The organism is Oxalicibacterium flavum, assembly GCF_014635065.1.
Lineage (GTDB): Bacteria > Pseudomonadota > Gammaproteobacteria > Burkholderiales > Burkholderiaceae_D > Oxalicibacterium > Oxalicibacterium flavum.
This window is the reverse complement of sequence record NZ_BMCG01000003.1, coordinates 394,480-508,938: the sequence shown is the minus strand read 5'-3', so window position 1 is coordinate 508,938 and position 114,459 is coordinate 394,480. Positions and strand designations below refer to the sequence as shown.

The following is a 114,459-nucleotide window of genomic DNA, read 5'->3' as shown; positions in this document are numbered from 1 at the left end:
ACCCGGACGAAGGCGTGCCGACGGTCGAGATCGTCTTCACGCGCCTGCATGCCGGCGGCAAGTTCGACAAGGGCTCGGGCGGCGCCTACGCCTTCTCGGGCGGCCTGCACGGCGTCGGCGTCTCGGTCACCAACGCGCTGGCGAAACGGCTGGAAATCACGGTCTGGCGCAAGGACGGCAGCAACGGCGTGCACACGCTGGCGTTCGCCGGCGGCGACGTGGTCGAGCCGCTCAAGTCGCGCGCCTACGGCCGCGACGACAAGCGCAACGGCACGCGCGTGACGGTCTGGCCCGATCCCAAATACTTCGATTCCGCCGCGATCCCGCTCGGCGAACTGCAGCGCCTGCTGCGTTCCAAGGCGGTGCTGCTGCCGGGCGTGAAGGTCACGCTGACGCAGGCCAAGACCGGCGAAACCCAGACCTGGCAATACGACCAGGGCCTGCGCGGCTACCTGACCGAATCGCTGGCGCAGACCTCGGGCGCGGACACGCTGATCCCGCTGTTCGAAGGCGAGCAGTACGCCGGTCCCGATGCCGACGGCTTTGCCGAGGGCGAAGGCGCGGCCTGGGTGGTGGCCTGGACCGAGGATGGCGCGGTGGTACGCGAGTCCTACGTCAACCTGATCCCGACCTCCAACGGCGGCACCCACGAATCGGGCCTGCGCGAAGGCCTGTTCGGCGCCGTCAAGAGCTTCGTCGAACTGCATTCGCTGCTGCCCAAGGGCGTCAAGCTGCTGCCGGAAGACGTGTTCGCGCGCGTCTCCTTCGTGCTGTCGGCCAAGGTGCTCGATCCGCAGTTCCAGGGCCAGATCAAGGAACGCCTGAATTCGCGCGACGCGGTGCGCCTGGTCGCCAGCTTCACGCGCCCGGCGCTCGAACTCTGGCTGAACCAGCACGTTGACTACGGCCGCAAGCTGGCCGAGCTCGTCATCAAGCAGGCGCAGTCGCGGCTGCGCTCGGCGCAGAAGGTCGAGAAGAAGAAATCCTCGGGCGTCGCCGTGCTGCCGGGCAAGCTGACCGACTGCGAATCCAACGACACCGCGCGCAACGAACTGTTCCTGGTCGAGGGCGACTCCGCCGGCGGCTCGGCCAAGATGGGCCGCGACAAGGAATTCCAGGCCATCCTGCCGCTGCGCGGCAAGGTGCTCAACTCGTGGGAAACCGAGAAGGACCGCCTGTTCGCCAACAACGAGATCCACGACATCGCGGTCGCCATCGGCGTCGATCCGCACGGCGTCAATGACGAACCTGACCTGTCGGGTCTGCGTTACGGCAAGATCTGCATCCTGTCCGATGCCGACGTTGACGGTTCGCACATCCAGGTACTGCTGCTGACGCTGTTCTTCCGCCACTTCCCCAAGCTGATCGAGCGCGGCCACATCTGCATCGCGCGCCCGCCGCTGTACCGCGTCGATGCGCCGGCACGCGGCAAGAAGCCGATCCAGAAACTGTACGCACTCGACGACGGCGAACTCGAGGCGATCGAGGACAAGCTGCGCAAGGACGGCGTGCGCGAAAAGGCATGGTCGATCTCGCGCTTCAAGGGCCTGGGCGAGATGAATGCCGAACAGCTGTGGGAAACCACCATGAACCCGGACACGCGCCGCCTGCTGCCGGTCGCGCTCGGCGAGTTCGGTGCCGAACTGTCGGCATCGCGCTTCAACATGCTGATGGGCAAGGGCGAAGCGGCGGCCCGCCGGAACTGGATCGAGGAGCATGGCAACGAAGCCGAAGCCGACATCTGACGGTTCCAATCTCGCAGCGATGACTGCGTTGCGAGGCCTTGCCGTGCCATCGGCACTGTCTACGTGCCTCGCGCCTTGTCCTCACCGCGATATTGAAACCGTAGCGTCACGAATGCCACACATAACCTTGCAAGACCACGATGACCGACCAAGCCAACCTGTTTGACGAAACCGCGCCCGCCGAAGACGGCGAGGCGCTCACGCTCGCCACCTTTGCCGAGCGCGCCTATCTCGACTATGCGATTTCCGTCGTCAAGGGCCGTGCCCTGCCCGACGTCAGCGACGGCCAGAAGCCGGTGCAGCGCCGCATCCTGTATGCGATGAGCGAACTCGGACTCGATTCCGCCGCCAAGCCGCGCAAGTCTGCCGCGGTGGTCGGCGATGTGCTCGGCAAGCTGCATCCGCACGGCGACCAGTCGGTCTATGACGCGCTGGTGCGCATGGCGCAGGATTTCTCGCTGCGCTATCCGCTGATCGACGGTCACGGCAACTTCGGCTCGCGCGACGGCGACGGCGCGGCGGCCATGCGCTACACCGAGGCGCGTCTGACGCCGATCAGCAAACTGCTGCTCGACGAGATCGACATGGGCACGGTGGATTTCCAGCCCAACTACGACGGCTCTACCGACGAACCCAAGCTGCTGCCGAGCCGCCTGCCCTTCGCGCTGCTCAACGGCGCCTCCGGCATCGCGGTCGGCATGGCGACCGAAATCCCGTCGCACAACCTCAACGAGATCGCCAGGGCGGCGGTCGCGCTGATCCGCAATCCCAAACTCTCGCATTCAGAACTGATGCAGATCGTGCCGGGCCCGGACTTCCCGGGTGGCGGCCAGATCATTACCTCGCCGACCGCGCTGAGCGACATCTATGCAAGCGGCCGCGGCAGCATCAAGGTGCGCGCGCGCTGGAAGATCGAAGACCTCGCGCGCGGCCAGTGGCAGGTGGTGGTCACCGAACTGCCGCACGGCGTGTCGTCGCAGCGCGTGCTCGAGGAAATCGAGGAACTGACCAATCCCAAGGTCAAGCTCGGCAAGAAATCGCTGTCGCCCGAACAGCTGGCGATGAAGCAGACCATGCTCGCCATGCTCGATGCGGTACGCGACGAATCGGGACGCGATGCGCCGGTGCGCCTGGTGTTCGAACCGAAATCGAAGAACCAGGACCCGACCGAATTCACCAACCTGCTGCTGGCCCAGACCTCGCTCGAGACCAGCGTCTCGGTCAACCTCGTGATGATCGGTGGCGACGGCCGCCCGCGCCAGAAATCGCTGGGCGAGATTCTGCAGGAGTGGATCGCCTTCCGCTTCAGCACCATCACGCGCCGCACGCAGTTCCGCCTGCAGAAGGTGGACGACCGCATCCACATTCTCGAAGGCCGCGAAGCGATCCTGCTCAACATCGACGAGGTGATCCGCATCATCCGCGAATCGGACGAACCGAAGCCAGCTCTGATCGAAGCCTTCCGCCTGTCCGAACGCCAGGCCGACGACATCCTGGAAATCCGCCTGCGCCAACTGGCGCGGCTGGAAACCATCAAGATCCAGCAGGAGCTGGCCGAACTGCGCAACGAGAAATCCACGCTGCAGGACCTGCTCGACAATCCGTCGTCGATGAAGAAACTCGTCATCAAGGAAATCGAGAGCGACGCCAAACAGTACGGCGATGCGCGCCGCACGCTGATCGAGGAAGCCGAACGCGCCGTGGTCGAGCAAAAGGTGATCGACGAGCCGGTCACGGTCATCATCTCGCAGAAAGGCTGGGTACGCGCGCGCAACGGTCACGGGCACGACGCCACGCAGTTCGGCTTCAAGGCCGGCGACGCGCTGTACGACGCCTTCGAATGCCGCACCATCGACAACCTGCTGGTATTCGGCTCCAACGGCCGCGTCTATTCGGTATCGGTCGCCGCCCTGCCCGGCGCGCGCGGCGACGGCGTGCCGATCACCACGCTGATCGAACTGGCCAGCGGCACGCGCGTGCAGCATTACTTCGCCGGTCCTGCCGACACCGCGCTGCTGCTGGCCACCACCGCCGGCTACGGCTTCGTCGCCAAGGCCGGCGACATGACGGCGCGCAATCGCGGCGGCAAGTCCTTCATCACGCTCGATGACGGCGACGAACCGCTGGCACCGCGCGCGGTCGCTGCCGATGCCAGCGCGATTGCCTGCCTGTCCGAAAAAGGCCGCCTGCTGGTGTTCGGCCTCGACGAGATCAAGACGCTGACCGCCGGCGGCCGCGGCGTGATCCTGATGGACCTCGAGAACAATGAAAAACTGATCGCGGCACAGCCAATCAGCCAGCGCGGCGTGCTCGTCAGCGGCAGCGGTCGCGGCGGCAAGGCGCAGGAAGTGGCGCTGTCGGCATCCGGCCTCGCGGTTCACATCGGCAAGCGCGCACGCAAGGGCAAGCTGCTGGAATCGAAGATCAAGGCCCAGACCCTGGCGCCGCAGAAATAACGATGATGCAGATCGGTGCAGGAAAACGGCGGCTTCGACAGGCCACCCTTTTGCTGCTGCTGGCGGCCGGCCTGACCATGGCCGGCTGCGGCCATCGCAATCCCTATTACGATCCGGCCAAGCCGCACCACACGCCGGACGGATTCCGCAACAACTATCTCGCCACCAAGCCGAGCGGCCTGCTCAAGTGGCAGTGGGACCGCATCACCCAGGGCCTGCCCAAGGTGCCCGCCAACAATTACGCGTTCCCGGTATTGCGGCCCGACGTCGCCGCGCTGCGCGCCAACCGCAGTGACACCACCGCCACCTGGATCGGCCATGCCACCGTGCTGCTGCAGCTGCGCGGCGTGAACGTGCTGACCGATCCGATCTGGTCGGAGCGCGCCTCGCCGTTCTCGTTCGCCGGTCCCAAGCGGCGCGTGCCGCTGCCGATGACGATGGACGAGCTGCCGCACATCGACGTGGTGCTGATCTCGCACAACCACTACGATCACCTCGACCGCGCCACCGTCGAAAAGCTCAACGCGCAGCCCGGCGGGCCGCCGCTGTTCCTGGTGCCGCTCGGTATCAAGCCGTGGCTGGCCGAACTCGGCATCACCAACGTGCGCGAGCTCGACTGGTGGGACAAGACCTCGCAGGGCGGTCTCGACTTCCATCTGGTGCCGGTGCAGCACTGGTCGGCGCGCAGCCTGACCGACCGCCTCGAAACGCTGTGGGGCGGCTGGACCGTGCATACGCCGCCCGACGATGCGGCACCGTTCTCGATGTTCTTCGCCGGCGACACCGGCTTCTCCAAGGACTTTGCCGACATCGCCGAGCGCTTCGGCAGTTTCGACCTCGCGCTGATCCCGATCGGCGCCTATGCGCCGCGCTGGTTCATGCAGGCGCAGCACGCCGATCCGGCCGACGCCATCAGGATCCATCAGACCATCCGCGCTAAACGGTCGATCGGCATCCACTGGGGCAGCTTCGAGATGGCCGACGAATCGCTGGACGAGCCGCCGCGCCTGCTGGCCGAAGAGCGCAAGAAGGCGGGGCTGACGGAGCAGGACTTCGCCGCACTTCAACACGGCGAAACGCTGCATCTGTCGTCCTCTCCATCATCGGCGAGCGGCAAATGAAAACGGCGTCCCGCAGGACGCCGTTTGTTCTACTCGCCGGATAAAATCAGCGCAGCTTGTCCTTGATCAACCCCGCCAGAATCTCCACGCCCTGCCGAATCTTTTCCGGCGGCACCGTGACGAAGCTCAACCGCAAGGTGTTGATCTCCGGCTTGTTGGCATAGAACGGCGCGCCCGGCACGAAGGCCACGTTCTTCGCGATCGCCTCGTCGAGCAGTTGCATGCCGTCGATGTGACCGGGCAGCGTGACCCAGATGAACATGCCGCCGGCCGGCTTGTTCCACTTGACGCCGACCGGGAAGAACTCTTCCAGCGCATCGAGCATGGCCTGGCACTGGTTGGCGTACAGCGTGCGGATCGATGGAATGTGCTGCGACAGGAAACCGTCCTTGATCGCCTGATAGACCACCATCTGCGTCAATTGCGAGGTGTGCAGGTCGGCCGCCTGCTTGGCCTGCTCGAGCTTGCGGATCAGGATCGCCGGCGCCACCACGTAACCGAGGCGGATGCCGGGCGTGAGCACCTTGGAGAACGAACCCAGATAAATCACGCCGTCCGGATTCATGTTCAGCATGCGCGGCAGCGGTTCGCCGCTGTAGCTGAGCGCGCCGTACGGATCGTCCTCGATCAGCGGCAGGCCGAGCCGCGCGCAGGTCTCGACCAGCGCGAAGCGGCGTTCGAGCGACATGGTGCGCCCGGTCGGGTTGTGGAAGTTGGGCAGCGAATACAGCAGCCGCGCGCCATCGGCGATGCCTTCCACCGTTTCCGGCAGCAGACCCGATTCGTCGGTGGGCACCGAGACGAACTGCGGACGATAGACCGAGAACGCCTGCAGCGCGCCCAGGTAGCTCGGCGTCTCCACCAGCACCTTGCTGCCATCCTCGATCAGCACCTTGCCCAGCAGGTCCAGCGCCTGCTGCGAACCCGACACCATCAGCACCTGCTCGGGCGCGATGGTCGCGCCTTCGATCGACAGCGACTGCGCCACCCATTCGCGCAGCGGTCCGTAACCGTCGGTCGGGCCGTACTGCAGCGCGATCTTGCCCTGCTGCGACAGCACCTTGTCGAAGGCCGCCTGCATGTGCTCGACCGGAAAGGTCAGCGGTGACGGCAGGCCGCCCGCGAAGGAGATGATGTCCGGCCGCTGGGTCACCTTGAGGATTTCGCGGATGGCCGAGCTTTGCAGCTGTTCGGCACGCTGTGCGAACTGCCATTTGATCGGGGTGGGATGTTCGATTTTCATGATTCAGGACAGGAAACGTTCCGGCACCGCCGGAACGGGAGCGCATGCCGGGCGGGCAGCGCGGCTGGAAGGATCAGGCAACCTCGGCGATCAGTTCGATCTCGACGCAGGCGCCGAGCGGAATCTGCGCCACGCCGAAGGCCGAGCGCGCATGCTTGCCCTGCTCGCCGAAGACTTCGCCGAACAGGTCGGACGCGCCGTTGGTCACCAGGTGCTGCTCGGTGTAGTCGGGCGTGGAATTGACCAGGCTCATGACCTTAACGATGCGCTTGACGCGGTTCAGATCGCCGCCGCAGGCTTCCTGCAGGGTCGCGATCAGGTCGATCGCCACGCCGCGCGCGGCCTGCTTGCCTTCCTCGGTCGTCAGGTTCTTGCCAAGCTGGCCGACCCATGGCTTGCCGTCCTTTTTGGCAATGTGACCGGACAGAAAGATCGTGTTGCCGGTCTGCGCAAACATCACATAGGCCGCAGCGGGTGTGGAAACGGCGGGCAGTTCGATATTCAGCGCTTTCAGTTTGTCGTAAAAGGACATGCGGACTCCGGAAAAATCGATGCCATGCGCACAGCGCAATGGCAATTGAACAAGGATGCAAGGAGCGAAAAAATCGCGACTGCCGTGATTATCTCAAATCCGCGCCCCCGCCACCGATTTCCCCGCGATCTTTGAACAATTTCTTCCGTGCCCGCCTCAAGCGCGACGCCGCACCGGCATCCGCCTGCCCAGCGCCACGATGGCGACGATGGCGGCGGCGAACAGCACGGTCTTCCACGTCAGCAGCTCGCCCAGAATGAGCGCCACCCCCAGCAAGGTCAGGAAAGGCTGGATCAACTGCACCTGGCCGACGCGCGCAATGCCGCCCAACGCCAGGCCCTTGTACCAGAAGAAGAAACCGATGAACATCGAGAACAGCGATACATAGCCGAAACCGATCCAGGCCCGCGCCGATGCCTGCAAACCATGTTGCAGCGCCAGCCAGACGACGACCGGCAGCACCAGCGGCATCGACAGCAGCAGCGCCCACGAAATCACCTGCTGTCCGCCCATGGTTTCCGACAGGCGGCCGCCTTCCGCATATCCCATGGCGGCTGCCACCACGGCGGCCAGCATCGCAAGGTCGCCCCATTGCAGACTGCCGCCGCCCTCCTCGAACGCGAAGACAGCCACCAGCATGCTGCCGATCACCGCCGCGATCCAGAAACCCGGCGACGGCCGTTCGCCGAAGCGCAGCGCGCCGAACAGCGCCGTGACCAGCGGCAGAATTCCCAGCACGATGGCACCGTGCGCAGCCGGAATCCGGCTCATGGCGATCGAGCTGAACACCGGGAAACCGATCACCACGCCGAGCGCCACGATGCACAGCGACTTGAGTTGCGCACGGTTCGGGCGCGGCGCGCGCACCGACCACAACAGCGCGGCACCGCAGCCGGCAGCCACCACCGCTCGTCCCAGCGCCAGCAGCACCGGATGCAGTTCGGCGACGGCCATGCGCGTGAACGGCAGCGTCAGGCTGAACATGGCAATGCCGATCGCGCCCAGCCACATGCCTTTTGTTTCCTGCGTCATTACAGGCTCTCAGGATTGATGACATCGCCTTCGAAATACATGAGCTGATGCCTCATACAATCCCCACCTTCCTCACAATGCTGAAAATCGACGCTGCCAAAGCAGCGGAGAACACAACAAACAGCCTTACCGTCACCACCTCATACGAAAGCCGATGGTCGCGCCGTATCCATGCGAATCACCGCCAGCCAAACTCGTATTGAAAATGCCTTCTCCGTAAATGGAATACTTGTCGTTATCCCAGTTATGCGAACCGCCGACTCCGATTCCGGCCCAAAGGCGGTCCTTTCGGCTACTGAAAGACTGATTACCGACAGTGACCGATGTGCCATCGAAGAACTCGTTATACACGTTGGCAATGCCGTAGAGATGCGTGCGGTTGATCTGACGTTCGAGGCTGATGCCGAGCCGCCCTTGCAGGCTGTCGTCGCGCCCCGGACGCACGGAAGCGCCAAATACGTCGCTGAAATTGTCGAAGCGTGCCTTGGAATAGATCAGCTGCGCCTGCGGAGTGAAGGACCAGCCTTGGTTCATCGCAATACGCTTGCCGCCTTCGATCGATAACGCGTACCCGAAGGCATCGTTGCTGTTTGCAAGGCTGCCCACCGGATGGGCAGACAGGTCGCTGCTGTACCAGGTCGCCTGTGCGGTACCATCCACATAGAAGCCATTGTTTCCGTACCAGGTCAGCGTGCCGCCAAGACCGTAGCCATCGGTGGAGATATCGCCGGCGCCATAGTTGCCGACACCGTATCGCCAACTGGACTCGGCACTGCCATGTACATAGTGAACCGAAAGGCCGCCAACGAGTTTGCCGCTGTCATCCTGCGAGAGCAATGCGTCGAGACCGACCTGCGTTTTGACCATATCGTATTCATAGTCGCTGCCGGATGTCGAATATTTCGGATCGATCCGGCTATGTCCGCCTTCCACGCGTACCCACATGCCGTTTGTTTCCGTAAACGCACCGCTGGCACCATTGCCGTTGCCCGTTGAAGACGATGCATTTGCACCGCCCCAGAAACGATTGCCGACACGCTGTTGCAGCGTCGGAACGCCATTCAGCCCCAGCAGAATCTGCGAATAGGCTTCGTAGCTGGGAACACCGGGTTGATAAAGTGGCGTGTCCGGTGGCGCGGATACGCTCCGCAACACCGAGCGCAGATACCAATCGCCATCTGCCGGTGTGGAGGCTCCGCCCTGATAAAGCCGATACGCATACGCACCTGCCACCACTGCCTGATCGCCTTCATAGGTCGTCGTACCCAGCAGCGTGAATGTGCCACTGGACGCGCCGGCGACATCGATAACCTTGATACCCTCCGTCGTCTGTGCACCAGTACCGCCAAAGTTGGTCACCGTGACAGGCGTCGTACCGGAGGTCGATCCCGTGATGACGAGACGATCCGTCGGCGAACTGTCGTCGCCCAATTGGGTTCTGATCGCGATGCTGCCACCTGCAGGCGTGTAATTGCCGGCGATGGTAAGCGTACCAAGGCTGCCGACGTGACCCGGTGCGATCACGCCACGGTTGGTCGTCACGCCGACTTGGCCGATACCGGTCAGTCGAGCACCTGCCAGCACGTCGGTCGGGCCGCCCAGAATGCCGTCAACTTGCAACGTCCCGGCCTGCACCTCGGTATTGCCGGTAAAGGTCGAACTGTTCCCGGTCAATGTCAGCGTACCCGCGCCCAGCTTGTTGAAGGCGGAAGTACCGGTAAACGCCGTACTGATGCCGATATCGTGTGTGTTGGTATCGATCCACGCGCCTTCGGTTCCGACGGTCAGTGCCGTGAAACCGTTCAGAAAGTTGGCTTCATTGCGGTTGGCACGCAGAATGCCGCCATTGAGGTCGAGATCGACAGTGCCGATTCCGCTGACCACGGAGCCGGTTTCAAGAACGCCGCGCCCGGTGGCATCACCGTTGAGATGAAGCGTACCGCTGCTTGTACCCGTATCGGCAATATGCACATTGTCTCCAACCCGTACCAAGCCGCCTTTTGCGATGTTCATCACGGCTGCGCCGTCGACGCCGACACGCAGATCATCGGTAACACTCAATGTCGAAGTATCGCCAGTGCTGCTCGATACAGTCACCGTGCCCTGACCACCGTTGTAAAAGCCGATATAGATAGTTGCCGCACCACCACCGGTCTGCTCGGTACTCACCGTGGCGCCATCCAGTACATCGAGTTCGCCCGTGCCTTCGAAACCTACATAGATGTTGTCGAAAGGATCCCAGATCGATCCAGGTCCCGAGACCGTAACGTGTCCATCGCTACCGCTGGAGCCACCGATCAAACCCTGACCGCTGTGCACCACGCCGCCATTGTTGATGTCGAGCGTGCCGGTGCCGCCAGCGCCGATTCGAAATCCGAACCCGGAAGAGTGTTCCCACGTCGATCCCGGCCCGGAGACGGTGACATTCCCGGTACTGCCGCTGTCCCAACCGATGACAACATCTGTGGTGTTCGTCACCCGGCCGCCATTGAGAACATTGAGCGTGCCAGTGCTGCCGGACTCAACACCGATGACAAGCTGACCGTCATTGGTCCAGGTCGAAGCATTTCCATTGCCATCGCTCCCCTGGACGGTAACCGTTCCCACGCCACCGGCCTGATAACCGACGTAGCCCGAGTTGTTATCTACCGTGCCGCCTGCGTCGATAAGCAGGGTGCCCGCCGCCGTATCTCCAACGACCAGGCCGTCACCAACCATCCAGTTCTGCGTCCCTCCGGGAGGGATGTAATTCAAGTTGCCGGTGGCAGTCACTGATTGCGCGCCTGCTGTTTGCATACCGTCTGCCGCACAGACAAGTGCAGCAACCGCAGTCGAGAGCAGCAGAGAACGACGATAGCGGAAGGGCTTTCCTTCGCGCTGCATGACGCCGCAAGACATAGAGCGCGACGTTTCAGAAACGTATGCATTGCCGTTCTCTCCGACATTGGACCGGTATGCAAAATCAGTATCCTGAAGTGCTGGAAGCTTTGTAGACTTAGTCGAATTTTCCAATGCTGCCCTCTTCTATTCAATATGTTGAAGAAAGTTTCTATCGTGCGTAATGACGAATCGCGTTGAAATTTTCTTACAAAATTCGATCATCGCCGATTGAATCCATATTGATGGATATCTTATATATCGGCTGAAAAGGACAAATGTTGAAACAAAATGGAGAAGAATATTCAACTCCTTCAAGAGCCTTCCGCCACTCCCCCCTGTTACAGCCAGATTGCCAACGCCGAATACAGCGTCAGCACGATCATCACGCCGCAGAACAGCAATTGCCATTTGCGTTGCGTCAGATATCGGCGCAGCACGGCGCCTGCTCCCGCCCACAGCATCAAGCAAGGAAAGCCGACCAGAACAAAGATGCCGCAAAACAGCAGGATTGCCAGCGCGACCGGTTGCACCGGCGGCAGGAAGGCGGAAGCACCTGTAATGCCCATCACCCATGCCTTTGGATTGGCGAACTGGAACAAGGCTGCGCCGAAAAACGACATTGGACGCGCTTGCGCCTCGGCCTCGCGATCGAATGCCATGCCGCGCAACTGCCACGCCAGCCAGACCAGATAGCCAGAGCCGACAACCTTCAACGTCGTATGCGCCGCCGGCAGCGCAATGATCACGCTGCCGACGCCGATCGCACAGATCGCAATCAAGGTCGCGAATCCGAACGAGATGCCCAGCATGTGCGGGAAAGTCCGTCGGAAGCCGAAGCGGATGCCGGACGAAGTCAGCATGATGTTGTTCGGCCCCGGCGTGACCGACGAGACAAAGGCAAAAAGGATGAAGGGCAGCAGCGATTGCATGGCGTGATCGGAAAAGGCCACCGCAAATGGATGGCATGGCAGGCATCGTAATGGACAAAACCAGTACAGTACCGATACACTTTAAAAATTGATTACAGACTGTTATGGCGATATGACCAATACAGATTCATCCTCCGCACTCGGCAACCAGGCCGCCAGCACCTCGCTCACCAGCCTGTCGCGCAACAGCGGCGAGTCGCTCATCGAGCAGATCGTGCGCATGGTGACGGCGCGCATCGAAGACAAGGTATGGCGCAGCGGCACGCGCATGCCATCGATCCGCCGCTTTTCGGAACAGTACAAGGTCTCCCGCTTCACGGTGGTGGAAGCCTACGATCGCCTCGTCGCCAGCGGCCTGCTGGAATCGCGGCGCGGCTCGGGGTTTTACGTACGCGAGCGCACGCCCATCGTGCCGCCGAGCGCCAGCACGCATGCGCCCGCGCCGCGGCAGCTCGACGTCGTCTGGCTGGTCCGCAACATGTTCCGCCAGATGCCGGCGCAGAAGATGCCGGGCGCCGGCTCGCTCCCCAACGAATGGCTGGACAGCGACCTGGTCGCCAACGCCCTGCGCGCGGTCGCGCGCCAGAACCACAACCTGCTGCAATATGGCGAGCCGCAGGGCTTTCTGCCGCTGCGCCAGCAACTGCAGTTGAAGCTCGACGAACTGGAAATCGCCGCCACGCCGGACCAGATCGTGACCACATCCGGCGTGACGCAGGCGCTGGACCTGGTGGCGCGCCACCTTGTCCGGCCGGGCGATACCGTCTTCGTTGACGATCCGGCCTGGTTCCTGATGTTCGGCTCGTTCGCCATGCTCGGTGCCAACGTGATCGGCATCCCGCGCCTGCCGGACGGCCCCGACATCGCGCGCCTGGCGGAAATGGCCGCGCTGCATCGCCCCAAGCTGTTCGTCATCAACTCGCTGCTGCACAATCCGACCTCGACCTCGCTGTCGGCCGCCAAGGCATTCCAGGTTCTCAAGCTGGCAGAACAGTACGACTTCACCATCGTCGAGGACGATATCTATTGCGACATGCATCCGGGTCCCGCCGTCCAGCCGGCGACGCGCATCGCCACGCTCGACCAGTTGCAGCGCGTGATCTATCTGGGCGGCTTTTCCAAGACGCTGGCGGCCAGCCTGCGCGTCGGCTTCATCGCCGCCGCACCGGAGACGGCGCGCCATCTGGCCGACCGCAAGATGCTCACTACCCTGACCACGACCGAAATGACCGAGCGCGTGGCCTACCGCATCCTGTCGGAAGGCCATTACCGCAAGCACGTTGACCGCCTGCGCGGCAGACTCGATGCCGTGCGCGACAGGACGGTGCGGCAACTGGAACGCATCGGCCTGCGCGTGAGCAGTCATCCTCCGGCCGGCATGTTCCTGTGGACCGATCTCGGCTGCGACGCCAATACGCTGACGGCACGCGCCATGGAAGAAGGATTCCTGCTGGCGCCGGGCAGCCTGTTTTCTCCCAGCCAGCTGCCGTCAACCCATATGCGCTTCAACATCGCGGCCATGGCCGATCCCGGCATCCTGCGCTTTCTCGAACGGGAAATCGGCCGGTCTTGAAAAACCGTCGCCGCGTCGCCAACTAGCTGCCCATGGCAAGCGCGCCCGATGGCGCCGGCCGCCGCCGCGCGTTTTATACAATGCGTACAATGCGCACTTCCTGACGGCATGGCCGCCGTTGCTACATGTCACGATTCAACATTCAATTTCTGAGGAAAAAATGGCCGCATCCGAAAAGCAAACCCTTGGCTTCCAGGCGGAAGTAAAACAACTGCTGCAACTGATGATCCACTCCTTGTACTCGAACAAGGAAATCTTCCTGCGCGAACTGATCTCCAATGCCTCCGACGCCGCCGACAAGCTGCGCTTCGAGGCGATCAACAACGGCGCGCTGTTCGAGGACGATCCCGACCTGAAGATCAAGGTCGCGTTCGACAAGGAAAAACGCACGATCACGATTTCCGACAACGGCATCGGCATGTCGCGCGACGACGCCATCGAACACCTGGGCACCATCGCCAAGTCGGGCACCAAGGAATTCTTCTCCAGGTTGTCGGGCGACCAGCAGAAGGACGCGGCCCTGATCGGCCAGTTCGGCGTCGGCTTCTACTCGGGCTTCATCGTCGCCGACCGCATCACGGTCGAGACGCGCCGCGCCGGCCTGCCGGCCAACGAAGGCGTGCGCTGGGAATCCACCGGCGCCGGCGACTTCACGGTCGAGGCGATCGACAAGCCGAACCGCGGCACCGACATCATCCTGCACCTGCGCGAAGGCGAGGACGAGTTCCTGTCATCGTGGAAGATCAAGTCCGTCATCCGCAAGTATTCCGACCACATCTCGCTGCCGATCGTGATGCAGAAGGAAGAGTGGGACGAGGAGAAGAAGGAAACGGTCGTCAGGGACGAGCTCGAAACCGTCAACCAGGCCAGCGCACTGTGGGCGCGCAGCAAGAACGAGATCACGCCCGAGCAATATACCGAGTTCTACAAGCACGTCTCGCACGACTTCGGCGACCCACTGACCTGGACCCACAACCGCGTCGAAGGCCGTAGCGAATACACGCAGCTGCTCTACATTCCGGCTAAGGCGCCGTTCGACCTGTGGGACCGCAACAAGCGCGGCGGCATCAAGCTGTACGTCAAGCGCGTCTTCATCATGGACGATGCCGAGCAACTGATGCCAGTCTATCTGCGCTTCGTGAAAGGCGTGATCGATTCGGCCGACCTGCCGCTGAACGTCTCGCGCGAGATCCTGCAGGAGTCGCGCGACGTGAAAGTCATCCGTGAAGGCTCGACCAAGCGTGTGCTTGGCATGCTGGAAGAACTCGCCAACAGCGACGAGCAGGAACAGAAAGACAAGTACGGCACCTTCTGGACCGAGTTCGGCCAGGTGCTGAAGGAAGGCATCGGCGAAGACCATACGAACAAGGAGCGCATCGCCAAGCTGCTGCGCTTTGCCTCTACGCACAACGACGGTGACGAGCAGAACGTCTCGTTCGCCGACTACGTCGCTCGCATGAAGGAAGGCCAGGACAAGATTTACTACGTCACCGGCGAAACCTACGCCGCCGCGAAGAACAGCCCGCACCTCGAAATCTTCCGCAAGAAAGGCATCGAGGTCCTGCTGCTGACCGACCGCGTCGATGAATGGATGCTGTCCTTCCTCGAGGAATTCGACGGCAAGCAGCTGTCGTCGGTCGCCAAGGGCGATCTCGACCTCGGCAAGCTGGAAGACGAGGCCGAGAAGAAGCAGCACGAGGAAACCGAGGAGCAGTACAAGGATCTGGTCGCCAAGATGCAGACGGCGCTCGGCGACAAGGCCAAGGAAGTCCGCATCACCTTCCGCCTGACCGATTCGCCGGCCTGCCTGGTGTCCGAGGAACATGAACTGTCGGCCAACCTGCTGCGCATGCTGAAGGCAGCCGGACAGAACGCGCCCGACAGCAAGCCCATCCTCGAGATCAATCCCGACCATCCGCTGGTGCAACGCCTGAAGTACGAGGAGGCGCGCTTCGACGACTGGTCCAACATCCTGTTCGACCAGGCCCTGCTGGCCGAAGGCGGCACGCTCGCCGACCCGGCCGGCTTCGTCAAGCGCCTGAACGAAATGCTGCTGGGACTGGCAAGCAAGTAGTAAGCCTTTGATTCAACAAAAAAAGCCGTGCTGAACAGCACGGCTTTTTTCATGCGCCAGCCATCAACTGCGTGGCGACAACCGCTCGACCGCAAGGCGTGTTGCCGCCGCCAGCAGCTCGTCGCGTGGTTGCGCCTCTTTACCGGCATAGGTCGTATAGATCGTCAGCACGATCGGCGCACGGCCAGGCGGCCAGATCACAGCGACGTCGTTGGCAGTGCCATAGTCGCCGGTTCCGGTCTTGTCGCCGACCTGCCAATCGGCTGGCACGCCGGCCTGGATGCGCTTGGCACCCGTGGTATTGCCGCGCAACCAGCCCGCAAGCCGGGCGCGCTGCGGCGCCGGTAGCGCGTCGCCCAGCACCAGCTTGCGCAGGCTCTGCGCCATGGCTGCCGGCGTGGTGGTATCGCGCAGGTCACCGGGGATCGCGGTATTCAGTTCGGTTTCCCAACGGTCGAGGCGGAACGCATCGTCGCCGATGTCGCGCGCGAACGCGGTCACGGCAGCCGGCCCGCCGAGGATTTTCATCAACAGGTTGGCTGCCGCATTGTCGCTGTACTGGATGGTGGCGGCGCACAGGTCTGCCACGCGCATGCCGCCGGCGAGATGCCTGCCGGTGATCGGCGAATGGGCGATCAGGTCCTGCTGCTCATACCGGACCAACCGTTCCATCAATCCCGGCACCCGCTCGCTGTGTTGCAGGATCGCAGCCGCGAGCACGGCCTTGAAGGTGCTGCACAGGGGAAAGCGTTCGTCCATGCGATAACCGAATTGCGCACCGTCGCGCGTGTCGATTGCGCACAGGCCGAGACGACCGTCGAAATCCTTCTCCAGCTGCGCAAAACGCACGGTCCACGCATCGTCACCCGGCATCTGCGCTCTTGCCATGCCGGCAGGCAGCAGGGAAAAGACCGTGAGTGCCTTCAGCAGCAAACGGCGCGATGATGTCGCGCCGATGGAATCTGTGCGAACCGTCATTGTTGCGCGCCGTCCTTCTTCTGCGCCGCCTTGACCTCGGCCACGGCGTCACGCAGTTCCGTTTGCATGCGCTGCATCATCGGGCCGATGCGTGCCTGCGTCAGTTCCATCGACTTGTGCATGACCACCGGCATCTTCTCGATCAAGGCCTGTCCGGTCGGTGTCGCATAGAAGACCAGCAGATCATCGACTTCCTTCTGGGTGAAGTTCTCGCGATAGACCTGTACGTAGATGGGCTTGGTCTTCTCCCAGCTCAATTCGTCCTTCATGATGCCGGCCATGCGCTTCATGAAGTTCTCCATGATCTGGCGCCCTTCTTCATCCATCTTGTTCTGCTGGACCGTCTGATTGACCATGTTCTGCATGAAGCCATCCAGGTTCGCCAGCACCTGATCCACGATCTTGTCGGACTGGGTAACGTTCAGCAGCTTTTCGATCGAGGCCGGAGACGGGGCCTGCGCCCATGCCGAATGGGACAGGGAAAGCGCGGCAAGAATGGCGATCAGGTATTTCATGGCATGACTCCATGGCAAGGAAAAGAAAGGCATTTTACCCACGGAAAGGCTGCGCAACCCGATATGCCGCACCGGCAACAAGGTAATGGGCACGCTGCGGCGGCCTCACTTCAGCTTGTGATCCTCGCTCTTGGCTTCTTCCATCGCCTCTGGTTCGAGCTCTTCCACCTTGCGGTTGAAATAGACGAAGACGCCCCACGCTGCGAGCAGAAATGCCGTGGCAAGCAGAATGCTGGCCGCATAGGGAAGCTGAGACGGATCATCATGCAGGGCCTTGAATGTGGCGACCAGGCCTTCGATGGCCAGCGCAACGATGACCACCACGAAGAACCGCGAGAGGAAACGCCTCACCCGCGTCGGCGCGCTGATATCGGCATCGCGCACGACTTCTTCCTCGACGATGGTTTCGGCAATCTGCAAGGCGACCACGGCTGCCGCCAGCAGACCGACCGCTTCGATGATGATCTGCGCCGCACCGGCATCGAAACCGCCGAGTGCCGCCTGCCATCCCATGCGCGCGGAGATGGCGATCAGCAGCAAGGCGGCGCTGGCGAACAGCAATGCCATCAGGCCGTGCACCCATTGAAAGACTTTCAGAACGGTTTTCATGGCTCACCTTTTCGCTGGCCGGCATGGGCATCACACAATATGCGACCAGGAAAAGTCGCCGGGCGCAGTCCGACAGCAGATTACCGGCTCGGCGCCAAGCCTACTGTGCGCCAGCGCGCATAGCCTAGCGCCCGCCCGTGACGTCGATCAGGGTGCCGGTCACGTAGGATGCCTTGCCGGACGCCAGCCACAGCACGGCTTCGGCGATTTCCTGCGGCTGGCCGCCGCGCTGCATCGGCACATTGACCTTGACGCGATCGACACGCCCCGGCTCGCCGCCGCTGGCGTGGATATCGGTATAGATCACGCCGGGCCGCACGCCGTTGACGCGTATGCCCTCGGTCGCGACTTCCTTCGCCAGGCCGACGGTCAGCGTATCGATCGCGCCCTTGGAAGCTGCGTAATCGACGTACTCGCCCGGACCGCCGGCGCGCGCCGCGATCGACGAGATATTGACGATAGCCCCGCCCTTGCCGCCATGCGCGGTGGACATGCGCCGCACCGCCTCGCGCGCGCAAAGAAAACTGCCGACGACGTTGGTGGTGAAGATGCGCTGCATGCGCGCCGCATCCATCTGCTCGACGCGCATCTGTTTTTCGAGAATGCCGGCGTTGTTGACCAGTACCGTCAATGGACCGAAACGACGGTCGCTTGCCTCGAACAGGCGCAGGATGTCGTCTTCCACGGCAACGTCCGCCTGCACCGCCAGCGCCTGCCCGCCATTGCCGACAATGCGCTCGACCACCGCATCCGCAGCCTCCCGGTTGCTCTTGTAGCTGAAGCAGACGGCATAGCCTTCTGCCGCAGCCAGTTCCGCAATCGCCGAACCGATGCCGCGGCTGCCGCCGGTGATCAGCATGATCTTCGCTTCCATGTCCCCTCCTGCCGTGTTGCCAGGGCGAAGCCGGACAATGCCGGGCCGCCCTGGACAAACTGTTGTGATGCGATCGATTCTATCCGATCGCCGCGCACCGGCTCGTCGTTCACGCGGATGCGCCGCCTTTCGCATTCCGCTTCCGCGACGGCCTTGCGCGTGTCGAGGGCCCGGCAAACTGCGGCTGCTGGATCACGCTCAGCGCGCCGAGTTGCGCCACCGCGTGATCCAGGAAGGCGCGCACCTTGGGCGCCATGTGGCGCGTGCCATTGACGACGAGCTGCACCGGCAGCGGCGCCGCCTCGTAATCCGGCAACAGCCGCACCAGCACGCCGGCAGCCAGATCGTCGGCAACCTGGTACGACAATGCGCGCGTGATGCCGCGCCCCGCCTTTGCCGCCAGCAGGGCCGCATCGATTTCATTGACGGTCAGGCGTGGCGTCAGTTGCACGGTGCGTTCGCGTCCTTCCTGCCGGAAGCGCCATTCGATGGCCTTCAGACGTTCCGAGGTGAAGATGACATCGTGCTGGGGCAATTCGTGCGGCGTCTGCGGTGTGCCGCGCCGTGCCAGATATTCGGGACTCGCGACCAGCAGCCTGCCGACCATGCCGACCTGACGCGCCACCAGGCTGGCATCGGCCAGGTGTCCGATACGCACCGCAAAATCCAGTCCTTCCTCGATCAGATCGAGATTGCGGTCGCTCATGACCATCTCCACCTGCATCTCCGGATACATGTCGAGATAGCTGTTGACCACGGGTGCGACGTGCCGCCGGCCGAACACCATCGGCGCCGTCACGCGCAGCTTGCCGCGCATGGGAGAGGTCGCATCGTCGACCACCGCGGCGTCGTACAGGGCGAGGACCTGGCGCGCCTGCGCCGCAAGCCGCAGCCCGGCCTCGGTCGCCGCCAGATTGCGCGTCGTGCGCTCCAGCAGGCGCATGCCGACGCGCTCTTCCAGCGACGCCAGCAAACGCGTGACGGCCGGCGCGGAACGCCCGAGCTTGCGGCTCGCGCCGACCATGCTGCCGGTATCCAGTATGGCGAGAAACACCTCGAATTCATCCAGACGATCCATGGGATTATTCCAATTTTCAAAATATTGAATTGCAATTTTCAATAATTTACATCACCAAGTGGAATACCTATGATGAATTCACTCTTCGTCAACCCAAAGGAATCTTCCATGACCACCTCCGCCCTTGCACTTCATGGCACCCGGCTTTCCGGCCACTGCCACCGCGTCGAACTCATGCTGCGGATGCTGGACCTGCCGTTCGAATACATCGAAGCCGGCGCTGCCGTCCGCGCCAGTGCCGAGTTCCTGGCCTTGAACCCGCTCGGAAAGATCCCGGTGCTGGTGGATGGCGAGCACGTCATCCCGGACAGCAACGCGATCCTGGTTTACCTCGTCAAGCGCTACGCGCCGGACAGCGGCTGGCTGCCCGACGATGCGCTGCAGGCCGCCGAGGCACAGCGCTGGCTGTCCATCTCGGCCGGCGAACTGCGACACGGCCCCGCAAGTGCGCGCATGACCGTGCTGTGGAACATGCAGGGCGAAGTCCCGCTGCCGCTGGCGCACGCCATCTCGTCGAGACTGCTGCAGATGATGGAAATCCATCTCGCCAACCGGACCTATCTCGCCACCAGCCAGCCGACGATTGCCGACTTGGCCTGCTACTCCTACATTGCACACGCAGCGGAAGGACGCATTTCGCTGGCACCCTATCCTGCCATCGAAGCATGGCTCGCACGCGTCGAAGCATTGCCGCGATTCGTCCCGATGCCCGCTTCGCGGATTCCGGAGGCCGCATGATCATCCCGATCAGGGACGCGCCCTTCCATGCGGGAGAGCTGCGCGCGCAGCGGCTGGCCGGCGGCGGGCCGCCCGGCTTCGCGATTCGCGCTGCGATGCCGGAGCAGCATCGCAGCTTCTTCGCAATGCTGCGTTACCTGCTGGTTGCCACCATCGACGGCGATGGCTGGCCGGTGGCCTCCATCGTGACCGGCCGACCCGGCTTCATTGCGTCTGATGCGGCAAACAGCCTGCACATCGATCGCAACGCGGTCTGGCTCGACAGCTTCAAGTCGCTGCTGCACGCAGGTCAGCCCATCGGCATGCTGGGCATCGACCTGAACACGCGGCGGCGCAATCGCGTCAACGGCGTGATCCGCCAGTCCGATGGCGGCAGCATGCGGCTGGACGTCACGCAATCCTTCGGCAATTGTCCGAAATACATACAGGTTCGCGAGCTTGAAGACACCGGAACGCCAGACATGCCTGCCGGGGCCGCGCAATCGTTTCTCGAGCTCGACAATCGTGCGCGCGCGATGATCGCGCATGCCGACACTTTTTTTGTCGCAACCGGCAGCGGCGCGCATGCGATGGAGAACGGTGGCATCGACATCTCGCACAAGGGCGGCCGACCCGGCTTCATTCGCATCGACGGCAACACGCTGACGATTCCGGATTTCGTCGGCAATCGCTATTTCAATACGCTGGGCAACATGCTGCTCGATCCGCGCACGGCGCTCCTGATCGTCGACTTTACCAATGGGGACGTCCTGCACCTGCAGGGCAGATCGGAAGTGCTGTGGGACGCGGACGAAACGGCGCAGCTCGCCGGCGCGCAACGCCTATGGCGTTTTCACGTCGAACGCGGCTGGCATGCACGACATGCGGTCCCGCTGCGTTGGCGATTGACGGAATTTGCTCCGACCACGGAAGCGACGGGAATCTGGCCGGTGAACATGGCGTAAGGCCGCCATCCAGGCCGGCCGAACCGACATCATGTGCTTCGCCGTTTTCTCGCCGTCTGCCGGCCGCGCATTCGCCACGCATTTACCCATTAAAATGGGCGCATGTCTTCCACTGCGTCATCCGCGCTGCTGACCTGCTTTGCGCCGGTCGTCGACCGCCATACCGAAATCCTGATCCTCGGCAGCTTCCCCGGCGAAGCCTCGCTGGCTGCGCAACAATACTACGCACACCCGCAAAACCAGTTCTGGCGCCTGCTGTCGGCCGTGTTCGACAAAGACCTCGTCGCGCTGCCGTATGCCGAGCGGCTGCTTCGTCTGAAGGCGCACCGCATCGGCCTGTGGGACGTGATCGCCGCCTGCGCGCGCGAAGGCAGCCTGGACAGTGCGATCCGCCACGCGCAGCACAACGATTTCGCGCCCCTGCGCAGGCAATGCCCGGCGCTGCGCCGCGTCTGTTTCAACGGCAAGACCTCGGGCAAACAGGCGCCGCTGTTCGCCAAAGCCGGGTTCGACACGCTGGTGCTGCCCTCGTCCTCGCCTGCCTACGCCGTGATGCGCTTCGAGCAGAAGCTCGTCCACTGGCGCGGTATCATCGCGCAACCCTGACATTCCTGAAACGATTCATGCTGATCAAACGCAAATCCATCGAAGCCGACGCCAACTCCAAGGCCGGCCCCGCCCGCAAGAAGACCGCCACGCTGTCCAGCCTCAAGCAACTGGCGACGCCGCAGCCGCGCAAGCCGCGCTATGCGCCGGTCACGCTGTCCGAACAGTTCGGCGTGCGCTACCTGCATTTCGGCACCGAGTGGGTACAGGGCGCGATGCGCATCAGCAAACCGGACTGGATCGAGCTCGAATACGCGCAGCAGATGATGGCGTGGATGCTGTTCAACGACCAGCCGCGCCACATCGTGCAGCTTGGGCTGGGCACCGGCGCACTGACCAAGTTCGCCTATCGCCGCTTTCCCGAGACACGCGTAACGGCGGTCGAACTGAATCCCGCCGTGCTGGCGATCTGCGCCTCCATGTTCAAGCTGCCACCCAACGACGAGCGGCTCAACGTGATCGAGATGGATGCGCTGGACTACGTCAACGACGCGGAACACCACGGCACCATCGATGCGCTGCAGGTTGACCTCTACGACGCCACCGCGCGCGGCCCGGTGCTCGACACGCCAGAGTTCTACAAGGCGTGCGCCGCCTGCCTGACGCCGGACGGCATCATGACCGTCAACCTGTTCGGTGACCATCCGAGCTATGCAAAGAACCTGAGCGCGATGCACTATGCCTTCGACACCGTGATCTCGCTGCCCGAGGTCCACGATGGCAACGTCATCGCGATCGCCTTCAATCGAACGCCGACACTCGACTTCCCCGCGCTCTACGAACGCGCCGCGCAGATCAAGGAGGCCACCCGGCTGCCGGCCAAATCCTGGGTCAACGGCATCAAGTCCTGGCAGACGCAGCAATAGCGCAACACTGCGCCGGAACGCGCGAAAGGCTGTGATAGCATCGACGGCATTGTCGACTTCCGGTTCCTGACATGCCCGCCGCCTCCGCAGCTTCACAACCCACCGCCGCCGACAAACCTGCCCTGCAGCCCAAGGCGCGCTCCGGCCCGCAGCGGCTGGACCTTCAGACCATCTTCAGCTGGCTGCTGGCGGATGGCATCGTCGCCAAGGACGAGGTCAAGTCGCTCTATACGCAGGCACAGGTGCTGCACAAGAATGCGAGCGTCGCCATGCATCCGCTGGTGGCGGTCGCGCAGTGCAAGCTCAAGTCCGCCGCGCCGCCGCATCGTCCGCTGACGCTCGACTGGCTGACCGAATGGCTGGCCGGCAAGGTCAAGCTGCCCTTCTTCCGCATCGACCCGCTCAAGATCGATTTCACGCGCGTGGCCGACGTCATGTCGTCGTCCTATGCGACGCGCTTCCATATCCTGCCGGTCGAGATGACGACCAACGAACTGGTGGTCGCCACCTGCGAACCCTTCGCCACCGAATGGGAAGCCGAGATCGCCAAGATCAGCCGCCGCTCGGTGAAGCTGGTGATCGCCAACCCGCTCGACATCGCGCAATACACGACGCAGTTCTTTGCGCTCGCCAAATCGATCAAGGGCGCCAAACAGCAGAACGGCCAGGATGCCGCGCTGCGCAGCAACTTCGAACAACTGGTCGAGCTCGGCAACCACAAGCAGGTCGACGCCAACGACCAGCACATCATCAACATCGTCGACTGGCTCTGGCAGTATGCGTTCGAGCAACGCGCCTCCGACATCCACCTCGAACCCAAGCGAGAACTCTGCGCGATCCGCTTCCGCATCGACGGCGTGCTGCATCAGGTCTATCAGGTGCCGCCGACCGTGATGATCGCGATGACCGCGCGCATCAAGCTGCTGGGCCGCATGGACGTGATCGAAAAACGCCGTCCGCAGGACGGCCGCATCAAGACCCGCACCAACAGCGGCGAGGAAATCGAACTGCGCCTGTCCACCCTGCCGACCGCCTTCGGCGAAAAGCTCGTGATGCGCATCTTCGATCCGGACGTGGTGGTCAAGTCGCTGCCGGAACTCGGCTTTCCACCCGACGACGCGGCGCGCTGGGACCAGCTCACCACGCGGCCGCACGGCATCATCCTCGTCACCGGCCCGACCGGCTCGGGCAAGACCACCACGCTCTACACCACGCTCAAGGCGCTGGCGACCAGCGAAGTCAACGTCTGCACGGTCGAGGACCCGATCGAAATGGTCGAAGGCTCGTTCAACCAGATGCAGGTACAGCACGGCATCGACCTTTCGTTCGCCGATGGCGTGCGCGCACTGATGCGGCAGGACCCGGACATCATCATGGTCGGCGAGATCCGCGATCTGGAAACCGCCGAGATGGCGATCCAGGCCGCATTGACCGGCCACCTCGTGCTATCGACGCTGCACACCAACGACGCGCCGTCCGCCGTGATGCGACTGCTCGAACTCGGCGTGCCCTACTACCTGCTGGAATCCACGCTGATCGGCATCATGGCGCAACGCCTGACGCGCACCCTGTGCGTGCATTGCAAGTCGCCCGATGGCGAAATCAGCAACGAGGTCTGGCACAGCCTGGTGGAAGACTGGGACATTCCCAAACCGGCCACCATCTATCGTCCGGTCGGCTGCCCCGAATGCCGCCAGACCGGCTATCGCGGCCGCACCGGCCTGTACGAACTGCTGACGGTCAGCCAGCCTTTCTCGAAAATGATCCAGGCCGAAACCGACATCCATGCCCTGCGCAAACAAAGCATTGCCGACGGCATGAAGCCGCTGCGCCTGGCCGGCGCGCTGAAGATCGTGGAAGGCACCACCACCGTGGAAGAAGTGCTGAAGGTGACGTCTGCCTTGACCTGACATGTGTTGACCTGACACCATCCGCCGCACCTGGCCGCGTCGCACCCCAAACAAAAAAGGAACCCGAAGGTTCCTTTTTTGATTTCAGCGCGATGCGGTTTCACCGCCCACTCCGGAGAGACTGTCGAAACAGTCTCCCACTCGATCAGACATTGACCGGCTCTTGGCCAGGCTTGGCGCCTGCCGGCAAGTCCTCTTCGCGGACATCGCAAATCGACAGCTCATGTTTGCGACGCATGCGGATGTTGCACAGTTCGACGATCAGCGAGAAGCCCATTGCACCGTAGATGTAGCCTTTCGGGATATGGAACTCGAGGCTTTCGGCGATCAGCACCGCACCGACGATGACCAGGAAGCACAACGCCAGCATCTTGATGCTCGGGTACTTGTTGACGAACTCGCCGATGGCCTTGGCCGAGAACATCATGATACCGACGGCGATCATGATGGCGACGATCATGATCTCGACTTCCTTGACCATGCCCACTGCCGTGATGACCGAATCGAGCGAGAACACGATGTCGATGATGGCGATCTGCAGGAGAACCATACCGAAGGTGGCTTTCTTGACTGCAGCGCCGCCTTTTTCTTCCTCTTCTTCGTGACTGCCGGACATCAATTCCTTGATCTCGACCAGCGCCTTGTAGAGCAGGAACAAGCCACCGAAGAACAGGATCAGGTCGCGCCCCGAGAAGCCCATGCTGCCAAGCGTGAAGATCGGCTCCACCAGTCCCATCATCCAGGACAAGCTCAGCAGCAGCAGGATACGGGTACCCATCGCCAGGCCCAGACCGATGATGCGGCCGCGTTGCTGCTGGTGCTTGGGCAGACGGTCAACCAGCACGGAAATGAAGATGATGTTATCGACGCCGAGCACAATCTCCAGCATCGTCAGGGTTGCCAGTGCGATCCATGCCTCCGGCGTAGTAAAGACTTGTAAAAATTCCATAATTCTCTCGAAGTGAGTTGAATGCGCACCTGTGCACATCCGGCAACTGGAGGGACTTGCCTGCCAGCACGTTTATCTGACGATTGCCCGGAGGTGAACGGCAACCGGCGTTTTCATGCGATCCGGGTAATGGCTCCTGTTCTACATCGCTGTCCTTTTTGTTGTGCTCCTCTGATGGGTAGGTGGAGCACACTCTAACGGAATCTTAACCACGTGCAAAATCGAATTTAGCGTCATTTTCATACGTAAAAACCGAATTATCACTCGATCGGATGCAGGAAAAACCGATACAGGCTACTTTTTAAGAGCAGATCGCCGCACCTGCTCATTCTTTAAAAAATCATTTAGAAACAATGACTTTACGATCAAAAAATACTGCTGGAAGTACGTCATCGCACAATCTTTTTGAATAAAACACAGATTTTCGCGATGAATTACCAAATTGCAATATATCGAGAATTTTGCACCAAAAGACGGCGTGCATTTAACACCTATTTAACGATAAGAAAAGAAAATCAGGCCAAACCGTCTGCCACGGTAGGATATTGAAGGCGCACCCCAAGCTCGGTCTTGAGGCGGCGATTGGAAAGACGGCGGGACTCCGTCAGGAAGGACCACATGGCCGGCGTGACCTGCGCCTGCAACTGGTCGCGCGGCAGGCGCGGCGGGCGCGGCAGACGGTGGGCATCGGCCACTGCATCGAAGTAGTCGGCCATCTTCATGTCCGAATCGTCAACGGCGTGATAGATGCGCTGTGGCTGCAGGCGCCGCATGGCGGCCACCACAGTGCGCGCCAGATCGTCGGCGTGGATGTGGTTAGTATGCACGTCGTCCGCTTCAGCCAGCGCCGGAATCCCCTTCTGCAGGCGTTCCAGCGGCAGGCGGTCGCCGGCATAGATGCCGGGCACGCGCACGATCGCCAGCCGCGAACCGGAGCGGCGCGCCCAGGCACGCAGGGAGCGTTCAGCGTCAACACGGCGCACCGCGCGCGCATTGCGCGGCTGAACGGGACGCGTCTCGTCCACCAGCGCGCCGCCGCAATCGCCATAGACGCCCGAGGTGCTGACATAAACCAGCGTGGTGCGCTCGGGTAGAATGGCGGTCACGTGGCGGGTGCGGCGATCGATCGCGCCTTCCGGCTGCGGCGGCGCCAGATGCAGGACCGTCGGTGCCAGCTGCGCCAGGCGCGCCAGCGTGGCCGGCCGGTCCAGATCGGCCAGCAGCGGAATCGCCCCGGCATCGCGCAGCGTCTGCATGCGTTCGCGCTGCGTGGTCACGGCAAAGATGCGGTAGCGACCGCGCAGCAGCGCCACGATGCGCAGGCCGACGTCGCCGCAGCCGATTATCAGCAGGCGCGGCTTGCCGAGCGCGTGTCCCGCATGGTTGTAATGAGTTTGCATGTTCAGGATTGTATGACGTTCCAAGTTACCGTTAAGCCCAGCGGCCGGCAGTTTCCCTGCGAAGCCGACGAAACCATTTTGAATGCCGCGATCCGCGCCGGCATCGGCCTGCCCTACGGCTGCAAGAACGGCGCCTGCAGCACCTGCCGCGGCAGCGTCCTCGAAGGCGACGTGCATCACGGCCCACATCAGGAGCGCGCGCTGTCGGCCGCCGACGAAGCCAAGGGCTTCGCCCTGTTCTGCTGCGCCAAACCCTATACCGATCTCGTCATTGAATCGCGCGAGGTGCTCGGCGTAGGTGAATTCCCGACCAAGAAGCTGCCGTCGCGCGTGGTGAAGATGGAACGGATCGGCGAGGACGTGATGGTACTGTCGCTGCAGCTGCCGGCCAACGAACGCCTGCAGTACCGCGCCGGCCAGTACATCGAATTCCTGCTGAAGGATGGCAAGCGCCGCAGCTACAGCCTGGCCAACGCACCACATTCCGACGAACACCTGACGCTGCACATCCGCCACATGCCCGGCGGACTGTTCACCGATCACGTATTCAACGTCATGAAGGAACGCGAGATCCTGCGCTTCGAGGGACCGCAGGGTACCTTCTTCCTGCGCGAGGATTCGCGCAAGCCGATGGTGCTGCTGGCGTCCGGCACCGGCTTCGCGCCGATCAAGGCCATCGTCGAGCAAGCCATCTACGAACGCAGCGAACGACCGATGCTGCTGTACTGGGGTGGCCGCCGCCCGCGCGACCTCTACATGCACGCGCTGTGCGAGGAGTGGGCGCGCACGTTGCCGCACTTCCGCTACGTGCCGGTGATCTCGCACGCGCTGCCGGAAGACGGCTGGCAGGGCCGTACCGGCTTCGTGCACCGTGCCGTGATGGAAGACCTGCCCGACCTGTCCGGCCACCAGGTCTATGCCTGCGGCACGCCAGCCATGGTGGAAGCAGCCCAGGACGATTTCAGCAAGGTCTGCGGCCTGCCGCGCGACGAATTCTATGCCGACGCCTTCACCTCGGAAGCGGATCTGCACAAGGGCATGATCGGCTAACGCCAAGGCCCGCGTCCACGAAAGGTTTTGACGCTCGCGGCAAAACGCCTTACTATTTCCGCATGAAATCGACCGCCCAAGCCTTGCGACGCCGCGCCATCCCGCCACACCGGATGCCCTGCGCCTAGGCTTTTGCCGATCATCGAGCCACAGGAGCATCCTGTGGCTTTTTTTTCGTTTACTGTTTGTCTGTTTTTGTTTCACGCGTCGCGAACAATCACGGCGCTTTGTCATCCAATCGTCATCTTTCGCTCAGGAGCACCCGCAATGGAATTCAGCCAGTATGCCGTCGATAAACTGATGGTCATCACCAACCGTCCGCCGCTCGTTTTCGTGGAGGGCGACGGCATGTGGCTGACCGACAATAACGGCAAGCGCTACCTCGACTACCTGCAGGGCTGGGCCGTCAACTGCCTCGGCCACTCGCCGCAATGCATCCACGATGCGCTGGCAGCGCAATCGAAGAAGCTGATCAATCCGTCGCCGGCTTTCTATAACGAACCGTCGATTGAACTGGCCAGGCTGCTGACCGACAACTCCTGCTTCGACCGCGTGTTCTTCGCCAACAGCGGCGCAGAAGCCAACGAAGGTGCCTTCAAACTTGCGCGCAAATGGGGCAAGGTCAACAAGAACGCCGCCGGCGAGAACCGCTACGAGATCATCACCTTCGACCACAGCTTCCACGGCCGCACCATCGCCGCCATGTCGGCCAGCGGCAAGGCCGGCTGGGACACCATCTTCGCGCCGCAGGTGCCGGGCTTCCACAAGGCCGTGCTCAACGACATCGCCAGCGTCGAGAAGCTCATCACCGACAAGACCGTGGCCGTCATGCTGGAACCGGTGCAGGGCGAAGCCGGCGTGATCCCCGCCACGCGCGAATTCATGCAGGCACTGCGCACGCTGACGAAGGAGCGCAACCTGCTGCTGATCGTCGATGAAGTACAGACCGGAATGGGCCGCTGCGGCGACCTGTTCGCCTACCAGTTGTCCGGCATCGAGCCCGACATCATGACGCTCGGCAAGGGCATCGGCGGCGGCGTGCCGCTGGCAGCGCTGCTGGCGCGCGAGGAAGTCGCCGTCTTCGAAGCCGGCGAACAGGGCGGCACCTACAACGGCAACCCGGTCATGACCGCGGTCGGCGTCGCCATCGCGCGCGAACTGCTGGCGCCGGGTTTCCTGCAATCGGTCAAGGACAAGGGCGCCTACCTGAGCCAGGAACTGCTCAAGCTGTCGGACAAGCACGGCCTGGCCGGCGAACGTGGCGAAGGCCTGCTGCGTGCACTGCAGCTCGGCAAGGACATCGGCCCGCAGATCGTCGATCGCGCACGCGACCTCGAGCCCTTCGGCCTGCTGCTCAACTCGCCCCGCCCGGACCTGCTGCGCTTCATGCCGTCGCTCAACGTCAGCAAGGAAGAACTCGACCAGATGCTGGCGCTGCTGTCCGACGTGCTGACCTCGCTGGGCCACTGACGATGCAGGGGCCGGAGCCGATCATGAACGGCCGGCGCGGACTCGTCCTCGCGCTGGCTTCCGTCGCCCTGCTCGCCGCCTGCGGTACGCCGGCACCGACCCGGCGCGCCAAGGTCAAGCCCATCCTCTACGAACCGCAACCCGTCAGCGAGAAAGGCAACGAGGTCGCGCTCTACGCGATGGGCCTGATCGACATCGGCTACCAGTTCGGCGGCAAGAACCCGGAAGCCGGCCTCGACTGCAGCGGCATGGTGTCGTACATCTACGGCAAGGCGGTCGGCATCCGGATCACCGGCAGCGCCGCCGACATCGCGCGCCGCGGCCGCGAGATCGATCCGCGCACGCTGCGCCCCGGCGACCTGGTCTTCTTCAACACGCTGAACCGGCCGTTCTCGCACGTGGGTGTCTATATCGGCGACGGCCGTTTCATCCATGCGCCGTCGAGTCGCGGCCGCGTGCGCATCGAACGCATGGACAACGTCTATTTCGCGCCGCGCTTCGAAATGGCGCGCACCTATTTCGACTGAATTTACGGAAGGCCGCCGCATGTCGCAAAAGCCTGACGACCACCGCATCTGCTTCATCGGCGACTCCTTCGTGCAGGGCACCGGCGACCCGCTCTGCCTCGGCTGGGCCGGACGGCTGGCGCAACGCGCCGTCGCGAACGGATTCAGGCTCACCCACTACAACCTCGGCATTCGCCGCAACACCAGCCGCGACATCGCCACGCGCTGGCTGGCCGAATGCACGGCGCGCCTGCCTGCCGGGTGCGTGCCTCACGCCGTGTTTTCCTTCGGCGTCAACGACACCATGATGGAGAACGGCACGCGCCGCATCGAGGAAGCGGAAAGCATCGCCAACTTCCGCATCATCTTGCAGGAAGCCGCGTCGCGTTATGCGGTCCTCGCGGTCGGGCCACCGCCAATGCCCGACGACGCGCACCTGCAACGCATCGCGCAACTGGACCGGCAATTCGCCCTCCATGCCGCGGAATGTGGGATTCCCTATCTATCGGTATGGCAGGCGCTGCGCGACGATGCACACTGGCTGGACGAAGCACGCGCCGACGATGGCGCGCATCCGGGCAGGCGCGGCTATGACAGGCTGGCGGCGCTGGTGGAGGAGTGGGACAAGTGGTGGTTCAAGAAATAGATCGGCACGGCCGTTCGCATAACCGTCAGGCAATCCAGACCAGCAAGATGCCAACCGCGGCAGGCAATGCCTGCACGAACAGGATTTTCCGGCTGGCGGTGCATGCACCGTAAATGCCCGCGACCAATATACAGCCGAGGAAGAACAGCTTGATGCAGAAGCCATCAGCTCCGGCAAGCAAGCCCCAGATCAACCCGGCCGCGAGGAAACCGTTGTACAGACCCTGATTGGCCGCCATGACGCGCGTGGCTTCGGCCTGCTCCGGCGTCATGCCGAAGGCCTTGCGGCCGGCCGGTCTGGTCCACAGGAACATCTCCAGCACGAGTATGTAAATGTGTACGAGCGCAATCAGCGCCACGACCAGATCGGCAAGCAGAGTCACGACGCGCGGTCCTGCGCGTAGGAGGCGAACTGGATACCCAGCTTGTATTCGAGACTTTCACCGAGGCGCGGTCCGATTCCCGGCAACAGCGAGCGCAGGTTGCGCGGGAACTGCCGCAGTTCTTCTCGCATTTCCCGCAAGGTGCGCTCCGCGGTTTCCTCATCCATGCCGTCCGACAAACTCTGCCGGCAACGCACCACCATCTGCAGCAGGCCGTCCGTAAAATTCTCCAGCCCTTCGTCGTAGGTTTCTCGCAGCAGCGAAATCAGCTGGTCATAGACGATCAGCAGCTTGCCGAGCTCGGCTGCGGGCGTCGTATCGGGGAAAGTGCGCCGTACAGGACGCTTGAAGGGCAGAACGTTACTGCCGTACGGGATATGTTCAGTCATGATGGGCCAAGCCTTATGCCAAGCTGCACGAGAAGAATCTGTTCCTTTTGCTTGGAACACATTTCTCTTCATTAATTTCAAGGAAACTGCAAACGCCGAAAAAAATCAAGCAATATCCGCGCCGTGACGCGCCATGCGGCATATTCGCATCGATCCGGTTGGGAAGCCTGACTTACGCCAAACTTGCAAGCCGGCTCTCGGCTGCACGCCATGACAAGCTGGACTTCATACGGCAAAATCGCAGTTCGTCATGCGGTAGCCGTCGTCAGCAGGGCATTCAGTGCGCGCGCATCGGCCACCGCCGCACCAACCGCCGTATTATCGAAGACGCACCAGGTCTGCGCGCCCTGCTCCTGCGCCAATCGCAACCGAACCGACAACGCCTGCAGCAGCGCCGACGCATAGGCCGAGTAGTAAACGCGCGGCGAGCCGTGCAGACGCACGTACTGCAACCCGGCCCAGCCGCCCGGCACTTCTCCACCAGCATGCAATACCGGATCGGCCAGCACGCGCGCAATCCAGCGCTCCTTCAGCAACACCTCGGCGGCAGATGTAAACCAGGTCGCATGACGCGGTTCCAAGGCCAGCGGTCCTGCGTGACGATGACGCAGTAGATCGAGAAAGGCGGCAGCCGTTTCCATATCGAACACGAGGCTGGGTGGCAGCTGGACCAGAATGCAACCCAGCTTTTCTCCCAGGCCGGCCACTTCATCCAGGAAACGGAACAATGGCTGGTCCGCCTGCCGTAGCCGCAGTTCATGCGTGATGGTTCTGGGCAGCTTGACCGAGAAGCGAAAACCCGCAGGCACGCTCTGTGCCCAACGCACATAGGTTTGCGGCTGATGCGGCCGATAGAAGGACGAATTGATTTCGACTGCATTGAAGACCGCCGCGTAGCGCGTCAGGTGCGTGCCCTCGGCAGAAAAGTGCGGCCATTCGACACGTGGCAGGCTCCAGCCCGCGCAGCCGATGCGCGGCTCCGGTGCAGGTAAAGAGTCGGTAGCCATGATCCATGGAATGGCAGCCAGACCTTTTTGTTCCCGCCGGCCATGTCATCTGGCAAATCGCCCGGCCGCGATCCCAACGATATTCAGGTCTTGCTGAACCGACGACCCGCGTATTCCGTTTCAGCGCAAACGACTGATCTGCAACGCAAACGCATCCACCGCATTCCAGTCGGTGAACTCGACCACGGCGTCAGGCGCAGTCGGCCCGTTCGTCATCCACATGATGAACCGGATCATCTGCTTGTCGATGAAGCGGTATCTTGAATAGTCGATCTTCCCCGCGAAAATCGCCGCCAGACGGGGAGACCAGTTGGCCTTATGAACGAACTTCCTGAAGTAGGCATTCCCGGCCGGCGTATCCTTGCCCGCCTTGCGTGCGACGGCACTGACGGAGAAGAAGGCACTTGGCATGCGTGTGAGAACCGCGTGGTGCCGTGCAATGAATTCGTACAGGAATGGCCTGTGCTTGCCGTAGCGGATGCTCGCGCCGATCACGATGCTGTCGAACTCGCTGCAATCCAGTTCAAGCCCCTCCTCGACGGAGATCAAGGTGAGCTGATGTCCATGGTCTTTCAGCGATTGCCGGATACGCTGACAAATCTTCAGCGTATGTCCATCGACGGTGGAATACACGATCAGTGTGCGTGTAATGGAATGCAGCATGACAACGCCTGTTTCAACTCCTGCGACATGGCAGCAAAGGCCCGAATCGGTTATCGGAAGCAATCTCGCACAAGGTTTCAATCGCCAAAATAAACGGCAAAACCGACACCGCCTTGCCAGGTATCGGCATAACCGCCAAGACGATGACGAACGCCAAAGTCCAGTTGCACACGCGGCGTGATCTGCCAGGTCAGACCAGCGCCGCCCATGCTGCCATGACCAAGACCGTCTTGGTGCTGCGCCGCCAGTTCGATGTACATGCCCAGCGCCGGATCCAGTTCCCAGCTGCTATTGACGGCCAACATCTGATTGTCGTTGTCGCCATGCACCGCTTCCAGGTAAAGACCGAGGGCATGATCCGCGTTGCGCTGCCAATTGACGCTGGCCCCCAACAGATATTGATCTCTTTCGGCACGAAACGCCCGCGCTCCGTCGGCAAATTCAACACTGCCGAGCACCCCCCAACTGACATCGCCCGCACTGGATGGGGAAAATTTCACCGCGAGCGAGGTATCGGCACGCCCGTCAGCGGCCTGGCCTGATCCCTTGAGTCGATTCCAGCCCGTGCCGAGTTGCAACTCCAGTGAATGGCCGATGCCCAATCGCAAAAGAGTATTAGCGTTGTACAGCGAAATGCCATCTGCACGGCTCCAGTCAGGCAACCCCTGCTCCAGCATGAAATCACCACGTTGAAGCACGGCAGGAGTAAATCCCAGACCAGGGCGATCGTATCCCGGATTGTTCTCGACCTGCGCCAGCGCCGACATACTCGCGACCATTCCCAGGCACAAAACCAGGGCAGAACGCGTCACCGACCTATTCTGCCTCCCCAAGCGCATGAACTCTCCATCCACACATGTCGATTATCCAATCTGACGGTTTAAGCAACCGGTATGTTCTGGCGCATCTTGAGTTTGCCAAGATACAGGTCAGAAGCGTGATACTTCACTCCGTACCAGACCAGGAACTGATTGATTCCCGATGACCCGATGCACGTTTCGAAAACCAGGCATGGATCAGCCCTGCCTGATAGAACGCCACCGGTCCGGCAAAGCCGGCCGCCTGAATGATGGACGCTACCTCTGCAGGCGGCAGTATGGCAACATCCTTTGCGTAGGCCGCACGCATCTGCTCCAGTCCCGCTGCCGGAACACCTGCCGCCAGCATCATGTCCAGCCAGGTCTCGAGAAGCGCATCGTACTCATGCGAATTCACGTCCGCCGCCAGATCGGAACTCACCAGTATTCCTTCCGGCTTGAGCCTTGCCGCAATCGATTGAAAGAAACCGGTGCGCGCTTCCCACTCCAGGATAAATTGCGACACCAGAAAACATGTCGCCGCGTCGAATCCACCCTGCACGGGCAACGATTCCAGATATCCCTCGTGAAACTGGCAGCGCGATACGAAACCGCCCTTCTCGGCCTTCCTGCGGCAAACGTCGAGCATGGCGCCGGAAGGCTCCACGGCCGTGAATGTCCATTGCGGATGGTGCCGGGCAAGGTAGTCGATTTCTTCGCCGGTACCCGCACCGACACAGAGAATGCGCGCATCCTCCGGCAACTTGGCGAATACCGCTTCCAGCAAGAAGTGCAATGCATCGCGGATGGGTGCGGTCTTTGCCCATCGTTCGTCATAGCTGGAAGCCTGTTGGTCGAAGATGGCTTTGATTTCTTCATCTCGCATAAAGATGTCCTATTACCTTCCTTTAGCATCCTAATATTTATTAGGCTACATCTAACAATCATTTGACTGTTGCTTTGTGTTTACGTGGTTCTACTCTAACCATCTTCCCTTCTCGCATCAGTATTCCTAGAACACTCCATGCCAGATAATCTTTTGAGCCCCCCAAATAGTCGCTTTGGAGTCCAAGTACCTTTGACGCATCCGAATTTAGTATTCCATCTGAATTAGCCTGCGCAAGCTCAAGAATGGACGACTTAAGTAATTCCAGACCAATTTGTGCTTTCTCCACCACACCAGAAGGAACAACTAGACCCTTCCGTATCTTCTTAGAAGATCCAGCCGGGACAACCGAGTTCGTAAGTGAACCACCAGTAGCCTCTGTGCCAAAAGCAGAAATTAGTTCAGACTCGAGCTTTAATGCCTGATGCTCTGTTAAATCGTCAGCCAATACTGTGGTCAACACCTCATAACCTGATGAAACTATCTCCGCTATGCGGTGCCCTTTTCGCGTTGAATCAATATTTAAAGTATGTTCCCATGCCCGTACTCCCGTCCCCTTACCAATATAGAACGGCGTTGCCGGCGTCGCACGAGGGTCTTTCAGTGCATAGATGTAATAAGGATTCACAATGAATGTCCGCTAAAAATGCGCGTCAGTTTTTTAGATTCACTAAACCCTTAATCTAACGATGCACATTAAGGGCCGCATCATCATAAGATTTTGATCTCCCGCAGGTCAATCCAGATAAGGCAACCCAAAAAGAAAGCGGCGCATTGCGCCGCTTGTTTTCTAGCTTATTTCTTCCGTACCGGAGGTAAATCAGTGCATACGCCTTCATACACTTCCGCCGCCATCCCGATCGACTCACCCAGCGTCGGGTGCGGATGGATCGTCTTGCCGATATCGACCGCGTCGGCGCCCATCTCGATCGCCAACGCGATCTCGCCGATCATGTCGCCGGCATGCGTCCCGACGATGCCGCCGCCGACGATGCGGTGCGTTTCGGCGTCGAACAGCAGCTTGGTGAAACCCTCGTCGCGGCCGTTGGCGACGGCACGACCGGAAGCGGCCCACGGAAACAGGCCTTTTTCGAGCCTGATGCCCTTGACCTTGGCTTCTTCCTCGGTGATGCCGACCCATGCCACTTCGGGATCGGTGTAGGCGACCGACGGGATCACGCGCGCGTCGAAGTAGGATTTCTCGCCGGCGGCTGCTTCGGCGGCGACGTGGCCTTCGTGCACCGCCTTGTGCGCGAGCATGGGCTGGCCGACGATGTCGCCAATCGCGTAGATGTGGTGGATGTTGGTGCGCATCTGCGCATCGACTTCGATGAAGCCGCGCTCGGTGACCGCCACGCCCGCGTTCTCGGCGCCGATCTTCTTGCCGTTGGGACTGCGGCCGACGGCCACCAGCACCAGGTCATAGACCTGCGGTTCCGGTGCGGCGACGGAAGAATCGGCAGCCTCGAAAGAAACCTTGATGCCTTCCTTGAGCGCTTCGACGGCGACTGTCTTGGTCTTCAGCATGATCTTGTCGAAGCGCTTCTCGTTGAACTTCTGCCAGACCTTGACGAGGTCGCGGTCGGCGCCCTGCATCAGGCCGTCCATCATCTCGACCACGTCGATGCGTGCACCGAGCGTGGAATAGACGGTCGCCATCTCGAGGCCGATGATGCCGCCGCCGATGACGAGCATGCGCTTGGGCACGCTGCGCAGTTCGAGCGCACCGGTGGAGTCAACGATGCGCGGATCTTCGGGCACGAACGGCAGGTTCACGACCGAGGAGCCGGCGGCGATGATGGCCTGCTTGAACTGCACGACCTTCTTGCCTTCCGCCGTCGTCACTTCGATGTGGTTGGCGCCGACGAACTGGCCGACACCCTGCACCACGTTGACCTTGCGCGCACGCGCCATGCCGGCCAGACCGGTGGTCATCTTGCCGATGACTTTTTCCTTGTGGCCGCGCAGCTTGTCGATATCGATCTCGGGCTTGCCGAAGGTGACGCCGTGCGAGGCCATGGCCGCCGCTTCGTCGATCACGGCCGCCACATGCAGCAGTGCCTTGGATGGAATACAGCCGACGTTGAGGCAGACGCCGCCGAGCGTGGCATAGCGTTCGACCAGCACGGTCGAGAGGCCGAGGTCGGCGGCGCGGAACGCAGCCGAGTAGCCGCCGGGACCGCCGCCGAGCACCATGATGTCGCATTCGATATCGGCCTTGCCACCGAAGCTGGCAGCTGCCGGTGCCTGCGCAGGCTTGCTCTCTTGCGCGGGCGCAGGCGTGGCCGGGGCGACCGGCTTGCTGGCCGACGGCGCGGGCTTTTCTTCGGGCGCAGCAGCAGGTGCTTCCTCGCCTGCGGTTTCCAGTACCAGCAGCGGCGAGCCTTCGCTGACCTTGTCGCCGAGCTTGATTTTGAGTTCCTTGACGACGCCGGCATGGCTCGACGGAATCTCCATGCTGGCCTTGTCGGACTCGACCGTGATCAGCGACTGGTCGGCCTTGACCGTGTCGCCGACGCTGACCAGCACTTCGATGATCTCGACTTCCTTGAAGTCGCCGATGTCCGGCACGTTGACGTCGATCGTGCCGCCACCGGCAGCAGGCTTGGCTGCGGCAGGCGCCGGCGCAACAGCGGGAGCAGCCGCAGGAGCGGCGGCCTTCTCTTCCTTCTTCGGCTCGGCCGGCTTTTCAGCCAGTTTATCGGCAGACTTGGCGGCCGGCGCTTCTGCTGCACCTTCGGCTTCGAGCACCAGCAGCAGCGAACCTTCGCTGACCTTGTCGCCGAGCTTGACCTTCATTTCCTTGATCACGCCGGCATGGCTGGACGGGATTTCCAGGCTGGCCTTGTCGGATTCGACGGTGATCAGCGATTGTTCTGCCTTGACGGTATCGCCCACGCTTACCAGCACTTCGATGATTTCCACATCCTTGAAATCGCCGATGTCCGGGACTTTCACTTCAATCGTGCTCATCGCTTTCGCTCCGTATTTATTGTGTCGTCACGCGTGACGGTTCGTATCTGTAATGGTTACGCTTCGGGCAGCGGCTGCATCGGGAAGCTCACGATGCGGAAAGGCCCTGCCGAGCTCTTGTCGAACTCGGCGCCGGCGTTGACGCCGATCTCGGCGATCTCGCGCGCCGTCTCGCACTTGTCGTAGGCAGCATACATCGCGCCCAGCGCAAAGTTGCGGCCGCTGCCGATGCCCCAGAAGCGGTCAAAGCTGAACACTTCGCGGTAGGAATAGACACCGAAGATGCCGTAGGGATTGGCGACCAGCGCTGCGATCTGCGATGACTCGTACGGGTCGTCGTCCTCTTCCTTTGTGTTCAGGAAGAACTGTTCCTTCAGGATCTGGTGCACCTTGGAAAAGGTGTCGAACACCTCGTCGCGCGTGTTGAGCTTGCAGTCTTCGGCCATGCCCGTCAGCAACTTGCGCATGACGGGGAAATGCGCGGCGGTGCCGGCCAGCGTGACCCACGAATCGCCAACCTCGAACATCTTGTTGTTGGCTTCGTAGGCATGCGACAGGCGGGTGTCGCCGAAGGTGACGAGCGAATCGCTGGCGATCGCGATCTCATTGTTCTTCTTGACGACGACGCAGGTAGTCATGCGCCGTTCCTCAGATCAGCGACTTGCGCAAATCTGCCAGCACTTCGCTCAGGTAGGTGACGAAGCGTGCACCCTGCGCACCGTCGATCACGCGGTGATCGTAGGACAGCGACAGCGGCATGATCAGGCGCGGCACGAATTCCTTGCCGTTCCAGATCGGCTTCATCTGCGTCTTGGACAGGCCGACGATCGCCACTTCCGGCGCGTTGATCAGCGGCGTGAAGTAGGTGCCGCCAATGCCGCCCAGCGACGAGATGGTGAAGGTCGCGCCCTGCATGTCGGCGCCCTTGAGCTTGCCTTCGCGCGCCTGCGCCGACAGCTCGCCCATTTCCTTCGCGATCTCGGTGACGCTCTTCTTGTCGGCATCCTTGACCACCGGTACCACGAGGCCGTGCGGCGTGTCGGCCGCAAAGCCGATGTTGTAGTACTGCTTGAGGATCAGGTTTTCGCCGTTCTCGTCGAGCGAGGAATTGAATTCCGGATGCTTCTTCAGCGCAGCCACGCAGGCCTTGATGACGAAGGCCAGCAGCGTCAGCTTGACGCCGGTTTTGCCGAGCTTCTCGTTGCTTTCCTTGCGCAGCGCTTCGAGTTCGGTCACGTCGGTTTCGTCGTACTGCGTGACGTGCGGGATCATGACCCAGTTGCGGTGCAGGTTGGGGCCGCTGATCTTCTTGATGCGCGACAGCGGCTCGATGGTGGTCGGACCGAACTTGGAGAAATCCAGCGACGGCCATGGCAGCAGGCCGAGACCGCCGCCGTCCGCCTTGGCGGCAGGCGCCGCCGCAGGTGCGGCAACCGGCGCGGCCGACAGTGCCGACTTGACGAAGGATTGCACGTCTTCCTGCGTGATGCGGCCCTTGGGACCGGTGCCGTTCACCTTGCCGAGATCGACGCCGAGTTCGCGCGCGAACTTGCGGATCGACGGCGAGGCGTGTGCCTTGCTGTCGGCGCGCGTGGCCGGCGCGTGGCTGGCGGATGCAGCTGCCGCAGGTGCAGCAGCGGCGGCCTTCGGCGCTTCAGGCTGCGGTGCCGGCTTGGGTGCTTCTTCCTGTTTGGGTGCTTCGGCCTTGGGTGCGGCCGGCTCAGGTGCGGCCGGTGCCGGCTCTTCCTTCACGGCCTGCTTGGCTTCTTCTGCCTTCGGTGCCGCTTCCTCGGCTTCCAGCGTCAGCACCAGCGAACCTTCGCTGATCTTGTCGCCGAGCTTGACCTTGAGTTCCTTGACCACGCCGGCATGGCTGGATGGAATCTCCATGCTGGCCTTGTCGGATTCGACCGTGATCAGCGACTGATCGACCGTTACCTTGTCGCCGGGTTGCACCAGCACCTCGATGATTTCCACATCCTTGAAATCGCCGATGTCCGGAACCTTGATTTCCACCATGCTCATCTTTTATCTCCGCTCGTTTGCCGCTCGTTTACATGTTGTGCGCCTGGGCTCGACGGGCGGGTGCTGCATGCACCCTGCCCGTCGTCATGCATCCGGCGACGGAAAATGTTTTTCTGGAGTTACTGCGTGACCGGGTTGGCCTTGTTCGGATCGATGCCGTACTTCTTGATGGCATCGGCGACCACGCTCTTCTCGATCGCACCTTCGTCGGCCAGCGTCTTCAACGCTGCGATGGTCACGAAGTAGCGGTTGACCTCGAAGAACTCGCGCAGCTTGGCACGGCTGTCGGAACGGCCGAAACCGTCGGTACCCAGCACCTTGTACGAGCGGCCTTTCGGGATGAAGGCGCGCACCTGTTCGGCGTACGTGCGCATGTAGTCGGTCGCCACCACGATCGGGCCGGTGGTGCCCTGCAGCGATTCGGTAACGTGCGCCACGCGCGGCGTCTTGGCGGTCGGGTTCAGCATGTTCCAACGTTCGACGTCCTGGCCGTCGCGCGCCAGCAGCGTGAACGACGGTGCCGACCAGATATCGGCCGTGATGCCCCAGTCGTCGCGCAGCAGGTCGGCAGCGGCGATGACTTCGCGCAGGATGGTGCCGGAGCCCATGAGTTGCACGCGCTGCTTGGCTTTCTTCGGACCTTCCTGCAACAGGTAAAGACCCTTGAGGATGTTCGCTTCCTGGCCTTCCTTCAGGCCCGGCTGCGCGTAGTTCTCGTTCATCACGGTGATGTAATAGAACACGTCTTCCTGGTTCTGCACCATGCGCCTCAGACCATCCTGCAGGATCACGGCGATTTCGTGCGCGAAGGTCGGGTCGTAGGGGACGCAGTTCGGAATCGTCGAAGCCATGATGTGGCTGTGACCGTCCTCGTGCTGCAGGCCTTCGCCGTTCAGCGTGGTGCGACCGGCGGTGCCGCCGAGCAGGAAGCCGCGCGCGCGCATGTCGCCCGCCGCCCAGGCCAGGTCGCCAATGCGCTGCAGGCCGAACATCGAGTAGAAGGTGTAGAACGGCACCATCACGCGGTTGTTGGTCGAGTACGAGGTCGCGGCAGCGATCCACGATGCCATGGCGCCGGCTTCGTTGATGCCCTCTTGCAGGATCTGGCCGGCCTTGTCTTCGCGGTAGTAGCTGACCTGATCCTTATCGACCGGCTCGTAGAGCTGGCCGTCCGGGTTGTAGATGCCGATCTGGCGGAACAGGCCTTCCATGCCGAAGGTGCGCGACTCATCGACCAAGATCGGCACCACGCGCTTGCCGAGGTTGGCGTCGCGCAGCAGGATGGTCAGGAAGCGTACATAGGCTTGCGTGGTCGAAATCTCGCGGCCTTCGGCGGTCGGATCGAGGATCGCCTTGAAGGTCGCCAGTTCCGGCACGGGCAGCTTTTCGTCGGCTTGCGTGCGGCGCTGCGGCAGGTAGCCGCCGAGCGCCTTGCGGCGTTCGTGCAGGTATTTGATTTCGGGCGCATCGTCGGCCGGCTTGTAGAACGGCACGTCGGGCAAATGTTCATCCGCGATCGGCAGTGCGAAGCGGTCGCGCATTTCGCGCACGGCTTCGTCGTCGAGCTTCTTGGTCTGGTGCGCGGTGTTGCGTGCCTCGCCCGACTTGCCCATGCCGTAACCCTTGACGGTCTTGACCAGCAGCACGGTCGGCTGACCCTTGTGTTCCTGCGCGGCCTTGAAGCCGGCGTAGATCTTGTGCGGATCGTGACCGCCGCGCAGCAGGTGCCAGATGTCGTCGTCGGACATGCGCGAAACCATTTCCAGCAGCTTCGGATGCTTGCCGAAGAAGTGCTTGCGCACGTAGGCGCCGTCCTTGGCCTTGTAGTTCTGGTATTCGCCGTCCAGCGTTTCCATCATCACGCGCTGCAGGATGCCTTCCTTGTCCTTGGCCAGCAGCGGATCCCAGTTGGAACCCCAGATGACCTTGACCACGTTCCAGCCGGCGCCGCGGAATTCGCCTTCGAGTTCCTGGATGATCTTGCCGTTGCCGCGCACCGGGCCGTCGAGACGTTGCAGGTTGCAGTTGACGACCATCACGAGGTTGTCGAGCTTCTCGCGGCCAGCCACGCCGATCGCGCCCATCGACTCGACTTCGTCCATCTCGCCGTCGCCGCAGAAGACCCAGACCTTGCGGTTGTCGGTCTTGGCGACTTCACGTGCGTGCAGATATTTGAGGAAACGTGCCTGATAGATCGCCATCAGCGGGCCCAGGCCCATGGAGACCGTCGGGAACTGCCAGAAGTCCGGCATCAGTTTCGGATGCGGGTAGGACGACAGGCCGTTGCCGTCAACTTCGCGGCGGAAATTCAGCAGCTGCTCTTCCGACAGGCGGCCTTCGAGGAAGGCGCGCGCATAGACGCCGGGCGACGAGTGGCCCTGGATATAGATCAGGTCGCCGCCGTGGTCTTCGGTCGGGGCGTGCCAGAAATGGTTGAAGCCGGTGCCCAGCATGTTGGCCAGCGAGGCGAAGCTGGAGATATGGCCGCCGAGGTCGCCATCGGCACGGTTGGCCTTGACCACCATCGCCATCGCGTTCCAGCGCATCCACGAGCGCAGGCGTTCTTCGTATTCGAGATTGCCCGGCGAATTGACGCCCAGATCGGCCGGGATGGTATTGACGTAGGCGGTCGTCGGCGAAAACGGAATCTGCGCGCCGCGGCGGCGAGCCAGATCGATCAGGCGCTCCACCAGATAGTGGGCACGGTCCGGTCCCTCGTGCTCGATGACGGATTCGAGGGCATCGAGCCACTCCTGGGTTTCCATGACGTCGGGATCATTGGCGGCTTGTGCCAATACCTGGTCGATCTGGGCTGACATAATGAGTCTCCTGATTTTTGATGCCGTCTTTTGTAAAAACGGGCGAATGTTAGAACCGATAGCGCATTGTCATGCGAACGGCTCGGAGTTTAACAGCAGTTTTTATGATTTCCAAATGGCGATATCATTTTCCACAATGCGAAATTTACGTACCTAATCGCCTCTTTCCGGAAGAAATCGCCTGCACGTCAATGCGCCGCAAAACAGCATGCAGGGACCGCAAAAACAGGCCTGCGACAGCACGCCTATATAATCAGTCTCCTGTTTGCATTTCTTCCCTCTGTTCCAACTTCCATCATTTCATTCATGACCGCACAAATCATTGACGGCAATCAGCTTTCCCAACAACTCCGCGCCGACGTCGCCAAACGCGCCGCCGCTCTGACCGCCAAGGGCAAGCAGCCCGGCCTGGCGGTGATCCTGGTCGGCGAGGACCCGGCATCCCAGGTATATGTGCGCAACAAGGTCAAGGCCTGCGAGGACAACGGCCTGTATTCCCTGCTGGAGAAATACGATGCCGAACTCAGCGAAGCCGACCTGTTGACCCGCATTGCCGATCTGAACAACGATTCGAAGATCCACGGCATCCTGGTGCAAATGCCGCTGCCGAAGCACATCGATCCGACCAAGGTGATCGAAGCCATCTCGCCGCGCAAGGACGTCGATGGCTATTCGGTATTGAGCGCCGGCGAACTGCTGACCGGCCTCGGCGGCTTCCGTCCGTGCACGCCCTACGGCTGCATGAAGCTCATCGAAAGCACCGGCGTCAGCCTGAAAGGCAAGCACGCGGTCGTGATCGGCCGCAGCAACACGGTCGGCAAGCCGATGGCGCTGCTGCTCTTGCAAGCCAACGCGACCGTCACCATCTGTCATAGCGGAACGCCGGATCTCGGCTATCACACGCGTCAGGCCGACGTGGTGGTGGCCGCCACCGGTCGCCGCAACACGCTGACGGCCGACATGGTCAAGCCGGGCGCGGTCGTGATCGACGTCGGCATCAACCGCGACGACAACGGCAAGCTCTGCGGCGACGTGGATTTCCACGCGATCAAGGAAGTCGCCGGCCACATCACGCCGGTCCCCGGCGGCGTCGGCCCCATGACCATCACCATGCTGCTCGTCAATACGATCGAGGCGGCGGAAAGAGAACTTTGATGAATATTGCCCTGAATCCCCTGCTCGACTTTTCCGACCTGCCGCGCTTCGAGGCGATCAAGCCCGAATACATCGGCCCCGCCATCGACGGCCTGCTCGACGAGTGCCGCAATGTGGTCAAGGAGCTCGAAGTGCGCAGCGCACAGGTCACGTGGGAAAATTTCGTCGAGCCGCTGGAAGACGTGACCGAAAAGCTGGGTCGCGCCTGGGGCATCGTCGGCCATCTGAACGCGGTAGTGGATACGCCAGAACTGCGCGCCGCCTATAACGAGAACCAGCCCAAGATCACCGAGTTCTGGACCGAGCTGTCGCAAAACCTGACGCTGTTCACCAAGTACAAGGCGCTGCAGCTCGGCCCCGACTACGCCGGCTATTCGCCCGCGCGCAAGAAGATCATCGAGAACGCAGTGCGCGACTTCCGCCTCGGCGGCGCCGAACTGAGCGACGAGCAGAAGCCGCGCTTCGCCGAGATCCAGGAAAAACTGGCGGCGCTGCAGACCAAGTTCTCCGAAAACATCCTCGACGCCACCAACGACTACGCGCTGTTCGTCGAGGACGAAGCCGAACTCGCCGGCCTGCCCGACGACGCCAAGCAGGCCGCGCGCGCCGCTACCGAAAAGGATGGCAAGCCCGGCTACAAGTTCACGCTGCATTTCCCGTCCTATTTCCCGGTGCTGCAATACGCGGACAGCCGCAAGCTGCGCGAAACGATCTATCGCGCCAACGCCACCAAGGCGTCGGATCAGGCAAGCGATCATCCGGAATGGGACAACACGCAGAACATCGTAGAGATTCTCAAGCTGCGCGACGAGGAAGCAAAACTGCTGGGCTACGCCAACTACGCCGAAGTCTCGCTGGTGCCCAAGATGGCGCAATCGCCGGCCGAAGTCATCGCCTTCCTCGAAGACCTCGCCAAACGCGCGCGTCCGTATGCGGAGAAGGATCTGCAGGAACTGCGCGACTTCGCCGCCGGGGAACTCGGCATCGCCGATCTGCAGGCGTGGGACGCCACCTACGTTTCGGAAAAACTGCGCGAACAGCGCTATGCGTTCTCCGAGCAGGAAGTCAAACAGTACTTCCCCGAAGACAAGGTGGTCGCCGGCCTGTTCCGCACCATCGAAACCCTGTTCTCGGTCGCCATCAAGCCCGACAGAGCGCCGGTCTGGCACAAGGACGTCAAGTTCTTCCGCATCGAAAAGGACGGCAAGCTGATCGGCCAGTTCTATCTCGATCTGTATGCGCGCAACGGCAAACGCGGCGGCGCCTGGATGGACGACGCACGCGGCCGCCGCCGCATTGCCACCACCAGCGGCAAGGACGGCATCCAGACGCCGGTCGCCTACCTGACCTGCAACTTCACCGAACCGATGACGGTCAACGGTAAGCTCAAGCCTGCCTATTTCACGCACGACGAAGTCATCACGCTGTTCCATGAATTCGGCCACGGCCTGCACCACATGCTCACGCAAGTCGATGAGCTCGGCGTGTCCGGTATCTCGGGCGTCGAATGGGATGCGGTCGAACTGCCGTCGCAATTCCTCGAGAACTTTTGCTGGGAATGGGACGTGCTGCAGAACATGACCGCGCATGCCGAAACCGGTCAGCCGCTGCCGCGTGCGCTCTACGACAAGATGATCGCCGCCAAGAACTTCCAGTCCGGCCTGCAGACGCTGCGCCAGGTCGAGTTCGCGCTGTTCGACATGCACATCCACCACGACGTCGATCCGGCCGGCACGCAAAGCGTGCAGGACGTGCTCGACCAGGTGCGCGCGCAAGTCTCGGTGATGCCGCCGCCGGCCTTCAACCGCTTCCAGCATTCGTTCTCGCACATCTTCGCGGGCGGCTATGCAGCCGGCTACTACAGCTACAAGTGGGCCGAGGTGCTGTCGGCCGACGCATACGGCGCCTTCGAGGAAGCCGGCAAGGCCGAAGGCAACGTGCTGTCACGCAATACCGGTGCGCGCTTTCTGCAGGAAATCCTCGCCATGGGCGGCTCGCGCCCGGCGATCGAATCGTTCAAGGCCTTCCGCGGCCGCGAACCGTCGATCGATGCACTGTTGCGCCACAGCGGCATGGCAGCCTAGTACTGCGCGCCACCGCTTCACAAAAAGGCGGTGGCGGCGCATACTCGGCCGATTGATGTCATCCCGGCATCAAATAATAAAATCAACATCAATCGGCGCCTCCTCGGCGCAAAGGAGACCTGGAATGCACCACAGATCCTCATTGCTGTTGTTGTCCCTGCTGTTTTCCGCCACTGCCCACGCCCAGCTTTACAAATCCGTCGGTCCCGACGGCAAGATCACCTACAGCGACACCCCGCCCCCGACAAAGGGCACCAAGGTCGAAAAGACCATCGGCACCACCGCTGCGACGCCTTTCCCCTACGAACTCGCTGAAGCCGCACGCAAGCATCCGGTCACGCTCTACACCACGGCGAACTGCCCGGCCTGCGATGACGGACGCAATACGCTCAACATACGCGGCATCCCGTTCGCCGAAAGAACGGTGCAGACCAATGAAGACATCGCCCGCCTCAAGCAGGTCGGTGGCTCACAGGAATTGCCCTTTCTCACGATAGGCGCCAACAAGGAAAGCGGCTATGAACACGACCGCTGGAACCACGCGCTGTCGGCGGCCGGCTATCCGTCCAACAGCCATTTGCCACGCAATTACCGCAATCCCGCCCCGCAGCCGGCGGCACCCCAACCGGCTCCCGTTGCCGCCAAGCCTGCAGCTGACACACCAGCCGGCAAGGAAGCAGCCCCCCCCGACAGCCCTCCGGCAGCCGCGGGCAACGCGCCGCCCGGTTTCCGGTTCTAGGGATCGCACCGGCCGGGCAATACCGGTCGCGCGGGAAGCTGGTGTGAACAAAGCCGCGTGTAGGTCGCGGCTTCTTTCGTATAATCGATGACATTCCCGCCGACCGACCTTCGTCCCGACTCAGCATTCATGACGCGCATCGATTTTCACAGCAACGTTCCAGACAAGATCGCCTACGCCTGCCGCCTCGCACGCAAGGCGCGCAAGGCTGACTTCCGCATCGTGATCCTGACGCAGGATCGTGCCCAAATGACGCGACTCGATGAAATGATGTGGACCTTCTCCGAGCATGACTTCCTGCCGCATGTGGCGCTCGACGACGCACTGGCCAGCCAGACGCCGATCCTGCTGACCGCCGATCCGGCGGCGGAAGTGCCGCATCACGACATTCTGATCAATCTGTCGGACACGCCGCCTGCCCAATTTGCGCGCTTTACCCGCATGTTCGAGATCATCTCGATGGACGGCACCGATCGCGATGCCGGCCGCCAGCGCTACACTTACTACAAACAGCGCGGCTACCCGCTGACCCACTTCGTGGCGGACAACACATGAGCAATCCCGATCAGGACGCCGGCATTCCGATGCTGACAGAAATCATTCCCGCGCCGGAAACCGAGGTTCGGGAAGATATGGCGGCGGCGGAAGACATCCCGGAACTGCCCTTGTCGTCGGTGCTGCCATCGCCCTCGCCGCCTCTGCCGGCAGTCACGCCACCACCGGCTGCACCTCCCGTGCGCGCAACACCCATCGACGACTGGATGGATGGCGAATGGACGCATCTGGAACAGAAAATCAGCGAACGCACCCTGAACACGCTGCTCGACCGCCTCGACCCGCTGCTCGAACAGCAGATTCGCGAAAGCATCAACGCCAGCCTCGACGAAGCGATGGATACCATCCGCACCAATCTGCAATTGAGCATCGAACAACTGGTGCGCGAATCGGTCGCACAGGAGATTCGCCATCTCAATTTTTCAAAAAACAAAAAAATATAAGAATTTATTACCATATAAAACAAAAATTCCTTATATAGAAGTTCATCAAAAAATAAATCACGTCAAGTTGATTCCCCAGAAAAGAGATAACTTTTTACAATGTCACCTTGTGAGCAAGGATTCCAGTTGGAGGAAACGGCATGAAAGTAATCGTTCTGGGAGCAGGCATCATCGGCACCGCGTCCGCATGGTTCCTGAACAAATCCGGGCATGACGTCACCGTCATCGAACGGCAGCCGGGCGCGGCGCAGGAAACCAGCTTCGCCAACGGTTGCCAGATTTCCGTCTCGCACGCCGAACCATGGGCCAACCCGTCCGCGCCCGGCAAGATTCTCAAATGGCTGGGCAAGGAAGACGCGCCGCTGCTCTACCGCTTCCGCCCCGAATGGCTGCAATGGAAATGGGGCCTCAACTTCCTGCGCGAATGCACGCCGGCCCGCACGGCCGGCAACATCCGCCAGATCGTTTCCATCGCCGAATACAGTCGCCAGACGCTGCAGCAGGTGCGCGCAGAGACCGGCATCGATTACGACCACCTGACGCGCGGCATCCTGCACTTCTATACCGATCAGAAAGAGTTCGACGATTCGCTGGCCGCGGCAAGGCTGATGTGCGAACTCGGCTGCCGGCGCGATTCGATCAGCGCCGACGAAGTCGTGAGCATCGAGCCTGCACTGGCCGGCATCCGCGACAAGATCGTCGGCGGCGACTTCACCGAATCCGACGAATCGGGCGACGTCTATAAATTCACGACCGGCCTCGCCGCCAACGCTGCGGAAGCCGGCGTGGCATTCCGCTTCAACACCAGCGTCACGCGCCTGATCGCGGAAGGCAGCGGCAAGCATGCCAAAATCACCGGCGTCGAAGTCATCGACGAAGACGGCCGCCATCGCACCCTGCATGCGGACGCGTTCGTGGTCGCCGCCGGCAGCTTCTCGCAACCGCTGCTCAAACCCCTGGGCATCGACCTCATGATCTATCCGGGCAAGGGCTATTCGGCGACCTACCAGGTCATCGACAGCGCGGCCGCGCCGAGCGTGTCGCTGACCGACGACGGCTACAAACTCGTCTTCTCGCGCCTGGGCGATCGTCTGCGCGTGGCCGGCACCTGCGAACTCAATGGCTACACGCGCGAACTCAACCCGACGCGCTGCGCCGCCATCACGCGTCGCGTGCAGGAACTGTTCCCGGGCGCCTGCGATTACGACAACGTCGCCTACTGGACCGGCCTGCGGCCGCTGACGCCGTCCAACGTGCCCTACATCGGCAAGACGAAGTTCGGCAATCTGTTCCTCAATACCGGCCACGGCACGCTGGGCTGGACCATGGGCTGCGGCTCGGGCCGCGCGATCGCTGATATCGTTTCCGGCCGCGAGCCCGAACTCGACTTCCGCTTCACCGGCATGCCCTACCGGCCAGCCGCACGATTTCCGCAGATCTGTTCGGCCACAAGCTGAATGCTTTCTGGAATGAAGAACGGATGCCGACATGGCATCCGTTTTTGTTTGTGCGTCGCTTTCTAGCGTCGTTTCGATACGCGCACATCGACCGCCATCACCTTTTCGTCGAAGGCGATGCGCGTGTCGAACTTGGCCCGCTTCATCGGAAAGCGCGACTGGAAATGCCGCACGTTGCCCGAACCGGAAATCGCGCGCCGCACGAACTGGTAATAGGCATCCATGTCAACCACGTGCACCACCAGGAAATAATCGAAGTCGCCCGAGACGAAATAGCATTGCATGACCTCGGCCTCCTGCTGCATGCGTTCCTCGAACTCCTGCATGCGTTCGTCGGACTGGTTTTCGAGCGAGACTTCGAGAAAGGCCAGCATGCCGTAGCCGAGCGCGAACGGGTCAACCATGGCGACATCGGCGCTAATGATGCCGGCCTCGCGCATGTCGCGGATACGGCGCAGACAGGTCGGCTGCGAGATGTGCACCGCCTCGGCGAGTTCACGCGTGGAAATCTGGTTATTCTTCTGCAACAGGTTCAAAAGGCGGCGATCGACCTTGTCGAGCGTATGGAATTTTGGCATGGCGTCCCGGGCTGTAAAAACAGTGCAAAATGCTTTGCGTCGCTTTTTGAATGCTGTAAGGTCCAGCTTATGGACCAATTGTTGCTTGCTGCGTAGGCTGAATGCTGGAGTGTTGCAGTTACGCCCGTTTTTGACAATCCTCAGGAGAGAAATATATGCAGTTCAAGATGATTTCGCTGGCAGGTGCGCTGGCTCTTGCGCTTGCAGGAACCGCATCGGCGCAGGAACAGATCGTGCGCATCGGCAGCGTCGCCCCGACCACGGGCTCCGATTCGCACATGGGCAAGGACAATGAAAACGGCACGCGCCTCGCGGTCGAGGACATCAATGCCAAGGGCCTCGTCATCGACGGCAAGAAGATCAAGCTGCAACTGCTGGCCGAGGACGATGCGGCCGACCCGCGCCAGGCCACCAACGCCGCCACCAAGCTGGTGGATGCGCGCGTGTCCGCCGTGATCGGCCATCTGAACTCCGGCACCACCATCCCGGCCTCGCGCATCTATGCCAACGCCGGCATTCCACAACTCTCGCCTTCGGCCACCAATCCCAAATATACGCAGCAGAAGTTCAAGACCACCTTCCGCCTGGTTGCCAATGATGCCCAGCTCGGCGGCACGCTCGGCCAGTACGCCGTCAAGACCATGGGCGGCAAGACCTTCGCCATCATCGACGACCGCACCGCCTACGGCCAGGGTGTGGCCGACCAGTTCGCCAAGGCCGTCAAGGCAGCCGGCGGCCAGATCGTCGCCACCCAGTACACCAACAACAAGGCGACCGACTTCAACGCCATCCTGACCTCCATCAAGTCGCGCAAGCCCGACATCATCTTCTTTGGCGGCATGGATGCAGTCGGCGGGCCGATGATCCGCCAGATGCGCCAGCTCGGCATCAATGCCAAGTTCATGGGCGGTGACGGCATCTGCACCGGCTCGCTGCCCGGCCTGGCAGGCACCGCGCTCGGCGACGATCAGGTGGTCTGCGCCGAAGCCGGCGGCGTACCGGAAGAACGCCGCAAGGCCGTTGACGATTTCCGCGCCAAGTACAAGAAGCGCTTCGGCATCGACGTGGTCTATACCGCCGCCTATGCCTACGACGCCACCTTTACCGTGGTTGACGCGATGAAACGTGCCAATTCCACCGATCCGGCCAAATACCTGCCGGAACTGACGAAGAGCAATTACCCGGGCGTGACCGGCACCATCGCCTTCGATGAACACGGCGACATCAAGGATGGCCTGCTGACGCTCTACACCTACCGCAACGGCAAACGCGAACTGCTGACGGTGACCAAGTAAAAACCGGAATCGGAAAAATAAAAAAGCGCTTCGATCGAAGCGCTTTTTTTATTGGATGCCGAACAGGCACACCGGCAGAAATCAGTTCAACGTCATGATCCATTGCACAAGCCGGCGCGCCTCGGCGTCGCTGACCTGCGTATTGGCGGGCATGGGAACCGCACCCCAGGTGCCGCTACCGCCCTTGGTGATCTTCTGCGCGAGCTTGTCTTCCGCGCCCTTCTGACCCTTGTAGCGCGTCGCGATATCCTTGAACGACGGACCCAGCACCTTGTTACCAACGGCGTGGCAGGCCATGCAATTCTTGGAGCGCGCAAGATTGGCGTCCGCCAGCGCGATGTTCGACACACCGGCACCGATCAGCAGACAGAGCAACAACGAACGCTTCATACTTCTCTCCATGCAGTTGACCACGGGTATTCTACCGTGTTTGATTCGGCAAACCGACTGCCGAACCTTGGCTAGGACAATATGCCATCGTCTCCGTTCGTCACAAGCCGGCGTTACCTTTGCTCACAAAAACCGCATGGGCAATACAGATGCAATGTGCGATTACGGCAACACATCTTTCACCTTTGCTTGCTACCCTTCATTCCCTGCTTATAAAATGATACGCATTATCATTTGATGCCAAGCGCAATGGTCGTTCACCTGCCGCCTGGTTCCAAGCCTTCTTCTCGAGTCCGCGCAGTGTTCAGCAAACCATCCGACGTCTCTCTCATCGACGAATTCGTCCGTCATTACGACGATCTGGTCGATCATGTGCGCCGCCGCTTTGGCGACAAGGGATTCGCGACCGAAGTCATGCAGGACGTCTGCGTGCAACTGCTCGAAAAGCCGCCACAGGACGTGCGCACACCCACCGCCTTCCTGCGCCATGTCTCGACACAGCTGGCAATCGACCGCTACCGCGTTGAAAAAACGCGCAGCGGCATCGTACAGCATCTGCCCGAACTGCCGGAAAGTTCCGCAATCCATTCACCGCTGTCGCAGGCGGAGCTTGCCGTCGCCTTCCAGCAGAAACAGCAAGCCTTGCTGGAAGCCGTGCGTGCGCTGCCCGAATGCTGCCGCGACGTCTTCATCCTGCACAAGCTCTATCACCTGCCGCAGGCCGAAGTCGCAAGCCGTCTTGGCATCTCGCGCGGCATGGTCGCCCGGCACATGGCGCGTGCCGCAGCCGGTCTCGCGCCCGTCATGCACGCAGGCTGGCGATGCCGCCCAAACCGCCGCGCAACACCCGGCCGGTCGCCTCGTCCGACGGCAAGCTGACCCAGGCCACCACACTGGACGACGAACTGCTCATGATGTTCGAGGATGGTCTGCGGGCGCGTCTGCCCGGCGTGGAAGAAATCACCGCACGCGCCAACACCCGCAAGCGCAACAGAAAGATCGCGGCGTCCTCGGTAGCGATGCTGGCCATATGCGGCCTGCTGTGGCTGGACCCCGTCTATTACAACGAACACATCGTCTCCGCCGTCGGCGAGCGCCACACGCTGACGCTGCACGACGGCAGCGAGATCGCGCTCAATACGGATTCGTCGCTGCGCGTCGCGCATCATCTTCGTTCTCGCCATTTCTACCTGGAACAGGGCGAAGCATCGTTCACCGCATCTCATCCACGCCTGCGCAACTTCGTCGTGCATGCCAATCGCACGCGCGTGGTCGATATCGGCACCATCTTCAACGTGCGCAATACGCAGCAGGGAGCTGCCGTCACGGTGCTGGAGGGCAGCGTGGAAGTCTCGGCGGATACGGACGGCGCACACAAACAGGTGCTCCATGCCGGCCAAACGCTGGAAACCGGCCTTGCCGGTGCCGGCTTGCCGCACACCGTCGATGCGGAACTGGCGACCGGCTGGCGTCACGGCAAACTCTATTTCGACCGCACGCCGCTGCGCGACATGGCTGCCGAACTGCGCCGCTACCGCGCTCAGCCCATCGAGGTCGCCCCTTCCCTGGAAAGCCTGCGCATCAGCGGCCAGTTCGACATCGACAACATCGAACGGCTGCTCGACCAACTGCCGACACTGGCGCCGGTCGCCATCCAGCACCATGCCGACGGCCGCACGCAGATCGTGCCGAAGGCGGACGACCTTAAATAATCACTCACCATAAAAAATTTTCAGGGCAAGGTGTACATCTCCCCCTGCTGACTCGGCTTCTTCACTGTTGATATCTTTTCCCGGAGACATTGCATGAAGAAGCTGAAAACCCGTTTGACCATCCTCGCCGCCGGCATCGCGCTGTCGGCCGCCGCACTGGCGCAGACCGGGCCGGTCGCGGTCGATATTGCGCCGCAACCGCTGCACCAGGCGCTCAATGCGCTGGCGCGCCAGACCGGCGCCCAGATCCTGTTCGTCAGCGACATCACGACCGGCAAGAGCGCGCCCGCCGTCAAGGGCAGCATGACCGTGCGCGAGGCGCTGGCACAACTGCTGCAAGGCTCGTCGCTAAAGGTGCGCGCCATCGACGAGCGTTCGTTTTCCGTCGTCCGTGACGGCGATGCAAGTGGCGAGAACGTGCTGCCGCAGGTCGATGTAACCGCGCCTGCGACGGCAAACGATCTGCCGCCAGCCTACGCCGGCGGACAGGTGGCGCGCGGCGGAAGAGTGGGGCTGCTCGGCAATCAGGATTTCATGGATACGCCACTGAGCATCGCCAGTTATACGGCTCAAACCATCGAAGATCAGCAACCACGCACGGTAGGCGAATTTCTGGCACGAAACGACCCGTCGGTCCGGATCGGCGGCGGCGACACAAGCTCCACGGAAAGTACGCAGATACGCGGGTTCAGCCTGACTTCGGGCAGTGATTACGTTCTCAACGGCCTGCCCGGGCTGGTCGCACAGTACCGCAGCTCCACGGAATTTGTCGAACGGGCAGAAGTCCTTAAAGGGCCAAGCGCCATGCTGAGCGGCATGATGCCCAGCGGTAGCACCGGCGGCGCCATCAACCTTCAGACCAAGCATGCGCATGACGAACCGTTGACACGCCTGACTACCAGTTACCTGGCCGATTCCCGACTGGGCCTGCACGCGGATATCGGTCGCCGATTCGGCGCAGACAAAGAGTGGGGTATCCGATTCAACGGCGCCTGGCGCAAGGGCGATACGGCCCGCAATGGTCAGGACGAGCACCGCTGGCTAGCATCGCTGGGGCTGGACTATCGCTCCGACAGGTTGCGTGTCTCGCTGGACGCCATCGATCAACATACCCGCCAGCATGGCGCGCGGGGTGGCCTAAACAACATTGCGGCGGCGGGAGCCCTGCCCGCCGCGCCAAACGGCAAACACAATCTCGACCAACCCTGGGCAGTATTGCGAAATTCCGATAAGACGATCATGGCCCGGGCCGAATACGATTTTTCTCACGATCTGACAGCATGGTTCAGCATTGGACGCGCCAAGGGCATTTATAGCGGGAAAGACGCCATAGGCGGCAACGTGAGTCTCTTGAATGCCGATGGCGACACCAGGCTTGACCGTGTGGGCAGGGCCGAATTTTTCCTGGAGACTGTCGCGGCGGATGCCGGCCTGCGTGGTCAGTTTCAGACCGGTCGCATCGGGCACAATTGGTCGTTGAATGCCAGCAGTCTGAAACGTGACACCGGATGGGGCTTCGGCAGCGCCGTAGGCGGCATGGTTTCAAACATCTACCACCCGATTCATTATCCGGTTCCAACCGTCTCGCCCGCACCGGCACCCGGCAAGACGTCCGACGTCGAACTTCCCAGCATCGCGCTCGCAGACACGCTGTCCTTCGCGGACGACCGCGTACTGCTGACCCTGGGCGTTCGCCGGCAAAGCGTCAAGACGCGAAACTACAACTCCACGACCGGCGCACAGACTTCCAGCTACGACGAATCGGCCACCACGCCGTTCGCCGGTGTGGTCGTCAAACCTTGGAAAGACGTCTCCCTTTACGCCAACTACGTCGAGGGACTGAGCCAGGGGCAGGCGGCTCCCGATACGGCATCCAACGCCGGCGAGGTCTTCCCGCCCTACAAGGCAAAACAGTATGAAGTCGGCGTCAAATACGATCTGGGCAATTTTGCGACCACCGTGAGCCTGTTCCAGATCAACCGTCCAAGCGCCGCCCTGGGAGCGGATAACATCTTTGCCATCAATGGCGAACAACGTAATCGCGGTCTGGAAATTTCTGCCTTTGGCGAAGTAACCCGCGGTACACGCCTTCTCGGCGGGGTCACGCTTCTGAATGCCGAGCTGACCGAAACACCGACTGGAGCCAACGAGGGAAACCGGGCCATCGGCACATCCAAGGTATCCGCCAACTTGGGCGCGGAATGGGATTTCCCTAGTCTTCCGGGACTGACCCTGACCGCAGGAGCAGTCCACACCAGTTCTTCATTTGTCGATATCGCCAACAAGATTCGCGCGCCTGGCTGGACGCGTACCGATCTCGGGCTGCGCTATCACACGCGCCTGGGAGGCAAAACCGCCGTCTTCCGTGCCACGCTGGAAAACGCATTCGACAAGGCCTACTGGGCCATCAATACAAGCGGCAACGCCGACCTGGGTACACCTCGCACCTTCCTTCTTTCAGCCACGGTCGATTTCTGATTCATCCGCCTTCAACGTCCAGGAGTGCCGGCCGGTCCTCCTGCGACTGCGACACTAACGAATCACGTAGGGACAGTGTCAGCCACACAGAAAACGGGCCGGTATTTCCGGCCCGTTTTCTCTTTCTCGATCGCATTGACCACCCTTCCCTTTTCTCCTATTCTGATCAAAAAAGGCATTACGCCAAAGGGAGAAGCCATCGTGCCGCTGATCATCGCCATCGTCCTGCTGTCAGGATTGAAGTACTTTGAGGTCGGCCCGTTTGCCGCCATGTCGTGGTGGTGGATCGTTGCCCTGTTCGTGCTTGCCTTCCTCTGGTTCGAATACATTGAACGCATGCTCGGCCGCGACAAGCGCAAGGCACACGAGCAGCTTGAAAAAACGCGCAACGAACGCGTGAAGAAGACCTTCAAATAGAAACAGCCTGCCGGGAGAGAAGAATTCACTCCCCGACAGACACGGCCGCAATCGAATAGTATCCATGTCCCATGGAAAACAAATTCACCATCCCGGCCTCCGGTTTTCTGGACCTTCTTCCAGATGCCATCTGCGTCGTCGATATCGACGGCCGCTTCGTTTATGTCAGCACCGCCTTTGAGCGCATCTTCGGCTATGCGCCGAACGAGGTCATCGGAAAGCCGATGATCGATCTGGTTCATCCGGATGATCGCGCCGAAACGCTTGCAATCGCCGATGACATCATGGCCGGCAACGCCAGAATCAACGTGGAAAACCGTTATCTTCGCAAGGACGGCGAGGTGGTGCACATCATGTGGTCGGCGCGCTGGTCGGTCGATGAGCAGGTGCGCATCGCGGTGGCACGCGACATTACCGCCCGCAAGAAGGCCGAAACCCTGCGCTCGGCGCTGTACGCCATTTCCGAAGCCGCCCACGTCGCCAGCGGATTGCCCGATCTGTTCGAGCGCATGCACGGCGTCATCGGCACCCTGCTGCCGGCCGAGAACGTTTCCATCGCCCTGCACGATACGGAAAGGCAGACGCTGGACTTTGCCTATCACATCGACCAGTACGGACAACCTGCCGAACTGCTGCGAACCTCGGCCGAGCGGCTGTACGCCGACATCGTCAGTTCCCGCCAGCCTCTGCTGGCCTGCACCGAAGAGAACGCGCCGCTGCCGCCGGAATTGCAGGCGGTCGGCAACCGGCTCTCGCTATGCTGGCTGGCTGCGCCGCTGACCACGCAAAGCGGCGTCATCGGCGCGCTCTTCCTGCGCAGCTATGCCGATGGCGTCCATTACACCGAACACGACAAGGAACTGGTGCGCTTCGTCTCCACCCAGATCGCCACCGCCGTCGAGCGCAAGCAGCTCTTTGCGCGCCTGCAGCACGCCTCGCAGTACGATCCGCTCACCGACCTGCCCAATCGCGGCCTGCTGTTCGACCGCCTGAGGACCGCTCTGGCACGCGCGCGGCGGCAGCAGGAAATGATGGCCGTGCTTTACCTCGATCTGGATCGATTCAAGGAAGTCAACGATACCTACGGCCATACCGCCGGCGATCAACTGTTGAAGGAGGTTGCGCAGCGCCTGCAGCAATGCGTGCGCGAATCCGATACCGTGGCGCGTGTCGGCGGCGACGAGTTCGTGATCCTCATCGAAAGCATGCAACAGGCGGAATACGCAGCCGTTATTGCGGACAAGATTCATGCCGCCTTCCATCAGCCGGTGCAGCTGGAATCGCATCGGCTGCACATCGTGCCCAGCATCGGCGTCGCGCATTATCCGCAGCATGGCGAGAATGAACAAAGCCTGCTCGATCACGCCGATGCCGCCATGTACGAGCAGAAGCAGACACGCAAGCAGGCAGCGCCAACCCCGCATCGCTGAAGGACATCGGTCATCCATCGCGGCCTGCCGGCAACCGCGATATCGCGCATTAATACGGCGCATCAATATGGCCCATAATGCGGCTTTTACTTTCTTCCCGCGATTTACATGAGCGTCATCGACAAGGCCCGTTCCGATCCCCGCATCGTCCCGCTGCTCAAGAGTGTGCAGCAGAAGGTCAAACTCCGGTTCGAGAAGTCTGCCGGCAGCGAATGGCTGTCCAGCATCGAAGGCGAACGCGCCGTCATCGAATACGCGGGTTGCCGTCATCCGAGCGCCGCGCTGGCGCAGGAACTGCTGCTGCTCGACCTGCAGCTGTCCGGCTACCGCCGCATCCGGCTTGGCATCTCGTCGGTGTTCGATCAGGATGCCATGCCGGGCTTCATCAGCGTGCTCGATCATGAGCTGCAGCGCCACAAGATTCACGAGCGCTTCCTCGCGCTCGGTTTCACGCCCGATCAGTTCTATCGCGACACCGACAAGGATGCCTTTCCCTATCTGAACCAGGTACTGCAGACCGAACCCGATAGCCTGGCGCGCATCGTGCCGCCCTTTCTGATGCTGCTGGCGCCGGGTGGCATGCTGACGCTGGAAGAGTTCCAGAACCTCTACGATCGCTTCCTGCGCATCAACAAGGCATGGGTCAAACAACTGCTCACGATCGAGCAACTGCTCAAGGACTGGGCAAAGGCCGACACGCTGGACCAGACCGAAACGGTACGCCAACTCATGCTGAGCATCGACCCCAAGCGCAATTTCAGCTGGTTCGGATTCAAGGACGAAAGCGGTTTTCCGGACAACGGCTTCTTCGTGAGTGAGGCGTTCTCGGTGCGTGTGGTGCCAAGTTAACAGTTCGCCCTGCATTTGCATTAGCAGAAAACCAATGCCGCTCTCTTCATCCGGCAGGCGAAACCGGCGCAAATGCCCGCCAGATGGCGCTTCTGCGGCCAACGGTGCGCAACTGTACTGCTCTGTGCCCTTCCGACTGTCAGGGGACTTGCCGCCGTTTAAGGAGTAGAATCTCTCCTTTTGCGGCATTCCCCGCCTCCATAGCGCCCGGTCAGGACAACCGGCCGGGTCAAGTTCAATCCCTTCTTGCCGGAACAAACGTGCCAGGTCTATTACCCAACGTCGATCCAGACGGCCTTCTCGAATACTCCGTGGTCTATACGGATCGCGCCATCAACCACATGTCGCAGCGCTTCCAGGGCGTCATGCGCGACATCTCGCGTACCCTCAAACAGGTCTATAACGCACACTCGGCCATCGTCATGCCGGGTTCGGGCACCTTCGGCATGGAAGCCGTGGCACGTCAGTTCGCCACCGACAAGCCATGCCTGGTGTTGCGCAACGGCTGGTTCAGCTTCCGCTGGACGCAAATCCTCGAAACCGGAAACATCCCGTCCGACACCACCGTCGTGAAAGCACGCGCGGTCGAAACCGGCATCCAGGCCGCTTTCGCACCGGCGCCGATCGAGGAAGTCGTCGCCACCATCCGCGAGAAGAAGCCCGCCGTGGTCTTCGCGCCGCACGTCGAAACCGCTTCCGGCATCATGCTGCCGACCGATTACATGCGCAAGGTATCGGACGCCGTGCATGAAGTCGGCGGCCTGTTCGTGCTCGACTGCATCGCCTCCGGCACCATCTGGGTCGATATGGAAGCATCCGGCACCGACATCCTGATCAGCGCCCCGCAAAAAGGCTGGAGCGGTTCGGCCGGCTGTGCCTTCATCATGCTCAGCAAGCTCGCGCGCGAACGCATCGATTCCACGCAAAGCACCAGCTTCGCCTGCGACCTGCGCAAGTGGCTGCAGATCATGGAAGCCTACGAGCAGGGCAACGTCGCCTATCACACCACCATGCCGACCGACGCGCTGACCATCCTGCGCGACACCATGAAGGAAACCGAAGACTACGGCTTCGACAAGGTGCGCGACGAACAGCAGCAGCTCGGCGACCGCGTGCGCGCCCTGCTGGCCGAACGCGGCTTCAAGAGCGTGGCAGCCAAGGGTTACGAAGCGCCGGGCGTGGTCGTTGCCTACACCACCGACGACGGCATCCAGTCCTCGAAGAAATTCGTCGAAGCCGGCCTGCAGACCGCTGCCGGCGTACCGCTGCAATGCGATGAAGGCGCAGAATTCAAGACCTTCCGCATCGGCCTGTTCGGACTGGACAAGCTGCACAACATCGACCGCACGGTCGAAAATCTGACCAAGGCGCTGGACAAGATCGCTTGATCGCGTCTTAGCCAAACAAAAAAGCCGGACACGTGTCCGGCTTTTTTATTACATCAGGCGCTGCAGCAGGATCAATATGACGGGCAGGCTGACGAAGGCCAGCATCGTGGACAGCGCGATACTGGCCGACACCTCATCCTCGGCCACCTGATAGCGCTGCGTGAACAGGAACACATTGGCACCGACCGGCAGAGCGGCCGCCATCGCCATCGCAGCCATGGGTATGCCGCGCAGGCCAAGCAGCCATGCGCACGCAATGAACACGGCCGGATGAATGACCGTCTTGACGATGGCGATGCGCAAGGCCGCCAGCATGTTGCCGCTGAGCTTGCTGTACGCCAGCGTCACGCCGACCAGCAGCAGCGCCATCGGCCCCAATGCCTGGCCCATCAGCTGCAGGGGCTGGTCCACCATGTTCGGCAGCGGCAGTCCGGTCTGCGCATAGATCACGCCTGCAATGATGGGGATCGGCACCGGATGCAGAATGCTGTTCTTTACGGCCACCGCCAACGTGCGTCCCATGCTGTGCGAAACGCCTTCGCGCCCTGCCTGGCGCGCGGCTGCGAGTTCGAACACGATGGTGCCGCCGGTCATGAGCACCAGCGCATGAATCGAGATCAGCGTGAAGAGCGCGATCAGACCTTCCTGCCCATAGACCAGCCCGACCAACGGAATGCCGATCATCACCGTGTTGCTGAAGGTATGCGCCAGCGCACGCGCTGAAGACAGCGTGGTCAATCCCTGCATCAGCAGGGTGACGGCGAACACGATGACGACGGCAAGAAAATAGACGGCGATCGGCGCATAGTCCAGCTCCGTCAGCTTCACGCCCATCATGGTGCGGAACAGCAGCGCCGGCGTCAGCACATAGAAAACCAGATTGGACAGATCCCGGATCGCTTCCTGCCGAACCCACTTCATCTTGGCCAGGCCGAAACCGATGGCGATGATGAAGATGACGGAAAACAGGGCGGGAGCGGCGGGAGAGTTCAAGATAGCGTCAACGCATTCTCAAGATATTTGGAAAGGTCCGCCATCCATTGCATGCGCAGGGACGGGGTGATCGATTCTACACCGCACACCTGATGCATCGCGCACGATCTGCGCGAGAGTTAAGCCGGAAATCAAGCCGGCAAATCCGACCGGAATCAGGACGGGATCGGCAAATACTCTCCAAATCCATCCGGCCACCGGGTCAGCACTTCGAAGCCCGTTTCCGTCACCGCCACCATATGCTCCCATTGCGCGGACAGCGAATGATCCTTGGTCACGACGGTCCAGCCATCAGACAGTTCCTTGGAATGCCGCCTGCCGGCGTTGATCATCGGCTCGATCGTGAACACCATGCCCGGCTGCAGCTTGAGCCCCTGCCCCGGCTGGCCGTAGTGCAGGATCTGCAGGTCTTCGTGATAGATTTGGCCGATGCCGTGGCCGCAATATTCTCGCACCACGCTGAAGCCGTCCCTGTGCGCCACCGTTTGAATCGCATAGCCGATATCGCCGAGGGTTGCGCCCGGCCTGACCGCGAGAATCCCCGCGCGCATCGCTTCGTAGGTGGCGGTCACCAGACGTTTCGCGAGAATGCTCGGCTGGCCCACGAAGTACATGCGACTCGTATCGCCATGCCATCCGTCCTTGGTCAGCGCGACGTCGATGTTGATGATGTCGCCGCCCTTCAACACCTTGTCGGAAGGAATGCCGTGGCAGATGACGTGATTGACCGAAGTGCAGATCGTCTTGGGAAAACCGTGGTAGCCGATGTTGATCGGCACTGAATCGAGCACATCGACGATGTAATCGTGGCACAGCTTGTCCAGCTCGTTGGTGGTGACGCCGGGCCGGACGTGCTCGCCGATCATGCGCAGCACGTCGGCCGCCAATGCGCCGGAGGTGCGCAGCATCGCAATGTCGGATGGCGACTTGATGATGACCTGGCCGCCCATCATGCCCTCTCGAGCGAAAGCGTGATGTCCTGCGCAGAATCGCCAGCCCTCTGCTCCGCCTCCAGCAGCTTCTGGCAGATCTCCTTGTAGCAAAGATCGGGATTCAGCTCCGCCATCATGCCGACGCGCAGCCAGTGCTCGGCCTGCGAATTGATCGAGCGGCTCATTGCGCCGCTGGTGAGACGCAGATTGGTGTGCATCTGCTCAGTGATTTTGACGATTCCCATGGCCTGCCAGTCTTTATACGAAACGTATATGAAATATATGCGTAACGAATATTAACACAGCCGCCCGTCAGCGTGCCAAGGAAGTCACTTCGCTCTAGCGGTAAGCGGCTGCACCCCTTCGCCGCAGATAGATGATCTGCGCCGTCAATCCGACAATCAGCGCAACCAGAAGACTTCCCTGCGCACCAAGCAGAATGGGCGATTTCATATCGGTGACGAATGGATGCCCATCCGGTACGCGGCGCAGCGTTTCCGTGACTGTCGGCACCATCAACAGGAACACCGTCATGGTCAGACAGATCGTTTCCACGTATTTCGTCGCGCGTCCCAATACCTGAAACCTACCGACGCCATAACCCGCGAAAAGAAAGACCAGCGTTGCGGCAGCAACGATATTGCTGACCGGCTGACTGGCAACCCCGAACGCGGTAACGGCGCCGATCAGCATCGCCAGGAAATAGAACAGACCTGCCTTCGATTGCGGCACGATCCGCCCATAGCGCACAAACATGTAAACGGCAATCGGAATGGCCGGCAAGCTGCCAAGGGTATGGACCCAGCCGAGAGGTGAAATTCCAAACATAAGTCATCCTTTTTCGAGAGAGAAATGATTCAAGAACAAATAAAACTACCTACTAATTGGTAGATATTGCGATAAAATTTTTTGGCGCATCATTCCGGCATCAGTTCCGGATCAAACGCTCCAGGACCGGATTGACGATCGCGCCAAACATCTTGCCGTCGTCATAGGCGCGCGCCGACAGCATCGCGCCATGCACTGCCGCCATGAACATTTCCGCTTCCGTCCTGGCTGGCGCGTTCAGATGCAAGCGACCATGCTGCGCACCACGTTCAAGCACCGAAGCAAGCCATGCCGACAACGTGCGGAAATGCGCTCGCACCTCCAGCGCGACTTCCTCGGGAAGAATCGGAATCTCGCTGGCAAGCAAGGCACAGACACAAAACGAGGAATTCTCGTCCGCAAAACAGACTTCCCAATAACGCGTGTAGGCACGAAGCTGATCGATCGGATCAGGGATGTTTCTCTCCAGTGCAGCGATGCCGGCCTTCGCCTCCTCCCTGTACTGCGCTACCAGCGTGCGCACCAGGATTTCCTTGCTCGGAAAGTGATGGTGGATGCTGGCGTTGCGAATACCGATCACCTTTGCGATGTCGGCATAACTGAAGCCGTTATAGCCACCCGCGACGATCAGCGATCGTGCACAGTGCAGGATTTTTTCGGAAGTGCTGGAAGATTGAGCCATGGCAGAAGCCTACCTTTTAGTAGGTAACTTGTCAAACGCCATTTTCGACACGGGGAAAGGAAGTAAAAATGAGAGTCTGCCGCCCTGCTTGAAACGCATCGGGAATACGTCTCTCTCGAACTTGCCAATCGCGCTCAAGTACCGATTGCAACCACACCCAGTACGATGACGACGCACGCTGTCATCTTGCCAATGCCAAGTTCTTCCTTCAGAAAGATCCTTCCAAGCAGGACCGCGAACAGCACGCTGGTTTCCCGCAGGGCCGACACCGCACCCATCGCGCCATACTGCATGGCCCAGATGACGATGCCATATGCGGCGACCGACACCAGACCACCATTGACGAAACTGGCGACTTCCTTCACCGGCGCACGCAAGGCCGCCACACCGCGCCTCATGACGAAGATCAGCGGCGTGAACGCAAAGAACAGGAACATCCACGCCGTATAGGACGCCGCCGTCGCAGTCGTCCCGCCGGCGAGCCGCACGCCGATGCCGTCGATGATCGTATAGAGCGCAATCGTGGCACCGGTCAGGAAGGCCGCCGTCATTCCCCTGCGCGTCACCTGCCCGCGCTGCAAGGCCAGCAGGATGATGCCGGCCGACACCAGCACGACGCCCAACACATGCAACGTCGTCAGTCGTTCGGACGCGAACAGCGCCGCGCCCAGCGTCACCAGCAAGGGGGATGAACCGCGCGCAATCGGATAAGCAACGCCCAGATCGCCGGTCTCGTAGGCGCGCACCAGAAACAGGTTGTACGCCACATGCACGAGTCCCGACGCCACGATGTACGGCCACGCCGCCGCAGCCGGTAACGGCAGCCACGGCAACGCCAGCAAGGCCGCCCCGCTCATGCCGAAGCACATCCACGTCATCGACAGATACCGGTCCCGACTGCCATGCAGCATGGCGTTCCAGCCTGCATGCAGCAGCGCGGCCAACAGGACCAGGGCGCCTACTTGAGTGAACATGATGCGCGGTGTCGTCGAGGTTCGATTGAGGGTTGGCCACTACGGCTAAGAACTTAGGGTATAGCTATTTGCGCGCGAATAACTATAAAGTTACTAATTTATGTATGCCGCTAAGTTAGATCAATCACTATCCAAACCTTGAGTCGATCGTTTTTGCCGCGTAAAAGGCGCTCCAATCGCCACCAGATAAAAGAAATGCTCATCATCATGGGTTAAGGGATCACCGTGAAAAAGCTTTTCCAAGAGCTCTTGCATATTGCATGCTATGCCGTGCTCTACCCCGGCATCTTGCAGCCGTCGAATCGACTCAGCATCCTCATCATAGAGTCTTAATACACCGCGAGAAATTGGAATACTCGATAAAGCTTCGCGAATTCCCTGTTGAATGCAAGGAAGTAAGGGCGCAGCCTCATCCGTTACAGCAGAGTTAGGAACTGCTAGTTCTAATAAAGTCGCCAAAGTTGTAGTAAACCATGCCGTATCTGTACCCATAGGTAGAATAGCATGTACATCCGCTATGTATTGGACAGCATAGGCAATAACGTCATCCGACTCACGTTGCCGGCGAATGAAATCTTGATGTGTTTCTGCAATGGCAAGAAATTTTTCTGCTAGGGTTTCAATAACATCATTTGATGTTTTCCCATTTTTTAGAAGCACCTGACGAGCAACCGCCTTACAAGAATCAAACAGATTTGGGGAATCTTTTGTCATGAGGTATTCGCGAAGTTAGATAAGAAGTTAGATAAGAAGTTAGATAAGAAGATAGATTAATACATACAACCTTTATAAATTTTTTGGCAACTCAACAAGTAGCTTATTGAATAGTCCTATATATTGGGCATGGACTCGCTCCATATGAAAATAGTGATACTTTTTTTAATCTTCTTAGCTCCGCCCGCACATTTAAAATATGCAACATCAAATACTTCTCCCTACCGATAATATTTTTAAGTTCTACGCTCTCTTTGGACTATTGCTTTTTATTTTCACCATCGGCTCTACGCTCTACGTCAGTAACTCCACAAACACTTTACTATTCGAAGCTTATGTAGAACTTGAGACTGCCAAATCGATTGAACAAACTACACCCGCAATCAATGCTCAACGCAAGATGCTTGAACGAAAAATCGAAATTGCCACTAAAAATAAAAAGTTCTTCATACAGGGTTTAATGCTTATAAGCGCTATATCAGGCTGGCTCATGTTCTACGGATTTCTGAAGTGGCATCGAGAGATTCAGCCAATACAGGACGAAATAGCGAGGCTTCAGCGCGACAAACTAAGAATAGAGATTGATTCTATTATGCTCGATAGGCAAGCCTCACTTTCAATTACTGATGAACGGCCCACTTCTAGTACTTAAAGTACAAAATATCTAGGCCATGTAGAAAGTTTGGACAAACAAAAAGCCGGGCAACAGCCCGGCTTTTTTATTGAAGCACGTTCCGATCAACCCGTCGTCGCGCCCTTGCTCGCCGTCGAGGCCAGCGCGGCATACTTCGCCAGCACACCGCGTGTGTACTTGGGCGCAGGCTGCTTCCAGTTGGCGCGGCGGCGTGCAATTTCCTCGTCGGGTACGTTGAGCTGGATCAGCAGCTTGTGCGCGTCGATGGTGATCGAGTCGCCCTCTTCCACCAGCGCGATGGTGCCGCCGACGAAAGCTTCCGGTGCGACGTGGCCGACCACCATGCCCCAGGTGCCGCCGGAGAAGCGGCCATCGGTCAGCAGACCGACCGATTCGCCCAGGCCCTGGCCGACCAGTGCGCCGGTCGGGGCCAGCATTTCCGGCATGCCGGGGCCGCCCTTGGGACCGAGGTAGCGCAGCACGACGATGTCGCCTGCGTTGATCTTCTTGGCCATGATGGCGTCCATGGCGGAGTATTCGTCGTCGAACACGCGCGCCGGGCCGGTGATGGCCGGGTTCTTGAGGCCGGTGATCTTGGCAACGCAGCCTTCCGGCGCGAGGTTGCCCTTGAGGATGGCGAGGTGGCCCTGCTCGTAGAGCGCCTTGCCGATCGGGCGAATCACATCCTGGTCGGCTGCCGGTTCGGATGGAATGTCGGCCAACGTTTCGGCGATGGTCTTGCCGGTGATGGTCATGCAGTCGCCGTGCAGCAGGCCGGCGTCGAGCAGGATTTTCATCACTTGCGGGATGCCGCCTGCCTTGTGCAGGTCGGTCGCGACATATTTACCGGACGGCTTGAGGTCACAGATGACCGGAATCTTCTTGCGCATGCGTTCGAAGTCATCGATGGTCCATTCGACGTCGGCGGCGTGCGTGATCGCCAGGTAGTGCAGCACGGCGTTGGTCGAGCCGCCGGTCGCCATGATGACGGCGATCGCGTTCTCGACGGCCTTGCGGGTGACGATGTCGCGCGGCTTGAGGTCCTTCTTGATCGCTTCGACCAGAACGCGGGCCGATTCGGCGGCGGAGCCGACCTTCTCGTCGTCCGGGTTGGCCATGGTTGACGAGTACGGCAGCGCCATGCCGAGCGCCTCGAACGAGGAAGCCATGGTGTTGGCGGTGTACATGCCGCCGCAGGAACCGAGCGACGGGCAGGCGTTGCGTTCGATGCCGTCGAAATCTTCCTGCGACATGCGGCCGGCGGTGAATTCGCCCACGGCTTCGAAGGCGGAGACGATGGTCAGGTCCTTGCCCTTCCAGTTGCCCGGCTTGATGGTGCCGCCATAGACATAAATGCTGGGCACGTTGGTGCGCAGCATGGCGATCATGCCGCCCGGCATGTTCTTGTCGCAGCCGCCGATGACGAGCACGCCGTCCATCCACTGGCCGTTGACGGCGGTTTCGATACAGTCAGCGATGACTTCGCGTGAAATCAGCGAATACTTCATGCCTTCGGTGCCCATCGACATGCCGTCGGAAATGGTCGGCGTGCCGAACACCTGCGGGTTGGCACCGGCTTCCTTGGTGGACGAGATGGCGATGTCGGCCAGCTTCTGCAGGCCGGCGTTGCATGGCGTGATGGTCGAGTGACCGTTGGCGATGCCGACCATCGGCTTGTCGAAGTCTTCCTTCTCGTAGCCCAGTGCATAGTACATCGAGCGGTTGGGGCTGCGCGAAACGCCCTGGGTGATGTTTTTTGAGCGGCGGTTGAATGCCATGATGCCTCCATGGTTATTTGAGCCGCCAGAATGCCTTGCTCCTAGCAGCCTGTCAAATATATGATTTGACTTCGATTGATATAATCCATGTATCAATCAGGCATGCCTTCCTGGCTGCGGGAAACCCATGAACATCGAACTTCGACAACTGCGCTACTTCGTTACCGTGGCCGAGGAAATGCACTTCGGCCGTGCGGCGCAACGCCTGCACATGACGCAACCGCCGCTGTCGCTGGCGATCCGTTCGCTGGAAAACGCGCTGGGCACGGCGCTGTTCCGCCGCAACAGCCGTAGCGTGGCGCTGACGCCGGCCGGCGCCGCGCTTTTGCCGGAGGCGCAGCGCATCCTGCAACAGACCGCCGCCTTGCCGGACCTGCTGCGACGCGCGGCATCCGGCGCCTCGGGCAGCCTATCGCTGGCCTTCGTCTCCACCGCCGACTACAGCGTGCTGCCATCCTTCCTGCGCGAATTCCGCGAAACCTATCCAGCGGTGGAGATCGACCTGCGCGAGGCGACCACCGACGTGCAGATCGAGGAGCTGACGCAGGGCCGCATCGACGTCGGCCTGCTGATCCCACCGCTGCCCGAGAAAGCGCGGCTCGAGATCGATTATCTGCCGGTGCTGTCTGAACCTTTGATCCTCGCCGCACCCAAAGGATTGCAGGCCCTGCGCGGAAAGGCCAGGGCCGACCTCGCGTTGCTAACCGAACTGCCGCTGATCGTCTTCCCGCGCCGGATCGCGCCTGCCCTGCACGACGCCATCCTCGCCTGCTATCACGAGGCGGGACTGACGCCGCGCATCGGGCAGGAGGCGATCCAGATGCAGACCATCATCGGCCTGGTCTCGGCCGGCATGGGGATCGCGCTTGTGCCACAATCCGTATCCAACCTGAAGCGTCCCGGCGTCGATTACCGGCCGCTGACCAACAGGACGCCCATGGTGGAAACGGGACTGGCATGGCGGCGCGACAATGCCTCGCCGGTGCTGCACGCCTTCCTGGAACTACTGCGAAAGAAATAAGAACATGCTGATTCACCCGATGCCCGACCCGATCGCGATCTCGATCGGTCCCCTCGCGATCCACTGGTACGGCCTGATGTACCTGGCCGCCTTCCTGCAGTTCGTCTGGCTCGCGCGCATCCGCATCAGGCAGCCGCACATCGCGCGCGCCGGCTGGGTCAAGGAAGATATCGAGGACATGCTGTTCTACGGCGTGGTCGGCGTGATTGTCGGCGGTCGGCTTGGCGAAGTGCTGTTCTATGCGCCCGTCTATTACTTCTCCAATCCGCTCGAGATCTTCAAGGTCTGGAAGGGCGGCATGTCTTTCCATGGCGGCTTCCTCGGCGTGCTGATCATGATGGGCGTGTGGGCGCGCAAGAAGAATCGCAACGTGCTCGACGTGCTGGACTTCATCGCGCCGATGGTGCCGCTCGGCTATGCCTTCGGCCGCCTCGGCAACTTCATCAATGCCGAACTGCCGGGCCGCGTGGCCGATCCGTCGCTGCCGTGGGCCATGATCTGGCCCAACGTCGATGACCTGCCGCGCCATCCGTCGCCGCTGTATCAGGCATCGGTGGACGGCGTGCTGCTGTTCATCGTGCTGTGGCTGTTCGCGCGCAAGGAACGCCCGCGCATGGCGGTCGGCGGCATGTTCTCGCTGCTGTACGGCTGCGCGCGCTTCTTCACCGAATACTTCCGCACGCCGGATTACGAGGTGCAGTTCGGCTCGATCACGATCTCGGCCGGGCAGATGCTGTCGGTGCCGCTGATCGTGCTCGGCATCGCCATGCTGGTGATGGCCTACCGCTCGCCGGCACGCACTGCCAACCGCGCCTAGCCGGGGGCGCCTAGCCGGCCGCACCTAGCCGGCCGTATCATGGCGACCGGCCTTTTGACCGTTCGCATCGCTGTCCCACACTCTTCCTCTCATTTTTTCCGCTTTCAGGATTGCATGGATTTCTGGTCGTCCTTCACCCGCCTTGCCGAAACCAATTTCGCTCTGTCGCTCGCCGCGCTGCTGACGCTGTGGCTGTGCGCGGCACGCGCGTGGCGGCTGGCGGTGTGGTGGTGCCTGCTGTTCGGCGGTGCACTGTTTATCGTCACGGCGACCAAGGTCGCCTATGCGGGCTGGGGCATCGGCATTGCGGCCATCGACTTCCGCGGTTTCAGCGGACATGCGATGCGCGCGGCGGCGATCGCGCCGGTGTTGGCGTTCCTGCTGGCGCAGCGCAGGGCAGGCTTGTTGCGTCAGGCGGCGATCGGCGCCGGCGTGCTGTTCGCCGTCGGCATCGCGATCTCGCGACTGGCGCTGGCCGTGCATTCGATATCGGAGGTCATCGCCGGACTTGCGCTCGGATTTGCCACGGCATGGTGCTTCATCCGCATTGCGCGGCAGGCGCCCATGATCTATCTCGACCGCTTTACGCTGGTGTTCTGTACCGTCCTGCTGCTGCCGGTGCTAACCACAAGGCCGGCACCCACACAGGGATGGATAGAGCAGGTCGCGGTGCGGCTGGCGGGCGAGGAAAAGATCGACGAGATACGCAAGCGCATGGGCCGCAAGCCTGACGATCGCCGCGAACCGCAAGTGAATACATCCGGCTGATACTTATCCGCATGAAAAATGCCCCCCACGCTGTGCCTTCGGCTCCGCTGCCCCCCGAGGGGGCGCTTTTTCATCTTGGGGCGGCCCGGCGATGAAAAAAAGCCCGCAGCGATGCGGGCTTTTTTGTGCGTGCATAGAATCGGTCAGGCCACTTCCGCCGCCTGCTTGCTGTGCGGCTTGCTCTTGCGCGAAGCGCCGCGACGGTCGCGCGCATCGCGCCATGCTTCGGTCTCGCTTTCGGAAATGTGCTGCATCTTGCCCTCGCGCGTGACCGAATAGTTGCGATGCACGACCAGCTCGGTCATCTTCGATCCGGGCGACACGCGCGTGTATTCGAACAGCACGCTGCGTTCGACATGCGCACCGCTGCAAATCTGGCTGCCATGACCGATCCAGGTCGGGCCGATGATGGTCGCGCCCGGTTCGATCTGCGTGCCGGAACCGATATAGACCGGCCCTTCGATGGTCGTGCCTTCCCAGTTGATGTTGGTATTGAGGCCGACCCACAGACCTTCGAGAATCTGCGTGCCGGGCATGCTCATGTGCGCCAGCTCACCTTGCAGCACGCTTTGCGAGACCGCCCAGTAGTCGCGGATGTTGCCGATATCGATCCAGTTGAAGAAACGCTTTTGCGCATAGAACGGCAAACCCTTCTCCACCAGCAGCGGGAACAGCTGCGAGCCGATGTCGAACTCGGTATCGGCCGGAATCAGGTCCAGCACCTGTGGTTCCATGATGTAGATGCCGGTGCTGGCGAACAGCGATTTGGCTTCTTCCGGCTTCGGTTTTTCCTGGAACGACTGGACGCGGCCTTCCTCGTCCATCACCACCATGCCGTAGTCGGCCGCCTTCTCGCGTTCGACTTCCTTGGTGATGATGCTGACCATCGCGCCCTTGCGTCTGTGTTCGAACAAGGCCGACTTGATATCCAGATCGATCAGCGCATCGCCGCAGATCACCAGCGTGGTCTCATCGAAAAAGTGGCCGAACTCCTGAATCTTCTTCATGCCGCCTGCCGAACCGATCGGCTTGGGCATGACCTCGCCGTTCTCGTCCATGAAACCCTCGAACGAATAGCCGATCTGGGCGCCGAAGCGCTGGCCTTCACCGAAGTATTCCTCGATCTTGTGATGCAGATAGCTGACATTGACCATGATGTCGCGGATGCCGAACTTGACCAGATGCTCGACCAGATATTCCATCACCGGCTTGCCGAGAATCGGAATCATCGGTTTGGGCAGCTCATAGGTCAAAGGCTGAACGCGTGTGCCTTTGCCCGCTGCAAGAATCATTGCTTTCATGTTCTCCCTCTGCGCTTTTTCAAAAATGGATTCAGTAATACCGAACGACCGCGCCGCGCACCAACGGCCACCAGGCCGTCTGCGCACGAAGTCGGATGGAAGTGGAATGTGCATGACGCACGATGCGGGGTGCAACTGCGGGAAGGAAAAATCGGAAAAACCCGGATAAAGGATCCATGGCGCCATCGTCGCGCGCCTTGTCGTCCTTGCCTTTACCGGCTACCGGAATTTCCATGATCATTACCTAATCAACCGCATTATCGTTACTTCCTAAAGATTAACAAACCTTTGCAAAGTTCATTTTGTTTATTGTGTGACAAATGCATGACTTCCGCTCCGCCCCGGGATTTCCCGCAGGAATGCATTTCTCCCAGGTTGCACAACGGCACGCCCTTTCCATGCCGCACGGCATCAAAGCATTCTCTTCAGGATGTAATTCCACTCGCATTTCGTCACGGGCGTAATCGACAGGCGGCTGCCCTTCTGCAGCACCTGCATGCCTTCCAGCGCCGGCGCCGCCCGCATCTCGGCCAGCGGCACCAGCCGCGTCTTGCGCACGGCACGCACGTCGACCAGCATCCAGCGCGGCGATTCGCGCGTGGCCTTGGGATCGTAATAGGGACTGTGGGGATCGAACTGGGTCTCGTCCGGATAGGGTGTGCTGGCGACTTCGGCCAGGCCGGCGATGCCGGGTTGCGGACAGCTCGAATGATAGAACAGCACGCCGTCGCCGATCTGCATGACGTCGCGCATGAAGTTGCGCGCCTGGTAGTTGCGCACGCCGGTCCAGGCAACGGTCTGGTCAGGCGCGGCGAGCGCGTCGTCGATGCTGACTTCGTCGGGTTCGGATTTCATGAGCCAATAGCGCATGGCGATCTTCGCGAGGATGAAAACCGCAAGCATAACAAGCCACGACAGCCGACGGGAAATGGCGCGCCAAATAAAAAAACCCCCTCGGTCAAGCTCTGCGGTCTTGCCCGGTCCCCCGAGGGGACGCTTTTTATCTTGAGACGGCCCGGCGATAAAAAACGGCTGCATATATGCATATGCAGCCGTTCATGAATAAGTCCCCGCCTGTGCCGCTTTGCCGGCATCCCGAACCAAAAGGTTCAAGGTGGCCGCAGTAAGTTCAACTTCGGGTTCATCGGACTAGCGACGCTCACGCCCGTCAAACAAAATTCCGCGACCGCTGCGCGTAAATGGTTCAAGGAATATATGGCAATGGCGAACACCGCAGGGGATTGAAGTTTAACGCAATCGGCCCGCGAAAAAAAGCGCGCAGATCGATTTAGAACAATTTTTCCTGCGGTGCGAGTGCGTTATCCAACACGTTGTGCATCGCCGAAATCTTTTGATGCACTTCGGCCATTGACATGTCGGACAAAGGACCGTCCGGCGAACGCGTGGAGAGGAATTCGGCCGTGATGCCAAGTGCGGCGGTGACGGCGATGCGATCGGTGCCCTTGATCTTGCCGGCATCGCGGATCGCGCACATCTTTTCGTCGAGATAGGCGACGGCTTCGCGCAGCGCCTGTTCCTCGTCTTCCTTGCAGGCAAGCTTGTACGACTGCCCCATGATGGATACATCGAGCTGGATCATACGGCTTCTTCCTTCTGTTCTTCGGGAGCGGGAATCTGTTCGATCAGCGCGGCCACGCGGTCGTGCGCTTCCTGCATGCGGCGCGCCAGTTCGGCGTTCTCGGCCGTGAGCGCGGTCGCACGCAGGCGCAGTTCGGCGTTTTCGCTGCGCAGGGACTGGGTCAAGGCGGCGAGCTGGCCGATCTTGTCGGATAGGGTATGGAAGTCGGAAATCATGCCGCCACTATAGAGGGGCTTGCAAAGCAGCGTCAATAGATTGCACGCGCAGCCGCTCCTTTTGCGGATTGGCGACGCCAATCGGTACACATATCGGCCCACACGCCAAGGCTGATGGCTGAAATTACATCAGACGATCTCGGTCATGCGGCCATCCACCGTGATCAGCGCGGCACGGATCGCAACGTCGGGAAAGACCGCAGCAGCGGCGACGCGATACCGTGCGAGTTGCTGCGTGTAGGCGGCGCGCTCGCTGTCGAGCAGATTGCGCTTGTAGTCGAGTATCCACAGTTCGTCGTCGAACATCACGATGCGGTCGAAGCGCACCGAGCCGTCGCCGGTGATCACATCCATCTCGTTGCGCGCGAAGCGATGCTGCGCCGGATCGAAAAACCGCACCAGGTCGGCGCACGCCAGAATCACCTGCGCCTGCCCGCTTACCGTCCGCGCCAGCACCGGCTTGCAGGACAGCCAGCCGGCGACCAGCTCCGCATCCACGGCAGGGATCGGCCACTGCGGACGATGCGTAAGCTTTTCCATCAGCGCATGCAGCGCAATGCCTTCCTCGATTTCTTCCGAGGTGAAGGCCGGCGGCCGGTCGGAAGCCGGTGCCGGCAACGACGGCGGCTCGAACAGCGGCCAGTCGAATTCCACGGCGCCGGCACTCATCGTGTTGATTGCGGCCGTCGTATCTGGCGCGTGCGCTTCCACCGCCGCGAAGCGCGCATACCAGCTGTCGTCCTTCACGCCCTTGCTGCCGTTGGCAACGCCACTGACGATCAGCAGATGGCGCGCGCGGGTAGCGGCCACGTAGAGCAGGTTGCGGTTTTCCTGTTCGCCGAGCGCTTCTTCCTGTGCGAACAGGCTGTCGCGCGCCGCGCCGCGTTCGGCCTTGCGGTGGTAGGCCGAGAAATGCACGGGGTATGCGCTGTCCTGCGGCCAGTCGCACAGGATGCCGATGTTGTCGGCCGCGTCGCTGCTGTGGTTGGCGTCGAGTATGACGACGATGGATGCTTCCAGCCCCTTGGAGCCGTGGATGGTCAGGATGCGCACGGCATCGGCGGCGGCATCGATATCGGCTTCATCGGGCGCGTCGCTCTCGGCGGACTTGCGCAGGCGGCGCAGCGCATCGATGAAGCGCGGCAGACTCGGGTAGCGGCCCGCATCCATGTTCAGCGCGAGTTCGGTGAAGGCCTGGATGTTGCCGCAGACCTGGCTGCGCACCAGCGGCGAGGCCGCCTGCACGTAGCGCACGACGATCTGTCCTTCGTGCAGGATGCGGTCCAGCAGATCGTGTACCGGCAGCTGCGGAGCGAGTGCGAGCCAGCGCTGCAGCAGCGCATGGCCGCGTTGCAGCGCTGGCGAAGCCAGGCCGGCGGTCATCGCGCACAGGCGTTCCCACCAGCTGCGCTCGCGTTCCTGCGCGAGTGCGATCAGGTCCTCGTCCTCGGCACCGACGATGGGCGACTTCAGCACGTGCGCCAGCGCCAGGTCGTCGTGCGGCGTGATGAGGAAGGTCAGCAAGGCGATCAGATCGGCGATCTCGAGCGAATCGAGCAGGCCGCCTCTGCGGTCGGATGCGAACGGAATGCCGGCTTCGCGCAGCGCGCTTTCGTAGGCCGCCAGATGCGTGCGCTTCTTGACCAGCAGCATGACGTCCGACCAGCGCACGCCGCGTGCGGCGCGTGCCTGATGCAGCGCGCGCGCGACCTGCCGCCCTTCTTCCAGCCGGCGCGCGTCTTCCTCGTCTTCGCGCGCGGTGCTCAGCGGATCGCGCAAACTGTCCGGCGACCACGCGGCCTTTTCCGTCTCTGCCTGTTCCACCAGCGGCAGCCGCCACACCTCGCCTTCGTCCTGCGACAGCGTGGTCTGCGGCTGGTACAGCGGGTTGTCGATGAAGGCAAGGTTCATCGCCGCGACGATGCCGCGCGCATTGCGTCGCGTCTGGTTGGTTCGCAGCGAAGCAGCACCCTGCGCCGTCAGCAGTTCCAGCGCCGCCTTGAACACGCGCGGCTCGGCACGGCGGAAGCGATAGATCGACTGCTTGGGATCGCCGACCACGAACATGCTGGGCCGCTGCGCATCGTCGCCGTAGGCGGCCAGCCACGATTGCACGATGTTCCATTGCAGCGGATTGGTGTCCTGGAATTCGTCGAGCAGCACATGGCGGTAGCGCGCATCGAGCCGGCTTTGCAGATAGGCCGCATGTTCGGTGTTGGCGAGCAGCCGCCATGCATGCCATTCGAGATCGGCGAAGTCGAACACGCGCTGCTCGGCCTTCACGGCTTGGTAGATGTCGAGATAGGCGGTACCGACCGTGAACAGCGCTTCGTTAAAGGCCAGCACCAATCCTTCGCAGCTGCGCTGCGCGAGCGTTCGGAGTTCCGCGCCCAATGCCTCGAACTCGGTCTGCAAGGCTTGCACGCCGTCTTCGCCGAGGGCATCGACGGCGGCCCTGGTCAGGTCCTTGGTCGTGCGGTTCTTGCGCGGCTTGCCGGCCGCATCGAAGAATTCGTTGGCGAGCAGGTTGAAGTTGTCGATGCTGGCGCCATCTGACAACGGCTTCTCGATCGCCGTCGCACGCTTCTGGTTTTCGCTGCTGCCCTGACCAAGCAGGGACGCCACGCGCAGCAGGCGCTGCTTCAATCCATCGTTTTCCCACACCGTCAGGCGCGCATCGCACTGCGCATCGTCGCCGCACAGTTCGCGCAATGCATCGAGCGGTGCGATGCCGGATTCAGCGGCAGCCCACCACTCGGCACGCTTATCGACGAAACTCGCGAGCAGTTCACGCACGCGGCCGTCGCCGACCTGCTGGTAAAGCGTCAGCAGCGCCTCGCGCACCTGCGCGTTTTCCTTGGCGTTCAACGATTGCATGAAACGTCCGTAGGCATCGGCCGCGAGTTCGCCGGTCGATTCAGCCAGGCCGTAGCCGTGCGGCACGCCGGATGCCAGTGGCGCGATCTGGATCAGGCGCAGGAACCAGCTGTGGAAGGTGTCGATCGACAGGCCCTGCGGGCTGCGCAGCACGCGGTCGTAAAGCGCACGCGCCTGCGGCAGCATGGCCGGCAGTTCATGTTCGGCAATGCCGCGTTCGCGCAGCAGCGTCGCCACCTGTTCATCAGAACCGAGCGCGAGTTCTTCCAGCAGTTGCAGCAGGCGTTCGTGCATTTCCTGCGCCGCCTTGCGCGTGAAGGTGATCGCCAGTACCTGTGGCGGCTCGGTGCCGGCCAGCAGCAGGCGCAGGATGCGCGCCACCAGCAGCCAGGTCTTGCCGCTGCCGGCGCAGGCTTCCACCACCACCGAGCGCGTCGGGTCGCAGGCGGCGGCGACGAAGCGCGCGGCGTCCGCCGGCGCGTCGTTGATTTCGTAGGCGCGCGGTGCTTGCTGCATGTCAGGATGCGCCGCCATCACCACGCTCCCTTGCGGCACAGGCCGCGCACATCGCAATACTGGCAGACCGATTCCGGCCCGCTGGCCGGCAGCGGTGCGCCACGGTCTATGGCCTGCATGCCGGCCGCGATGCGCTGTTCTAGCGCGCGCTGCCAGTCGTCGAAGTCCTGCGCCGCGACTTCGGCGATGCGGTTCTTGCTCTGCTCCAGCGGCACGTAGGCGGCACCTGCCAGTGGCATCGGCGACAACAGTCCGTAGAACGGCAACTGTTGATCTTCGCCCTTGTCGAGCCGTTTCTTCAATGTCTCGGCAGAAGTGCTCTTGTAGTCGAGCACCACCTGCGCGCCGTTTGCATCGGCATCGATGCGGTCGATACGGCCGTGCAGCACGATCTCACCATCGTCCCAGTGCAATACTTTCTGCGCCTGCTCTTCGCCGAGCATGAACTGCCAGCCCTGCGCCTCGCGCTCGGCCACCCATTCCAGATAGGCCGGCATGTTCTTCTGCCAGCGCGCCTGGAAACCAAGCGCGGCGGCGCTGCGCCTGAGCTCCTCGCCGAACACGCGATCGGAAATTTCCTGCAGCAGCGCGGCGCGCTCGTCGCCTGTCACCGGATGTTCGCGCAGCGTTTCATGGAACAGCGCAAGGATGCGATGCAGCCAGTCGCCGTAGTCGCGCTTCTCCGGCAGCTCCGACAATTCGTCGAGGCCGGACAGGCCGAGCATGCGGGTGGCGAAGAATTGATAGGGACAGGCGACCAGGCTGTTGTAGCCGCTGGCCGAGAGTTTCTGCGGCCGCAGCGGCGCGGCCGACGGTGCCGGCATAAAAGCGGGCATCGCCGTCAGGCGGCGGCACGGCAAGTCGAAGGACGCCTTCGCCAGCGGCGGCAGGCCGGCCTGCGCCAGCGCCAGTTCCAGCCGCTGCAGCCACGGACTCGGCAGATTGGGTTCGCCATTCTTATGCGTCTGCCACGACATGACCACGCGTGCGTTCGACGACAGCAGTTCGACCACGTCGCGCAGTTGCTGGCGCTGCCGGCTCTCGCGCGTCGCCAGTCCGAGCTCCGCGCGCACCACGTTGGCGAAGAACAATGTCTCGACCGGGCGCGACGGCAGATGTTCGGCATCGGCACCGACCACCAGCACGGCGTCGAAGCTGCGCAGGCGCGCGCCGTTGAGCGGCAGCATGACCACGCGCCGGTCGCGCCACGGCTGCACGAAGGCGGTGGCTTCGATCTGCAGATTGAGGAAGGCGCGCCATTCGGCGAACGAGAATTCCTGATCGATATGCGCGCAATCGCGTTCGATGGCGTCGAACAGTTCCAGAATCTGGCCGCCGGCTTCGTCGTTCTGCAGGGCCGCGTCCATGTCGAGCGCATCGAAGGTCCGGCGCGTTGCCGCCAGCCATTCGCACAGGCGGCGGCGTCCGACATGCTGCTGTGCCTGTTCCCTGAGACGCAGCAACAATTGCTGCGCATCCGGCACGCGTTCGCAGGCGGCGACAGCCGCATCCCAACCGCCCGGCACGTTGCCGCGCCGCAGCGCGGTTTCGATGCGCATCAGGTGGTCGGCCTTGTCGGCTTCGCCGGCGAAGACAAAGGGCGATTTGAGGAAGTCGAGCAGACCGACCGTCTCCGCCTGCGCCGCCACCAGCTCGGTCCAGGCGGCTACCGCGGCAGCGGCACGCGTGGTCGAGAGCTTCCAGCCGGTCTCGTCGGCCACATGAATCTGCGCGCGTTCGAGCAGCGCGCGGATACGCCGTGCCACCACGCGATCCTGCGCGACGATGGCGATGCTCTGCATGCCGGCCTGCAACCAGTCGAGTATGGATTGTGCGCCGCCCTGCGCCTCGGCTTCGAGGTTGTCGGCGCCGAACAGCATGAGGCCGGGCGGCGTCTGCAACGGTGTCGCCTCGTTGCGATCCTGTTCGTCGCCAACATCCGCCACTTCCTGCCATGCGTGGCGATAGATGGGCGCGATGGCGTCGGCGCGCCAGTCGAGCGTCATCACCGTGACCGGCTGCCGCTGCGACCATGTGTCGAGGAACACCTGTTCCATCGCGTCGGGCGCGACCGGGCTGATCCAGAACAGCGGCTGCTGCGCCTCGCGCGCGAGTTCCTGCATGCGCGCAAAGCGCAGCGCCAGCGCATCGTTGCCGTCGAGCTGGCTTTTCCAGATGGTCCATACCAGCTGCGTCTCGTCCGACAGCAGGTGGCGCGCGGCCGGCGACAGGCGTTCGAGCGCGGCCTGCCAACGCGCATCGGCAGCATCGGCGGCGCCCTCATTGTCCGCTCCAAGCAGCGGCAGGAAGGCCTGCGTCAATTCGTCGGCCAGCGTCAGCAGCGTTTCGGCCAGGGGCAGCAGATCGGTATTGCGACGCGCGGTAAACAGTTTCTTGAGCCAGCCGTGCTGGCGCAGCGATGCGTACAGCGTCATCAGCCGTTCGCTCGATGCGGTAGCGGACTGGCCGCTGCGCGGCGGCAGCATGCCGATGCTGGCCGACAGCGTCATGATGGTCGGCGGCACGAAGGCGCGGCCGACCGCACGCGCCAGCGCCTGCCGCAGCAGCTGCAGATGCTCGAAGGTGGAGACCATCGCGCGCACGCCGGACAGGTCGGCCACCGTGGCCGCGTCGCGCCAGCCGGGCAGCGCGCGCGCAAGCAGGTGGCGCGCCGCTTCGTCCCAGAAGGCGGCGGAAGGCGAAAGGCGGATGGTGTCGGGCATCGGGATGAAAGGACTCACTCGGCGCTGTGCGGCGGAAAAAACGGAACAAAATCAATGCATTCGGCAGTGTCGCCGACGATCGCCGGCACGTGGCGGCGCAGGCGATCCGGGCATTCTATGTGATGTGCCGCACACGGCTGCCGAAATTTTATAGGCAACACCACACTTTGCCGGAAATTGGGTTATGATTTGCGCAGACCCCGCCTGACTCTTCTTGTTATCTCCCAAAATACTTGAACTAAATTGCATTGTCTCCATCTGTGCCTGGTAACAGGAGGCGTGCAGACAAGATCGATCTGACACGACAGATCATTCAAGGCGCCATTTATTCCCTTTCTCCTCACACCGAGGCAAACATGAGCGAAAACATCAAACACATCAGCGATTCGTCCTTTGAAACCGACGTTCTGAAATCCGATCTGCCCGTCCTGGTGGACTTCTGGGCCGAATGGTGCGGTCCGTGCAAAATGATTGCACCGATCCTGGAAGAAGTGTCGAAGGACTACGCCGGCAAGATCCAGATTGCCAAGATGGATGTGGATGCCAACCAGGCCATTCCTGCCAAGTTCGGCATTCGCGGCATCCCGACGCTGATCCTGTTCAAGAACGGCGCACCTGCCGCGCAGAAAGTCGGCGCACTGGCCAAGGGCCAGCTGGTCGCGTTCATCGACAGCAATATCTGATACACAATGGCGGCGGTGCGCCCGCATCGCCGCCCGTAACGACAATACCGATTCAGAGACAAGCAGTACTCACTCACCGCAGTTCCCTCCCCCACCTTTTACTTTCCCGTCCGGGACACACGCACGACTATGCATTTATCCGAATTAAAGGCCCTTCACGTCTCCGCCCTGCTGGACATGGCCATCAGCCTCGACATCGACAACGCTGCCCGCCTGCGCAAGCAGGAGCTGATGTTCGCGATTCTCAAAAAACGCGCCAAGGCCGGCGAACAGATTTTCGGCGACGGCGCGCTCGAGGTGCTGCCGGACGGCTTCGGCTTCCTGCGCTCGCCCGATGCGAGCTACATGGCCTCGACCGACGATATCTACATCTCGCCGTCGCAGATCCGTCGCTTCAATCTGCACACGGGCGATTCGATCGAAGGCGAAGTGCGTACCCCCAAGGACGGCGAGCGCTACTTTGCGCTGGTCAAGGTCGACAAGGTCAACGGCGAACCGCCGGAAGCGTCCAAGCACCGCATCCTGTTCGAAAACCTGACCCCGCTGCACCCGAACAAGCTGCTGCACCTCGAACGCGAGATGCGCGGCGAGGAGAACATCACCGGCCGCATCATCGACCTGATCGCACCGATCGGCAAGGGCCAGCGCGGCCTGCTGGTGGCACCGCCGAAATCCGGTAAAACGGTCATGCTGCAGCACATCGCGCATGCGATCACAACGAACCACCCCGACTCTGCACTGATCGTGCTGCTGATCGACGAACGTCCGGAAGAAGTGACGGAAATGCAGCGCTCGGTGCGCGGTGAAGTGGTCGCCTCGACCTTCGACGAACCGGCGACGCGCCACGTGCAGGTCGCCGAAATGGTGCTGGAAAAAGCCAAGCGCCTGGTCGAGATGAAGAAGGACGTCGTGATCCTGCTCGATTCGATCACGCGTCTGGCACGTGCATACAACACCGTGATCCCGGCATCGGGCAAGGTGCTGACCGGCGGTGTCGATGCGAATGCACTGCAGCGTCCGAAGCGCTTCTTCGGCGCCGCGCGTAACGTGGAAGAAGGCGGCTCGCTGACCATCATCGCCACCGCGCTGATCGAAACCGGCAGCCGCATGGACGACGTGATCTACGAAGAATTCAAGGGCACAGGCAACATGGAAGTGCACTTGGAGCGTCGCCTGGCCGAGAAACGCGTCTATCCGGCCATCAATCTGTCCAAGTCCGGCACGCGCCGCGAGGAACTGCTGATCAAGCCGGACCAGTTGCAGAAGATCTGGGTGCTGCGCAAGCTCATGTACGACATGGACGAGATCGAGGCAATGGAATTCATCCTCGACAAGATGAAGGCGACCAAGAACAACGCCGAATTCTTCGACATGATGCGCCGCGGCAGTTCGTGATCCGCTTCGCAAGACAGCAAAAAGCCCGGTTCGACCGGGCTTTTTTCATGCGGGCATGACGCGGATACAACGTTCCGCCAGTGCCACGGCCCCCGAAACGGCCGAAAACCGTGGCCGAAATCTGCAGATGCATGGCGCAAGCTGCTGATTTCATTGTATAATCTACGGCTATTTCCAACCGGGCAAGTGATCGACAATCGGGTCAAGAAGCAGTGCGACCGACGAAGTGGCGATTGGCTACTCATTCATATCAGAGGCAAGCATGAAAGAAGGCATTCACCCAGATTATCGCGAAGTCGTGTTCCAGGACATGTCCAACGACTTCAAATTCATCACCCGTTCGACCATTCAAACGCGTGAAACCATCGAATTCGAAGGCAAGCAGTATCCGCTGATCAAGCTCGAGGTGACCTCGGAGTCGCATCCGTTCTACACCGGCAAGCACAAGATCGTCGATACCGCCGGTCGCGTCGACAAGTTCCGCAAGAAGTTCGGTTCGGTCGGTTCCAAGACGCAAGTGGCCGAGTAATAAGTGGTCGAGTAATTCGGCGCTTCGCCCACAGAAAAGGCAGCCTTGGCTGCCTTTTCTGCTATCTGCGCCGGCTTTTCCTGCCGATGCATTTACCTTTTATTACAGATGCGCCGGTCCCCGCCACTGCGCGATACCGAACTTTTGCGGCACAATAGCGCCGAACAATAACAACAGCAGCCTCCCTTCATGAAGCCAGTCCGACTTCCCGCCTCCGCCACCAAAGCTCTGCCGCGCTGGGGATTGTTCGCGCTATGCCTGCTGTACATCCTGCCGGGTCTAGTCGGGCGTGACCCATGGAAGCCGGACGATGCCTCGGGCTTCGGCATCATGTGGACCATGGCGCACGGCGGACTGTCCGACTGGCTCGCGCCGCACATCGTCGGCCTGCCGATGCCGGGCGAAGGACCGCTGGCCTACTGGATCGGCGCACTCTGCATCGTGCTGTTCGGCTGGCTGTTCGGCGATCCGATGGCGGCGCGCATCGCGCCGATCGGCTTCTTCCTGCTTGGTTCCGCCGCGGTCTGGTACACCACCTACCTGCTCGGCCGGCGGCAGGAGGCGCAGCCGCTGAAGCTCGCCTTTGGCGGCCAGCCCGAACCACGCGACTTCGGCCGCATGCTGGCCGACGGCGCGCTCCTCATCTATCTCGGCTCCCTCGGCCTGCTTGTGCATGCGCATGCCACCACGGCCGAAGCGCTGCAGATCTCCCTGATCGCCTGCGCGCTCTACAGCGCCACGCGCCTGTTCGAATCGCGTTCGATACGCAGCACCATCGTCTTCGGCCTCGTGCTCGGCCTGCTGGCGCTCACGCGCGGCTGGGTCGTGCCGCTGGCGCTGCTGATCGGCGTCATGGGACTGGCGTCGGTGCGCGAACGCGTGCTGCTGGTGCGCCTGTTCCTGGTGTCGCTGCCGGTGGCTGCGGCATTGCCGGCACTGTGGCTGTTCGCCTGCAACGCGGTGCAGCCCTTCGGCGGTTCTCCGGGCCATGCATGGATGGCGTGGAACTATGAACAGTTCGGCTGGCCCTCGCTGCCGACCGCGCAGTATTTCTTCAAGAATGCGATCTGGTTCGCATGGCCGGCCTGGCCGTTCGCGATCTGGGCCGTCTATGCGTGGCGGCGTCAGCGCGAAACGCTGCACATCACGCTGCCGCTGAGTTTCTTTGGCGCCCTGTTCATCATCGCCCTGCTCAACCCGTCGGGCGAGGAAGCGATCCTGCTGCCGCTGCTGCCGATGCTCGCGATCCTCGCCGCCTTCGGCCTGCCGACCATGAAGCGCGGCGCGATCAATGCCGTCGACTGGTTCTCGGTCATGATGCTCTCGACCTGCGCGGTGCTGATCTGGCTCGGCTGGATCGCCAAGCAGACCGGCTGGCCGGCGCAGATCGCCAAGAACGCCTTCAAGATCGCACCCGGCTTCAAACCCGAGTTCGGGCTGCTGACTTTCCTGTTTGCCGTTGCCGCCACCGCCGGCTGGGTCTGGATCGTGCACTGGCGCATCTCGCGCCGTCCGACCGTACTGTGGCGCGCCGTGGTGCTGTCCTCGGGCGGCATCATCCTGTGCTGGCTGCTGCTGATGACGCTGTGGCTGCCTTGGGGTAACTACATCAAGAGCTACGCGATCGTGGCACGTCAGGCCGACAAGATCCTGCCGGAGGACAATCATTGCGTGGCGACCAATGTCGGTGCCGCGCAACGTGCATCGTTCGCCTACTTCGGCAAGCTGCAGTTCGCGCACGAGGGCGAACGCGGTTGCGCCTACTACCTGCTGCAGGACAATCATCGCGGCAACGACACGGAGCCGACCATGACCCGCAACGGCAGCCAATGGAAGCTGCTGTGGCAGGGACGCCGCCCGGCCGACCGCACCGAGCGCTTCCGCCTCTACGAACGCGTGACGCGGGCGCCGCAGAAATAAGCCTCGCAGGACGCGCTGGTTCGCACGGTCTGGCGCACAGCTTGCTCAAACACAGCGTTTCCCGCATAATGTGCGGCTTGCCCGGGTGGTGAAATTGGTAGACGCAGCGGACTCAAAATCCGCCGCCGCAAGGCGTGCCGGTTCGATTCCGGCCCCGGGCACCACGAAAAAATCAATAGACGTCCACGGACGTCTATTTTTTTGTCCAAACCTGGGCGTTTCGCGACTTCGGTCTCCCGAGATCGACCGGCCTTTACGCTCCCGTCCATTAAGCAACGTGGTCAAAAAACTCCACGTGCCTTGGGATATGGCATAACGAGCATAGCGCGCAAAAAGCTCGTAAAGCAGCACATGGCAGAAAAAATTGAGATGATGCGATATTGAAGCGGCTTTTGAATTCGCTCACGGGGCATCCAGTCAATCAGGATTCTTTCCCAGTCTCACCAATCTCTCTTACATGTACTTGCTCATCATTGAAGACAATCCCGATATTGTCGCCAATCTTTACAGCTTCCTGGAAACGCAGGGATTTGTGCTTGACGTTGCGTATAGCGGCATAGCGGGCCTGGAGCGCGCGAGTATCGCTCATTACGATGCCATTATTCTGGATCTGGAATTGCCGGGCCTGGACGGCGTGGAGGTCTGCCGCCAGTTGCGCAAAGAAGCGCGCAAGGCAACCCCGGTGCTCATGCTGACCGCACGCGATACCGTCATGGACAAGTTGGTCGGATTCGAAGTCGGTGCCGACGACTACCTGGTCAAACCCTTCTCGCTGATCGAACTCGAAGCAAGGCTGCGCGCATTGATTCGACGGGCACGCAATGAAACAGTGGACCATATCCTGGAGTTCGGCGATTTGCGTTTTGACCTGAGCTGCGGTGTAGCCAGTCGTGCCGGGCGCACATTGAACCTGACACCGATCGGATTTCGCATACTTGAAACCTTGATGCGACATGCACCTGCCATCGTTTCCCGCGAAGTCATGATCCGCGAAATCTGGGGCGACGAACCTCCGGATAGCGATGCCATACGCACGCATATTCATGCGCTGCGTGCCGCCATGGACAAACCTTTCGTTCACCCCATGCTCGTGACTCTGCCGGGCAATGGTTACAAACTTGTCGATCATGCGTAACCAGACCTTGCGACGACGCATCACCACGGCTTTCGTCTTGATGGCGATTGTACTGTGCGGCTTCTTTTCGTTCGCAGCGTACATAGCCGTTGAAATATCGGAAGCGCAATTGATCGATCATCGGCTTGCCAAAGAGGCCAGCCGCTTGATCGATCAGCATCGTTACCACATCACGCCTGCCCCTGAAGAACGCAACTTTTTCGTCAATGAACAGATACCGGAGCCTTTCCGGGACCTCAGGGAAGGGTTGCACGAGGTAATTACGAACGGCAAAGAAATCACCGTTGTTATCCGCGAAGTCGATGGCAATCGCTATGCGGTTACAGACGACACCAGCGACTTCGAGATCACCGAGATTCTGATTTTCATGTCGCTTGCCGCTGGCTTTATCGCTAGCGTTCTGCTCGCCGTTATTCTGGGTGCGACCTTTTCCCGTCGAATCATGGCCCCCGTTACAGAACTTGCCGATGCAGTCTCCAAGGATGAAGAGCCATCCGCCCTCCCTTCGCAGGAGAAACAAGATGAAATCGGCATGCTGTCACGGGCTTTCGCAGCGCGCACGAAGCGGCTGCAAGAATTCCTGGCCGATGAAAAGTTATTCACAGGAGATGTCAGCCATGAACTGCGGACTCCGCTGACCATTATTCTCGGTGCAGCAGAATTGCTCGAGGCCAGATTGGCGAGTGAACAGGACAAGGAAGCCGCGGCCCGGATTCGACGCACCGCCAATGAGGCAACTGAACGCGTCAGTGCCTTGTTATTGCTGTCTCAATCGCCGCAATCCATCTCAACCCAGCCCTTGTCCATGCTGCATGTGGTCGAGCGCGAAATCGATCGCTATCGTCCACTGATAGAACACAAGAATGTAACGATCTGTCTTACCTGCAAACAGGATGCGTATATCCCGGCGCGAGCCGAACTGGCCGGCATTGCCATCGGCAATCTGATCCGCAACGCATGCCAATATACCGATCAAGGTCGCATTGAAATTCTGTTAACCGCTTGGCAATTGGTCATTGAAGACAGCGGCCCCGGCATTCCCCATGCCGTACGCAACCGCCTCTTCGAGCGCTTTGTCCGTGGCGACAACCAACATGTCGGTTCCGGCCTTGGCCTGGCGATCGTCAAACGGGTGACAGACCATCTAGGCTGGCAAATTCGTTACGAGAACTCAACACTTGGCGGCAGCCGTTTTCTTCTCGATTTTCGAACTACGAAATAATTCCAAACGCCGAACAAAGCGGGACTGCGTCGTTTCCAACATCCGTTTTCATTAACGTCACGTTAACGGCGACATCGATAGCGTACGGGCTCCTTTCAGAGCGAGTCGTGCGATATGAAATCTCTTTCAGTTCCCAGAGCCGTATTCTCACGGTACTGGTCACGCAGTACCTTGCCTTCATGGCATCTCGTTGTTTCGGCAGAACTCCTGGCCTTGATCGCGAGTCTCTACTTCACACTGACTGCCAATCATCTATTCCTGAATTCCGCGCTGCAAGGCAGAGATTGGGGTGACCATAAAACATGGCTGCTAGCGATCGCACTCTTGCTCGCCATTACCGGCATCCATACCGCGCTTTTCCTGATCCTGTTTTCACGCCGCACCGCGAAGCCATTACTGATCACTCTCCTTGTCATTACGGCAGCAGCTTCGTACTACATGAATCGCTACACCGTATTCTTTAATGGTGAAATGATTCGGAACATTCTTCGAACTGATTTCAAGGAAGCATCAGAATTGCTCTCTCTGGATATGCTTTTACATATCCTTCTGTACGCTGGCGTTCCGATTGCGCTTCTATCGCGCATGCATATAGCCAAGCGTCGCTGGACGCGAACCTTGTGGATTCGACCGCTCTGTGTCATTGCGGCTGCTGTCGTAACCGTCGCGGCAGTTCTGCCTGTGTTCCAGGATTTCTCGGCAATGATGCGTAATCAAAAGGAAATGCGTTTCTTGATCATGCCCGGTGCCTACCTGACGTCCTTTACCCGCGTCCTCGCATCTGACGGCAAGCAGGCGGCAACCGGACGCATCTCCATTAGTGAAGATGCCAGGCTGGGCGCACTCTGGGCGCATCGTAGCAAGCCGATGCTTTTCGTTCTTGTCGTAGGAGAAACGACACGTGCAGCGAACTGGGGATTGAACGGATATGCGCGTCAGACGACGCCCCGACTCGCCAGCCTGGAGGGCATCATCAACTTTCCGTATGCGACGTCATGCGGAACAAACACCGAAGTATCGGTCCCATGCATGTTTTCGCCATTCGGACGTCACGACTATGACGAGGAAAAGATTCGTTCGCACGAATCCCTGCTTCATCTCATCCATCGCACTGGCATCTCGACAGTCTGGCGAGACAACCAGTCGGGATGCAAAGGCGTCTGCGACGGTCTCCCAATGACCCACATCGACACGAGCCAGAAATCTCCACTGTGCGACGGCGAAAGATGTCTGGACGATATTCTGACTGAAGGAATGGATACCGACATTCAGCGCGCACCGAACGGGAACGTCTTTGTCGTCCTCCATCAACTCGGCAACCATGGACCTGCTTATTACAAACGCTATCCGCCAGAGCTTCGCAGATTTGTTCCCACCTGCGATACGGCAGACCTAGGAAAATGCACGAAGGAGCAGATCGTCAATGCATACGACAATGGCGTACTTGGTACAGACCGCATGCTCGCCAGCACGATCGCCTATCTGAAGACACAGACGCATTACGACACTGCCATGTTGTACTTATCTGATCATGGAGAATCCCTGGGTGAGCACGGCATCTTTCTGCATGGTCTGCCCTACTCCATTGCTCCCAAAGAGCAAACCCAGATACCCATGGTGATGTGGATGTCTTCGGGTTTCTCTTCCAGCTTTGGCATCAACAGAGACTGTATTTCCCGCCGGGCAAACCAACCGATCTCGCAAGACCATCTTTTTCATTCCTTGCTGGGATTGCTTCGCATTGAATCAAAGCAGTACGACCCCGCATGGGATGCATTTAAAGGCTGTCGTGCATGAGGATTTTCTCCCGCTCCGTCACCTTCCAGATCCTCTCTCTCGCCATATCTGGATTATTCCTGGTGTGGTTATCGCGCGATGGGCGGCTGGATTTTTTTCTTGCGCGACTGTTTTTTGATTCATCGACAGCAAGCTTTCCTTTGCGAGACACGCCTTTGCTTTCCATCTATGGTCACACTTGGCTCAAGAATATGGTCAATGCCATCTGGCTTGCCAGCATCGGACTGGCCATGGCGAGTCTGCGCAATGTCAAGCTCCAGGCCTGGCGAGCGCCTCTTTGGCGATTCGTTCTCTTTGCTGGTAGCGCCGCCCTCCTGATCCAGCAACTCAAGGCGCATAGCGCACATGCATGTCCATGGTCGCTTGTCCAGTTCGGGGGCGATGCGACATGGTTCCCGCTCTTCGATACAACCGCCGTTGACGAGTCAGGCAACTGCTGGCCCGGCGGTCACGCATCTGCAGGGTATGTCTTGATCGCTGCATGGTTTGCCGCACGAGATCGATACACGGTGCTTGCAAGAGGAGCGCTGGCCGGCGGGCTGATCCTAGGATCGTTGATGGGCCTCATTCAAATGATGCGCGGCGCTCACTTCCTCACCCACAATCTCTGGACATTATGGCTCGTGTGGTCAACGTGCTTCGCATTGGATCTTCTTTACCGAATCGGCGCAATGCTTTTATCTGCCAGAAGCAAGACTACAGCGCATTCCGCCAGTTTGATCTGCTCGCGCCCTCCCCACCGATAGGCGGTGACCGCCATTACGGAGTCGTTACCGATGGACACCAGATCAAATCGGGAACGAAGTGCTCCACGCGTGAACAACCGAGCTGTGCCATCACCAACTCCAACTCGGTCCGTAATAGATGAAGCAGATGAGCTACGCCCGATATGCCGCCGACAGCCAGGGCATGAATCTGCGACGACCGATGAGGACGGCTTGAGCGCCAAGCGCTAACGCCTTGGCGATGTCCGTTCCCCAACGCACCCCGCTGTCGAGCCACACCGGGGTACCCGGCTTGATCTGATCCACCATACTGCGTATCGCCGGCAGCATTTCCATGGGAGAAGGTGCGCAATCCTGCACCCTTCCGCCATGGTTGGAGACGATCAATCCATCGGCACCACAGCTGAGCGCCTCGCGCGCTTGCGAAGCAGAAAGAATCCCCTTGACCAACAATGGCAGACGCGTTTGTGCACGCAGCCAGCGCAACTCGTCCCACGTGGGCACCATATCGACAAGCGGCGTGCCAAGGACAATACCGCTCTGTCCGACACGAGCGGTATGCCGCATCTCCGGAAATTAAAAATCTCGCCTTATTCAAAAATAATCCCGTAACAAGAACGAGAAAGGCTGGGTCCATTTTTCAGGATTGATTTACAGCCCTGCCTCATCGGCGAAACGGAATACCACGCAGCAAGCGCGATCGACACCTCAATCCGTGCCCTTGGTTCTGATCAATACCTGCGCCCGGGTTGACGCCACGTTAACGCGACATTGGGCAATCTCATGGCATCAAGATAAGCATTGGATAGTCATGATGGAAACCGGCAAGCAACCGATCAGCGAATTCAAAAGCAAAGGCGGCATACAGCGCATCTTCAAGGCACTTCGCTATTCCCTTGATGGTTTTATGAGCGCCTGGCGTGGCGAACACGCCTTTCGGCAAGAACTGTTCGTGGTTTCCATCGCCAGCATTGCCGCATGCATGCTGCCCGTCACACCGCTCGAGAAAGTGTTGATGATCGGTGTTTTCTTTGCCGTACTTGTTGTTGAGCTAATCAATTCGGCGATCGAAGCTGTCGTTGACCGGATCTCTCTGGAGCGCAATCCATTATCAAAAAATGCCAAGGATTTTGGCAGTGCCGCCGTTCTCCTTACACTGCTAATGGCAGGACTAACCTGGTTGATCATTCTTTGGCCACACCTGGCTTCCAGCGGCCCCAGGTAAGCCGGATATCGCCGGCGGATTGCTGCGAATCACAATTTCGACAAGCTCCAAAGCCATTGGGCCTGCATTGCACGTTATTGAATCTGATTCGACGGAAAATCGACGCTCAAGCGATTAGTGTCGCCCCCACCACTTTCTGTCAGAAAGGCGAATGACGTAGGCCATGCCGACACCAGGCAGAATGCAAACGAGTGGTCTCTGGAGTACAAGTACTCGCCCTATGAAATACACGGGGGCACTCAATCGTCCGATTCGTCGCTTCCCCGTTCCGCCGTCTTCAGCACCTTCCTGATCGTCCCCTGCGCAAACCCGCGCTGCAGCAGAAAGCGCATCTGCCTGGCACGTTCCGCCGCGTCGGCTGGCGGGCGGCCGAATTTTCGTTGCCAGACCTCCGTTGCGCGCGCGACTTCGTCTGCGAGGTCGCCATTCGCCTCGCCAAGGGACGAAGTGTCGATGCCGTGGCTCTTGAGTTCCGACAGGATACGGCTATTACCGAAGCGCGCGGCGCGGCGCCGGATCAGGGATTCGGAAAAGCGTTCTTCGGAGAGGAAGCGCCCTGCTTCGAGCGTATCGAGCAGGGCATCGACATCGTCGCCTTCCTGTGCGTGGCGGGCGAGCTTGCGCGCCAGTTCCTGGCGGCTGTGTTCGCGCATCGATAAATAGCGAAGCGCCCGCGCCTTCAGGCTCATGTGTGGTTTTGCCATGGGCCGGTCAGCGCGGGCGCTTGCAGGGAGAATTCGAATTCAAGCGGATGTGGAAAAAGCCGGTCAGGCTTCTTTCACTTCCTTCGCTTCCTTGGCAGCCTTCTTGCCGGCGGCCGGATCATCCGACTTGAACGGCGGCAATGCCGGCACGCCGAGGGCAGCACGCACCTTGTTCTCGATCTCGTGCGCCAGTTCCGGACGTTCCTTCAGGTAGTTGCGCGCATTGTCCTTGCCCTGGCCGATGCGTTCGCCGTTGTAGCTGTACCAGGCGCCGGATTTCTCGATGACCTTGTTGTCGGCGCCAAGGTCGAGGATTTCGCCTTCGCGCGAGGTGCCTTCTCCATACAGGATGTCGAAGTGGGCTTCCTTGAACGGCGGCGCGATCTTGTTCTTGACGACCTTGATGCGGGTTTCGTTGCCGATGACTTCGTCGCCCGACTTGATGGAGCCGGTGCGGCGGATGTCCAGACGCACCGACGAATAGAACTTGAGCGCGTTGCCGCCGGTGGTGGTTTCCGGGTTGCCGAACATGACGCCGATCTTCATGCGGATCTGGTTGATGAAGATGACCAGCGTGTTGGTGCGGTTGATGCTGCCGGTCAGCTTGCGCAGCGCCTGCGACATCAGGCGCGCCTGCAGGCCGGGCAGCGAATCGCCCATGTCGCCTTCGATCTCGGCCTTGGGCGTCAGTGCCGCCACCGAGTCGATGACGATCAGATCGACGCCGCCAGAGCGCACCAGCGCGTCGCAGATTTCGAGCGCCTGCTCGCCGGTATCCGGCTGCGAGACCAGCAGTTGCGACATGTCGATGCCGAGCTTTTGCGCATAGACGGCATCGAGCGCGTGCTCGGCGTCGATGAAGGCGCAGGTGCCGCCGAGCTTCTGCATTTCGGCGATGGTCTGCAGCGTCAGCGTGGTCTTGCCCGAGGACTCCGGTCCGTAGATTTCGACTACGCGGCCACGCGGCAGGCCGCCGACGCCAAGCGCGATGTCCAGACCCAGCGAGCCGGTCGAGACGACCTGGACTTCTTCCACCACGGCGCCGTCTTCCATGCGCATGATCGAGCCCTTGCCGAACTGCTTTTCGATCTGGGCCAGGGCGGCGGCCAGCGCCTTGCTCTTGTCTGAGGCTGCTACGTTTTTCTTGTCGTCCATGAAATTCTTTCGGCGAGAGGTAAAGAGACCAGGGGAAACCGGACATGCCGGACCGGAAACGGTACTGTATAAAAAAACAGTGTATTGTGCAAGTGGCGTTTTTCGTTTGCGCGACGATTGTGCGGAATTATCGCGAAAATCGGCGGAAATCGCACGGAAAGCTGCGCGCGGACAAGCGGATTTCCGGAGCCTTCCGTTAAGATCGACGCTCGATGCCCCATCCACCTGCCCATGCCCGCCTTGCCCGATCTGTTTGCCCTTGCCTATAAGAAGGAACGTGCCATGGCGCGCAAACGCATGGCAGGCAATGACTTGTCGGAAGAACAAGCACTCTTGGAAGTACTGATGCAGAGTGCCGGCGACCGGCCGCTGGCCGCATTGCTGGAGACAAGAAGGCAGGAGAACCGGCGACAGCACGAACGCATTGCAATGCGGCGTCAGGCACAGGCCGCCAGGCTTGCCGCACGCCGGGCCACGACAGCACCGGCCGATGCCTGGCTCGCATGGTTCGACGGCTCTGCGCGTCCCAATCCGGGGCGCATGGGCATGGGCGCAATATTGCAGGCGCCGGACGGAAGAACCATCCAACTCGGCGTGACCGGCGGTCATGGCGACAGTAGCCAGGCCGAATACCTGGCACTGCATGCGGTACTGGATGCGGCCGTGCAGCACGGCGTGTCGCGTCTGGTCGTGCATGGCGACAGCCGGGTCGTGATCGACGATGTGCTGGCAGCCAACGGCCGTACCGCGGCCGCGCTGTCTGCCAGTCGCCAGCATGCGTTGCAGTTGATGGCGCGCATCGGATCGGTGACGCTGACCTGGATACCTCGTCATCGCAATGTAGCGGCAGACCGGCTGTCGCAGCACGCGAGCAGACATTCCGGCACGCAATCCGCGCCACGCCTGCCATGACATGCCGCCTTGCTGGACCCGGCGAAACCCAATAGACTACAAGCCGATTCTCAGCTTTCCCTCTCTCTATGCGTATTCTGCTTGCCGAAGACGACAGCGTTCTGGCCGATGGCCTGACTCGCTCCCTGCGCCAGTCCGGCTATGCGACCGATTGCGTCAAGAACGGCCTGGAAGCCGACTCGGTGCTGTCCACCCAGGATTTCGACCTGCTGATCCTCGATCTCGGCTTGCCCAAGATGTCGGGGCTCGAGGTGCTGCAACGCCTGCGCGCGCGCAACTCGCACCTGCCGGTACTGATCCTGACCGCCGCCGATTCGGTCGAGCAGCGCGTCCGGGGACTCGATCTCGGCGCCGACGATTTCATGGCCAAGCCGTTTGCCCTGTCCGAACTCGAGGCGCGCGTGCGCGCCCTGACGCGGCGCGGTGCCGGCGGCGGACCGACCGTCATCAAGCACGGCCCGCTGTCCTACGACCAGGTCGGCCGCATCGCCTACATCAACGATCAGATGCTGGACCTGTCGGCACGCGAACTCGGACTGCTCGAAGTGCTGCTGCAGCGCAGCGGCCGCCTGGTCTCCAAGGAACAGCTGGTTGACCACCTGTGCGAATGGAGCGAGGAAGTCAGCAACAACGCCATCGAGGTCTATGTGCATCGCCTGCGCAAGAAGATCGAGGTCGGCGGCCTGCGCATCGCGACCGTGCGCGGTCTCGGCTACTGCCTCGAAAAATTTCCCGAATCCGCCCCACCCACCTCGACGGCCGCCTGACGCCGCCGCATGCCGGACACGCATCGGAAACCCATGATGGTCCGCCCTGCCTCCTCCGCAGCAGGCAGCGCCGCCGAACCCGGCGAAACGCATCGCTCGCTGTTCGGCGGCATTCTCGACTGGATGCTGGTGCCGCTGCTGCTGCTGTGGCCGCTCAGCATTGCCGTCACCTACGTGGTGGCGAAATCGATCGCCAACGAACCGTTCGATCGCGCGCTCGAAGACAAGCTCAACGTCATCGCGCAACAGGTCAAGCAGCAGGACGACCGCGTGACCACACGTCTCAACGGACCGGCGCGCGACATCCTGCATGCCGACAACATCGACAACCTGTACTACCAGATCCTCGATGCGAACGGCGCGCTGGTCGAGGGTGAAGCCGAACTGCCCGCGCCGAAAGGCGACGACACGCCGGCGCCGTGGGCCGTGCAGTTCCGCTACGACTTCGTGCGCAACGTGGAAGTGCGCATCGCCTATGTCTATATCGACCTGTTCAAGACCCGGCCGGAAACCCAGTTCAACAGCGACACCAAGCTGGCGCTGGTGCAGCTGGGCGAAACGCTGGACAAGCGTTCTCAGCTCGCCAACCAGATCATCAAGGGCGTGATCGTGCCGCAGTTCATCATCTTGCCGATCGCGCTGATCCTGGTCTGGTTCGCGCTCTCGCGCGGCCTGCAGCCGCTGGCGGAACTGCAGCAGCGCATCAACGAACGGCGCTCGGACGATCTGAGCCCCATCGATTCGGGCCACGTCCCCGAGGAAATCCTGCCGCTGGTCGGCTCGCTCAACGACATGCTGGACCGGCTGTCGCACAATATCCGCACGCAGAAACGCTTCATTGCCGATGCCGCGCACCAGATGAAGACGCCGCTGGCCGGCATGCGCATGCAGTCCGAACTTGCGTTGCGCCAGCAGGAGCAGGAAGAAATCCACAAGTCGCTCGAACAACTGGCCAAGAGTTCGAGTTCGGCCACGCGGCTGGTCAACCAGCTGCTGGCACTGGCGCGCGCCGAAAACCCGCAGCAGGAAACCGTCACCATGCAGCGCATCGATCTCGGCGAGCTGGCGCGTGAAACCGTGCAGGACTGGATTCCGATGTCGTTCAATCACCGCATCGACCTCGGCTTCGAATCGCCCGAGCAGGCGGTCTTCGTGCAGGGCGATCGCGTCATGCTGCGCGAACTGCTCAACAACCTGATCGACAATGCGCTCAACTACACGCCGGCCGGCGGCCATGCCACTGTGCGCGTGTGCATGGATGCCATCCGGCAGCGCGCCATGCTCGAGGTGGAGGACACCGGCCCCGGCATCGCGGCCAACGAGCATGTGCATATCTTCGATCGCTTCTATCGCATCCTGGGCTCGAATGTCGAAGGCAGCGGGCTCGGGCTGGCGATCGTGCGCGAGATCGCGCAACAGCATGCGGCCGAGATCGAGATTCTCGACAATCCGCATTGCGTCGGCCACAAACTGCCGGGCTGCCTGATGCGCATCAGCCTCTCCCTGGCGAACGACAACCACGAGACAGAACAGGACGAGGCATGACGCCGGAAAACATCGAGACCGCAACACGCACGCAGCGCTACTGGCGGCGCACGCGACGCATGACCGTGGGACTGCTGCTGGTGTGGTTCGTGGTGACCTTCCTGTCGATCTTCTTTGCGCGCCCGCTGGCCGACTACACGCTGTTCGGCTGGCCGGTCTCGTTCTTCATGGCGGCGCAGGGCAGCACGCTGCTGTACGTCGCCATCGTCGCCTTCTATGCATGGCGCATGCGCCGGCTCGACCGCGCGCATCGGGAAGACGACGCATGACGGGCCGCAGCTTCTTCCGGCGCCTGCTGCGGTACTACACGCTTTACACGATCGGCTTCATCGTGTTCCTGTTTGCGGTCACGGTGCTCGAACACGAGGGTTTCCCGCGCAACTGGATCGGCTACGTCTTCATGTTCTCGACCATCGTGGTGTATGCCGCCATCGGCATCATCAGCCGCACTTCCAACATGCAGGAATATTATGTGGCGGGCCGCCGCGTGCCATCCTTCTTCAATGGCATGGCGACCGCCGCCGACTGGATTTCGGCGGCCAGCTTCATCAGCCTGGCCGGCGGCCTCTATCTGTGGGGATTCGACGGACTGGCCTACATCATGGGCTGGACCGGCGGCTTCGTGCTGGTGGCGCTGCTGATCGCGCCCTATTTGCGCAAGTTCGGGCAATACACGATCCCCGACTATCTGGCTTCGCGCTACACCGGGCCGTACAGCGACAACGTGGTGCGCATCGTCGCCGTGGTCGCCACCATCATCGTCTCGTTCACCTACGTGGTCGCGCAGATCTATGGCGTCGGCCTGATCACCTCGCGCTTCACGGGCGTCGATTTCTCGGTCGGCATCTTTCTCGGACTGGCATCCATCCTGGTCTGCTCCTTCCTGGGGGGCATGCGTGCGGTGACCTGGACCCAGGTCGCGCAATACATCATCCTGATCATCGCCTTCATGATTCCGGTGGTGTGGCTGTCGATCAAGCACACCAACATTCCGGTACCGCCACTGGCCTACGGCTCGGCCGTGGAAAAACTCGGCGAGCGCGAAAAAGTGCTGATCGACGACGACAAAGAAAAGGAAGTACGCGCCATTTACACGCAGCGTGCCGCCGATCTCGAGGAACGGCTGGCGACGCTCCCCGACTCATGGGAATTCGGCCGCGCCGAGATTCAGCACAACCTCGACGCGCTCAAGGCCGGCAATGCCGACCTGCAGGAAATCCGCCAGACCAGCCGCGAGCTGGCCGCCTATCCGAAGGACCCGGACGACGCCGAACGGCAGTGGATCGCCAAGCGCGCCAGCTATCTGGAAAAGGCCAAGCCGCCGCAAAGACATACCGAACCGTTCCCCGGCGATGCCGAACAGTCGAACATCAAGCGCAACAATTTCCTCGCGCTGGTGTTCTGCCTGATGCTGGGCACCGCCGCCCTGCCGCACGTACTGGTGCGCTTTCACACCACGCCCAGCGTAGGCGAGGCGCGCACCTCGGTATTCTGGACGCTGTTCTTCATCATGGCGCTCTACATCACGATCCCGGCGCTGGCGGTACTGGTCAAGTACGACATCTATACCGCGCTGGTCGGCACCGACTTCTCCAAGCTGCCGGAATGGGTCTCGTACTGGGCCGGCATCGACAAGCTGCATCCGCTGGTCAATATCGAGGACATCAACCGCGACGGCATCGTACAGCTGGCGGAGATCGCGATGGACGTCGATATGGTGGTGCTCGCCACGCCCGAGATCGCCGGCCTGCCCTATGTGATCTCCGGCCTGATCGCCGCCGGCGGATTGGCGGCCGCGCTGTCGACCGCCGACGGCCTGCTGCTGACGATCTCCAATGCCCTCTCGCACGACGTCTATTACAAGACGCTGGACCCGCATGCAACCACGCAGAAACGCGTGACGGTTTCCAAGTTGCTGTTGCTGATGGTGGCGCTGGTAGCCGCCTATGTCGCTTCGCTCAAACCTGGTGATATCCTCTCTCTCGTGGGTGCCGCATTTTCGCTGGCGGCTTCGGCGCTGTTCCCGGCGCTGGCGCTTGGCGCATTCTGGAAGCGCGCCAATCAGCAGGGAGCGATCGCCGGCATGCTGGTCGGATTTGCAGTGTGTGCGTATTACATGCTGCTCACGCATCCGGCGCTCGGCGGTTCGGCGGCGGGCCAGTGGTTTCACATCGCGCCGATCTCGGCCGGCATCTTCGGCGTACCGGCCGGGGCGCTGGCGATTGTCGTGGTCAGCCTGCTGACGCCGCCACCGGACCGCCGGACCGACGACATGCTGACGCACATACGCACCCCGTGAAGGAAAGCAGCATCTGGCATGTTTCTTGATTAAGGCCATGCATCATCTCCGCATAACAACAAGACAGACGACCCATGCCAAAATTCTTCAACGAGATGTACTGCAACGACACGGGCGAGGTGCGCGACCATTACCGTGAGTTCGAACGATGGATGTCCACGCAGTCGAGCAAGACCGTCGCCCGCAAGCGTGCCGAAGCCGACCTGATCTTCCGCCGCGTCGGCATCACCTTCGCCGTCTATGGCAACGAGGCCGGCACCGAACGCGTGATCCCGTTCGACATCATCCCGCGCATGATCACCGCCAAGGAGTGGGCGCATATGCGCGCCGGCATCGAGCAGCGCGTGCGCACGCTCAACATGTTCATCCACGACATCTATCACGAGCAGCACATCGTCAAGGCCGGCATCGTGCCGCCCGAGCAGATCTTCCGCAACGCGCAATACCGGCCCGAAATGCAGGACATCTCGGTCGCCTCCGATATCTATGCGCACATCGCCGGCGTCGATATCGTGCGCGCTGGCGAGGGCGAGTTCTACGTGCTGGAAGACAATCTGCGCGTGCCGTCCGGCGTGTCGTACATGCTGGAAGACCGCAAGATGATGATGCGGCTGTTTCCCGATCTGTTCGCGCGCTATCCGGTGGCGCCGGTCGCGCACTACCCGGACATGCTGCTCGACAACCTGCGCTCGGTGGCGCCGGTCGGCGTCGATGATCCGACCGTGGTGGTCATGACGCCCGGCATGTACAACTCGGCCTACTTCGAGCATGCCTTCCTGGCGCAGCAAATGGGCGTGGAACTGGTCGAGGGGCAGGATCTGTTCGTCAACGATAACGCCGTCTATATGCGCACCACGCGCGGTCCGCGCCGCGTCGATGTCATCTATCGCCGCATCGACGACGACTATCTCGACCCGCTGGCCTTTCGTTCCGACTCCACGCTCGGCGTGCCCGGCCTGCTGTCGGTCTATCGCGCCGGCCGCGTCACGCTCGCCAACGCGATCGGCACCGGCGTGGCCGACGACAAGTCGATCTATCCGTTCGTGCCCGACATGATCCGCTTCTATCTGTCGGAAGAACCCATTCTCAACAACGTGCCGACCTTTCAGTGCCGCAAGCCAGACGAGCTGTCATACGTGCTCGCCAACCTGCCGCAACTGGTGGTCAAGGAAGTGCATGGCGCCGGCGGCTACGGCATGCTGGTCGGCCCTGCCTCCACCAAGGCCGAGATCGAGGCCTTCCGCGCCCGCATCCTCGCGCGGCCCGACGGCTACATCGCACAGCCGACGCTGGCGCTGTCGGCCTGTCCGACCTTCGTCGATGCCGGCATCGCGCCGCGTCACATCGACCTGCGGCCCTTCGTCCTGTCGGGCAAGACGATCTCGATGGTGCCGGGCGGCCTGACGCGCGTGGCGCTGCAGGAAGGCTCGCTGGTGGTGAACTCGTCGCAGGGCGGCGGCACCAAGGACACCTGGATACTGGAGAACTGAGATGCTGAGCCGCACCGCCGATCACCTGTTCTGGATGGCACGCTATACCGAGCGCGCCGAAAACACCGCGCGCATGCTCGACGTCAACGTGCAGACCGCACTGCTGCCGCAGTCGCCGCGCGCGGCCGAGGATGGCTGGCGCGCCACGCTCAGCATTTCCGAGCTGCAGGCCGAGTTCGACCAGAAGTATCCGAAATTCACGCCGCGCGACATGCTGCACTTCATGGTGGCCGACACCTCCAATCCATCGTCGATCGCTTCCTGCCTGCGCTTCGCGCGCGAGAATGCGCGTGCCGTGCGCGGCGCACTGACCACCGAGGTCTGGGAAACCCAGAACATCACCTGGCTCGAGATGCAGAACCAGCTCGGCGACAACATCCTGGAACAGGACCCGAGCCAGTTCTTCGAATGGGTCAAGTACCGCTCGCACCTGTCGCGCGGCGTGACCTTCGGCACCATGCTGCAGGACGAGGCGCTGCACTTCATCCGGCTCGGTACCTTCCTCGAACGCGCCGACAATACCGCGCGTATCCTGGACGTCAAGTTCCACGGCGCCGGCAAGCTGGATTCGGCCGCACGCCTCGGCCACGAGCATCACCACGACTATTACTACTGGGCCGCGATCCTGCGCTCGGTGTCGGCCTTCGAAATCTATCGCACCGTCTATCGCGATGCCATCACGCCGGCGCGCGTGGCCAGCCTGCTGATGCTGCGTGCCGACATGCCGCGCTCGCTGCTGGCCTGCCTCGACGAAGTGGTGCGCAATCTGCAGCGCGTCAGCGACAGCCCGTACAGCGACACCCTGCGCTTTGCCGGCAAGCTGCATGCCGAACTGCAGTTCGCGCGCATCGAGGACATTCTCGAGGAAGGCCTGCACGATTACCTGACCAGCTTCCTCGAACGCATCAATACCCTGGGCAACCGCGTCAGCCACGACTTCCTCGTGCCGCTGGCCGCGTGAAGAAAGAAATCCGGATGAGATTCGCCATCAGTCACGAAACGCTGTATCGCTATACGGCGCCGCTCAATTACACGATCCAGCAATTGCGCCTGACGCCGCGCCTCGAGGCGCATCAGAAGACCCTGTCCTGGCAGATCGACACCGCCGGCCAGCGCAATGCCTTCACCGACGCCTATGGCAACCAGTGCCACATGCTGACCATCACCGGCAATCACGATACCGTCAGGATCGCGGTCACCGGCGAAGTCGAACTTGCACCGCTGGAACGCGGTCGCCTCGTCGAGAAAGGCGCGCTGTCGCCGCTGGTGTTCACCATGCCGACGCGCCTGATCGAACAGACCGAAGCCATCCATGCCTTTGCCGGACAGCATCTGCGCGGGCGCGATTCGGCCGCCCTGCTGCAGCTCGCCGAAGCCATTTGCGGTGCGGTCACGTACCAAAGCGGTGCGACCGCCGTCACCAGCACCGCCAACGAGGCGTTGCAGCTGCAACGCGGCGTCTGCCAGGATCATGCGCATCTGTTCATCGCCTGCTGCCATACCCACAACATCCCGGCGCGTTATGTATCCGGCTACATCGATTCCGGCAGCTCCGGCCACGCCGAAAGCCATGCCTGGGCCGACGTGTGGGTTGACGAAGACGATTTTTCCGGCTGGGTCAGCATCGATGTGACGCATGCAGGTTTTGCCAGCGACATGCACTGCAGGCTGGCCGTGGCGCGCGACTACGACTCGGCCGCGCCCATCAGCGGCGTGCGGCGCGGCGGCGGGGAAGAATCGATGAACGTCAGCGTGCGCGTGGTGCCGCTCGATGCGCAATAAGGGGACACCGCGCAATGTTGCATGATCGAAAAGACAAAAGTGCACGCATGAAAATCCGCCTGTCTCCTTTCGCGCAACAGACGATGGTCAAACATTGTGTCGGCCGCCGCCGCTACGGCGATTCCTGTAAAATCGCCGTTTTGCTTCTCCACTCTTCACCATGACTTACTGTGTTGCGATGCGCCTGAATGCGGGACTGGTTTTCCTGTCCGATTCGCGCACGAATGCCGGCGTCGATCACATCGGCACGTTCCGCAAGATGAACGTGTTCGAGACGCCCGGCGAGCGCGTGATGGTCCTGATGACCGCCGGCAATCTGTCGATCTCGCAGTCGGTGCGTCAGATCATCGCCGAACACAAGACCGCCGCCGGCAAGACGATCTGGAATGCGGATTCGATGTACGAGGCCGCGCAGATCGTCGGCGAAGCCATCCGCCTGGTGCACGATCGCGATGCCGGCACGCTCGAACAGTTCGGCATCGATTTCAACGTCAGCATGATCTTCGGCGGCCAGATCAAGGGCGAGCGCTGTCGCCTGTTCCAGATGTATTCGGCCGGCAACTTCATCGAGTCGCACGACGAGAACACCTATTTCCAGATCGGCGAATCCAAGTACGGCAAACCCATCATCGATCGCGTCGTCACGCCCGACACGCCGCTCGACGAGGCCGCCAAGTGCGCGCTGATTTCCATGGACTCCACGCTGCGCTCCAACATCTCGGTCGGCCTGCCGCTGGACCTGCTGATCTATGAAGCCGATCGCCTGGCCGTCACGCGCTTTGCCACCATCGACGAACACAACCAGTATTTCCAGACGATCCGCGCGACCTGGGCCAAGCAATTGCGCACCGTATTCGAAAGCATCGACGACCCGGTCTGGAAGACCGCGCCCGACGAGGCGATCCAGGCCATGTCCACCATCGGCCAGAAAAGCCAGCCGCTGCGCATCGCACCGCCGCCGCAGTTCGGCATCCACACCGCCGAACCTGCCCCGCTGCAGACGCTGGCACAGGATGAAGAAGGCGGTTCCCGGCAACATCACTGACGGCCTCACCAATCATCGGACAATAAAAAACGGCTGCGACGTTCAATGCGTCGCAGCCGTTTTTCATTGCATCCGTCTTCAGGCGGGGATCGCCTTGTCCAGCCAGGCTTCAAGAATCTGCCGCGCCACCGCCTCGAGCCGCGGTCCGATCTCGCGCGCCTGCTGGCGCAGCATGTTCCGGCTCACGCCGGCGCGCGCCAGCTCGCAGGCATGACCGACCAGCCACTGCTCGATGCGCGTGGTATCGGCCTCGAGGTGGAACTGCAGGCCCAGCACCGCATCGCCGATGCTGAATGCCTGGTTGGGGCCGACCGCGGTTGACGCCAGATGCGCCGCGCCGGCCGGGATATCGAACTGGTCGCCATGCCAGTGCAGCACCGGCACGTCTCCCAGCAGCGCCAGCGGCGAATGGCGGCCGTGCTCGCTCAGGTCCAGCGGCGAAAAGCAGATTTCCTTGACGCCCAGCGGATAGACCTTGGCGCCCAACGCACGCGCCATCAACTGCGCACCGAGACAGATGCCAAGCAGCGGACGGCCGCTGTCGAGCCGCTGCCTGACCAGCGCCAGCTCCTGCTTCAGAAACGGATGAAAGCCGTCGTCGAAGGCGCCGATCGGCCCGCCCAGCACCACCATCAGGTCCGGCGCCACGGCATCGACCGCCGTCAGATCGTCGATGGTGGCATCGATGTAGCGGATGGTATAGCCGCGCTCCTTCAGCAGCGGCTCGAAGATGCCGAGGTCCTCGAAATGCACATGGCGCAAGGCGATGACGGTTTTCATGATCGATTCTTCCCACTTTCATTCGGTGAAGGTCTGAAACGAAAAGGGCCGCAACGCGACACGCTGCGGCCCTTTCCTCGTACTTCCGCGGAATCAGACGACGACGGTCTGCGCCTGACCCTGCTCGCGCGCGCGGATCTCGCCGATGCGCGTCACGTTCTCGCCGGCCGCCGTCAATTGCGCGATGGCCGCGTCCGCATCTTCCTGCGCCACGATCACGGTCATGCCGATGCCGCAGTTGAAGACGCGGTGCATTTCGTCGTCGGCCACGTTGCCGTGTTCCTGCAGCCACTTGAACAGCGGCGGCATGGTCCATGCATTCTTGTCCAGCACGGCAGTCAGGTTGTCCTGCAGCACGCGCGGGATGTTTTCGAGCAGGCCGCCGCCGGTGATGTGCACCATGCCCTTGACGTCCAGCTTTTCCATCAGCGCCAGCAGCGGCTTGACGTAGATGCGCGTCGGCTGCATCAGCACGTCGGCCAGCGGACGACCGTGGAAATCGGCGTTCAGGTCGGGCTGGGCGCGCTCGATGATCTTGCGCACCAGCGAGTAGCCGTTGGAGTGGATGCCCGACGAGGCCAGGCCCAGCACCACGTCGCCCGGCTTGATTTTCGTGCCGTCGATGATCTTCGATTTCTCGACCGCGCCGACCGCAAAGCCGGCCAGGTCGTATTCGCCGTCCGGGTACATGCTCGGCATCTCGGCCGTCTCGCCGCCGATCAGCGCGCAGCCGGCCTGTTCGCAGCCCTGCGCGATGCCCTTGATGACGTCGGTCGCGCTCGGCACGTCGAGCTTGCCGCAGGCAAAGTAGTCGAGGAAGAACAGCGGCTCGGCGCCCTGCACCAGGATGTCGTTGACGCTCATGGCGACGAGGTCGATGCCGACCGTGTCGTGGCGGTTCAGCATGAAGGCCAGCTTGAGCTTGGTGCCGACGCCGTCGGTGCCCGAGACCAGCACCGGCTCCTTGTACTTCTTGCTGATTTCGAACATGGCGCCGAAACCGCCGAGGCCGCCCAGCACGCCTTCGCGCAGGGTGCGCTTGGCAAAAGGCTTGATCGCTTCGACCAGCGCATCGCCGGCATCGATATCGACGCCAGCGTCGCGATAGGAAAGGGAGGAGGAAGAAGTGGAGCTCATGATTTGACGAGGGCAGTAAATTGACGGTTGATGCTGACGGTTGACACCGAAATGAAGCCTGATCCACGCCACATCGCGGCTTTGGCCCGGATTGCATGCGGGCTGTTGCCTGGATGAATGCCGGATCGACGCCTTTTCGTGCCGAATCGGGCGAGTCGCTCTATAATCCAGCTTTTGCTTGCGGGCAGGCTTCGGCAAACCGGTATTCTAGCAAATCGCACCCCGTCTTCCGCGACTTTCGGACCACTTTCTTTGACTCCCGTTGAAATCCGGCATCGCCCCATGCCCTCGCCCACGCATTCAGTCCGCCACTCGCCGTTCCTAGAATTGAATCCCCCCGCATGAGGCAGTTGCTACTCGACCTCCCCGCTGACAAGCCGCAGACGCTGGAATCCTTCGTCACCGGTGCCAATGCCGAACTGGCGGCGCTGCTGCAGCGCGTGGCGCACGCACAGGCCACCAGCCTCGACGAGCGCTTCGTCTATCTGTGGGGCGAAGCCGGCGCCGGCAAGTCGCACCTGCTGCAGGCGCTGGCCGCCACGCCGCGCGCGCGCCTGCTGACGCCGGCTTCGGCGCTGGCCGACTTCGATTACGATCCCGATACCGCGCTGTACCTGATCGACGACACCCAGCAGCTGTCGGCCGAAGCCCAGATCGCCGCCTTCGCCCTCTTCAACCAGGTGCGCGAACGCGGCGGCAACCTGGTGGCGGCCGGCAACGCGGCGCCGGCCGGGCTGGCAGTGCGCGAGGATTTGCGCACGCGGCTCGGCTGGGGCCTGATCTACCAGGTGCATGGCCTGAGCGACGACGACAAGATCGCCGCCCTCACGCATGCGGCGCAGGCGCGCGGCATCGTGCTGTCGGCCGGCGTGCTACCCTATCTGCTCACGCATTTTGCGCGCGACATGCGTTCGCTGTCGGCCATGCTCGATGCGCTCGATCAGTATTCGCTGGAAACCAAGCGGCCGATCACCCTGCCCCTGCTGCGCGAACTGCTGCAGCGCAACGACTGACGCTCCCCTGACCTTATTTTTCTGACCCTTTGCCGATTTCCGCATGAATCTTGCCCTGTTCGACCTCGACCACACGCTGCTGCCTCTAGACTCCGACCACGAGTGGGGCGAATTCCTGGTGCGCACCGGCGCCGTCGATCCGGTCGGCTTCGCCAGGCAGAACGACGCCTTCTATGCGCAATACGAAGCCGGCACGCTCGATCCGGTCGAATACCTGGAATTCGCGCTCGGCACGCTGGCCAGATTCTCCAAGCAGCAACTCGACGACTGGCAGCTCGCCTACATGCGCGAGGTCATCGAACCGAAGATCCTGCCGGCCGCACGCGACCTCGTGAAGCAGCACCAGGATGCCGGCGACCTGGTCGCCATCGTCACCGCCACCAACCGCTTCGTGACGGCGCCGATCGCGCGCGCGCTCGAGGTCGAGCACCTGCTGGCAGCCGAACCCGAATACGACGACCAGGGTTGCCCGACCGGCAAACTGATCGGCATACCGAGCTCGGGCGCGGGTAAAATTGCGCATACCAACGCCTGGCTGGCCGCGCGCGGCCAGACCCTGCAGGATTTCGAGCGCAGTTATTTCTACAGCGATTCGCAGAACGATATTCCGCTGATGTCCCTCGTCACTCATCCCGTCGCCACCAACCCTAATGCCCTGCTGGCCGCCCACGCGCAGGCGCACGGCTGGCCGATCATCCGCCTGTTCGAACAACAATGATCAAGAAGCTCATCCGCCGCATCCTCGGCCCCAAGAAGAAGCGTGGCGACGCCACCCAGCCCGACATCCTGACGGCGCAGGAACACGGCATCGATCCCAAGCTGGTCTCCAACAACGCGATCCGCGTCACCAGCACGCTGCAGCAGGCCGGCTTCAAGGCCTTCCTCGTCGGCGGCGCGGTGCGCGACCTGCTGCTCGGCGTCAAGCCCAAGGATTTCGACATCGCCACCGACGCCACGCCCGAACAGGTCAAGAAACTGTTCCGGCGCGCCTTCATCATCGGCCGCCGCTTCCAGATCGTGCATGTCATGTTCGGTCAGGACCTGCTCGAGGTGACGACCTTCCGCGGCGCCTCCGCCGAAGACGCGCCCAAGGACGAACACGGCCGCGTGCTGCGCGACAACACCTTCGGCGAACAGCACGAGGATGCGCTGCGGCGCGACTTCACCATCAACGCCATGTACTACGACCCGGCCACGCAGCGCGTGCTCGACTACCACGGCGGCATGGCCGACATCCGCAACAAGACGCTGCGCATCATCGGCGTGCCCGAGGCGCGCTACCGCGAAGACCCGGTGCGCCTGCTGCGCGTGGTGCGCTTCGCCGCCAAGCTCAACTTCACGATCGCCGAGGATACGCGCGCGCCGATCTCGGTCATGGCGCCGCTGGTCAACAACGTGCCGGCCGCGCGCGTGTTCGACGAGATGCTGAAGCTGCTGCTGAGCGGTCATGCGCTGGCCTGCCTGCAGCAGTTGCGCAAGGAAGGCCTGCACCACGGCCTGCTGCCGCTGCTCGACGTCGTGCTCGAACAGCCGCTCGGCGAGAAGTTCGTGCGCCTCGCGCTCGACGCCACCGACGAGCGGGTGCGACAGGGCAAACCGGTGTCGCCGGGCTTCCTGTTCGCGGCCCTGCTCTGGCATCAGGTGCTGGAAAAATGGAAGGCCTACCAGGCCGCCGGCGAATATCCGATTCCGGCGCTGCACCTGGCCGCCGACGACGTGCTCAACACGCAGACCGACAAGCTCGCGCTGCAGCGCAAGATCGCCTCCGACATGCGCGACATCTGGGCCATGCAGCCGCGCTTCGACCGCCGCGTCGGCAAGACGCCGTACAAGCTGATCGAACATCAGCGCTTCCGCGCCGGCTACGACTTCCTGCTGCTGCGCTGCGCCTCGGGCGAGATCGAGCGCGAGATCGGCGACTGGTGGACCGACTTCGTCGCCGCCGACGGCCCCGAACGCGAACGACTGCTGGCGAAGAAACCCGCTGCACGCAATACGGCCGGCGGCGAAGAAGCGGCAGCGCCGGCCAAGAAGCGCCGCCGTCGCGGCGGGCGCAGCCGCAAGGGCCAAGGCCAAGAGCAAGGCAGCACCGGAGCGGACCAGAGCGAATGACGCGCGCCTACGTCGGCATCGGCGCCAATCTCGGCGCTGCGCGCGAGACGGTGGCGCAAGCCATTCTCGCGCTCGATACCCTGCCCGGCACGCGCCTGAGCGCACAGTCGGCACTGTTCCGCACCGCGCCGATCGACGCCGACGGCGACGACTACGTCAACGCGGTCGCGCAGCTCGACACCACGCTCGATGCCCACACCTTGCTGCAGCAATTGCTCGCGCTCGAAACACAGTTCGGCCGCCAGCGCTCCTACCTCAACGCGCCACGTACCCTCGATCTCGACCTGCTGCTGTACGGCGACGAGCGCATCGCCACACCCGAGCTGACCGTACCGCATCCGCGCCTGACCGTGCGCGCCTTCGTGCTGATCCCGCTGCTGCAGATCGATCCCTTCATCGAGATTCCGGGCCAGGGCTCTGCGCACGGTTTCGTGGCCGGCGTTGCCGATCAGGCGATCGCGCGGATTCCCTGACTTTCCTCACCTTCCGATTTCGAGGCCCTCATGCAGATTCCCGTCATCGTGCAGACCACCGTCCTGCTGACGCTGTCCAACGTCTTCATGACCTTCGCCTGGTACGGTCATCTGAAGGGCCTCGCCTCCAAGCCGTGGTGGATCGCCGCGCTGATCAGCTGGGGCATCGCGCTGTTCGAATACCTGCTGCAGGTGCCGGCCAACCGCATCGGCTACACCGAGATGAGCCTGGCTCAACTGAAAATCCTGCAGGAAGCGATTACACTCACGGTTTTCGTGCCGTTCGCGCTGTTCTTCATGGGTCAGCCGTTCAAGCTCGATTACGTATGGGCGGCACTGTGCCTGGTCGGCGCGGTATATTTCATCTTCCGTTCCTGAAGACCGGGAAGGCACCGATACAGCACCAATAACGCAATGAATCTGGACAACTACAAATACATCGTGGTCGAAGGCGCCATCGGCGCCGGCAAGACCAGCCTGTCGCGCAAGCTGGCCGCGCAGCTCGAGGCGCAAACCCTGCTCGAACTGCCGGAGGAAAATCCCTTCCTCGAAAAGTTCTACCGCGACGCCGCGCGCTACGCGCTGCCGACGCAGATGTTCTTCCTGTTCCAGCGCCTGAACCAGTTGCGCGACCTGGCGCAGCCCGATCTGTTCGACGCGCGCATCGTCTCCGACTTCCTGCTCGACAAGGACCCGATCTTCGCGCGGCTGACGCTCGGCGACGACGAACTGGCGCTGTACCAGCAACTCTACGAACACCTGCGCCCGCAGGCGCCGCTGCCGGACCTCGTCATCTATCTGCAGGCCGAGCCGGCCACGCTGATCGACCGCATCCGCAAGCGCGGCATTCCGATGGAAGCGGCGATCTCCGAAAACTACATCGAGAAGCTGTGCGAAGCCTACAGCCGCATCTTCTACGACTACGAGGCGTCGCCGCTGCTGATCGTCAACACCGAACACCTGAATCCCATCGACAACGACGAGGATTTCGCGCTGCTGCTGCAGCGCATCGCCAACATGCGCGGCAAGCGCGAGTTTTTCAGCCGGGGGGAATAATGGCCAGTTATCTGCAGGAAAACGCACAACGCACCAAGCCGGTCACGATCACGTCGCTGCAGGCCATGCGCGACCGCGGCGAGAAGATCACCATGCTGACCGCCTACGATGCGAGCTTCGCCTCGCTGATGGACATGTGCGGCGTCGAGATGCTGCTGATCGGCGACTCGCTCGGCATGGTCTGCCAGGGACACGATTCCACGCTGCCGGTCACGATCGAGGACGTCGCCTACCACACGGCCAGCGTCGCGCGCGGCGCCAGGACCGCCTTCGTCATGTCCGACATGCCGTTCGGCTCCTACGCGACCAGGGAAGATGCCTATCGCAACGCCGTCAAGCTCGTGCAGGCCGGCGCCAAGATGGTCAAGATCGAAGGCGGCGCCTGGCTCGTCGATACGGTGCGTTTCCTGAGCGAGCGCGCGATCCCGGTGATGGCCCATCTCGGCCTGACGCCGCAGTTCGTGCATCAGTTCGGCGGCTACAAGGTGCAGGGAAAAAGCACCGAGGCGGCCGAACAGATGATCAAGGATGCGCGCGCGCTGCAGGAAGCCGGTGCCGCGCAACTGCTGCTCGAAGCCATTCCGGCGTCACTGGGCAAGGCGGTCACCGAAGCGGTCTCCATTCCCACCATCGGCATCGGTGCCGGTCCCGACTGCTCGGGCCAGGTGCTCGTCATGCACGACTTCATCGACGTCTTTCCGGGCAAGAAGGCGCGCTTCGTGAAGAACTTCATGCAGGGCCAGGACAGCATCGAAGGCGCGGTGCGCGCCTACATCCGCGAGGTGAAGGACGGTACCTTTCCGGCGCCCGAGCATTGCTTCTAGTCTTCGGGAAGCAGCCATGAAAAAGCGCCCTCGGGCGCTTTTTCTTTTTGGAGACCGGCAGCCTACAGCGTGCGCGCCGCAAACGTGTTGCAGGTATTCAGGTCGCCGCTTTCGATCCCCTGTTTGAACCAACGCACGCGCTGTTCCGAGGTGCCGTGCGTGAACGAATCCGGCACCACGTAGCCCTGCGACTGCTTCTGCAAGGCATCGTCGCCGATCGCGCTGGCGGCCTTCAGCGCGCTTTCCACATCGCCCTGTTCGAGGATGCCGCGCGCGCGGTCGGCATGATGCGCCCACACGCCGGCAAAGCAGTCGGCCTGCAGTTCGACACGCACCGACATCGCATTGGCCTGCTTCTCGGTGCCGCTGCGGCGGACCTGGTCAACCTTGTCCATGATGCCGGTGATGTGCTGCACGTGATGGCCGACCTCATGCGCGATCACATAGGCCTGGGCGAAATCGCTGGCGACCTGGAAGCGCTCGCGCATGGTCTGGTAGAACGCGAGGTCGATGTAGATCTTCTGGTCGCCGGGACAGTAGAACGGACCGGCCGCGGTGTCGCCGGTACCGCAGGCGGTCGGCGTGCGGCCGGTGAACAGCACCAGGCGCGGCTGCTGGTAGGTGCCGCCGTTCTCGCGGAAGATGGTACCCCAGGTGTCCTCGGTATCGGCCAGCACGGTGCGCACGAAGCGCGCCATCTGGTCGTCGGCCGGCGTTTCCTGGATCGGCGCCTGCTGCGTCTGCACCTGACCACCGCTCAACAGGCCGATGATGGTCATCGGATTGATGCCGAGGAAATACGAGCCGAGCAGCGCGATGACGATGGTGCCGATGCCGATCGAGCGGCCGCCCAATCGCGCGCCGCTGCCGCGCCTGTCTTCCACATTGCCGCTTTCGCGGTTGCCTTCCCATTTCATCGCCTACCTCGTCCGGTTGTTGTTTTTGCTCATGACCGACATCGTGTTGTCGCCCCGCCATTCTGCTGCCGAACGGCGGTCCGCGCATCAATTATCTGCGGCACTCTGTTCGGTTTGCAACGTCCTGATCTCGTCGCCGTGGCGCATGAACGCGTCAACCAGTTCCGGATCGAAGGCGGCACGGTTTTCGGTGATGAAGGCGCAGGCCTGCTCCGGACTCCACGCCGGCTTGTAGGGGCGCGCCGAGGTCAGCGCGTCATAGACGTCGGCCAGCGCCACGATGCGCGCTTCCACCGGAATCCGCTCGCCGCGCAACCCCTGCGGATAGCCGGCGCCGTCGAAACGTTCGTGGTGCGAGCGCGCGACGGCGGCAGCGGTGCGCAGGAAGGACGAGGCGCCGTTGGCAAGGATGTCGTAGCCCATCTGTGCATGCTCGCGCATCGCGCTCATCTCCTGCGGATCGAGCCGGCCGTGCTTGTTGAGCAGCGCCGGCGCGATGCCGATCTTGCCGATATCGTGCAGCGACGCCGCCTGCTCGAGCAGATCGACTTCGTCGTGCGACAGGCCCGCCGCGCCGGCGATGATGCGCACATAGCGCCCCACGCGCCGACCGTGCGCGGCCGTCGCCTCGTCGTGGAAATGCACGAGCCGGTCGAAGCCTGCCAGCATTTCCTCGGTACCGATACCGCGCTCCTCGCCGATGCCGCGCATGCCGTCAAGCAACATATCCAGCCGCTCCTGCTGCGCGCGGCGCGCGTGCAGCATGTCGATCAGGTAGCGCAGGCGCGCTGCGACCTCGGCTTCGTCGAGCGGCAGCGTCATGCATTCGGTCATGTCGCCATCGATGGTGTAGGCCGGACACGCGGTGTCGTCCGGCAGCAGCAGAAGTACGGGAAGCTCCCACTCGCAGGCGCGCAGTTCGTGCAGCACGGCCGCCGCATCGATGCTGCCGCCGTGCGCGACGATGGCGAGATCGGCCTGCATGGATGCGGCAGATGCGGATTCCATGGGAACGGCATCGATGACCATGGCGGGGTCGACGCGCTGCGCGAGCAGGATCAGCGCGGCACGCAGTACCGCATCGTCGCAGAACAGGGAAAGGGAAAAGTCGGGCTTGCGAAGGACGGACTCGGGCATTGATGAACGGGGCAAAACGGGAAACGGAAGAAAGACAGATACAGGCAGTCCGCCCATCATAAAGCAAACCGCCGGGCAAAAATTGCCCGGCGGTCACATTCCTGCGCCGGTGAAACCGGCCTTGATGACGCTTACTCGAAGAATTCCTTGACCTTGTCCTTCCAGGTCTTGGTCTGCGGACTGTGCTTGGAACCGCCCTCGATCGTCAGCTGCTCGAACTCGCGCAGCAAATCCTTCTGACGCTCGGTCAGCGTGACCGGCGTTTCGATCACGACGTGGCAGAACAGGTCGCCGGCGTAGCCCGAGCGCACGCCCTTGATGCCCTTGCTGCGCAGGCGGAAGGTCTTGCCGGTCTGCGTGCCTTCGGGCAGCGTGAAGGAGGCCTTGCCATTGAGCGTGGGCACCTCGACCTCGCCGCCGAGCGCGGCCTTGGCAAACGAGATCGGAATCTCGCAATGCAGGTCGTCGCCTTCGCGCTGGAACACCGGATGCGGCTTGATGCGGATTTCCACGTAGAGGTCGCCCGGCGGACCGCCGTTCATGCCGGGTTCGCCGTTGCCGGACGAGCGGATGCGCATGCCGTCGTCGATGCCGGCCGGAATCTGCACTTCGAGCGTCTTGTTGCGCTTGATCTTGCCGGCACCGCTGCAGGCCGTGCACGGCGACGGATTCATCTTGCCCGAGCCGTGGCATTTCGGGCAGGTCTGCAGCACGCTGAAGAAGCCCTGCTGCATGCGTACCTGGCCGTGGCCACCGCAGGTGGTGCAGGTGGTGGGCGAGGTGCCGGGCTTGGCGCCGCTGCCGTGGCAGGTATCGCACTCGTCCCACGACGGCACGCGGATCGTGGTGTCGTAGCCATGCGCCGCCTGTTCCAGCGTGATCTCGAGGTTGTAGCGCAGGTCGGCGCCGCGATAGACCTGCGGACCGCCACGGCCGCGTCCTGCAGCCTGACCGAAGATGTCGCCGAAGATGTCGCCGAAGGCATCGGCAAAGCCGCCGGCGCCTCCGCCCATGCCGTTGTTGGGATCCACACCGGCATGGCCGTAACGGTCGTAGGCGTCGCGCTTCTGCGGATCGGAGAGCATCTCGTAAGCCTCCTTGGCTTCCTTGAATTTCTCTTCCGCTTCCTTGCTGCCCGGATTGCGATCCGGATGATGCTTCATCGCAAGTTTGCGATACGCCTTCTTGAGCTCGTCTTCCGAGGCATTCTTGCCGACACCAAGAATCTCGTAAAAATCACGCTTCGCCATCTGTACCTGCCCTGTCTTTTCTCTGCTGTTTCCGAACTGCCATTCATGCAAACGCCGAGTCGAGGTTTTTCAACCGCCGACCCGGCGCCCGCGGACCACATGCGCGACGGCGGCCATCGCTGGCCGCCGCCGTTACCGCATTACTTGTTGTCCTTCACTTCCTTGAAGTCTGCGTCAACCACATCGTCTTGCTGCGGCTTGGTTTCTTCCTGCGCGCCGCCGAAGTCGGCACCTGCCGCACCGCCGGCTGCCGCCTGCTGCGCCTGCATGTCGGCGTACATCTTCTCGCCGAGCTTCTGCGCCGCTGCCGTCAGGGCAGCAGACTTCTCGTCGATGGCGGCCTTGTCGCCATCCTTCAGGGCATCCTCGAGCTCCTTGATGGCAGCCTCGATCTTTTCCTTTTCGCCGTCTTCCAGCTTGTCGCCGTATTCGGTCAGCGACTTGCGGGTCGAGTGCACCAGCGCATCGCCCTGGTTGCGCGCTTCCGCGACTTCCTTGGCGCGCTTGTCCTCTTCGGCATTGGCCTCGGCGTCCTGCACCATCTTCTGGATTTCCTCCTCGGTCAGACCCGAGTTGGCCTTGATGGTGATCTTGTTTTCCTTGCCGGTGGCCTTGTCCTTGGCGCTCACGTGCAGGATGCCGTTGGCATCGATGTCGAAGGTGACTTCGATCTGCGGCGTGCCGCGCGCGGCCGGCGGGATGCCTTCCAGGTTGAATTCGCCGAGCGCCTTGTTGCCGGACGCCATTTCGCGTTCGCCCTGGAACACCTTGATGGTCACGGCCGGCTGGTTGTCGTCGGCGGTCGAGAACACCTGGCTGAACTTGGTCGGGATCGTGGTGTTCTTCTGGATCATCTTGGTCATCACGCCGCCCAGCGTTTCGATGCCCAGCGACAGCGGCGTCACGTCCAGCAGCAGCAGATCCTTGCGGTCGCCCGACAGCACCGAACCCTGGATCGCGGCGCCGACGGCCACGGCTTCGTCAGGGTTGACGTCCTTGCGCGGCTCCTTGCCGAAGAAGTCCTTCACCGCTTCCTGCACTTTCGGCATGCGGGTCTGACCGCCGACCAGGATGATGTCGTCGATGTCGGAGACCTTGATGCCGGCATCCTTGATCGCGGTGCGGCACGGCTCGATCGACTTGGCGATCAGGTCCTCGACCAGCGATTCCAGCTTGGCGCGCGTGATCTTCAGCGTCAGGTGGACCGGTGCGCCGTTGGCCATGGCGATGTACGGTTCGTTGATCTCGGTCTGCTGCGACGACGACAGTTCGATCTTCGCGCGTTCCGCCGAAGCCTTGATGCGTTGCAGCGCGATCGCGTCCTTCGACAGGTCGAGGCCGTTGATCTTCTTGAATTCCTCGATGATGTAGTCGATCAGGCGCTGGTCGAAGTCTTCGCCGCCGAGGAAGGTGTCGCCGTTGGTCGAGAGCACTTCGAACTGCTTTTCGCCGTCAACGTCGGCGATCTCGATGATCGAGACGTCGAAGGTACCGCCGCCGAGGTCATAGACGGCGATCTTGCGGTCGCCCTTCTCTGCCTTGTCGAGGCCGAAGGCCAGCGCCGCCGCGGTCGGCTCGTTGATGATGCGCTTGACGTCGAGGCCGGCGATGCGGCCGGCGTCCTTGGTCGCCTGGCGCTGCGAATCGTTGAAGTAGGCCGGCACCGTGATGACGGCTTCGGTCACTTCCTCGCCCAGGTAATCCTCGGCGGTTTTCTTCATCTTGCGCAGCACCTCGGCCGAGATCTGCGGCGGCGCGAGCTTCTTGTCGCGCACGGAGACCCAGGCGTCGCCGTTGTCGGCCTTGCTGATCTGGTAAGGCATCAGGCCGATGTCCTTCTGCACTTCCTTTTCCTCGAACTTGCGGCCGATCAGGCGCTTGACGGCGTACAGCGTGTTCTTGGGATTGGTGACAGCCTGGCGCTTGGCCGGCGCGCCAACGAGGATCTCGCCGTCTTCCTGATAGGCGATGACGGACGGCGTGGTGCGCGCGCCTTCGGAATTCTCGATGACCTTGGACTTGCCGCCTTCCATGACGGCGACACAGGAGTTGGTCGTGCCCAGATCGATACCGATGATTTTGCCCATGATGGTCTTCCCTTAAATATCTTTAAAACGAAACTGTTGAATATGAAAAATGGCTGGATACCGCTCAATATGCGGTGAAACGGCCCGCTTTCAAGCCGTTTTTGCCGTTTTTTACTGCGCTACCGTCACCAGCGCGGGGCGCAGCAGGCGATCCGAGATCATGTAGCCCTTCTGCAGCACGGCGACGATGGTGTTGGCCTCCTGTTGAGCCGGCACCATGGAGATCGCCTGATGCTTCATCGGATCGAGCTTGTCGCCCTGCTGCGGCAGGACTTCCACCAGGCGGCCCTTGTCGAAGGCGGTATTGAGCTGCTTGAGCGTCACCTCGACGCCTT

Annotated in this window: 107 protein-coding genes, 1 tRNA gene and 1 other RNA gene (2 of these 109 cut by a window edge); 57 read left to right on the top strand and 52 right to left on the bottom strand. The window is 61.6% G+C overall.

Annotation, left to right across the window (positions count from 1 at the left end; genetic code table 11):
- The 3 genes from IEV38_RS09440 to IEV38_RS09430 all read left to right on the top strand — a co-directional run.
- On the top strand, positions 1 to 1,745 hold the 3' portion of the coding sequence (locus IEV38_RS09440) for a DNA topoisomerase IV subunit B (RefSeq protein ID WP_188395925.1). The gene continues 250 nt to the left of window position 1, outside the view; only the last 1,745 of its 1,995 coding nucleotides appear in the window; the start codon falls outside the window, past its left edge; it ends in the stop codon at positions 1,743 to 1,745.
- A 140-nt stretch (positions 1,746 to 1,885) separates the two neighbouring features.
- Complete coding sequence (gene parC / locus IEV38_RS09435; protein WP_188395924.1) at positions 1,886 to 4,201, top strand: DNA topoisomerase IV subunit A; 2,316 nt, start codon at positions 1,886 to 1,888, stop codon at positions 4,199 to 4,201.
- A 2-nt stretch (positions 4,202 to 4,203) separates the two neighbouring features.
- On the top strand, positions 4,204 to 5,322 hold the full coding sequence (locus tag IEV38_RS09430) for an MBL fold metallo-hydrolase (protein WP_188395923.1): 1,119 nt from the start codon (positions 4,204 to 4,206) through the stop codon (positions 5,320 to 5,322).
- Positions 5,323 to 5,368: 46 nt separating this feature from the next.
- On the opposite strand, the gene IEV38_RS09425 is transcribed toward IEV38_RS09430, so the two are convergent.
- The 5 genes from IEV38_RS09425 to IEV38_RS09405 form a co-directional block, all read right to left on the bottom strand.
- Positions 5,369 to 6,565, bottom strand: a complete 1,197-nt coding sequence (locus IEV38_RS09425; protein ID WP_188395922.1) for an aminotransferase-like domain-containing protein — start codon at positions 6,563 to 6,565, stop codon at positions 5,369 to 5,371.
- Positions 6,566 to 6,638: 73 nt separating this feature from the next.
- Positions 6,639 to 7,097, bottom strand: coding sequence for a RidA family protein (locus IEV38_RS09420; RefSeq protein WP_188395921.1), 459 nt, complete (start codon positions 7,095 to 7,097; stop codon positions 6,639 to 6,641).
- Positions 7,098 to 7,253: 156 nt separating this feature from the next.
- Entirely contained in the window at positions 7,254 to 8,129 is an 876-nt protein-coding gene (locus IEV38_RS09415; RefSeq protein WP_188395920.1) for a DMT family transporter, read from the bottom strand.
- Between the two features lie 132 nt (positions 8,130 to 8,261).
- Positions 8,262 to 11,141, bottom strand: a complete 2,880-nt coding sequence (locus IEV38_RS09410) for an autotransporter family protein (protein WP_188395919.1) — start codon at positions 11,139 to 11,141, stop codon at positions 8,262 to 8,264.
- 206 nt (positions 11,142 to 11,347) lie between these two features.
- Positions 11,348 to 11,938, bottom strand: coding sequence for a LysE family translocator (locus tag IEV38_RS09405; RefSeq protein ID WP_188395918.1), 591 nt, complete (start codon positions 11,936 to 11,938; stop codon positions 11,348 to 11,350).
- Positions 11,939 to 12,050: 112 nt separating this feature from the next.
- Here IEV38_RS09405 and IEV38_RS09400 point away from each other — a divergent pair, with 112 nt between their 5' ends.
- Together IEV38_RS09400 and htpG are read left to right on the top strand one after the other, a co-directional pair.
- Complete coding sequence (locus IEV38_RS09400) at positions 12,051 to 13,511, top strand: aminotransferase-like domain-containing protein (protein ID WP_188395917.1); 1,461 nt, start codon at positions 12,051 to 12,053, stop codon at positions 13,509 to 13,511.
- A gap of 160 nt (positions 13,512 to 13,671) precedes the next feature.
- Complete coding sequence (gene htpG, locus IEV38_RS09395) at positions 13,672 to 15,585, top strand: molecular chaperone HtpG (RefSeq protein ID WP_188395916.1); 1,914 nt, start codon at positions 13,672 to 13,674, stop codon at positions 15,583 to 15,585.
- Positions 15,586 to 15,648: 63 nt separating this feature from the next.
- Here htpG and bla read toward each other — a convergent pair whose 3' ends face one another.
- From bla to IEV38_RS09370, 5 genes are all read right to left on the bottom strand, one after another.
- Positions 15,649 to 16,473, bottom strand: a complete 825-nt coding sequence (bla, locus tag IEV38_RS09390) for a class A beta-lactamase (protein WP_188396125.1) — start codon at positions 16,471 to 16,473, stop codon at positions 15,649 to 15,651.
- 86 nt (positions 16,474 to 16,559) lie between these two features.
- Positions 16,560 to 17,078, bottom strand: coding sequence for a DUF2059 domain-containing protein (locus tag IEV38_RS09385; RefSeq protein ID WP_188395915.1), 519 nt, complete (start codon positions 17,076 to 17,078; stop codon positions 16,560 to 16,562).
- 105 nt (positions 17,079 to 17,183) lie between these two features.
- Positions 17,184 to 17,687 (bottom strand): hypothetical protein, encoded by a 504-nt coding sequence (locus tag IEV38_RS09380; RefSeq protein ID WP_188395914.1) that lies wholly within the window; start codon positions 17,685 to 17,687, stop codon positions 17,184 to 17,186.
- Positions 17,688 to 17,811: 124 nt separating this feature from the next.
- Positions 17,812 to 18,561, bottom strand: a complete 750-nt coding sequence (locus tag IEV38_RS09375; protein WP_188395913.1) for an SDR family oxidoreductase — start codon at positions 18,559 to 18,561, stop codon at positions 17,812 to 17,814.
- Between the two features lie 109 nt (positions 18,562 to 18,670).
- Positions 18,671 to 19,639: a LysR family transcriptional regulator gene (locus IEV38_RS09370; RefSeq protein WP_188395912.1), complete on the bottom strand. Its 969-nt coding sequence runs from the start codon at positions 19,637 to 19,639 to the stop codon at positions 18,671 to 18,673.
- Between the two features lie 108 nt (positions 19,640 to 19,747).
- On the opposite strand from IEV38_RS09370, the gene IEV38_RS09365 reads away from it, so the two are divergent.
- The 5 genes from IEV38_RS09365 (at position 19,748) to tfpB (ending at position 24,703) form a co-directional block, all read left to right on the top strand.
- Entirely contained in the window at positions 19,748 to 20,377 is a 630-nt protein-coding gene (locus IEV38_RS09365) for a glutathione S-transferase family protein (RefSeq protein ID WP_188395911.1), read from the top strand.
- Positions 20,374 to 21,321: a pyridoxamine 5'-phosphate oxidase family protein gene (locus tag IEV38_RS09360; protein WP_188395910.1), complete on the top strand. Its 948-nt coding sequence runs from the start codon at positions 20,374 to 20,376 to the stop codon at positions 21,319 to 21,321. Before IEV38_RS09365 ends, IEV38_RS09360 begins: the two co-directional genes overlap by 4 nt.
- 126 nt (positions 21,322 to 21,447) lie before the next feature.
- Complete coding sequence (locus tag IEV38_RS09355; RefSeq protein ID WP_371869864.1) at positions 21,448 to 21,927, top strand: DNA-deoxyinosine glycosylase; 480 nt, start codon at positions 21,448 to 21,450, stop codon at positions 21,925 to 21,927.
- Positions 21,928 to 21,944: 17 nt separating this feature from the next.
- Positions 21,945 to 22,793, top strand: a complete 849-nt coding sequence (locus IEV38_RS09350) for a spermine/spermidine synthase domain-containing protein (protein WP_188395908.1) — start codon at positions 21,945 to 21,947, stop codon at positions 22,791 to 22,793.
- 71 nt (positions 22,794 to 22,864) lie between these two features.
- Positions 22,865 to 24,703: a type IV pilus assembly ATPase TfpB gene (gene tfpB / locus IEV38_RS09345; RefSeq protein WP_188395907.1), complete on the top strand. Its 1,839-nt coding sequence runs from the start codon at positions 22,865 to 22,867 to the stop codon at positions 24,701 to 24,703.
- A gap of 145 nt (positions 24,704 to 24,848) precedes the next feature.
- Here tfpB and IEV38_RS09340 read toward each other — a convergent pair whose 3' ends face one another.
- The gene (locus IEV38_RS09340; RefSeq protein ID WP_188395906.1) at positions 24,849 to 25,652 is read right to left on the bottom strand and encodes a TerC family protein; all 804 of its coding nucleotides are present in this window, start codon (positions 25,650 to 25,652) and stop codon (positions 24,849 to 24,851) included.
- Between the two features lie 515 nt (positions 25,653 to 26,167).
- Positions 26,168 to 27,052, bottom strand: coding sequence for an NAD-dependent epimerase/dehydratase family protein (locus IEV38_RS09335; protein ID WP_229728958.1), 885 nt, complete (start codon positions 27,050 to 27,052; stop codon positions 26,168 to 26,170).
- Between the two features lie 12 nt (positions 27,053 to 27,064).
- Between IEV38_RS09335 and IEV38_RS09330 the strand changes: the two genes are divergently transcribed.
- The 4 genes from IEV38_RS09330 to IEV38_RS09315 all read left to right on the top strand — a co-directional run bounded on the left by IEV38_RS09330 (position 27,065) and on the right by IEV38_RS09315 (position 30,724).
- Positions 27,065 to 28,102 (top strand): CDP-6-deoxy-delta-3,4-glucoseen reductase, encoded by a 1,038-nt coding sequence (locus IEV38_RS09330; protein WP_229728957.1) that lies wholly within the window; start codon positions 27,065 to 27,067, stop codon positions 28,100 to 28,102.
- Positions 28,103 to 28,369: 267 nt separating this feature from the next.
- Entirely contained in the window at positions 28,370 to 29,572 is a 1,203-nt protein-coding gene (locus IEV38_RS09325; RefSeq protein WP_188395903.1) for an acetylornithine transaminase, read from the top strand.
- A 23-nt stretch (positions 29,573 to 29,595) separates the two neighbouring features.
- Positions 29,596 to 30,099: a C40 family peptidase gene (locus IEV38_RS09320; RefSeq protein WP_188395902.1), complete on the top strand. Its 504-nt coding sequence runs from the start codon at positions 29,596 to 29,598 to the stop codon at positions 30,097 to 30,099.
- A 19-nt stretch (positions 30,100 to 30,118) separates the two neighbouring features.
- Positions 30,119 to 30,724, top strand: a complete 606-nt coding sequence (locus IEV38_RS09315; protein WP_188395901.1) for a DUF459 domain-containing protein — start codon at positions 30,119 to 30,121, stop codon at positions 30,722 to 30,724.
- 25 nt (positions 30,725 to 30,749) lie between these two features.
- Here the strand turns inward: IEV38_RS09315 and IEV38_RS09310 are convergent, their stop codons facing one another.
- The 11 genes from IEV38_RS09310 to aceE form a co-directional block, all read right to left on the bottom strand.
- Positions 30,750 to 31,106, bottom strand: a complete 357-nt coding sequence (locus tag IEV38_RS09310; RefSeq protein ID WP_188395900.1) for a DUF1304 domain-containing protein — start codon at positions 31,104 to 31,106, stop codon at positions 30,750 to 30,752.
- The gene (locus IEV38_RS09305; protein ID WP_188395899.1) at positions 31,103 to 31,495 is read right to left on the bottom strand and encodes a hypothetical protein; all 393 of its coding nucleotides are present in this window, start codon (positions 31,493 to 31,495) and stop codon (positions 31,103 to 31,105) included. Before IEV38_RS09305 ends, IEV38_RS09310 begins: the two co-directional genes overlap by 4 nt.
- Positions 31,496 to 31,743: 248 nt before the next feature.
- A complete protein-coding gene (locus tag IEV38_RS09300; protein ID WP_188395898.1) occupies positions 31,744 to 32,502 on the bottom strand; it encodes a DUF72 domain-containing protein in 759 nt (252 codons plus the stop codon).
- A gap of 120 nt (positions 32,503 to 32,622) precedes the next feature.
- Entirely contained in the window at positions 32,623 to 33,165 is a 543-nt protein-coding gene (gene hemG / locus IEV38_RS09295; RefSeq protein WP_188395897.1) for a menaquinone-dependent protoporphyrinogen IX dehydrogenase, read from the bottom strand.
- Positions 33,166 to 33,242: 77 nt separating this feature from the next.
- Positions 33,243 to 33,932 (bottom strand): hypothetical protein, encoded by a 690-nt coding sequence (locus tag IEV38_RS09290; RefSeq protein ID WP_229728956.1) that lies wholly within the window; start codon positions 33,930 to 33,932, stop codon positions 33,243 to 33,245.
- Positions 33,933 to 34,110: 178 nt separating this feature from the next.
- On the bottom strand, positions 34,111 to 34,848 hold the full coding sequence (locus IEV38_RS09285) for a class I SAM-dependent methyltransferase (protein ID WP_188395895.1): 738 nt from the start codon (positions 34,846 to 34,848) through the stop codon (positions 34,111 to 34,113).
- A gap of 58 nt (positions 34,849 to 34,906) precedes the next feature.
- Positions 34,907 to 35,476 carry a GIY-YIG nuclease family protein gene (locus IEV38_RS09280; RefSeq protein WP_188395894.1) on the bottom strand — a complete coding sequence of 190 codons (570 nt, stop codon included), beginning with the start codon at positions 35,474 to 35,476 and terminating at the stop codon, positions 34,907 to 34,909.
- A gap of 167 nt (positions 35,477 to 35,643) precedes the next feature.
- Positions 35,644 to 37,821, bottom strand: coding sequence for a dihydrolipoyl dehydrogenase (lpdA, locus tag IEV38_RS09275; RefSeq protein WP_188395893.1), 2,178 nt, complete (start codon positions 37,819 to 37,821; stop codon positions 35,644 to 35,646).
- A 56-nt stretch (positions 37,822 to 37,877) separates the two neighbouring features.
- Complete coding sequence (locus tag IEV38_RS09270; RefSeq protein ID WP_188395892.1) at positions 37,878 to 38,459, bottom strand: Ntn hydrolase family protein; 582 nt, start codon at positions 38,457 to 38,459, stop codon at positions 37,878 to 37,880.
- A 10-nt stretch (positions 38,460 to 38,469) separates the two neighbouring features.
- On the bottom strand, positions 38,470 to 39,846 hold the full coding sequence (locus IEV38_RS09265; protein ID WP_188395891.1) for a dihydrolipoyllysine-residue acetyltransferase: 1,377 nt from the start codon (positions 39,844 to 39,846) through the stop codon (positions 38,470 to 38,472).
- A gap of 119 nt (positions 39,847 to 39,965) precedes the next feature.
- Positions 39,966 to 42,665: a pyruvate dehydrogenase (acetyl-transferring), homodimeric type gene (aceE, locus tag IEV38_RS09260; RefSeq protein WP_188395890.1), complete on the bottom strand. Its 2,700-nt coding sequence runs from the start codon at positions 42,663 to 42,665 to the stop codon at positions 39,966 to 39,968.
- A 306-nt stretch (positions 42,666 to 42,971) separates the two neighbouring features.
- On the opposite strand from aceE, the gene folD reads away from it, so the two are divergent.
- The 6 genes from folD (at position 42,972) to IEV38_RS09230 (ending at position 49,098) form a co-directional block, all read left to right on the top strand.
- Positions 42,972 to 43,820: a bifunctional methylenetetrahydrofolate dehydrogenase/methenyltetrahydrofolate cyclohydrolase FolD gene (gene folD / locus IEV38_RS09255; protein WP_188395889.1), complete on the top strand. Its 849-nt coding sequence runs from the start codon at positions 42,972 to 42,974 to the stop codon at positions 43,818 to 43,820.
- Positions 43,820 to 45,904 carry a M3 family metallopeptidase gene (locus tag IEV38_RS09250; protein WP_188395888.1) on the top strand — a complete coding sequence of 695 codons (2,085 nt, stop codon included), beginning with the start codon at positions 43,820 to 43,822 and terminating at the stop codon, positions 45,902 to 45,904. Before folD ends, IEV38_RS09250 begins: the two co-directional genes overlap by 1 nt.
- Before the next feature lie 124 nt (positions 45,905 to 46,028).
- Entirely contained in the window at positions 46,029 to 46,643 is a 615-nt protein-coding gene (locus IEV38_RS09245; RefSeq protein ID WP_188395887.1) for a glutaredoxin family protein, read from the top strand.
- A gap of 129 nt (positions 46,644 to 46,772) precedes the next feature.
- Complete coding sequence (locus IEV38_RS09240) at positions 46,773 to 47,198, top strand: DNA polymerase III subunit chi (protein ID WP_188395886.1); 426 nt, start codon at positions 46,773 to 46,775, stop codon at positions 47,196 to 47,198.
- Positions 47,195 to 47,641 (top strand): hypothetical protein, encoded by a 447-nt coding sequence (locus IEV38_RS09235; protein WP_188395885.1) that lies wholly within the window; start codon positions 47,195 to 47,197, stop codon positions 47,639 to 47,641. The genes IEV38_RS09240 and IEV38_RS09235 overlap by 4 nt, the downstream gene beginning before the upstream one ends.
- Positions 47,642 to 47,781: 140 nt before the next feature.
- Positions 47,782 to 49,098 (top strand): D-amino acid dehydrogenase, encoded by a 1,317-nt coding sequence (locus IEV38_RS09230; protein ID WP_188395884.1) that lies wholly within the window; start codon positions 47,782 to 47,784, stop codon positions 49,096 to 49,098.
- Between the two features lie 62 nt (positions 49,099 to 49,160).
- On the opposite strand, the gene IEV38_RS09225 is transcribed toward IEV38_RS09230, so the two are convergent.
- A complete protein-coding gene (locus tag IEV38_RS09225; protein WP_188395883.1) occupies positions 49,161 to 49,676 on the bottom strand; it encodes an Lrp/AsnC family transcriptional regulator in 516 nt (171 codons plus the stop codon).
- 155 nt (positions 49,677 to 49,831) lie between these two features.
- Here IEV38_RS09225 and IEV38_RS09220 point away from each other — a divergent pair, with 155 nt between their 5' ends.
- Complete coding sequence (locus tag IEV38_RS09220) at positions 49,832 to 50,971, top strand: branched-chain amino acid ABC transporter substrate-binding protein (protein ID WP_188395882.1); 1,140 nt, start codon at positions 49,832 to 49,834, stop codon at positions 50,969 to 50,971.
- A gap of 81 nt (positions 50,972 to 51,052) precedes the next feature.
- On the opposite strand, the gene IEV38_RS09215 is transcribed toward IEV38_RS09220, so the two are convergent.
- Entirely contained in the window at positions 51,053 to 51,361 is a 309-nt protein-coding gene (locus IEV38_RS09215) for a c-type cytochrome (protein WP_188395881.1), read from the bottom strand.
- 300 nt (positions 51,362 to 51,661) lie between these two features.
- Here IEV38_RS09215 and IEV38_RS09210 point away from each other — a divergent pair, with 300 nt between their 5' ends.
- The 7 genes from IEV38_RS09210 (at position 51,662) to IEV38_RS09180 (ending at position 59,635) form a co-directional block, all read left to right on the top strand.
- Positions 51,662 to 52,240 carry an RNA polymerase sigma factor gene (locus IEV38_RS09210; RefSeq protein WP_188395880.1) on the top strand — a complete coding sequence of 193 codons (579 nt, stop codon included), beginning with the start codon at positions 51,662 to 51,664 and terminating at the stop codon, positions 52,238 to 52,240.
- Positions 52,183 to 53,073, top strand: a complete 891-nt coding sequence (locus IEV38_RS09205; protein WP_188395879.1) for a FecR family protein — start codon at positions 52,183 to 52,185, stop codon at positions 53,071 to 53,073. Before IEV38_RS09210 ends, IEV38_RS09205 begins: the two co-directional genes overlap by 58 nt.
- Before the next feature lie 93 nt (positions 53,074 to 53,166).
- Positions 53,167 to 55,551, top strand: coding sequence for a TonB-dependent receptor (locus tag IEV38_RS09200; RefSeq protein WP_188395878.1), 2,385 nt, complete (start codon positions 53,167 to 53,169; stop codon positions 55,549 to 55,551).
- Positions 55,552 to 55,626: 75 nt separating this feature from the next.
- The gene (locus tag IEV38_RS15280; protein WP_229728955.1) at positions 55,627 to 55,968 is read left to right on the top strand and encodes a TIGR04438 family Trp-rich protein; all 342 of its coding nucleotides are present in this window, start codon (positions 55,627 to 55,629) and stop codon (positions 55,966 to 55,968) included.
- A gap of 71 nt (positions 55,969 to 56,039) precedes the next feature.
- The gene (locus IEV38_RS09190) at positions 56,040 to 57,398 is read left to right on the top strand and encodes a sensor domain-containing protein (RefSeq protein ID WP_188395877.1); all 1,359 of its coding nucleotides are present in this window, start codon (positions 56,040 to 56,042) and stop codon (positions 57,396 to 57,398) included.
- A 108-nt stretch (positions 57,399 to 57,506) separates the two neighbouring features.
- Positions 57,507 to 58,247, top strand: coding sequence for a hypothetical protein (locus IEV38_RS09185; RefSeq protein WP_188395876.1), 741 nt, complete (start codon positions 57,507 to 57,509; stop codon positions 58,245 to 58,247).
- A gap of 260 nt (positions 58,248 to 58,507) precedes the next feature.
- Complete coding sequence (locus tag IEV38_RS09180; RefSeq protein ID WP_188395875.1) at positions 58,508 to 59,635, top strand: aminotransferase class V-fold PLP-dependent enzyme; 1,128 nt, start codon at positions 58,508 to 58,510, stop codon at positions 59,633 to 59,635.
- Positions 59,636 to 59,683: 48 nt separating this feature from the next.
- Here IEV38_RS09180 and IEV38_RS09175 read toward each other — a convergent pair whose 3' ends face one another.
- The 8 genes from IEV38_RS09175 to ilvD all read right to left on the bottom strand — a co-directional run bounded on the left by IEV38_RS09175 (position 59,684) and on the right by ilvD (position 67,170).
- Positions 59,684 to 60,628, bottom strand: a complete 945-nt coding sequence (locus IEV38_RS09175; protein ID WP_188395874.1) for an AEC family transporter — start codon at positions 60,626 to 60,628, stop codon at positions 59,684 to 59,686.
- Between the two features lie 155 nt (positions 60,629 to 60,783).
- The gene (map, locus tag IEV38_RS09170) at positions 60,784 to 61,581 is read right to left on the bottom strand and encodes a type I methionyl aminopeptidase (RefSeq protein ID WP_503826655.1); all 798 of its coding nucleotides are present in this window, start codon (positions 61,579 to 61,581) and stop codon (positions 60,784 to 60,786) included.
- Positions 61,578 to 61,805 carry a ParD-like family protein gene (locus tag IEV38_RS09165; protein WP_188395873.1) on the bottom strand — a complete coding sequence of 76 codons (228 nt, stop codon included), beginning with the start codon at positions 61,803 to 61,805 and terminating at the stop codon, positions 61,578 to 61,580. Before IEV38_RS09165 ends, map begins: the two co-directional genes overlap by 4 nt.
- A gap of 94 nt (positions 61,806 to 61,899) precedes the next feature.
- Positions 61,900 to 62,388 (bottom strand): hypothetical protein, encoded by a 489-nt coding sequence (locus IEV38_RS09160; protein ID WP_188395872.1) that lies wholly within the window; start codon positions 62,386 to 62,388, stop codon positions 61,900 to 61,902.
- Between the two features lie 100 nt (positions 62,389 to 62,488).
- Positions 62,489 to 63,070: a TetR/AcrR family transcriptional regulator gene (locus IEV38_RS09155; RefSeq protein ID WP_188395871.1), complete on the bottom strand. Its 582-nt coding sequence runs from the start codon at positions 63,068 to 63,070 to the stop codon at positions 62,489 to 62,491.
- Between the two features lie 134 nt (positions 63,071 to 63,204).
- Positions 63,205 to 64,044, bottom strand: a complete 840-nt coding sequence (locus IEV38_RS09150) for an EamA family transporter (protein ID WP_188395870.1) — start codon at positions 64,042 to 64,044, stop codon at positions 63,205 to 63,207.
- Between the two features lie 120 nt (positions 64,045 to 64,164).
- Positions 64,165 to 64,758 carry a hypothetical protein gene (locus IEV38_RS09145; RefSeq protein ID WP_188395869.1) on the bottom strand — a complete coding sequence of 198 codons (594 nt, stop codon included), beginning with the start codon at positions 64,756 to 64,758 and terminating at the stop codon, positions 64,165 to 64,167.
- Positions 64,759 to 65,496: 738 nt separating this feature from the next.
- The gene (gene ilvD / locus IEV38_RS09140; protein ID WP_188395868.1) at positions 65,497 to 67,170 is read right to left on the bottom strand and encodes a dihydroxy-acid dehydratase; all 1,674 of its coding nucleotides are present in this window, start codon (positions 67,168 to 67,170) and stop codon (positions 65,497 to 65,499) included.
- Positions 67,171 to 67,297: 127 nt separating this feature from the next.
- On the opposite strand from ilvD, the gene IEV38_RS09135 reads away from it, so the two are divergent.
- The 3 genes from IEV38_RS09135 to IEV38_RS09125 all read left to right on the top strand — a co-directional run bounded on the left by IEV38_RS09135 (position 67,298) and on the right by IEV38_RS09125 (position 69,776).
- Positions 67,298 to 68,191, top strand: a complete 894-nt coding sequence (locus tag IEV38_RS09135) for a LysR family transcriptional regulator (RefSeq protein WP_188395867.1) — start codon at positions 67,298 to 67,300, stop codon at positions 68,189 to 68,191.
- Between the two features lie 4 nt (positions 68,192 to 68,195).
- Positions 68,196 to 69,008, top strand: coding sequence for a prolipoprotein diacylglyceryl transferase (lgt, locus tag IEV38_RS09130; protein ID WP_188395866.1), 813 nt, complete (start codon positions 68,196 to 68,198; stop codon positions 69,006 to 69,008).
- 114 nt (positions 69,009 to 69,122) lie between these two features.
- On the top strand, positions 69,123 to 69,776 hold the full coding sequence (locus IEV38_RS09125; RefSeq protein ID WP_188395865.1) for a phosphatase PAP2 family protein: 654 nt from the start codon (positions 69,123 to 69,125) through the stop codon (positions 69,774 to 69,776).
- A gap of 143 nt (positions 69,777 to 69,919) precedes the next feature.
- Here IEV38_RS09125 and IEV38_RS09120 read toward each other — a convergent pair whose 3' ends face one another.
- The 8 genes from IEV38_RS09120 to IEV38_RS09085 form a co-directional block, all read right to left on the bottom strand.
- Positions 69,920 to 71,077 carry a nucleotidyltransferase family protein gene (locus tag IEV38_RS09120; RefSeq protein ID WP_229728954.1) on the bottom strand — a complete coding sequence of 386 codons (1,158 nt, stop codon included), beginning with the start codon at positions 71,075 to 71,077 and terminating at the stop codon, positions 69,920 to 69,922.
- Positions 71,078 to 71,108: 31 nt separating this feature from the next.
- Positions 71,109 to 71,318 (bottom strand): hypothetical protein, encoded by a 210-nt coding sequence (locus IEV38_RS09115; protein WP_188395864.1) that lies wholly within the window; start codon positions 71,316 to 71,318, stop codon positions 71,109 to 71,111.
- Between the two features lie 170 nt (positions 71,319 to 71,488).
- Positions 71,489 to 71,947, bottom strand: a complete 459-nt coding sequence (locus IEV38_RS09110) for an EVE domain-containing protein (RefSeq protein ID WP_188395863.1) — start codon at positions 71,945 to 71,947, stop codon at positions 71,489 to 71,491.
- Between the two features lie 193 nt (positions 71,948 to 72,140).
- A non-coding RNA gene (gene ssrS / locus IEV38_RS09105) (6S RNA) lies at positions 72,141 to 72,320 on the bottom strand.
- 45 nt (positions 72,321 to 72,365) lie between these two features.
- Positions 72,366 to 72,677, bottom strand: coding sequence for a cell division protein ZapA (locus IEV38_RS09100; protein ID WP_188395862.1), 312 nt, complete (start codon positions 72,675 to 72,677; stop codon positions 72,366 to 72,368).
- Complete coding sequence (locus IEV38_RS09095; RefSeq protein WP_188395861.1) at positions 72,674 to 72,892, bottom strand: DUF904 domain-containing protein; 219 nt, start codon at positions 72,890 to 72,892, stop codon at positions 72,674 to 72,676. Before IEV38_RS09095 ends, IEV38_RS09100 begins: the two co-directional genes overlap by 4 nt.
- A gap of 129 nt (positions 72,893 to 73,021) precedes the next feature.
- Positions 73,022 to 76,303 (bottom strand): UvrD-helicase domain-containing protein, encoded by a 3,282-nt coding sequence (locus IEV38_RS09090; RefSeq protein ID WP_188395860.1) that lies wholly within the window; start codon positions 76,301 to 76,303, stop codon positions 73,022 to 73,024.
- Complete coding sequence (locus IEV38_RS09085; protein WP_188396121.1) at positions 76,303 to 79,008, bottom strand: PD-(D/E)XK nuclease family protein; 2,706 nt, start codon at positions 79,006 to 79,008, stop codon at positions 76,303 to 76,305. The genes IEV38_RS09090 and IEV38_RS09085 overlap by 1 nt, the downstream gene beginning before the upstream one ends.
- Positions 79,009 to 79,364: 356 nt before the next feature.
- Between IEV38_RS09085 and trxA the strand changes: the two genes are divergently transcribed.
- The 9 genes from trxA to IEV38_RS09040 all read left to right on the top strand — a co-directional run bounded on the left by trxA (position 79,365) and on the right by IEV38_RS09040 (position 88,435).
- Positions 79,365 to 79,691 (top strand): thioredoxin TrxA, encoded by a 327-nt coding sequence (trxA, locus tag IEV38_RS09080; RefSeq protein ID WP_188395859.1) that lies wholly within the window; start codon positions 79,365 to 79,367, stop codon positions 79,689 to 79,691.
- A 129-nt stretch (positions 79,692 to 79,820) separates the two neighbouring features.
- Positions 79,821 to 81,086 (top strand): transcription termination factor Rho, encoded by a 1,266-nt coding sequence (gene rho, locus IEV38_RS09075; protein WP_188395858.1) that lies wholly within the window; start codon positions 79,821 to 79,823, stop codon positions 81,084 to 81,086.
- A gap of 262 nt (positions 81,087 to 81,348) precedes the next feature.
- On the top strand, positions 81,349 to 81,615 hold the full coding sequence (locus tag IEV38_RS09070; protein WP_188395857.1) for a type B 50S ribosomal protein L31: 267 nt from the start codon (positions 81,349 to 81,351) through the stop codon (positions 81,613 to 81,615).
- A gap of 189 nt (positions 81,616 to 81,804) precedes the next feature.
- The gene (locus IEV38_RS09065; RefSeq protein WP_188395856.1) at positions 81,805 to 83,535 is read left to right on the top strand and encodes an ArnT family glycosyltransferase; all 1,731 of its coding nucleotides are present in this window, start codon (positions 81,805 to 81,807) and stop codon (positions 83,533 to 83,535) included.
- Between the two features lie 79 nt (positions 83,536 to 83,614).
- Positions 83,615 to 83,699: transfer RNA gene (locus IEV38_RS09060), tRNA-Leu, on the top strand.
- A 293-nt stretch (positions 83,700 to 83,992) separates the two neighbouring features.
- On the top strand, positions 83,993 to 84,670 hold the full coding sequence (locus IEV38_RS09055; protein ID WP_188395855.1) for a response regulator transcription factor: 678 nt from the start codon (positions 83,993 to 83,995) through the stop codon (positions 84,668 to 84,670).
- The gene (locus tag IEV38_RS09050) at positions 84,663 to 85,892 is read left to right on the top strand and encodes a sensor histidine kinase (RefSeq protein ID WP_229728953.1); all 1,230 of its coding nucleotides are present in this window, start codon (positions 84,663 to 84,665) and stop codon (positions 85,890 to 85,892) included. The genes IEV38_RS09055 and IEV38_RS09050 overlap by 8 nt, the downstream gene beginning before the upstream one ends.
- A 114-nt stretch (positions 85,893 to 86,006) precedes the next feature.
- On the top strand, positions 86,007 to 87,689 hold the full coding sequence (locus IEV38_RS09045) for a phosphoethanolamine transferase (RefSeq protein ID WP_188395854.1): 1,683 nt from the start codon (positions 86,007 to 86,009) through the stop codon (positions 87,687 to 87,689).
- A complete protein-coding gene (locus tag IEV38_RS09040) occupies positions 87,686 to 88,435 on the top strand; it encodes a phosphatase PAP2 family protein (protein ID WP_188395853.1) in 750 nt (249 codons plus the stop codon). The genes IEV38_RS09045 and IEV38_RS09040 overlap by 4 nt, the downstream gene beginning before the upstream one ends.
- 13 nt (positions 88,436 to 88,448) lie before the next feature.
- Here the strand turns inward: IEV38_RS09040 and IEV38_RS15380 are convergent, their stop codons facing one another.
- Together IEV38_RS15380 and IEV38_RS15375 are read right to left on the bottom strand one after the other, a co-directional pair.
- Positions 88,449 to 88,670, bottom strand: coding sequence for an alpha-hydroxy-acid oxidizing protein (locus IEV38_RS15380; RefSeq protein WP_268234717.1), 222 nt, complete (start codon positions 88,668 to 88,670; stop codon positions 88,449 to 88,451).
- Positions 88,568 to 88,981: an alpha-hydroxy-acid oxidizing protein gene (locus tag IEV38_RS15375; protein WP_268234716.1), complete on the bottom strand. Its 414-nt coding sequence runs from the start codon at positions 88,979 to 88,981 to the stop codon at positions 88,568 to 88,570. The genes IEV38_RS15380 and IEV38_RS15375 overlap by 103 nt, the downstream gene beginning before the upstream one ends.
- 247 nt (positions 88,982 to 89,228) lie before the next feature.
- Here IEV38_RS15375 and IEV38_RS09030 point away from each other — a divergent pair, with 247 nt between their 5' ends.
- Positions 89,229 to 89,639: a diacylglycerol kinase gene (locus tag IEV38_RS09030; RefSeq protein ID WP_188396119.1), complete on the top strand. Its 411-nt coding sequence runs from the start codon at positions 89,229 to 89,231 to the stop codon at positions 89,637 to 89,639.
- Between the two features lie 239 nt (positions 89,640 to 89,878).
- Here IEV38_RS09030 and recX read toward each other — a convergent pair whose 3' ends face one another.
- A complete protein-coding gene (gene recX / locus IEV38_RS09025) occupies positions 89,879 to 90,343 on the bottom strand; it encodes a recombination regulator RecX (RefSeq protein WP_188395852.1) in 465 nt (154 codons plus the stop codon).
- 63 nt (positions 90,344 to 90,406) lie between these two features.
- Entirely contained in the window at positions 90,407 to 91,498 is a 1,092-nt protein-coding gene (recA, locus tag IEV38_RS09020) for a recombinase RecA (protein WP_188395851.1), read from the bottom strand.
- Positions 91,499 to 91,780: 282 nt separating this feature from the next.
- On the opposite strand from recA, the gene IEV38_RS09015 reads away from it, so the two are divergent.
- The 9 genes from IEV38_RS09015 to IEV38_RS08975 all read left to right on the top strand — a co-directional run bounded on the left by IEV38_RS09015 (position 91,781) and on the right by IEV38_RS08975 (position 101,338).
- Positions 91,781 to 92,410 (top strand): ribonuclease HI family protein, encoded by a 630-nt coding sequence (locus IEV38_RS09015; protein WP_229728952.1) that lies wholly within the window; start codon positions 91,781 to 91,783, stop codon positions 92,408 to 92,410.
- 68 nt (positions 92,411 to 92,478) lie between these two features.
- Complete coding sequence (locus IEV38_RS09010) at positions 92,479 to 93,177, top strand: response regulator transcription factor (protein ID WP_188395849.1); 699 nt, start codon at positions 92,479 to 92,481, stop codon at positions 93,175 to 93,177.
- A gap of 33 nt (positions 93,178 to 93,210) precedes the next feature.
- Entirely contained in the window at positions 93,211 to 94,722 is a 1,512-nt protein-coding gene (locus IEV38_RS09005; RefSeq protein ID WP_188395848.1) for a sensor histidine kinase, read from the top strand.
- Positions 94,719 to 94,991, top strand: a complete 273-nt coding sequence (locus IEV38_RS09000; protein WP_188395847.1) for a DUF4212 domain-containing protein — start codon at positions 94,719 to 94,721, stop codon at positions 94,989 to 94,991. Before IEV38_RS09005 ends, IEV38_RS09000 begins: the two co-directional genes overlap by 4 nt.
- Positions 94,988 to 97,021, top strand: a complete 2,034-nt coding sequence (locus tag IEV38_RS08995; protein WP_188395846.1) for a sodium:solute symporter family protein — start codon at positions 94,988 to 94,990, stop codon at positions 97,019 to 97,021. Before IEV38_RS09000 ends, IEV38_RS08995 begins: the two co-directional genes overlap by 4 nt.
- Positions 97,022 to 97,095: 74 nt before the next feature.
- On the top strand, positions 97,096 to 98,511 hold the full coding sequence (locus IEV38_RS08990) for a circularly permuted type 2 ATP-grasp protein (protein ID WP_188395845.1): 1,416 nt from the start codon (positions 97,096 to 97,098) through the stop codon (positions 98,509 to 98,511).
- Position 98,512: 1 nt separating this feature from the next.
- Positions 98,513 to 99,472, top strand: coding sequence for an alpha-E domain-containing protein (locus IEV38_RS08985; RefSeq protein ID WP_188395844.1), 960 nt, complete (start codon positions 98,513 to 98,515; stop codon positions 99,470 to 99,472).
- Positions 99,473 to 99,486: 14 nt separating this feature from the next.
- Complete coding sequence (locus tag IEV38_RS08980) at positions 99,487 to 100,293, top strand: transglutaminase family protein (protein WP_188395843.1); 807 nt, start codon at positions 99,487 to 99,489, stop codon at positions 100,291 to 100,293.
- Between the two features lie 160 nt (positions 100,294 to 100,453).
- Positions 100,454 to 101,338 carry a proteasome-type protease gene (locus tag IEV38_RS08975; protein ID WP_188395842.1) on the top strand — a complete coding sequence of 295 codons (885 nt, stop codon included), beginning with the start codon at positions 100,454 to 100,456 and terminating at the stop codon, positions 101,336 to 101,338.
- A gap of 78 nt (positions 101,339 to 101,416) precedes the next feature.
- Here IEV38_RS08975 and IEV38_RS08970 read toward each other — a convergent pair whose 3' ends face one another.
- The gene (locus tag IEV38_RS08970; protein WP_188395841.1) at positions 101,417 to 102,118 is read right to left on the bottom strand and encodes a glutamine amidotransferase; all 702 of its coding nucleotides are present in this window, start codon (positions 102,116 to 102,118) and stop codon (positions 101,417 to 101,419) included.
- Positions 102,119 to 102,211: 93 nt separating this feature from the next.
- Positions 102,212 to 103,255, bottom strand: a complete 1,044-nt coding sequence (purM, locus tag IEV38_RS08965; RefSeq protein ID WP_188395840.1) for a phosphoribosylformylglycinamidine cyclo-ligase — start codon at positions 103,253 to 103,255, stop codon at positions 102,212 to 102,214.
- 341 nt (positions 103,256 to 103,596) lie between these two features.
- Here purM and hda point away from each other — a divergent pair, with 341 nt between their 5' ends.
- From hda to panB, 7 genes are read left to right on the top strand one after another with little or no spacing between them, the layout of a single operon-like run.
- Positions 103,597 to 104,268, top strand: a complete 672-nt coding sequence (hda, locus tag IEV38_RS08960; RefSeq protein WP_188395839.1) for a DnaA regulatory inactivator Hda — start codon at positions 103,597 to 103,599, stop codon at positions 104,266 to 104,268.
- Positions 104,269 to 104,311: 43 nt separating this feature from the next.
- Entirely contained in the window at positions 104,312 to 104,986 is a 675-nt protein-coding gene (locus tag IEV38_RS08955; RefSeq protein ID WP_188395838.1) for a histidinol-phosphatase, read from the top strand.
- Complete coding sequence (gene pcnB / locus IEV38_RS08950) at positions 104,983 to 106,380, top strand: polynucleotide adenylyltransferase PcnB (RefSeq protein WP_188395837.1); 1,398 nt, start codon at positions 104,983 to 104,985, stop codon at positions 106,378 to 106,380. Before IEV38_RS08955 ends, pcnB begins: the two co-directional genes overlap by 4 nt.
- Positions 106,377 to 106,853, top strand: coding sequence for a 2-amino-4-hydroxy-6-hydroxymethyldihydropteridine diphosphokinase (gene folK, locus IEV38_RS08945; RefSeq protein ID WP_188395836.1), 477 nt, complete (start codon positions 106,377 to 106,379; stop codon positions 106,851 to 106,853). Before pcnB ends, folK begins: the two co-directional genes overlap by 4 nt.
- Positions 106,854 to 106,883: 30 nt before the next feature.
- Positions 106,884 to 107,231 (top strand): DMT family protein, encoded by a 348-nt coding sequence (locus IEV38_RS08940; RefSeq protein WP_188395835.1) that lies wholly within the window; start codon positions 106,884 to 106,886, stop codon positions 107,229 to 107,231.
- Positions 107,232 to 107,267: 36 nt separating this feature from the next.
- A complete protein-coding gene (locus IEV38_RS08935; RefSeq protein ID WP_188395834.1) occupies positions 107,268 to 107,909 on the top strand; it encodes a deoxynucleoside kinase in 642 nt (213 codons plus the stop codon).
- Positions 107,909 to 108,733 carry a 3-methyl-2-oxobutanoate hydroxymethyltransferase gene (panB, locus tag IEV38_RS08930; protein ID WP_188395833.1) on the top strand — a complete coding sequence of 275 codons (825 nt, stop codon included), beginning with the start codon at positions 107,909 to 107,911 and terminating at the stop codon, positions 108,731 to 108,733. Before IEV38_RS08935 ends, panB begins: the two co-directional genes overlap by 1 nt.
- A gap of 62 nt (positions 108,734 to 108,795) precedes the next feature.
- On the opposite strand, the gene ypfJ is transcribed toward panB, so the two are convergent.
- The 5 genes from ypfJ to grpE form a co-directional block, all read right to left on the bottom strand.
- Complete coding sequence (ypfJ, locus tag IEV38_RS08925; protein WP_188395832.1) at positions 108,796 to 109,650, bottom strand: KPN_02809 family neutral zinc metallopeptidase; 855 nt, start codon at positions 109,648 to 109,650, stop codon at positions 108,796 to 108,798.
- Positions 109,651 to 109,737: 87 nt separating this feature from the next.
- Complete coding sequence (locus IEV38_RS08920; RefSeq protein WP_188395831.1) at positions 109,738 to 110,787, bottom strand: HD-GYP domain-containing protein; 1,050 nt, start codon at positions 110,785 to 110,787, stop codon at positions 109,738 to 109,740.
- Positions 110,788 to 110,918: 131 nt separating this feature from the next.
- Positions 110,919 to 112,037, bottom strand: a complete 1,119-nt coding sequence (gene dnaJ, locus IEV38_RS08915; RefSeq protein WP_188395830.1) for a molecular chaperone DnaJ — start codon at positions 112,035 to 112,037, stop codon at positions 110,919 to 110,921.
- Between the two features lie 140 nt (positions 112,038 to 112,177).
- Entirely contained in the window at positions 112,178 to 114,124 is a 1,947-nt protein-coding gene (gene dnaK / locus IEV38_RS08910) for a molecular chaperone DnaK (RefSeq protein ID WP_188395829.1), read from the bottom strand.
- Positions 114,125 to 114,235: 111 nt separating this feature from the next.
- Positions 114,236 to 114,459, bottom strand: the end of a protein-coding gene (gene grpE, locus IEV38_RS08905) for a nucleotide exchange factor GrpE (protein WP_188395828.1). The gene runs 319 nt beyond the window's last position; 224 of the gene's 543 nt are visible here — the last part of the coding sequence; its start codon lies off the right edge, out of view; the stop codon is at positions 114,236 to 114,238.

Excerpts from the sequence above, each read along its gene's own strand:
- parC (WP_188395924.1), top strand. The coding sequence starts at position 1,886 with ATGACCGACCAAGCCAACCTGTTTGACGAAACCGCGCCCGCCGAAGAC.
- IEV38_RS09430 (WP_188395923.1), top strand. The coding sequence starts at position 4,204 with ATGATGCAGATCGGTGCAGGAAAACGGCGGCTTCGACAGGCCACCCTT.
- IEV38_RS09425 (WP_188395922.1), bottom strand. The coding sequence starts at position 6,565 with ATGAAAATCGAACATCCCACCCCGATCAAATGGCAGTTCGCACAGCGT.
- IEV38_RS09420 (WP_188395921.1), bottom strand. The coding sequence starts at position 7,097 with ATGTCCTTTTACGACAAACTGAAAGCGCTGAATATCGAACTGCCCGCC.
- IEV38_RS09415 (WP_188395920.1), bottom strand. The coding sequence starts at position 8,129 with ATGACGCAGGAAACAAAAGGCATGTGGCTGGGCGCGATCGGCATTGCC.
- IEV38_RS09405 (WP_188395918.1), bottom strand. The coding sequence starts at position 11,938 with ATGCAATCGCTGCTGCCCTTCATCCTTTTTGCCTTTGTCTCGTCGGTC.
- IEV38_RS09400 (WP_188395917.1), top strand. The coding sequence starts at position 12,051 with ATGACCAATACAGATTCATCCTCCGCACTCGGCAACCAGGCCGCCAGC.
- htpG (WP_188395916.1), top strand. The coding sequence starts at position 13,672 with ATGGCCGCATCCGAAAAGCAAACCCTTGGCTTCCAGGCGGAAGTAAAA.
- bla (WP_188396125.1), bottom strand. The coding sequence starts at position 16,473 with ATGGCAAGAGCGCAGATGCCGGGTGACGATGCGTGGACCGTGCGTTTT.
- IEV38_RS09385 (WP_188395915.1), bottom strand. The coding sequence starts at position 17,078 with ATGAAATACCTGATCGCCATTCTTGCCGCGCTTTCCCTGTCCCATTCG.
- IEV38_RS09380 (WP_188395914.1), bottom strand. The coding sequence starts at position 17,687 with ATGAAAACCGTTCTGAAAGTCTTTCAATGGGTGCACGGCCTGATGGCA.
- IEV38_RS09375 (WP_188395913.1), bottom strand. The coding sequence starts at position 18,561 with ATGGAAGCGAAGATCATGCTGATCACCGGCGGCAGCCGCGGCATCGGT.
- IEV38_RS09370 (WP_188395912.1), bottom strand. The coding sequence starts at position 19,639 with ATGGATCGTCTGGATGAATTCGAGGTGTTTCTCGCCATACTGGATACC.
- IEV38_RS09365 (WP_188395911.1), top strand. The coding sequence starts at position 19,748 with ATGACCACCTCCGCCCTTGCACTTCATGGCACCCGGCTTTCCGGCCAC.
- IEV38_RS09360 (WP_188395910.1), top strand. The coding sequence starts at position 20,374 with ATGATCATCCCGATCAGGGACGCGCCCTTCCATGCGGGAGAGCTGCGC.
- IEV38_RS09350 (WP_188395908.1), top strand. The coding sequence starts at position 21,945 with ATGCTGATCAAACGCAAATCCATCGAAGCCGACGCCAACTCCAAGGCC.
- tfpB (WP_188395907.1), top strand. The coding sequence starts at position 22,865 with ATGCCCGCCGCCTCCGCAGCTTCACAACCCACCGCCGCCGACAAACCT.
- IEV38_RS09340 (WP_188395906.1), bottom strand. The coding sequence starts at position 25,652 with ATGGAATTTTTACAAGTCTTTACTACGCCGGAGGCATGGATCGCACTG.
- IEV38_RS09335 (WP_229728958.1), bottom strand. The coding sequence starts at position 27,052 with ATGCAAACTCATTACAACCATGCGGGACACGCGCTCGGCAAGCCGCGC.
- IEV38_RS09330 (WP_229728957.1), top strand. The coding sequence starts at position 27,065 with ATGACGTTCCAAGTTACCGTTAAGCCCAGCGGCCGGCAGTTTCCCTGC.
- IEV38_RS09325 (WP_188395903.1), top strand. The coding sequence starts at position 28,370 with ATGGAATTCAGCCAGTATGCCGTCGATAAACTGATGGTCATCACCAAC.
- IEV38_RS09320 (WP_188395902.1), top strand. The coding sequence starts at position 29,596 with ATGAACGGCCGGCGCGGACTCGTCCTCGCGCTGGCTTCCGTCGCCCTG.
- IEV38_RS09315 (WP_188395901.1), top strand. The coding sequence starts at position 30,119 with ATGTCGCAAAAGCCTGACGACCACCGCATCTGCTTCATCGGCGACTCC.
- IEV38_RS09305 (WP_188395899.1), bottom strand. The coding sequence starts at position 31,495 with ATGACTGAACATATCCCGTACGGCAGTAACGTTCTGCCCTTCAAGCGT.
- IEV38_RS09300 (WP_188395898.1), bottom strand. The coding sequence starts at position 32,502 with ATGGCTACCGACTCTTTACCTGCACCGGAGCCGCGCATCGGCTGCGCG.
- hemG (WP_188395897.1), bottom strand. The coding sequence starts at position 33,165 with ATGCTGCATTCCATTACACGCACACTGATCGTGTATTCCACCGTCGAT.
- IEV38_RS09290 (WP_229728956.1), bottom strand. The coding sequence starts at position 33,932 with ATGTCGGCGCTGGCGCAGGTCGAGAACAATCCGGGATACGATCGCCCT.
- IEV38_RS09285 (WP_188395895.1), bottom strand. The coding sequence starts at position 34,848 with ATGCGAGATGAAGAAATCAAAGCCATCTTCGACCAACAGGCTTCCAGC.
- lpdA (WP_188395893.1), bottom strand. The coding sequence starts at position 37,821 with ATGAGCACGATTGAAGTGAAAGTCCCGGACATCGGCGATTTCAAGGAT.
- IEV38_RS09270 (WP_188395892.1), bottom strand. The coding sequence starts at position 38,459 with ATGACTACCTGCGTCGTCGTCAAGAAGAACAATGAGATCGCGATCGCC.
- IEV38_RS09265 (WP_188395891.1), bottom strand. The coding sequence starts at position 39,846 with ATGAGCATGGTGGAAATCAAGGTTCCGGACATCGGCGATTTCAAGGAT.
- aceE (WP_188395890.1), bottom strand. The coding sequence starts at position 42,665 with ATGTCAGCCCAGATCGACCAGGTATTGGCACAAGCCGCCAATGATCCC.
- folD (WP_188395889.1), top strand. The coding sequence starts at position 42,972 with ATGACCGCACAAATCATTGACGGCAATCAGCTTTCCCAACAACTCCGC.
- IEV38_RS09250 (WP_188395888.1), top strand. The coding sequence starts at position 43,820 with ATGAATATTGCCCTGAATCCCCTGCTCGACTTTTCCGACCTGCCGCGC.
- IEV38_RS09245 (WP_188395887.1), top strand. The coding sequence starts at position 46,029 with ATGCACCACAGATCCTCATTGCTGTTGTTGTCCCTGCTGTTTTCCGCC.
- IEV38_RS09240 (WP_188395886.1), top strand. The coding sequence starts at position 46,773 with ATGACGCGCATCGATTTTCACAGCAACGTTCCAGACAAGATCGCCTAC.
- IEV38_RS09235 (WP_188395885.1), top strand. The coding sequence starts at position 47,195 with ATGAGCAATCCCGATCAGGACGCCGGCATTCCGATGCTGACAGAAATC.
- IEV38_RS09230 (WP_188395884.1), top strand. The coding sequence starts at position 47,782 with ATGAAAGTAATCGTTCTGGGAGCAGGCATCATCGGCACCGCGTCCGCA.
- IEV38_RS09225 (WP_188395883.1), bottom strand. The coding sequence starts at position 49,676 with ATGCCAAAATTCCATACGCTCGACAAGGTCGATCGCCGCCTTTTGAAC.
- IEV38_RS09220 (WP_188395882.1), top strand. The coding sequence starts at position 49,832 with ATGCAGTTCAAGATGATTTCGCTGGCAGGTGCGCTGGCTCTTGCGCTT.
- IEV38_RS09215 (WP_188395881.1), bottom strand. The coding sequence starts at position 51,361 with ATGAAGCGTTCGTTGTTGCTCTGTCTGCTGATCGGTGCCGGTGTGTCG.
- IEV38_RS09205 (WP_188395879.1), top strand. The coding sequence starts at position 52,183 with ATGCCGCCCAAACCGCCGCGCAACACCCGGCCGGTCGCCTCGTCCGAC.
- IEV38_RS09200 (WP_188395878.1), top strand. The coding sequence starts at position 53,167 with ATGAAGAAGCTGAAAACCCGTTTGACCATCCTCGCCGCCGGCATCGCG.
- IEV38_RS09190 (WP_188395877.1), top strand. The coding sequence starts at position 56,040 with ATGGAAAACAAATTCACCATCCCGGCCTCCGGTTTTCTGGACCTTCTT.
- IEV38_RS09185 (WP_188395876.1), top strand. The coding sequence starts at position 57,507 with ATGAGCGTCATCGACAAGGCCCGTTCCGATCCCCGCATCGTCCCGCTG.
- map (WP_503826655.1), bottom strand. The coding sequence starts at position 61,581 with ATGATGGGCGGCCAGGTCATCATCAAGTCGCCATCCGACATTGCGATG.
- IEV38_RS09165 (WP_188395873.1), bottom strand. The coding sequence starts at position 61,805 with ATGGGAATCGTCAAAATCACTGAGCAGATGCACACCAATCTGCGTCTC.
- IEV38_RS09160 (WP_188395872.1), bottom strand. The coding sequence starts at position 62,388 with ATGTTTGGAATTTCACCTCTCGGCTGGGTCCATACCCTTGGCAGCTTG.
- IEV38_RS09155 (WP_188395871.1), bottom strand. The coding sequence starts at position 63,070 with ATGGCTCAATCTTCCAGCACTTCCGAAAAAATCCTGCACTGTGCACGA.
- IEV38_RS09150 (WP_188395870.1), bottom strand. The coding sequence starts at position 64,044 with ATGTTCACTCAAGTAGGCGCCCTGGTCCTGTTGGCCGCGCTGCTGCAT.
- IEV38_RS09145 (WP_188395869.1), bottom strand. The coding sequence starts at position 64,758 with ATGACAAAAGATTCCCCAAATCTGTTTGATTCTTGTAAGGCGGTTGCT.
- ilvD (WP_188395868.1), bottom strand. The coding sequence starts at position 67,170 with ATGGCATTCAACCGCCGCTCAAAAAACATCACCCAGGGCGTTTCGCGC.
- IEV38_RS09135 (WP_188395867.1), top strand. The coding sequence starts at position 67,298 with ATGAACATCGAACTTCGACAACTGCGCTACTTCGTTACCGTGGCCGAG.
- lgt (WP_188395866.1), top strand. The coding sequence starts at position 68,196 with ATGCTGATTCACCCGATGCCCGACCCGATCGCGATCTCGATCGGTCCC.
- IEV38_RS09125 (WP_188395865.1), top strand. The coding sequence starts at position 69,123 with ATGGATTTCTGGTCGTCCTTCACCCGCCTTGCCGAAACCAATTTCGCT.
- IEV38_RS09120 (WP_229728954.1), bottom strand. The coding sequence starts at position 71,077 with ATGAAAGCAATGATTCTTGCAGCGGGCAAAGGCACACGCGTTCAGCCT.
- IEV38_RS09115 (WP_188395864.1), bottom strand. The coding sequence starts at position 71,318 with ATGATCATGGAAATTCCGGTAGCCGGTAAAGGCAAGGACGACAAGGCG.
- IEV38_RS09110 (WP_188395863.1), bottom strand. The coding sequence starts at position 71,947 with ATGCGCTATTGGCTCATGAAATCCGAACCCGACGAAGTCAGCATCGAC.
- IEV38_RS09100 (WP_188395862.1), bottom strand. The coding sequence starts at position 72,677 with ATGATCCAGCTCGATGTATCCATCATGGGGCAGTCGTACAAGCTTGCC.
- IEV38_RS09095 (WP_188395861.1), bottom strand. The coding sequence starts at position 72,892 with ATGATTTCCGACTTCCATACCCTATCCGACAAGATCGGCCAGCTCGCC.
- IEV38_RS09090 (WP_188395860.1), bottom strand. The coding sequence starts at position 76,303 with ATGGCGGCGCATCCTGACATGCAGCAAGCACCGCGCGCCTACGAAATC.
- IEV38_RS09085 (WP_188396121.1), bottom strand. The coding sequence starts at position 79,008 with ATGCCCGACACCATCCGCCTTTCGCCTTCCGCCGCCTTCTGGGACGAA.
- trxA (WP_188395859.1), top strand. The coding sequence starts at position 79,365 with ATGAGCGAAAACATCAAACACATCAGCGATTCGTCCTTTGAAACCGAC.
- rho (WP_188395858.1), top strand. The coding sequence starts at position 79,821 with ATGCATTTATCCGAATTAAAGGCCCTTCACGTCTCCGCCCTGCTGGAC.
- IEV38_RS09070 (WP_188395857.1), top strand. The coding sequence starts at position 81,349 with ATGAAAGAAGGCATTCACCCAGATTATCGCGAAGTCGTGTTCCAGGAC.
- IEV38_RS09065 (WP_188395856.1), top strand. The coding sequence starts at position 81,805 with ATGAAGCCAGTCCGACTTCCCGCCTCCGCCACCAAAGCTCTGCCGCGC.
- IEV38_RS09055 (WP_188395855.1), top strand. The coding sequence starts at position 83,993 with ATGTACTTGCTCATCATTGAAGACAATCCCGATATTGTCGCCAATCTT.
- IEV38_RS09050 (WP_229728953.1), top strand. The coding sequence starts at position 84,663 with ATGCGTAACCAGACCTTGCGACGACGCATCACCACGGCTTTCGTCTTG.
- IEV38_RS09045 (WP_188395854.1), top strand. The coding sequence starts at position 86,007 with ATGAAATCTCTTTCAGTTCCCAGAGCCGTATTCTCACGGTACTGGTCA.
- IEV38_RS09040 (WP_188395853.1), top strand. The coding sequence starts at position 87,686 with ATGAGGATTTTCTCCCGCTCCGTCACCTTCCAGATCCTCTCTCTCGCC.
- IEV38_RS15375 (WP_268234716.1), bottom strand. The coding sequence starts at position 88,981 with ATGCGGCATACCGCTCGTGTCGGACAGAGCGGTATTGTCCTTGGCACG.
- IEV38_RS09030 (WP_188396119.1), top strand. The coding sequence starts at position 89,229 with ATGGAAACCGGCAAGCAACCGATCAGCGAATTCAAAAGCAAAGGCGGC.
- recX (WP_188395852.1), bottom strand. The coding sequence starts at position 90,343 with ATGGCAAAACCACACATGAGCCTGAAGGCGCGGGCGCTTCGCTATTTA.
- recA (WP_188395851.1), bottom strand. The coding sequence starts at position 91,498 with ATGGACGACAAGAAAAACGTAGCAGCCTCAGACAAGAGCAAGGCGCTG.
- IEV38_RS09015 (WP_229728952.1), top strand. The coding sequence starts at position 91,781 with ATGGCGCGCAAACGCATGGCAGGCAATGACTTGTCGGAAGAACAAGCA.
- IEV38_RS09010 (WP_188395849.1), top strand. The coding sequence starts at position 92,479 with ATGCGTATTCTGCTTGCCGAAGACGACAGCGTTCTGGCCGATGGCCTG.
- IEV38_RS09005 (WP_188395848.1), top strand. The coding sequence starts at position 93,211 with ATGATGGTCCGCCCTGCCTCCTCCGCAGCAGGCAGCGCCGCCGAACCC.
- IEV38_RS09000 (WP_188395847.1), top strand. The coding sequence starts at position 94,719 with ATGACGCCGGAAAACATCGAGACCGCAACACGCACGCAGCGCTACTGG.
- IEV38_RS08995 (WP_188395846.1), top strand. The coding sequence starts at position 94,988 with ATGACGGGCCGCAGCTTCTTCCGGCGCCTGCTGCGGTACTACACGCTT.
- IEV38_RS08990 (WP_188395845.1), top strand. The coding sequence starts at position 97,096 with ATGCCAAAATTCTTCAACGAGATGTACTGCAACGACACGGGCGAGGTG.
- IEV38_RS08985 (WP_188395844.1), top strand. The coding sequence starts at position 98,513 with ATGCTGAGCCGCACCGCCGATCACCTGTTCTGGATGGCACGCTATACC.
- IEV38_RS08980 (WP_188395843.1), top strand. The coding sequence starts at position 99,487 with ATGAGATTCGCCATCAGTCACGAAACGCTGTATCGCTATACGGCGCCG.
- IEV38_RS08975 (WP_188395842.1), top strand. The coding sequence starts at position 100,454 with ATGACTTACTGTGTTGCGATGCGCCTGAATGCGGGACTGGTTTTCCTG.
- IEV38_RS08970 (WP_188395841.1), bottom strand. The coding sequence starts at position 102,118 with ATGAAAACCGTCATCGCCTTGCGCCATGTGCATTTCGAGGACCTCGGC.
- purM (WP_188395840.1), bottom strand. The coding sequence starts at position 103,255 with ATGAGCTCCACTTCTTCCTCCTCCCTTTCCTATCGCGACGCTGGCGTC.
- hda (WP_188395839.1), top strand. The coding sequence starts at position 103,597 with ATGAGGCAGTTGCTACTCGACCTCCCCGCTGACAAGCCGCAGACGCTG.
- IEV38_RS08955 (WP_188395838.1), top strand. The coding sequence starts at position 104,312 with ATGAATCTTGCCCTGTTCGACCTCGACCACACGCTGCTGCCTCTAGAC.
- pcnB (WP_188395837.1), top strand. The coding sequence starts at position 104,983 with ATGATCAAGAAGCTCATCCGCCGCATCCTCGGCCCCAAGAAGAAGCGT.
- folK (WP_188395836.1), top strand. The coding sequence starts at position 106,377 with ATGACGCGCGCCTACGTCGGCATCGGCGCCAATCTCGGCGCTGCGCGC.
- IEV38_RS08940 (WP_188395835.1), top strand. The coding sequence starts at position 106,884 with ATGCAGATTCCCGTCATCGTGCAGACCACCGTCCTGCTGACGCTGTCC.
- IEV38_RS08935 (WP_188395834.1), top strand. The coding sequence starts at position 107,268 with ATGAATCTGGACAACTACAAATACATCGTGGTCGAAGGCGCCATCGGC.
- panB (WP_188395833.1), top strand. The coding sequence starts at position 107,909 with ATGGCCAGTTATCTGCAGGAAAACGCACAACGCACCAAGCCGGTCACG.
- ypfJ (WP_188395832.1), bottom strand. The coding sequence starts at position 109,650 with ATGAAATGGGAAGGCAACCGCGAAAGCGGCAATGTGGAAGACAGGCGC.
- IEV38_RS08920 (WP_188395831.1), bottom strand. The coding sequence starts at position 110,787 with ATGCCCGAGTCCGTCCTTCGCAAGCCCGACTTTTCCCTTTCCCTGTTC.
- dnaJ (WP_188395830.1), bottom strand. The coding sequence starts at position 112,037 with ATGGCGAAGCGTGATTTTTACGAGATTCTTGGTGTCGGCAAGAATGCC.
- dnaK (WP_188395829.1), bottom strand. The coding sequence starts at position 114,124 with ATGGGCAAAATCATCGGTATCGATCTGGGCACGACCAACTCCTGTGTC.